The sequence below is a fragment of the Methylosinus sp. Sm6 genome, assembly GCF_019802345.1.
Classification (GTDB): domain Bacteria; phylum Pseudomonadota; class Alphaproteobacteria; order Rhizobiales; family Beijerinckiaceae; genus Methylosinus.
In genome coordinates this window covers 1-112,234 of sequence record NZ_JAINDZ010000016.1, presented here as the reverse complement: position 1 = coordinate 112,234, position 112,234 = coordinate 1, and the positions used below count along the sequence as shown (strand labels likewise).

Here is a 112,234-nt window from a genome sequence, read left to right as displayed (position 1 = left end):
AGAGGAAGCAATGTCGCGAGGCGTTCGGATTTCCCGAACCGGACGGCGCCTCGCCATTCGGTGGGTCTCGATCGGGCGAAGTCGCGCCGCCGAGCGGTCGCGCGCGGGCGCGTCGCTGCGGATGCTTCGTTCGTTCGATTGTCAGGAAAAACACCGTCGCGTCAGACCGGCCATCCGACGCGGGAGACCCGTGGGCTCGAAGCCTCGACGGTCCCGCGGAGGGCCGGCTGCGGACAGATCATCTGTCCCTTGGCGCGAATGCGAGGCCGCCGTTTTGCGGGCTTCGCATCTCTACAATTCGCATGAACCTCTTAACGAACGCCTAACCTATGCGAAACATTCGTCGGCGAGACCGCTTTCCGCTCGGACGGATCGTTCGAACGATCAGAATTCGCTCCAAATAAAAAATGCGGACCGGCGCGGCGCGTCGTGAAAGAGCGCCGCTCAGGCGCCGCGCGCCGGGCCGAAGCCGCGCTGGCGCAGCAGCGGCTCGACGCTGGGCATGCGTCCGCGGAAGGCGAGATAGGCGCTCGCCGGATCCTGGCGTCCGCCCGCGGCGTAGACATGCTCGCGCAGCCGGCCGGCGATCTCCGGCGCGAAAGGATCGCCCGCCTCGACGAAAGCCTCGAAAGCGTCGGCGTCGAGCGTCTCGGCCCACAGATATGAGTAATAGCCGGCCGAATAGCCGTCCCCGGCGAACACATGGGTGAAATGCGGCGTGCGGTGCCGCATCACGATCTCCTCCGGCATGGAGATGCGGGCGAGGCTCTCGCGCTCGAAGGCGCCGGCGTCGAAATCCTCGCCAGCGCCGCGCTCGTGCAGGTCGAGATCGACATAGGCCGAGGCGCAGAACTCGACGCTGGCGAAGCCCTGGTTGAAATGGCGCGCGCGGGCGATGCGCTCCAGCATCTCTTCCGGCATGGGCTCGCCGCTCACGGCGTGGCGGGCGAAATTGCGCAGGATCTCGGGCTCGAGCAGCCAATGCTCATAGAGCTGCGAGGGAAGCTCGACGAAATCGCGCGCGACGCTGGTCCCGGCGATCGTCGGATAGGTCACATTCGACAACATCCCGTGCAGCGCATGGCCGAACTCGTGGAACAGAGTGCGGGCGTCGTCGAGGCTGAGCAAGGTCGGCTCGCCCTCCGGCGCCTTGGCGAAATTCATCACATTGACGACGATCGGCCGGATGTCGTCGTCGAGCTTCTCCTGGCCGCGGAACTCGGACATCCAGGCGCCGCCGCGCTTGGAGGGCCGCGCGAAGTAATCGCCGAGGAACAGAGCCACATGCCCGCCATTCGCGTCGCGGACGTCGAAGGCGCGCACGCTCTGATGATAGAGCTCGAGCCCATGGGCCTCGACGAAGCGCAGGCCGAACAGGCGCTCCGCCACATGGAAGGCGGCGGCGATCATCGCATCGAGCGAGAAATAGGGGCGCAGCGCCGCCTGATCGAGGGCGTAGCGCTCCTCGCGCAGCCGCTCGGCGTAGAAACGCCAGTCCCAGGCGGCGATGTCGATCGCATGGCCGGCGCGCCGGGCGAGCGCCTGCAGCTCCTCGCGCTCGGCGTTCGCGGCGGCGAGGGCCGGCTCCCAGACGCGGTCCAGGAGCTCGCGCACGGCTTCGGGCGTCTTGGCCATCGTGTCGTCGAGCTTATAGGCGGCGAAATTGGCGAAGCCGAGCAGCTTGGCGCGCTCCTCGCGCAGGCGCAGAATTTCGGCGATGACGGCGCGATTGTCGGTCTCGCCGCCCGATTCGCCGCGGCCCGCCCAGGCCGCAAACGCGGCCTCGCGCAGATCGCGGCGCGTCGAGCTCTGCAGGAAGATCTCGACCGAGGAGCGCGCGAGCGTCACGGCATATTTGCCGGAGGCCCCGCGCTCGCGCGCCGCCTCCGCGGCGGCGGCGCGGAAATCCTCGGAGAGGCCGTCGAGATCGGCGTCCTCGAGCAGCAGGACATAGGCCGCCTCGTCGGCGAGGACGTTCTGCGCGAAACGGGTGGTGAGATTGGCGAGGCGCTCGGAAATCTGCGTCATTCGCGCGCGCGCCGAGTCATCGAGCCGCGCTCCGGCGCGGGCAAAGCGCGTATGGGTCAGCTCCAGCACGCGCGCCTGCTCGGCGTCGAGGCCGAGCGCGGCGCGCTTCGCATGGAGCGCGTCGACGCGCGCGAACAGCGCCGCGTTCAGCAGGATCTCGGTCTCGTGGCGGGCGAGCGCGCCGGACATCTCCCGCTCGACCGCCTGCAGCTGCGGCGTCGAATCGGTCGCCGCGAGATTCCAGAAGACGGCGCCGACGTCGCGCAGCGCGTGCCCGGAACGCTCCAGCGCGGCGATCGTGTTGTCGAAATCGGGTTCGCGGGGGTCGCCGGCGATGCGCTCGATCTCGGCGCGGTTCTCCGCCATCGCCGCCTCGAAGGCGGGGCGGAAATGCGCGCTGTCGATCGCGGCGAACGCAGGCAGGCCGAAAGGCGCGAAACGGGCGTCGAGCAGCGGGTTGGCGGTGGTCATATGGCGTCCTCGATGGTTGCGGCGCAACATATCGGGGAAGCGAGCGATGCGCCAGCGAAGCCGTTTCCGATTTGAAAGCAAGAACCGGAGTGCGCCGGCGTCCGCGAGAGGCGAAGCTGCGGTCGATCCGCTAACGCCGAGGACGAGCGTCATGAGCGTGGAACATATCAGAACGGAACCGTCGATTCTCTATTTCGGGACTCCGGTTGTCCTGATCAGCACGATGAATGCGGAGGGCGGGGACAATATCGCGCCGATGTCCTCCGCGTTCTGGCTCGGCTGGCGATGCGTGATCGGCCTCGACGCTTCCTCGAAGACGACGGAGAATCTCCTCCGCGCCGGGGAATGCGTGTTGAATTTGCCCTCCGTCGACGAGGTGGCGGCGGTCGACCGGCTGGCGCGCACCACCGGCTCTTCGCCGGTTCCGGACGCCAAGCTGGCGCGGGGGTATCGCCATGAGCCGAGAAAATTCGAGATCGCCGGGCTCACCCGGACGCCGTCCGAAATCGTCTCGGCGCCGCGCATTCGGGAGTGTCCGGTGCAGATGGAGGCGGCCGTCGCGGCCAGCCACGGCCTCGGCGGCGATGGCCCGCGCAAAGGCCCGTTCCGCGCGTTCGAGCTGCGCATTCTGCGCGTGCATGTCCGGCCGGATATTCTCATGGACGGCCACGCGAACCGGATCGATCCCGACAGATGGCGTCCGCTGATCATGAGCTTTCAGAGATTTTACGGCCTCGCCGCCGGCGAGGTCCACGCCTCGCGCCTCGGCGAAATTCCCGAAGAACTCTATCGAAGCCTCGTCGGCGAGCAGGCGGAGGCGTCGTCTTCCGTCGGGATTTTCTGAGGTCGGCTCCTCGACCGTGAGCTTCACGCCGGTCGTTTCCACGCACGTAAGGGGAGAGGGCGCGATGTCGGCGGGAAAGGCCATGGGTCCGACGGAATGGAGCATGCTCGTGGCGCTGTCCATGCTGTGGGGCGGATCCTTCCTGTTCAATGGCGTCGCCGTGACGGCGCTGCCGCCGTTCACGATCGTGGCGCTGAGGGTCGGGCTGGCGGCTCTGGCTCTGCTGGCGGCGACCCGGATAATGGGGCTGCTTTTGCCGAGCGAGCGGCGCGTCTGGGCCGCGTTTTTCGGCATGGGCCTGCTCAACAATGTCGTTCCCTTCTCTCTGATCGTGTGGGGACAGACCCAGATCGCCAGCGGTCTCGCGTCCATCCTGAACGCGACGACGCCGCTGTTCGCCGTGATCGTCGCCCATGTCCTCACCGTCGACGAGAAGCTCACCGGCGCCAGGCTGGCCGGCGTTCTCATCGGGTTTTGCGGGGTGGCGATGATGATCGGGCCGTCGGCCCTCGCCGGCGTCGGCGCGAATGCGATCGCGCAGCTCGCCGTGCTCGGGGCCGCGCTCTCCTATTCTTTCGCGGGCGTCTTCGGCCGGCGCTTCAAGGCCATGGGCGTGAAGCCGCTGCTGACCGCGACGGGTCAGGTCTGCGCCTCTGCGATAATGCTGATCCCGGTCGCACTCTTCGTCGACCGCCCTTGGACCCTGCCGGCTCCGGCGCCGATGGTCTGGGCGGCGCTGGCGAGCCTCGCGCTCCTCTCCACGGCGTGCGCTTATGTGCTGTTCTTCAGAATCCTCTCGACGGCGGGAGCCACGAATCTCATGCTGGTGACATTCCTCATTCCGGTGAGCGCAGTCCTGCTCGGCGCGACGATTCTCGGCGAGAGGCTGGAGGCGAAGCATTTTCTGGGCATGGCGGCGATCGCCGCCGGGCTCGCTTCGCTCGACGGGCGCCTGCTCGCGCTGTTGCGGCGCCGGCGCCGATGAACCGGCCTTCGGACGACGCCAGCGAGAGGATGCCTTTCGTGGGCCGCGACGCAGATTGATGGCGCGTCGGCCCAAGCGCGCCAATGTGCGTTTTTTCGCCTCGGACGCCCCCGAGGCGGCCGGCTGTCCCCTGCCGCCTCGTCCTGCGCAGCGACGGCGCAAGCGCATGCTGCTCGAGCGGGAGAAGACGGGAGAAGAAATGAGGCGCTCGGCTCTATGGCTCTGCTGGTCCGGCTCGGCTGATGACGTGCGCCGGCGCGTCGCCTTCTTTCGAGGTGATCGCGGAGCAGGCCGAGGCGGCGTTGTCCCAGCTGCACACGGCGCCGCCCGCGATCGGACGGCAGGCGCAGCGGTAGAGCACGCCGGCCACGCACAAGGATTTGCCGACGTCGCCGTCTTGGCGGCAGCTCGGCTCGCCGGCGAGGCTCGCTCCCGGAAGGGCGGCGATCATGACGGCGCAAAGCAAACTCTTCATCGCTCGATCCCCCACGCGCTCCGCGCGTAGTGACCCCCGCGCATCAGATAGCGTGCCGCGCGCGCGGGTCTATCCTCGCATGAGGGGCCGAGCGGCCTGCGTCGCGAACCTTTGATGAAGCGCGGAATCTGCTCCCTCTCCCGCGAAGCGGGGAAGGGCTGGGGAGGGGGCGCGAGCACATTCGCTTTCGGTGACGCAGTTTCACTAGAGGGACCCGGCCTCCGTTGGCTCGAGGCGCGGGCAACGCCCCGCGCGTCCTCAATATTTGGCGACCACGACGGGGGCGGGGGCCGCGGCGAATTTGTAGGTCCAGCCGGCCGTCACCTCGAACTCGCTGAGATAGATCGTGATCTTGCGGAACGGATTGGGTCCGAGCGGCGTGACCTCGATTCCCGAAACCGAATGGCGCGGGGAGACGATCGCGGCGAGATCGATGGTCGAATTCTCGCCGATGCGATAGGCGAGGCCGCCGCTCACATGGTCGGTGACGACCCCGGGCGCGAGAATATTGAGCGTCACATCCTGCGCGCGGATCGGATTATTATTGTGGGAATAGCCGACGCGGAAGGTCCAGTCTCGAGTCGCGCGCCATTCGGCGCCGAATTTGAACGCGTCCACATCGGTCCAGCCGAAGCCCGGTCCGTTGGCGAGGCCGAAGGAATAGGGCGCCTGCGACGGCCGGCCGACCGACTCGACCTGCGAATAGAAGATGCGTCGCCAATCGGCCAGGAGCGTGACATCGGGCGTGAGGTCGAAGGCCACGCCCGCCGTGACGCTCGCGGGAATGTCGAAGCCGCCGCCCTCCGCGAACAGTCCTGAATATTTCGCGAATTTGGTGGACCAGATCGGCGTCGCCGCGGCGACGCCGAAGCGCAGCCGGCTCGTTGCATTCCATTGCGCGCCGGCGCGCACGCCGCCGCCGACCGACCAGTCGTAGCTGTGGTCGGAGAGATTGGAGGCGTCCGCCGAGAAGGACGAGAATCCAGAGAGGCCGCGCGCCTTGAACAGCTGCACGGCGAGGATCGGCGCGACGCCGACCGCCACGGCGCCGAAGCGCTGCGCATAGCCGGCGGAAAGGAAGGCCTGGTTGAGGTCGACGCCGGCGTTCTCGCCGCAGAACACGCCGGTGCGAGGGCAGGCGAAGGGATTGGGATAGAACTGGCTGGCGTGGCTCTTGGAATAAGTGGTGTTCATGCCGCCATTGCCATAGGCGGCGACGCCCCAGGCGGAGGTCTCGTCGATCGGCCGGCTGTAGCCGGCGTTCGGAATGGGAAACAGGCCGCGGCCGCTGCGCACATCGCCGGACGCGACGAAGCCGGGGCCCTCCGTCGTATAGCCGCGGTCGGGAAAAAAGCCGGTCAGGCCCGCCGTGAATTGATGGCCGACGTCGACAAGTCCGGCCGGATTGATCGAGAGCGCGAGAGGGTCGCGTGAATCGGCGACGCCGGCGCCGGCCAGCGCCTTCTCGCGATTGCCGTAGCCTTCGAGGAAATAGCCTTCCGTCGCTTGGGCGCAGGACGCCGCGAGCGAGCCCGCCAGAAGGAAAGCGATGCGCATGGCGAGGCGCGAATGGGACGTCGGCATTAATTCCCCCTGGGAACGAAGATATCCGTCTGGACGAGTCTTCCGCATTAATTTATCGATAAGGTCAAGTATGTCGACGGTCAAGGCGCAGTCTCGCAGCGGTCGGCGCGGGCAGGGGGATGCAGCGCGATGCAGGTCGATTGGGTTCGCTTCACGCCGTCGGCCTCACTGGCGGGCGGCGCGATGATCGGTCTCGCCGCGGGCCTCTCGTTTCTGCTGCTGGGCCGCATCGCGGGGGTGAGCGGCGTCGTCGCCGGAGCGCTCGCCGGTCCGCTAGGCGAGAGAGCGTGGCGGGTGGCCTTTCTCACCGGGCTGTTCCTCGCGCCGAGCCTGCTCGCTCTGTTCGTGACGGCCGCGCCGCCGGAGATCGAGGGCTCCTGGACGCGCCTCGCCGCCGCCGGGCTGCTGGTCGGCTTCGGCTCGCGTCTCGGCTCCGGCTGCACCAGCGGGCATGGCGTCTGCGGCCTGTCGCGATTGTCGCCGCGCTCGCTGGCCGCGACGGCGAGCTTCATGGCGGCGGGCTTTGCGACCGTCTATGTCCTTCGCCACGCGCTGAGCTGAGCCGAATGCGAAACACGCTTCTCGTCCCCTTCGCCCTCGGTCTGCTGTTCGGCGCCGGGCTTCAGGTCTCGGGCATGACCTCGCCGAGCAAGGTGCTCGGCTTTCTGGACATCGCCGGCGCCTTCGATCCCTCGCTCGCTCTCGTCATGGGCGGCGCGGTCGCGGTCGGCGTCGTGGCCTTTCGGCTGGCGAAGGCGCGCGGGCGGGCGCTGCTCGGCGCCCCCTTGCAAGCGCCGACGGCGTCGGCGATCGACGCGCCGCTGCTGATCGGCGGCGCGATCTTCGGCGTGGGATGGGGGATGGCGGGCATATGTCCGGGGCCCGCCATCGTCGATCTCGGCTTTCTCGACACGGGCGCTCTGGTTTTCGTCGTCGCCATGGGCGTCGGCATGGGGCTCGAACGGCTGGCGTCTCGCATTTCGCGTCGCGCCGCGGACGGAGCCGACGGCTGATCGCCGATCCGCGCCTCGATGGTCTTTGGACGCACTCGATGATTTCGCTCGCTCCAGTCGCGCGACGCCCTTGCTTTCGAGCCTGCGGCGCTCGACATCGTCGGTGACGATGCGGCGCTCCGCCTGCGCCCGGAGAGAGGCCCGAATGATTCGCGACTACACCAATCACGCCGCCAATGAGCGGACCTTTCTCGCCTGGGTGCGCACCGGCATCGCGGTGATGGCGCTCGGCTTCGTCATCGAGAAGTTCAATTTGTTCGTGCTGACGATCGGCGGCACGATCGCGCTGCAAGGCGCCGCCGGCGCGCAGATCGAGAACAGGCTCGAGCGCCTTTCCGGGCCGCTCGGGCGGGACGGCGGCGGTCTCCTGGCGCTCGGCGGCATGACGCTCATCGCCATCGCGACTTGGCGCTTCATCCGCACCCGCCGTCTGCTCGACGACGAAGCGATCCATTCGGCGCGCGTCGACCGCGGCGAGCTTGTCGCGCTCGCCGCGCTGCTGCTGATCGTCGCCGCATTCGGCGCCTTCCTCGCGATGGGCTGAGGATCAGAAGCCGTGCGTGCCGGTGGCCGCGGGGCGCTGATCCTCGAGAAGCTGCTCCGGCTCGGCCGGCGGCTCCGCCGCGCGGCCCGGAGGCGACGGGCCGCGCTGCGCCTCGGCGCGGCGGAACTCCTCATAGCCGTCGTAGATCGACGCGAGGAGCGCGTTCAGCTCCGAGCGCGAGAGTCTGGTCTTGTGCATCAAGCCGTCGACGAGGCGCTCCACCGAGCCGCTCAAATGCCGAAGGCGCATCGCCGCGACATGCTGCAGCTCGTCGAAGATCGAGCGGCAGAGCGCCCGCTTTTCCGGCTCCGCGAGGGAAGCGGTGTAATGCGATTTGTGCATGAAGGATTCGGCGAGGCGCTGCGCCGTGACGAGATTATTGCGGTCGATGTGATCGTCGAAGGGCGGCCCCATGAACAGATGCTCGGCGATTCGGGGGGCGAGCGCGCGCATCGCGTGGAGAGCGTCGAGATCGGCGGGGGAGCCGGGATCATTGATATAATGGGTGACGCGGTTCTCGGTCTCGAAGCGCACGTCGGCGCGCCACAGCTCGGAGCCGACGCTGCCGGGCAGGCGATGCATCGCGACGCTCTCGGTCCGCAGGCCGCCGGTCGCCGAGATCAGCACGATTCCGGCGGCGCGCACCGCAGTGCGCCGGCGCCCGGACGTGTCGGGCTCGGCCGGCGACATGCGCTTTTCGACCGCTCGCATCAAGGTCCGGGCCGCCTTTTCCGCCCGGGCGCGCTCCTCAGCGGCGCGTTGCTGCTCGCGCCTCTCGGCGAGTTCCCGCTCGCGGGCGGCGATCGCCGCAGGGTCGGCCTCGGCGACGCCCTCGGCCTTGGCGGGTTTGATCTTACGCCTGGTATGAGCGATGTAGGTGCCCATGCAGGTTCTCCGCATTCGCGCGTCTTCGGGTCGCCTCGGGGACCGGCCCTCCGACCGACCCTTGTGACGCTAGCGCCGAAGGCTCGGCGCGCGCGATTGTGGGAATTGCGCAGCATGTCGTGATCGTCGCGACCGAAGACTTCGCCGGCGCCTATGGGACGTCGCAAAAGCGTCGAAAACGCCGGCCCGCATCCGCGGCGTGTCGTCGCAGCCGGGCGCGGCTTCCAGCGTCTGTCGATGGGCGTGGGCGACGAGCAGAGGAGGCTCGAAGAACGCTGGCCACTCCAGCGGTTGACAAATTTTCCTGGGGGCCGTTTGTGGACAAGTGTCGTGATCCACGTCAGTGATCCGGCGGCGGTCGGAGCCTCCCAACGGCGGGCGGCCACGGTTCGGGGCAGATTGCTCGACGAACGGGCGCGCCAGGAGCGAATGGATTCGCATCTATTCGCAATTCAGAGCCGTCATCGTCCTCGGTGTGCGAAAACGGGATCGAACTCGCGAGAGAGGTTGTAGAAGTGAGCAATGCGACAAAGGCGGAGCCGAACCGCCGGGATATATTGTTCATCGCCACCGGCGCGGGCGCGGCGGTCGCCGCGGGCGCGGCGGTCTGGCCGCTGATCGCGCAGATGAATCCCGACGCCTCCACTCTGGCTCTGGCGTCGACGGAGCTCGACATCTCCGCCATTCCCGAGGGGCAGATCGTCACGGTGAAATGGCGCGGCAAGCCGGTCTTCGTGCGCCATCGCACCAAGAAGGAAATCGAGGCGGCGCAGAACGTCAGCCTCGCCTCGCTGCCCGACCCGCAGCCCGATTCGGCGCGGGTGCAGAAGCCGGAATGGCTCGTCGTCGTCGGCGTCTGCACGCATCTCGGCTGCATTCCGACCGGCCATGAGGGCGAGTTCGACGGTTGGTTCTGCCCCTGCCACGGCTCGACCTACGACACTTCGGGGCGCATCCGCAGCGGCCCGGCGCCCACCAATCTCGAAGTGCCGCAATACAGCTTCCTCACCGACGCCAAGATCAAGATCGGCTGAGCGCGGCGCGACGTCCCGTCCCAATAAGCATTCCGAGACGACCCTCATGAGCGGACATTCGACTTACACGCCGAAGAGCGGCTTCGCGCGCTGGCTCGAGCGGCGCCTGCCGATCCTCGGCTTCCTGCACGAATCCTTCGTCGCCTATCCGGTGCCGAAGAACCTCAACTATTTGTGGACCTTCGGCGCCATCCTGTCGGTCATGCTGATCGCGCAGATCCTGACCGGCGTCGTGCTGACCATGCATTACACGCCGGAGACGACGCTCGCCTTCGACTCGATCGAGCACATCATGCGCGACGTGAACTGGGGCTGGGCGCTGCGCTATGCGCACGCCAATGGCGCCTCCATGTTCTTCCTCGCCGTCTATATCCACATCTTCCGCGGCATGTATTACGGCTCCTACAAGGAGCCGCGCGAAGTCTTGTGGATCCTCGGCGTCGTGATCTTCATGCTGATGATGGCGACGGGCTTTCTCGGCTATGTGCTGCCCTGGGGCCAGATGTCGTTCTGGGCGGCGACGGTCATCACCAATCTCTTCACCGCCATTCCGGTGGTCGGCAATTCCATCACCACCTGGCTGCTCGGCGGCTATTCGGTGGACAATGCGACGCTGAACCGCTTCTTTGCGCTGCACTACCTCCTGCCCTTCGTCATCCTGGCGGTGGTCGGCCTGCATGTCTGGGCGCTGCATGTCACCGGCCAGAACAATCCGACCGGCGTCGAGGTGAAGGAAATGAAGAAGGAGACGCTGCCCTTCACGCCCTATGCGACGCTGAAGGATTCGGTCGGCGTCGCCGTGTTCCTTCTGCTCTACGCCTGGCTCACCTTCTTTGTGCCGAACTACACGGGCCATCCCGATAATTACATCGAGGCCAATCCGCTGGTGACGCCGCCGCATATCGTGCCGGAATGGTATTTCCTGCCCTTCTACGCGATCCTGCGCGCGATCCCGAGCAAGCTCGTCGGCGTCATCGCTCTGTTCGCCTCGATCCTGATCGTCGCGGCGCTGCCCTGGCTCGACACGTCCAAAGTGCGCTCCGGCGTGTTTCGGCCGCTGTTCAAGAAATTCTTCTGGGCCTTCGTCGCGGTGTCGGTCGGACTCGGCTATCTCGGCGCGCAGCCGGCGGAGGGCGTCTATCTCTTCGCCGCGCGCGTGCTGACGGCCTGCTATTTCCTCTATTTCCTCGTGGTCCTGCCTCTGCTCGGCAAATATGAGAAGACTCTGCCGGAGCCGAAGTCTATTGCGGCCGCGCTGCAGTCCGGGGAGAGCGCTCATGCGTGACGCGCGCGGGATTTCGACCATGATCGTCTCGATGATGCGCCGCTCGGCGATCGGCTTTTCCCTGAGCGTCGCGCTCGGCGCCGCTCTCCCGGCGCTCGCGTCGGACGGCGGGCATTCGCAGCCCAAGCCGCCGCTCCAGCAATGGAGCTTCGCGGGCATGTTCGGCCGCTACGACGCCGCGCAATTGAAGCGCGGCTTCAAGGTCTACAAAGAGGTCTGCTCCTCCTGCCATTCGCTTCAGCACCTCGCCTTCCGCAATCTCGCCGAAAAGGGCGGGCCGCAGTTTTCCGAGGCCGAGGCGAAGGCGATCGCCGAGAGCTACAAGATCAAGGACGGGCCGAACGACCAGGGCGAATATTTCGAGCGTCCGGGCCGGCTCAGCGACCGCTTTCCGCCGCCTTTCCCCAATGAGCAGGCGGCTCGCGCGGCCTTCAACGGCGCCTATCCGCCGGATATGTCGGTTCTGGCCAAGGCGCGCGGCTTTTCGCGCGGCTTTCCGCTGTTTCTCGCCGACGCGCTGCCGGGCTTCTCCTATCAGGAGCATGGCGTCGACTATATCGTCGCGCTGCTGAACGGCTATACGGACGCGCCACATGGCGTCGAGCTGCCCGCCGGGCAATATTACAATGTCTACATGCCCGGCCATCGCATCGGCATGCCGCCGCCGCTCTCCGACGGCGTCGTGACCTATGACGACGGCGCGGCGCAGACAGCCGATCAATATTCGAAGGATGTGAGCGCCTTCCTGATGTGGGCGGCCGAGCCGCATCTCGACGAGCGCAAGGAGATCGGCCTGCGCGTGGCGCTGTTCCTGATCGTGCTGTCGGTGCTGGCCTATTTCACCAAGCGCAAGATTTGGGAACAGGCGCACTGATGCGCTTCTCCTTCTCCCGCTTCGGCGGGAGAGGGATCCGCGAATTCGGAGGCGGCCCGGGAGGCCTGGTCATAGTATTTCGCTTCCGAGCCTTTCGACCGCCGCGGACAAAATAGGGAGTGCTTCCTCCTCCATGCCGCGCCCATGCTGCAGCGCGAGGCGCTGAAGCTTTCGCTTCACCTCGTCGTCGAGATTGCGGACTGAGAGCTGTGCCACTCGGAGCGCTTTACGATAGCAATGGCATCGTAGGCGCGACCCCGACGTTGTCAAACGTCGCTCGGTCGCGGGTCGATTTGAATTTCGCCATTGCGCCAGGAGCCGACGTTCGCTAGGGGGCCCGTCCTCACGAGAGCTTCTTCCTACGACTCGAAACTCTGTCACGGCTCCGGCTCACATCGAGGCCTTCAACGCAGCGAGGCGCTCGGCGACCTGTTTTTGGCGCAGGAGCACGTCGAGCTCGGCGAGTTGCGCGCTCGTCTCCGCCCGCACGGGCGCCATTGCCGGCATGTCGCCTGCTGTGGCCTTCATCGCGCGGTCGAAAGCGGCGGCGGCATTTTCGGCGCGGCGGTCCGGCGTCATCCCCCCTTCCGGCTTGAACCCCATATTGCGCTCGGCTTCGCGACGTGACGACACAAAGGCGGCGAGGCTTTCCTCCATTTCCTTCTTGCGCGCCGTCAGCGCGGCGATATCGCGCTCGATTGCGTCTTCCGCATTGCCGGCGTCGCATTCGGCGCCCGCGAGCGCGACGATCTGCGCCTCGAGATCGATCTGGCGCGAAATCGCGGCCTCGGCGAGGTCTTCGCGCGATTCTTCGAGCGCCTCTTTAGCGCGCCGGGCGAGATCGGCGATTTTGTCCCGCGTCATTTGCGCTTGGCGCACCGCTTGAAGCCGCTTGGCGGCGGCGCGGCCGCTCTCGACGCGCGCTTCGTCGATCACCAGCTCGATTTCGCGGATCGTCTCCTTCATCACGCTCTCGCCTTGAGCAGCTTCGAGACGATCGACCAAATCGGCGATGCTCGCCGACAAAATACGCTTCACGCGCGTCGCAATAGATTCAGTCATGACGCCAATCTCCGTGTCCGCATCACATTGCCGATGCGAAGAGCAACTTGCTGAATATACGCGGCATGGTTCTAAGTCCGCGTTAATACGCGCCCGAGATTTGGTCGACATCATTCAAGCGTCGGTAACCGCGTTCTCGAAGGCGATTTCTCGGTAACTTTCCGGCAAAGCGCGAGCGCGACACTCGCCGACGAATGCGACAGGAGCATCAAAAAATGTCGATATGCACGATTTTAGCGGCCGTTCTCGGCGTCGTCGCGATATTGATCTGGCAGGTTTATAATCGCGTCATCGCGCTCGACTCGCGTTGCGAGCAGGCGGCGGCCGACATCGACGTGCAGATCAAGCATCGTCATGGTCTGCTGCCGAATTTGCTGGAGATGGTCAAAGGCTTTGCGCAACATGAGCGCGACGCCATCGAAAAGGTGACGCAGGCGCGCGCCGCCGCCGTGGGCGCCGCGTCGCCGCAGGCGCGGCTCCTCGCCGAGACGACGCTCGGCGCCGGCGTGCAGCAGCTTCTCACCATCGCCGAAACCTATCCGGATATCAAGGCCTCGCAGCACTTCCGCGAATTGCGCCTGGAGATCGCCGATACGGAGAACAAGCTGTCCGCGGCGCGCCGATATCTCAACGCAACCGTCAATGAATATAACGCGACGCTGCGCCAGTTCCCCGTCAATCTCCTCGCGGGACCGCTGCGTCTCGCGCGGCGCCAGTTCTATGACATTGGCGTCGAACGCGTGTTGCTCGATGACGCGCCGGTTCTGAAAATGTGATGACGACAACCGCGCCGCTCTGCGGGCCGATATGCGTGGGGCGTTGCTTATTTTTATCTCGCGTTTGGTCTCAGCTGCGCCGCCAATCGCGTCAGACATTGACGACAGGAGCTTAACGCCATGTCCTTCCTCGGCGGTCTGCTGCCGGCCAACGGCCTTTTCGGGCATATCGAGAAGAACAACGCAAAATCGCTGCTGCTGCTGGCGGCGTTCCTGCTGATGTTCGAGATGCTCAATTTCAGCGTTCATCTCGGCGGCATGGCGCATGCGCGCCTCGTCTTCGAGCGGATCGACACGTTCACGACGTGGCTTCTGCATCGCGACGACAATCTCGCCATGCAGCGCGCGCAAACCCCGGCGCAAAAAGAACGCGCCGAGAACAAGCTCCAGAAAGACGCCGACGACAAGCGCGTCGTCACGGGAGTCTTCGACGCGCCGTTCTTCCGCTCCCTTTATAATAACCTGTGGTGGGAGACGCTCGTCGCAGGCGGAGTGTGGTTCGCGATCGCTTGGCTTTTCTTCATGCGGGCGGTCAAGAGCGCGACGTGCGCCCGGCCCGCGACGCGCATCGCCGAGCCGCGGGTCTATAATCTCGTCGAGACTCTCAGCATTCTCTCGGGCGCGCCGCGGCCGTCGATCCACGTCATCGAATCATCGGCGCGCAACGCCTACGCCGCCGGACTGACGCAAAGATCGGCGATGATCGCGGTCACGCGCGGGCTTCTCGACGCCCTCGACGATCGCGAGCTCGAAGCCGTTCTCGCGCACGAGCTCGTCCGCATCAAGAATAATGACATCCGTCTGACGGCTGTCGCGTCGATCTTCTGCGGCATCCTGTTCCGCGCGGCGTGGAGCGTGCTGGAGCATTATCTCAGAAAGCCGCGCTTTGTTCTGCTGCTGCTCCTGCCGTTTGCAACCTACGTTCTCGCGCTCACCCTGTGGGGCGTATGCGTCGTCATTTTCGGCGGTTGGCTGGCGCGTCATCTTGTCGCCAAAGCGCGCGCCTTCATGGCCGACGCCGGCGCTGTGGAGCTGACGAAGGACCCCGAGGCGCTCGCTTCCGCGCTGCGCAAGATCGAAGGATGTGAGGCGCTGCCGCACGCGGACATCGCGATAGAGGCGATGCTGTTCGCCTCTCCCGACGGCGGACCGTTTTCGATGCACCCCAGTCCGCGCGAGCGCATAGCGGCGCTGCGCGGCGCTATCCCGAACCTCACCACGGCGGGCGCTGAAGCTTCGGCGGCGGGGCGCAATAACGGCATCACATTTGCGGCGGTCCGCGACGCGATCGACCGCATGCCGCGCTGGATCGGGGATCGGCATGTGATATGGCCGACGGAGGCAATCGGCGCCGCGGTCATTCTCAGCGTCGGCACGTTCATCGATCCTAATCTCGGCGTGCTGCTCGATTGGTGGCGCCTCGATATCGCCGTGCTCACGGGCACGGCCGACAAAGCGCAGCTCGAAGCCTTTGGCGATCGCATGCAGAAGGCGTTCAATATCCCGATGGAGATGTCCAGCCGTTTTTCTTCCAGCGGGGCGTCTCGAAAGATCGGCGAATTTGCGAAGGTCGCGCCCGATCGCAAACAGCAGGCGACGCTGCGAACGACGTCCGCCGATTGCTTTCCGCTCGGCGATCACGATCCCTACGACCCGGGTGTGAAGGCGTTTCAGCCTTTCCGGATGGATCGGGACGATGTGCTCCATTACAGATTGAATGACAAATTAGGCACGTTCAACGCCATCGAAGGAGAAATGTTGCTGGAGCGAGCAGCGCGAAATTGTTCACTATTTTCCTGCGGGGCCAAGGAGCTCGTGGTGTATAAGAAGAATCTGCGCGCCTACATCGATGCGCGGACGGAGTTCGTGCGCGCCTACGACTTCAAATATGGGAAGCCAGGGCTCGATTTCGCGCAAAGTTTCTTCGGCTCGACCATCGAGCGGCGCCTGATGGAAGATCTGAACACGCGGATCGAGAGCGGGCAGATCGATCCGAACGAATTTGCCGACCAATTCGACGCGCTGCATCTCGCCGCGGAAAAGCCCCCGTCGGCCTTCAACCCGTGCCGCACGAATGCGGAATGGCGCGTCAGCGCCTTTCCGCCGCCCGCCGGTGCAGGCTCCGCGCCGCCCGTGGCGGGCTGATCCCACGCCGTCGCGCCTTTAATCAGCCACTGCGCGGCACGGCGCTGAACTGCTGCCCGGCTGATGGACGAGCGCTCGGTTCACGACGGGGCGCGCTTTTCCACTTTCCATATCGATCAGCAAGGCCTCCCTGGACAATTGTCAATGACAGCGAAGGGTCAAAAGACGAAATTCAAACTGACCACCGCCCGCGTTCCGAGCCGCCCTCCCTCAGCTCGCCTCGGCCAGCAGCGACAGCTGCGCCTTCACGCGCTCTTCCGTCACATCGGTCAGCGTCGTCGGATATTCGCCGGTGAAGCAATGGTCGGTGAATTGCGGGCGCGCCGGATCGCGGCGCTTCTCTCCCATCGCGCGGTAGATGCCGTCGATGGAGAGGAAGGCGAGGCTGTCCGAGCCGATATAGTCCCGCATCTCCTCGAGGCTGTGCGTCGCGGCCAGCAGCTTGTCGCGTTGCGGCGTGTCGATGCCGTAATAGTCGGGATGGGTGATCGGCGGCGAGGAGATGAGGAAATGCACCTCGCTCGCGCCGGCGTCCCGCATCATCTGCACGATCTTCACCGAGGTGGTGCCGCGCACGATCGAATCGTCGATCAGGATCACCCGCTTGCCGGCGACCACCGAGCGATTGGCGCTGTGCTTCAAGCGCACGCCGATCTCGCGCACCGATTGCGTCGGCTGGATGAAGGTGCGGCCGATATAATGATTGCGGATGATGCCGAGCTCGAAGGGAATGCCGGATTCGCGCGCATAGCCGAGCGCGGCGGGAACGCCGGAGTCCGGCACCGGAACCACCACATCGGCGGCCATCTTCTGCTCGCGCGCGAGCTCCACGCCCATCGCCTTGCGCACGTCATAGACCGGACGTCCGTGGACGATCGAATCGGGCCGCGCGAAATAGATATATTCGAAGATGCAGGGCCGCATCGGCTGCGCCGGAAACGGCCGCAGGCTCTCGAGCCCGTCCTCGGAGATGACCACCACCTCGCCATTGGCCACGTCGCGCACGAAGCGCGCGCCGATGATGTCGAGCGCGCAGGTCTCCGAGGCCAGAATATATTTGCCGTCCAGCTCGCCGATGACGAGCGGGCGGATGCCGAGCGGGTCGCGCGCGCCGATCAGCTTCTTGTTGGAGAGCACGACCAGCGAATAGGCGCCCTCGATCGAGCGCAGCGCCTCGATGAAGCGCTCGACGAGCCGCGTCTTGCGGCTGCGCGCGACGAGATGGAGAATGACCTCCGTGTCGGAGGTCGACTGGAAGATCGCGCCTTCCTCGATCAGCTCGCGGCGCAGCGTGTGCGCATTGGTGAGATTGCCATTGTGGCCGATCGCGAAGCCGCCGGTGTTGAGCTCGGCGAACAGGGGCTGCACATTGCGCAGAATGGTCTCGCCGGTCGTCGCATAACGGACATGTCCGATCGCCGAATTGCCGGGCAGGCGCTTGATCGTGCTCTCTTTGGAGAAATGATCGCCGACGAGGCCGAGCCGGCGCTCGGAATTGAAGCGCTTGCCGTCGAAGGCGACGATGCCCGCCGCCTCCTGTCCGCGGTGCTGCAGCGCGTGCAGCCCGAGCGCGGTGAGAATGGTCGCGTCGGGATGTTCGAAAATGCCGAAGACGCCGCAATATTCGCGCAGACGATCGCCGTCCGGATCATAGTCGTGATCAGTCATGCGCGCATTGCTCATCGTTCCTGCTCCAGCGCGGTCAGCGCAATTTCCGCCCTGCCGCCAGGGCGTCCAGCTTCTGTTGCTCGTTCGCGCCATATGTGGCCCCGCCGGGCGGATTTGTCAGCTCCGTCCGCTTGTCGGCGGCGGCCTCGCCGGCGTCCGAAGGCCTCGCGGAATCGGTCTCCGGCTCGGCCGGAGGCTCCTCGCCGGCGCCGCCCTTCTTGGTCTTCAGCTTGGCGACCAGCCCATCGATATCGTCGGGCAGGAATTCGCGCAAACGATCGCCCGAGGCCTGCAGCACCGGCTTGGTGCGGGCGGTCTTGACCCAGTCGGGCTGGCTCGCCTCCGGAACCAGCCAATCATAGAACAGGAAGGCGACCACTGCGAGCAGCAGTCCGCGCGCCGCGCCGAACAGGAAGCCGAGCGTGCGGTCGAGCGCGCCGATCTTCGAATCGAGGATGAGATCCGAGAGCTTGACCGTCACCAGCGACACGACGATCAGCGTCGCGAAGAAGACGATCGCCCCGGCGGCGTAGCCCTGGAGGTTTTCCTTCGCGACATAGGGTTGGACGTAAGGCACGACGAACGGATACAAATAATATGCCGCCGCCGCCGCCGCCACCCAGGAGAGGACGGCGAGCACCTCGCGCGTGAAGCCGCGCAGCAGCGCGAGCAGGCCCGACGCCAGCACGATGATGGTGACGGTCAGATCGAGATAAGACGGCATTTCGAAAGCCTCTCGTTTTGGTCGTTCATGCAACCCGTAAAGCGTGCGCGCCGGCGCGCGGCGTCGCCGTCAGATTCTCACCGCCGAGTATAAGGGAGCGGCCATAGTTCGTCACGCCCAGACGGAAGCGGGCGCGACAAACGCCGAGAATGCGGCGATAGCGAGAAGGCTCGGCCGTCAGTGGGGGAGGGCGTCGTCAGGCCGCTCGACGGATCTCGCCGAGCGTCGACGCCGCGATCATCAGCGCCATGCCGTTGAGGCGGGCTTCGTCGCGGCCCTGCCAACGGCGCAGGATGACGCGGAACAGCTCGTCCATCACCGATTCGTCTATGGCTTCCAGCGAACGCTCGTCGACATTGGCGCGGCGCGCCAGCTTCACGAGATCGCTGCGCGCGTCGCGCGCCAGAACAGTCTCGCCCTCGAGCAGGCTGCGCCACATTCTGCAATGCTGGCGCCCGAGAGCGTCCCACATCTGTCTACGTCCACGAAACCAAGCTTCATAGACGCCGAATATACGATCCGCCACCAAAGGTTCACTCCAGCGCGCGATCTCTCTGCTCGTCTCCGCAAATTCCCGAGATTGCATCTTCTGCCTCATGGCGCGGGCAAACGCGTGATTCGTCGACTGACGATGATTATTGCCCATGGTTAATTTTCTGCAACCATCGGCTTCGACGCCCTCACCGAATTTTTATGTATTCGCGCGCGCGAATCGGGGAGGTTGCTTCGAGCGCGCAAGTACAAACACGTAAACCAGACTGCGAAATCGATCGGTGCGGCCGTGAATTATGCATGCTGGATATTGCCCAGGGCTGACGCGCCGATGCGCGATCAGTCGGCGGCGGCTCCTCGCGGGGGCGCGCGTCGCGGCCCGTCGCGGCCGGCGGGAGCCTCGGCCGAGCTCTGCGCAATTTCGGCGACGAGCGCCGCGACATGGCCGCAGCAGGTGAGCGCCACGCCCGCGCCCTTGTCCTCGTCGGTGGTCTGCTGCGCCTGCGGCAGGACAGCGCGGCGAAAGCCGAGCTTGCCGGCCTCCTTGAGCCGCGCGCCGGCGTGGATGACTGGCCGCACGGCGCCGGAGAGAGCGATCTCGCCGAAATAGACGCGCTCCGCCGGCAGGGCGGCGCCGGTCAGCGAGGAGACGAGGGCGGCGGCGGCGGCGAGATCGGCGGCCGGCTCGTCGGCGCGCAGGCCCCCGGCGACATTGAGATAGACGTCATGCATGCCGAGCTTCAGCCCGCCATGCGCTTCCAGCACGGCGAGGATCATCGAGAGGCGATTGGAGTCGAAGCCGACGACGGCGCGGCGCGGGGTGCCGAGCGAGGTCGGCGCGACCAGCGCCTGGATCTCCACCAGCATGGGGCGCTGGCCTTCCATGCCGGCGAGCACGGCGGCGCCGGGCGCGGTCGCGTCGCGGCCGGCGAGGAACAGGGCCGAGGGGTTCGGCACCTCGGCGAGTCCGGAGCCGGTCATTTCGAACACGCCGATCTCGCCGGTGGCGCCGAAGCGGTTCTTGGAGGCGCGCAACATGCGGAAATGATGCGCGCTGTCGCCTTCGAAGGAGAGCACGGCGTCGACCATGTGCTCGACGACGCGCGGGCCGGCGACCTGGCCGTCCTTGGTCACATGGCCGACGAGGATCACCGTCGAGCCGCCGAGCTTGGCGTGGCGCAGCAGCGCCTGGGCGCTGGCGCGCACCTGCGTCACCGTGCCGGGGGCGGAGTCGACCGCCTCGGTGTGCATGGTCTGGATCGAATCGATGACGATCAGCGCCGGCCTGCGGCCGGTGGCGCAGGTGGCGAGAATATCCTCGACCTGCGTCGCTCCCGCGAGCTCGACCGGCGCCTCGGCGAGGCCGAGGCGCTCGGCGCGCAGCCGCACCTGGGCGGCGGCCTCTTCTCCGGAAATATAGATCACCCGCTCGCCGCGATTGGCGAGCGCCGCGCAGGCCTGGATCAGCAGCGTCGACTTGCCGATGCCGGGCTCGCCTCCGAGCAGCGCCACCGAGCCCGGCACGAAGCCGCCGCCGGTGACGCGGTCGAACTCTTCTATGCCGGTGGCGATGCGCGGGGCGGGCCGCGCGTCGCCGGCGAGCGATTCGAGCGCGAAGGGTTTTCCGCGTCCTCCGCGCGCCGCCGGCGAGCCGAAGCCGGCCGCTGCGCCGGTCTCCTCGACGATGGTGTTCCATCCCCCGCAGGCTTCGCAGCGGCCTTGCCAGCGGCTGGAGACGGCGCCGCAGCTCTGGCAGACGAAATTGGCGCGGGGCTTAGCCATGGGCGGCGGACCGGCGCGAATACATTGCGGGCAGCAGCGCCAGCGGCGCCAGCGCCGCAATGGCGGCGACGCCATAGGCGAAGCTCTCGCCGCCGCGCTCGGCCAGAGCGCCGAAGGCGGCGTTGCCGGCGATAACGGCGACGGCGTTGGCGAGACCGAAGACGCCGAAGCCGGTCGCCCGCAGATGCGCGGGCGCCGTCCGCGCGACCAGCGCCGAAAAGGCCACCTGGGCGAGCGCGATGTGCAGGCCCCAGAGCGCGATGCCGGCGAAGACCACGCCGAGCCCGCCGGAACAGGCGAGCACGGCTTCCGAAACCGCCAGAGTGAGGCTCGCCGCGAGAAGCAGGCGGCGCTCGCTCCAGCAGTCGACGATCTTGCCGGCGGGATAGGCGGCGAGCGCCGCGACGAAGGACATTGCGACGAGCGTCAGCGGAGCAAAAGCCATTGCGAGGCCGGCGCCGCTCGCGCGCAGCACGAGAAAGGCCTCGCCGACCCGCGCCGTCGCCAAAAGCGCGCCGAAGGCCGTGAGCAGGAGAAAGGCGCGCGGCAATTCGCGAAAGCCGGCGAGGAGGGGACCGCGCGCGGCCGGCGGCGGGCGCGTCTCGTCTGGCTCGCGCACGAACAGCGCCAGCACGAGCACGCAGGCGAGCGCGGGGATGCAGGCGGCCCAGAACACGAGACGCGCGTCGTCATGCGTCGCCAGCATCAGGGCGATGGCGACGAGCGGGCCGATGACGGCGCCGACCGTATCGAGCGCCTGGCGCAACCCATAGGCGGCGCCGCGCAGTTCCGGCGCCGTCACATCGGCGATCAGCGCGTCGCGCGGCGCGCCGCGCACGCCCTTGCCCACGCGATCGACCACGCGCGCGGCGACGACTTCGACAGCGCCGGAGGCGAGCGGGAAAATCGGCTTCGTCGCCGCCGCCAGCCCATAGCCGAACAGCGCCAGCTCCTTGCGCCTGCCGATCCGGTCCGACAGGCGGCCGGATACGACCTTGACCGCGAGAGCGGTCGCTTCGGCCGCGCCCTCGATCCAGCCGATATCGGCCATGGCGAGGCCGAGCGTTCCGGTCAGATAGACGGGCAGCAGCGCGTGGATCATCTCCGAGGAGCAATCCATGAACAAAGAGGTGACGCCGAGCGCCCAGACCGCGCCGGGCATGCGCGCGGCGCTGCGGATCGTCGTGACGGCGTCGGCCTCCGGTTCGCTCATGGGCGCGCTTCTACGTCGCAGCGTGACGGCGCGGCAAGCTCGAAAGGCGAAATCAGCTCTTCTTGCCGATCGGGCGATGGCCGTTGATGCGCGCGCGAAGCACGTTGGACGCCTTGAACATCACGACGCGCCGCGCCGAGATCGGGGCCGAGGCGCCCGTCTTGGGATTGCGCCCGACGCGCTCATTCTTCCAGCGGATGTGAAAAGCGCCGAAAGAGGACAGCTTCACATCGTCGCCCGAGACGATCGCCTGGAAGACCTCCGACAGCACCATTTCGACGAATTCGGCGGATTCCGCGCGGGACAATCCGACGCGGCGATGAACGGCGTCGGCGAGATCGGCGCGCGTGACGGTATGCGACGCGCCCGCGGAGCGCATGTCGATCGGCGCGTCATCGGACGGCGCGTCGACCGGCTGGGCTCCTTTCTCGGAAAGCTTGTGCGACATGTTCGGCCTTATCGATGCAGAGAAAACGTATTGAGCAAGCGGGCGATGACCCTTCGCGACAGCCGTCGCGCGAGAATGGTTCGTCGCTTCGACCGCAATCGGCGGGCAAGACGTCGCGTGGGCGAGGGGCGATAAACTCAATTCGCTCATTTTTCAGAAAGAACAGCGGAAATCAAGCGCCGGTTGCGGCGGCGCGCCTCCGCCTGCCTCGGCGCGCATTCGCGGCGCGAGCCGGAGGACGCCGCCCCATGCTCTAAATCTCGCGCGGGATTACCAGCGGATCAGCGCCGAACCCCAGGTGAACCCGCCGCCGACCGCCTCCAGCATCACCAGATCGCCGCGCTTGATGCGCCCGTCCGCCGCCGCGACCGAGAGCGCGAGCGGGATGGAGGCGGCCGACGTATTGCCGTGCAGATGCACGGTGGCGACGATCTTCTCGGGAGCGATGCCGAGCTTGGCCGCCGACATGTCGATGATGCGGCGATTGGCCTGATGCGGCACGAACCATTGCAGATCTTTGGCCGTGTAGCCGGTCGCGGCGAAAGCGTCGACGACGACGTCGGTCACCTGTCCGACGGCGAAGCGGAACACTTCCTTGCCCTCCATGCGCAGATGGCCGACCGTCTGCGTCGCCGAAGGCCCGCCGTCGACATGGAGCTTGGCGCGATGACGCCCGTCCGAGCGCAGATGCGTCGTGAGCACCCCGCGCTCGTCCATCGAGCCCTGGCTCTCGCGCGCCTCCAGCACGATCGCGCCGGCGCCGTCGCCGAACAGCACGCAGGTGGTGCGGTCGGTCCAATCGATGATGCGCGAGAAGGTCTCGGCCCCGATGACGAGCGCGCGCTTGTGCGAGCCCGAGCGCAGAAACTTGTCCGCCGTCGCGAGGGCGAAGACGAAGCCCGAGCAGACGGCCTGCAGATCGAAGGCGACGCCGTGATGAATGCCGAGCGCCCCCTGGATCTGCGTGGCGGTCGAAGGAAAGGTGTAATCTGGCGTCGAGGTGCCGACGATGACGAGGTCGATATCTTCGGGAGCGAGTCCGGCGTCGGCGAGGGCGGCGCGCGCGGCGCGCTCGCCGAGCATGGAGGTCGTCTCGCCGGGCGCCGCAATGTGGCGCTCCTTTATGCCGGTGCGCTGCGCGATCCATTCGTCGCTCGTGTCCACCATCGTGGCGAGCTCTTCATTGGTGACGATGCGGCTCGGCAGATAGCTGCCGACCCCGACGACGACGGAGCGCGAGGGAGGCGAGAAAAAAGTCACTGAGCGGCTTCCTGGTCGTCGCGCCGGCTCACGGCCAGCATGTCGCGAATTTTGGTCAGCAGGCCATGATGAGCCATTTCATAGCCGATCTCGACGGCGCGGGCGAAGGCCAGCGCGTCGGCGCCGCCATGGCTCTTGATGACGACGCCCTCGAGGCCGAGGAACACGCCGCCGTTCACATTGCGCACGTCGAGCTTCGCGCGCAGCTCGCGGAAGGCGCTGCGCGCCAGCAGATAGCCGAGCTTGGCGAGCCAGGAGCGGCGGATCGCCTCACGCAGATAGTCGGTGATCTGCTGCGCGGTGCCCTCCGCGGTCTTCAGCGCGATATTGCCGGAGAAGCCTTCGGTGACGATGACGTCGACGACGCCCTTGCCGATCTCGTCGCCCTCGACGAAGCCGCGATAGTCGAGATGCGGGACCTCGGCTTCCTTCAGCGCGCGCGAGGCGCTCTTCACCTCGTCGACGCCCTTGATCTCCTCGACGCCGACATTGAGCAGGCCGACGGTCGGCCGCTCGACCGCGAACAGCACGCGCGCCATCGCCGAGCCCATGATGGCGAGGTCGACCAGATGCCTGGCGTCGGCTCCCATGGAGGCGCCGAGATCGAGAACGATGGATTGGCCGCGCGCCGTCGGCCACAGGGCGGCGAGCGCCGGCCGGTCGATATTCGACATCATGCGCAGGCAGATCTTGGCCATGGCCATCAGCGCGCCGGTGTTGCCGGCGGAGACGGCGACGTCGGCCTCGCCCTTCTTCACCGCCTCGATCGCCTGCCACATGGAGGACACGCGGCGTCCGGCGCGCAGCGCCTGGCTCGGCTTGTCGTCCATGCGGATGGCGACGTCGCAATGACGAACGGTCGAGACCGCGGCGAGGCGCGGATGCTCGGCGAGCTCGGCGCGGATCGCCGCCTCGTTCCCGAACAGCAGGAAACGACAATCGGGGCGGCGCTCCAGAGCGAGGGCTGCGCCCGGCACAGTGACTGTCGGACCGAAATCGCCGCCCATGACGTCGAGCGCTATCCGAATGGGCTCCGCCATTCCTCATCCACTCCTGGGTTGTTGCGGGGTCCGAGCGAACGGCCCGGCCGGCGGAGGCGACGCCATCGGCTCCGCTCGCGGCGAAACGTCGAGCGGCCGCTGGGACGCGGGCGGGCGAATGCGCGCGCCTTCCCGTCGTCCGGCGTCGGCGGGAACGACTTGCCACTTGCGCGGCGCCGGCGCAAGGGCATTTCCTCGATTGCCCCGGGCAATCGGGCGAACGCCATTACGGGCGATCCACCCTGCCTCCGAAAGGGAGGGTCGGACCGCGAAGCGGTGCGGGGTGGGGTTCGGCTGCGGAGGCGAGGAGGCGTCATCCCCTCCCGAGCGCCTTCCTGCGCGAGTTCCCGCTCACCCGATTTGCCCTGCTCAATTGCCGCGGCCTTTGCGCAGAGCTTCGCCGAGGCCCGCGAAGGGCCGGGCGGGCGTCGTTTCGTCTCCCTCTGGCGGCGCGGCGAAACTCGCTCCGGGCCGGCGCGGATAGGGGTCGATCGCCAGCGCCAGAAATTCGGCGACGATCGCGCCGAGATCGATTCGCCCGTCGAGCAGCGGGTCGGGCTCGTCCTCGTCGAGGTCGACGAAATGGCTGCTCGGACTCTGCTCCTCGGGCTCGGGCGGCCGGCGCGGGCGGCGGTCGAGCGTCGGGGCAGGGCGGGGCGCCGGCTCCGGCGCGAAGGCGACGTCGACCGGCTCGACCAGCGTCGCGTCGAATTCCTCGAGCGAGACGACGCAGGTCTGGCGCAGCTCCGCGCGGAGCTCGCCCTGCACCCGCACGCCGCCGGCGCCCTCGCGCCGCACGCTCAGGTCGGCCTCGAGCCGCGTCAGCGCCGCGATCCCGTCCGCCGCCGCCAGCGCCGCGCATTCGTCCGGGCGCGCGGCGACATGCACCTCGAGCCCTTCCTCGGGAACCTCCGCCACCGCCAGCGGCCTCGAGAAGGCCGAGTCCCGACCCTTGTCCTCGTCATGTGTCATCGGCCGCTCCTCTCGTCGTCGTTTCTGGGGAATATAGACGTTCGCGCGCCGTCCGCTGCAAGCTTCGCCATTTTCCGGCCATCGAGCGGGCGGAAAGAACATCGGCGCATCCGTAGGCGCGGCTGCTTGCTTTCGCCTCGGGCGAAGGGTAGGCATCGGAAAATCATTCTTTCGAAAAGGGCTCGCCTCGGCAATGAGGCGCAGGGCGGAGATCGATATGGCGTCGGAGAATTCGCGCGTCGTCCTTTCCACTCGCGCGCGGCGCGCCGCGGCCATCGGCGCCGTGGCCGCATGCGCGGCGACGCTCGCCGGCTGTCTCGGCTATGACGGCGTCATCAATCGCGGCGCGGTCATCGAGGAGCGCAAGGTCGTCCAGGTCAAGGTCGGCATGCCGGCGCCGCAGGTCCTGGCGCTGCTCGGCACGCCTTCGACGACCTCCACCATCGGCGGCGACGCTTGGTACTATGTGAGCCAGCGGCTCGAGCGCGAGCTCGCCTTCATGCCGCAGGAGGTCGCCGACCAGCGCATTTTCGCCGTCTATTTCGACAAGTCGAAGAAGGTCCAGCGTGTCGCCGACTATGGACTTCAGGACGGCAAGATCGTCGACTTCCTCACCCGCACCACCCCCACCGCGGGCGCCGAGTTCCAGTTCCTGCGCAACATGTTCGCCAAGCTGCTGAGCTTCTGATCGAGAAGCGCGGGCTTCGCCGCGCCATCAGTTGGCGCGATTGTGGCGCCTTCATCTCGGCGGCGAGCCCGTACGTAGTTCGAGCCTTGCTTTGCAAGGCTTCGGCGCGTCATGCGCGCGTGCAGATTGTGACGCACGCATGACGCTCGTGGCCGATTTTTCGCCCCTCGCCCCTGCTAGCGTTCCTCCCCGTCCCGACAACAGGAGAGGAACGAAACAGAGTGACTTACGAGGCGATTGCGCCCGCCGTTCGCGGCCGGGAAGCGTCTGCGCCGAAGCAGCCGCGCTTACTTCGAGTTCTCACAGCCCGCGCGATGGCGGGCGGGCCGGTTCTCGGCGCGGGCCGCTCGGCCCCCATGCTGTTGCGCGCCCTGGCGGTCGCCGCGGCCTCGACCTGCGCGCTGGCGGCAATCCTGCTTTCCGCGCCCGAGGTCGCCCCGGCCGCCAAGACCGCCGCGGCGTCGCGGTCCGGTCGCGACGCCGCCGCGCGCGGCCGCAGCGCGTCGATGACGCCGATCACGCTCGCCAAGCAAGAGGACGCGCCGCTGGACGCCGATTTTTCGGAGAGCGACGCGGTGCGCGCCTGGTCGTCGACGGGCCGGGAAGCAAAAGGCGAGGCTCCGGGCGTGCTGCAATTCGGACCGGTGCGCGTCGCCCGCGCCATTGTCGAGCATGTGGTCGAGGCGGCCAAGACGACCGGCTCCGATCCGGCGCTGCTGATGGCCATCGCCGACAAGGAGTCGAGCTTCGCGCCCAAGGCCAAGGCCAGCACCTCCTCGGCGACCGGTCTGTTCCAGTTCATCGATTCGACATGGCTCAAGGCCGTGCGCATGTTCGGCTGGCGTCATGGCCAGCAGCAGGCGGCCGAGGCCATCGAGGTGAAAGACGGCGATCTGCGCGTCGCCCCGCAGAAACGCACCGCCATCCTGGCCATGCGCGACGATCCCTATCTTTCCGCCGCCCTCGCCGCCGAAATGCTGAAGCATGACGGCGACAAGATCGCCGAGCGCATCGGCCGGCCGCTGACCGCGGGCGAGACCTATCTGATCCACTTCCTCGGCCCCGACGACGCCGCGCGCTTCATGGAGAAGGTCGAGGAGGCGCCGCAGACGCCGGCGGCCAAGCTGCTGCCGAGGCCCGCGCGCGCCAACAAGCCGATCTTCTACGCTCGCAAGGGCAGGAAGATGCAGCCCAAATCCGTCGGCGAGGTGCATGAGGCGTTCGAGGTGATGATGGGCCAGCGCTCGAGCCGCTACAGGGGCGTCGAAGAACAATTGCCGGGCGGCGCCCTGGCGTTCACGCAGTGAGGAAGGCGGCCTGCGGGCCGCCTTTTTTATTCGCGCCAGCGCTGGGCCGCCGCGTCGTCCTTCGCCTTGGGCGCGACCCAGTCGCCGACCGAGCCGTCGGCGCGATGCTCCTTCTTCCAAAAGGGCGCCCTGGTCTTGAGATAATCCATCAGGAATTCGGCCGCGGCGAAGGCCTCGCCCCGGTGGCGGGCGGCGGCGATCACCAACACGATTTTTTCGCCCGGCAGAATGCGGCCGTGGCGGTGGATGATGGTCAGCGCCTGCAGCGGCCAGCGAGACAGCGCCTCTGCGGCCACGCGGGCGATCTCCGCCTCGGCCATCCCCGGATAATGCTCGAGCTCGAGGGCGGCGAGCGTTGCGTCCTCGTCGCGGCAGAGGCCGGTGAAGGAGACGATGGCGCCGATGTCGCGGCGGCCGTTCTCGATCCGCGCGGCTTCCTGCGCGGGATCGAAGGGGGCGGATTGGATGCGGAGAGTGGGGGTCATGAAGCGAGTAGCGAGTAGCGAGTAGCGAGTAGCTCTATTCGCTATTCGCTACTCGCTGTTTCGCCTATCCTCCCGTCATCGGCGGAAAAAACGCGATCTCCCGCGCGCCGGCGATCGCCGTGTCGTGCCGGGCGTGCGCCTTGTCGATCGCCGCGCGGATCACCGCGGCGTTCTCGAAGGCGAGGGCGTAGCCTTCGTCGCGCGTTTTCAGCCAGGCGATCAGCTCGCCGACCGTGCCCACCTCGGGAGGAGGGGAGAGCTCCTCCTCGGCGCGGCCGATGCGCTCGCGCACCCAGGCGAAATAGAGCGCCTTCATCACTCCTCGTCCCCGAAATGCGCCCAGCCGGCCTGCATATAGTCGAAGCCCGTGTAGAGCGTCAGCACGGCGGCGATCCAGAGCAGGACGCAGCCGATGTTCACTGTGCCGGGCAGCACGATCTCGCCCGCCCGCCCGGCGATAAGGAAGCCGAGCGCGATGAGCTGCAGCGTCGTCTTCCATTTGGCGATGGCCGAGACCGGCATCGGCACTTTGAGCTGCCCGAGATATTCGCGCAGGCCGGAGACCAGGATCTCGCGGCACAGGATGATGATCGCCGCCCAGATGGTCCAGCCCGAGATGGTCTGATCGGCGACCACCATCAGCAGCGTCGCCGCCACCAGCAGCTTATCGGCGATCGGATCGAGCATGGCCCCGAGCGAGGACTGCTGCGCCCAGGCGCGGGCCAGATAGCCGTCCAGGAAATCGGTGACGCCGGCGGCGGCGAAGACGCCGAGCGCCGTCCAGCGCATCCACAATTCGTCCGGCCATTGCAGCAGCCCCGCGACGACGGGAACCGCGACCAGACGCCCATAGGTCAGGATATTCGGCAAGGAGAAGGCGTGCCGTCGGCGCGGCGGAGGGATGGCCGTCGATGTCATGTTCGGAGGGAACATGGCGAGCGCCTCTCTTGTCAATAGACGAGACTGCGTCGTCTCGCGTCCTCTCACCGCCGGCAGGCGGGTCGGCTCGACCGCCATCCTGCGGGAAATCTCGGCAAAACTCACTTTTGTTTCGCTCGGGCGCGCCGCCGGCGTCTCGAGCCCGCGTGCAAAATTTAGGCGCCGCGGGCTCATTCGCCGCGCTGGAAATGATCGAACACCAGCCGCGCCGTCGCCTTGTTGATCCCCGGCGCCTTCTCGAGATCGCAGAGCGCCGCGCCGGCCACGGCCTTGGCGGTGCCGAAGGCGAGCAGCAGCGCCCGCTTGCGGGAGGGGCCGACGCCGGCGATCTCGTCCAGCGGGTTCTTGGTGAACTCCTTCTTGCGCCGCGCCCGATGTGTCCCGATGGCGAAGCGATGCGCCTCGTCGCGCAGGCGCTGGACGAAATAGAGAGCGGGGTCGTGAGGCGGCAAGCGGAACGGCTCGCGCTCCTCGACGAAGAAGGTCTCACGGCCGGCGTTGCGGTCCGCGCCTTTCGCGATCGAGGCGAGGGTCACGCCCTCGAGCCCGATCTCGGCGGCGACCGCGCGGGCCGCGTCGAACTGGCCGCGCCCGCCGTCGATCAGCACGAGGTCCGGCTTCGACGGAAAAGCGTCGGGACTCTCCTCTTCCTTGTCGCTCTCCTTGGCGATGCGGGCGAAGCGGCGCCGCAGCACCTCGCGCATCATGGCGTAATCGTCGCCGGGCGTGATCTCCGCGCCCTTGATGTTGAAGGTGCGGTAATGCGTCTTCATGAAGCCGGTCGGCCCGGCGACGATCATCGCGCCGATCGCCTGTTGGCCACCCGTATGGGAATTGTCGTAGACCTCGACCCGCCGCGGCGCCTTCTCCATGCCGAACATGGCTCCGAGCGCGGCGAGCAGCTTTTCTTGGCTCGCATCCTCGGTGAGCTTTCTCGTGAGCGTCTGCTTGGCGTTGGTCAGGGCGTTGTCGGCGAGCTCGCGCTTCTCGCCGCGCTGCGGCGTCGCCACCTCCACCTTGCGGCCGAGCTTGTCCGACAGCGCCTCCGCCAGCACGTCGCGATCCTCGATCGCATGGGAGAGCAGCACGAGCGGCGCCGGCGGATGCTCGCCATAGAATTGCGCGACGAAGGAGCCGAGCACCTCCTCCTCGGAGAGGCTCGAATCGGCGCGCGGGAAATAGGCGCGGTCGCCCCAGTTCTGAAAGGCGCGGAAGAAGAAAGCCTCGATGCAGAAGCGCCCCGCCTCCTTGGCGATGGCGAAGACGTCCGCCTCCTCGACGCTGCGCGGATTGACGCCTTGCGTTCCCTGGATCAGCGACAGCGCCGAGATGCGGTCGCGCAGCCGCGCGGCGCGCTCGAACTCGAGGCGCTCGGCCGCCTCGGTCATCTCTCGGGCCAGCTGCTCGCGCACCGACCGGCTCTTGCCGGTCAAGAAATCATGCGCCTCTTGCACCAGCACGGAATAATCGGCAATCGAGATTTCGCCGGTGCAGGGGCCGGCGCAGCGCTTGATCTGGTGGAGCAGGCAGGGCCGGGTGCGATTCTCGTAGAAGGAGTCGGTGCAGGAGCGCAGCAGAAACGCCCGCTGCAGCGCGTTGAGCGCCCGCCCCACCGCGCCGGCATTGGCGAAGGGGCCGAAATAATCGCCCTTTCGCGCGCGCGCGCCGCGATGTTTCGTGATCTGCGGCGCGTCATGGTCGCGCGCGATCAAAATATAGGGAAAGCTCTTGTCGTCGCGCATCAAGACATTGAAGCGCGGCTTCATCTGCTTGATGAGATTGGTCTCGAGCAGCAGCGCCTCGGTCTCGGTCTCGACCGAGATGAACATCATCGAGGCGGTCGCCGAGATCATCCGCGCGATGCGGTTCACATGGCCGGCGAGGCGCGTGTAGCTCGCTATGCGTTTCCTGACGTTCTTGGCCTTGCCGACATAGAGAACCTCGCCGTTGGCGGCGATCATGCGGTAGACGCCGGGGCCGTTGGGCGCGTTCTTCCAATAGGATTTGATGACCGCGACGCCGCGCCTCACGCTCTCCGGCGCGCTGTCGGCGACCTCGGCCTCGAGTTCGGCCGGCGCGCTCTCCGGGCCGAGGTCGTCCTCGTCGTCGAGGGGGTCGGGCAGGTCGGGCTTGTCCTCGCTCATGCGGCAAGATTTATGCGCCGCGCGTGCGAATGGAAAGCGTGAATGGGAAGCGCGAAGCGAGGGCGCTCCGCCACCCCGGCGAGGGAGGCGGAGCGCTCGGCGAGCGGGCGCTCAGAACCGGACAGTCATGCCCGCGTAAAAGGTGCGGCCGGGGCCGGGGACCGGGCCGGGCGCGTTCGTCCGCTTGTAATCGGCGAAATCGAAGCCTCCGAGCGGCGAGTAATAGAGCACGTCGCCGAGATTGGCGATCCCGACATCGAGGCGGACGGTTCCGAAGTCATAGCCCGAGCGCAGATTGACCAGCGCGTAGGACGGCGTTTGCCACTCTTTGCGCGCGACATTTACATGCGTCTTGCTGTCGACCACCTGCACCTCGACGGCGCTGCTCCAGCCGCCGAGCCTGTGCTCCAGGGCAAAGCGCGCGTTGAGCGGCATGATGTGATAGAGCCCGTCGCCGGTGTCGAGGTTTTCGCCATACACATAGCCGATGACGCCCGACAGCGTGAAGCGGCCGATCTGAGGCGTCTCGACGAGCTTGGCGCGTCCGGAGAGATCGAAGCCGTAGAGCTGCGCCTTGTGATTGCGGAATTGCAGGATAGGAAACCAGCTCTTGTTCTTGTCCGTGAAGCCGCCGATCCGGTCCGCGTCGATGAAGTTCTCGACATAGCTGAAATAGGGCGTCGCCTTCACTTCCCATTCCTGAGCTGGATCGCGCCAGGCGGCGGTGAAGCTCACCATATGCGCGACCTCGGGCTTCAGATCGAGATTGCCGACATAGCCATTGGCGTCGCCGAACCAGCCGATCATGCTGCTCGCCATGCCGCCGACGCCGAAGGTGTAGCGCTCATAGAGATTGGGCGAGCGCGTCTTGCGCGAATAGCCGAGCTCGTAGGTGGCGATCTCGTCCGGCTGATAGCGCGCCATCGCCGTCATGTCGAAATTGACGTCGGTGCGGCGATGGTCCCGGGCGTTGAACAGCTTGGCCGCGGTGGCGTCCGGATTGGCCATGCCCATCATCATGCCCATTCCCATTCCCATGCCCATCGGAATGGGATCGCGCGGATCATAGGCCTGCACGTCGCCCGTGTTCATCCATACGACGTCATTGCGCACGCCGAGCAGAGTCGACCATTGCGGCGCCCATTTGGCCTCCCATTCGGCATAGGTTCCGACGCGATCGCGCTGGCCGCCACTGATGTTCCAATAGTTGTTCGGCCCCATCATCATGCTGCCGGCGATCGGCGGCCACCAGTCATTGAGATGATTGCCGTGGAACTCGTTGCCGACGCGGATGAGATCCGTCGGCGTCACCGGGATTTCCGCCTTGATCGAATAGCCGTAGTCGGTCCCCGAAGCCTTCATCGGCATGTCGGCGGGCTGCTTGTCGTAGAGGAAGCCCATGACATGCGAGACATGCCGCCAATAGGCGTTGGCCTCGAGCCGTCCCCATTCGAATGCGCCCTTGTAGCCGCCGTTCACCGAATAGGCGCGGTTGGCGGTCATATCCATGCGCTGATTGACGAAGCCCTGATAGGGAATGTTCTGATAGCCGCCTTGCAGCGTGAAGAGATGCCCCTCGTTCTGATAGGCGAGCGTCGCCGAATGATTTTCGGAGATGAAGCCGGTCGAGAGCACCTTCGGACCATTGCCGCCTGCGTGATAATCGGTCCCGCGCGTATAGCCGCCATTGTAGAGCAGGCTGAAATGATCGGTCGCGGCATTGGCCGTTCCCGAAATGCTGATCCCGTTGTTGGTGCTGCGCCAGAAGGCCGAAATCGTCCCCGATGCGATGAGCTTGTCGTTTTTCCACGGCGAGAGTCCTTGCGGCGTCGCCGTCTTTTGTCCAGCGAAGGCCGGCGGCTTCGGCTCCACGATGATGGCGCCCGCGATCGAATCGCCGCCCTTGCTCACCGGAGTCACGCCCGACAGCACCTCGATCTTTCCGACATTGTTGGGGTCGATGTAGGAGAGCGGCGGATTCATGTGATTGGCGCAGGCCGATGTGACTTCGCCGCCGCCGAGCACTATTTTGATGCGGTCGTCGGCGAGGCCGCGCAGCGACGGCAGCCGCGAGACGCCGCCGGCCTCATAGAGCCCGACGCCCGGCGCTTCGGTCAGCAATTGCGCCGTGTCGCTCGCCGTCGGGCGCGCCGTGTAGAGCTTATCCTCCGTCAGCTCGGAAGAGTGCAGCGGCGTCGAGAGCGCCTTCCCATCGGCGTGGCGTCCGCGTGGCTCGGCGGCGATGTCGATCGGCGGCAGCGGCGTCGCGCCGGCGTCGTTCACGATCGCGTCGTTCTGCGCGAGAACGATGGCGACGCTGCCGCCCTTGCGATCGAGGCGGTAGCGCAGGCCGGTGCCGGCGAGCAGCCGGTCGAGCGCTTCCTCCAGCGTATAGGCGCCGAAGACGCCTTTTGTCGCGAGATCGCGGGTGAGGCGCGATTTGTAGACGAGCTGCGCGCCAGTGGAGTCGGCGAGCCGATTGAGCGCCGCCGTCATCGAGCCGGCAGGAATTTCATAGGATTTCACCGCCGCCGTCATTTCATCGGCGGGAATGGCGACATGCGCCGCCGCCGGCGCGTCGGCGCCGAAGAAGAAGGCGCTCAGCGCCGTTGCGAGTGCCGTCGCGCCCATGCCGCTGTACTCTTGACGAAAAATGCGCCGCGCCATTCGTCGTTCTCCACTTTCTTCGTCGGGACGAAGCGGTCCCTCTCCCGTCTCAGACGAGCGAAGGCGGAAAACCCGCATGTGCAAGCCGGAAAAAATCGCACTTTTGCAGCGTGAAAAAACGTCGCAGCCTGCGCGCGCGATGTGTCGATGCGTCTCATCGGCGCAGCAGCACGAGATAATCGGTGAGGTGAATGGCGTCGAGTTCGAGCGAGGCTTCGACCGCGCGCAGCGCGCCGATCGGATCCCCGGCGTCGAACACCCCGGTGACGCGCAGCCGCCGCAGCGCCTCGCTCGCGACGACGATATAGCCGCGGTGATAGCGCGCGAGAATGTCGACGACCTCGCCGAGCGGCCGGTCGACGAAGATCAGCCGGCCCCGCCGCCAGGCCGTGAGATCGTCGACGGCGACCGGAGACGGCGCGCTCGCCGGCCCGCCCTCGACGAAAGCGCTCTGGCGTCCTTCGTCGACGCGGGTCGCGCGGCCGCCGCTCTCGACCGTGACGGCATGCTCGGCGACGGTCACCCGCGCCCCGGCGGAGTCGAGAGACATGTCGAAGGCGGTGCCGAGCGCGGTGACGCTCGCTCCAGCGGCCGCGACGACGAAGGGGCGAGCGGCGTCCGGCGCGGCTTCGAAGAAGGCCTCTCCTTCGAGCAAGCTTATCCCGCGCCGCCGCTCGCCGTAATGGATGGCGATCGCGGATCGGCCGGCGAGCGTCACGCGCGAGCCGTCTTCGAGGCGGACCACGCGCGTCTCGCCGACGCCGGTGCGCGCGTCGGCGCGCCAGACCAGCGCCAGCTGGTCGAAAGCGGCGACGCCCGCGAGGGAGGCCGCGAGCGCCGTCATCGCGACGATCCGCCGCCGGCGCCGCGGCGCCTGCGCCATGCGTGGGCGCAGCGCGCGCACCTCGCCGCAGAGCGCGGCGATCTCGTCATAGGCGGCCGCATTGGCCGCGTCGGCGGCGAGCCAGGCCGCGAAGGCGCGGTCCTCCTCGCGCGTGAGAGGCCCCGCGTCGCGCCGCACCCACCAGGCCGTGGCGGCCTCGAGGGCGTCCGGCTCTTCTTTCTTATCGCTCGCTTCGTTCATTCGGCCGTTCGTCGCTACGCCCGTCACTTTATCAGACGATCGAGCATCGCCGTCGGGGATGCGCCCCGCGAAAAAAATCAGCTCACGGCCTGACGACAGCGCCGAATGGCGATGCGCAGATGCCGGTCGACCATATTGCGCGATATGCCGAGGCGGCGCGCGATCTCGTCCTGCGGCAGCTCGTCGTGCATGCGCATGACGAAGACCTCCCGGCATTTGGGCGGCAGCGACGCGATCGCTCGCCGGAGCAGATCCGCGCGCCTGCCGGCCTCGAGCGATTGCTCTACAGAGGAGTCCTGCGACGGCGTTTCGGGCGCCGCATCCTCGGGGACGAACAGCTTCGTCTCCAGCCGCCGGCGGCGGGAAAAATCCATCGCCAGATTGACCGCCGTGCGGCGGAGATAGGCGCCCGGATCGACGACCGTCTCCGGCATTTGGCGATGCATCACGCGCAAAAACGTCTCCTGCAGCAGATCGGGCGCGTCATCATGGCCGACACGGCGCGCGAGCAGCCGCAGCAAGTCGCGCTGCGAGCGCGCGAACAGCTCGCGGATCGAATTGAACTTGCTGTCGGACATGGGCGACATCCGTCGGCGTCCGCCGGGCTTCGCGCCCGGACTCCTCATGGTGATCGTTCGCGCGAGGCGCGGCGTCAGGCGAGGGGCGGCGCGCGCGACGACCAGGAGCTCGCCCAGCCGATGGGGCGGCCGTTCGATCCATCGTCCCCGCGATAAGCGAGACGGGAGGAGGGGGGAGCTGCAGGCTGCGCCTCGTCTTCTTCGAGACCGACGGGCAGCAGGGGAGGCCCATCGCGACCGGCGGCGCACAAGAGGCAGCAAGGCGCATGGTCCTCGCGGGCAGGCGGCGGCGCCCGGTCGTCGGCATGCGGCTCGCAGAGCTCGGAGACGGTCGCGCCGCCTGCCGCAAGGCCGGTCGCATGGCGGCCGGCTGGATTTGCGGCCAGCATTTGCAGGACGAGCAACGCCAGCCCGAGCGCCGCGAGCAGCGCGCGCCGGGACAACCATCCGCCTGATCGGGACGCCGCCATGAGCGAACCTTGGCCCCGGCCGATTTGCCCGTCAACGCCCGCGGTAGCGTCGGGGCAAAAATCCGGGCGCCGTCACAAAAATGCGACACCCGAGATTTTGCCTTTCTTACCCTCTCGCCGCTCTTGCGCCGCGGAGGGAGGCCTCCCACATCGGGATCAGCGCGGGCCGCAATGGACGCGCTGATCCCCGGCGCGAACGGGGGTCGAGATCCCTATCGCGCCAAACATGTCGCTTCCCATGGAGGACTATGTCATGCGTCACTTCGATCTTTCGCCGCTCTACCGCTCGACCGTCGGCTTCGACCGCCTCTTCTCGCTGTTGGATCAGGTCGGAACGCAGGACGCGGCGTCCGCCTATCCTCCTTATAATATCGAGCGCACTGGCGAGAACGACTATCGCGTCACGCTGGCGGTGGCCGGCTTCGCGCGCGAGGATTTGTCGATCGAGACGCGCGAGAACACGCTCGCCATCAAGGGCTCGAAAGAGCATGGCGAGCTCACGGGCGTAAAGCGCGAGATCCTGCATCAGGGCATCGCCGCGCGGGCCTTCGAGCGGCGCTTCCAGCTCGCCGACCATATGGTCGTGACCGCGGCGAGCCTCGCCAACGGCCTGCTGCATGTCGACCTCGTGCGGCAAATTCCCGAGGCGCAGAAGCCGAGGCGCATCGAGATCGGCGGCGGCGCCCCGGCGCAGACCGTCGAAGCGAAAGCCGCCTGACCGGCTTTCGTCCTCATGGCATGAACGAGGCGTCCCGCATGCGGGACGCCTTTTTCGCAGGTTATTTGCCCAGCAGGGCGCCGGCGCCGTCGGCCACGAATTGCACCGCGAGCGCGGCGAGCAGCACCCCGAGCAGCCGCGACAGCACGAGATTGGCCGCCGTGCCGAAGAATTGCGCCACCCGGCCGGCGACCAGGCAGAACACGAAGCAGATCGCCACAATGGCGGCGATGACGGCGATCAGCGTCGCCAGCATCGCCACATTGCCATGGGCGTCGCCGGCGAGCAGGATGGCGGCGGTGATCGCGCCCGGCCCGGCCATCAGCGGAATGGCGAGCGGATAGGCGGCGATATGATGCACATGCTCCGCGAGCGCCTGCTCGGCGGCTTTGGAGTCGCGCTGCAGCCGGACGCCGAGCACCATTTCCGAGCCGATCGAGAACAAGAGGAAGCCGCCGGCGATGCGAAAGGCCGGCAGGGAGATGCCCATCGCGCCGAGCAGCCTCTGTCCGATCAGCGCCGCGCCGGCCAGAATGGCGAGCGCATAGACGCAGGCGCGAAAGGCGACGGTCCTCTGCGTCGCCGCGTCGAGTCCCGACGTCGCGGAGACGAACACCGGCGCGAGACCGAGCGGCTCGATGACGACTAGCAGGGTGACGAAGGCCGAAACGAGATAATCCGTGTCCAATCCGGCCTCCGGAGCAAGGGCGGCGAGGCGGCAGATAGGGCGCCCGGCGGGGCGGCGCCATCGAGGCGAAAGGCGCGCCGCCGAGCGGCGGGGGCAGGGTCGCAGGCGCGCAAAGGTCGAGTAACCGCGAGTGGAGCAAGCCCTTGACAACCGCAGGCCGTCGCGGTCAAGTCGCGCCACTTGTCCCGAGTGACGAAAAGAGATTGCCAGATGGAAAAATTATTGCCGAGTTCCGCCAGTCTCGAAGTCATCGAGCTCTATCGCCTGACACGGGCTCTTCTTTCCTTGCGCGACATGTTCGACGGCGCCTATGAGCGCGCCGTTCTCTCCATGTTGCCCGAGCCGACCAAGGCGCGTTTCGACTTCATTGCGCGCAATGTCTCGACGCAGGCGGCGTCTGCGATGGCGCGGCCGATCATCGACGATTCCTATGTCGCGCTCGACAATCTGCTCGACGAATACAAGCATGACGTCGCCGAGAGCCTGCTCGCCACAGCTCTCGCCGATACAGTGGCCGGCCTGCCGGAGAAGCTGACGTCGATCGAGCAGAGCCTCCAGATCCGCTGAGCCGCGAGCGAGACGCCTCGCGGTCCAGACCCGCGCTCGGACCGCGAGCCCTCAGGCTCGCTCGCGCTGCCTCGATTTCGAGGATGCGGGCGGCCCGGGAAAGGCGATGGTGAAGGTCGCTCCGCCACCCGGCGTGTCCGTGACCGCGATGCGCCCGTCGTGGCTGTCCATGACCTCCTTGGCGATGGCGAGGCCGAGGCCCGTCCCCGGCGTCGCCTCGCTCTTGCGCCAGAACGGCTCGAACAGCGCCTCGCGGTCGCCCGACGCCACGCCGCAGCCGTGATCGACGACAGCCAGCGTCTTGTCCGCGCCGACGCGCACGAGCACGGCGCCGCCCTCCGGCTCGGCGCGCAGGGCGTTATCCACGAGATTGGCGACGACGGATTCGAGCGCGCCGCGATTGCCGCGCACGAGCACCGGCGCGTCGGGCGCGTCGAGGGCGATCCGGCGGCGCGAGCGCACCGCGAGCAAAGCAGCGTCGGCAATCATCGCGCGGGCGAGCGCGCAGAGGTCGACGGGCTCGGCGAGCCGCGCCTGCCGTTCGCCGAGCCGCGCCGTGGCGAGCAGCTGCTCGACGATGTTGCGGATGCGGCGATGGTCGCGGCGCAGATCGGTCTTGAAGCTCGGCTCCTCGGGGGCGTCGAGCCGCGCGCCGAGAATGGTGACCGGCGTGCGCAGCTCATGGGCGGCGTTGGCGGTGAAGCGGCGCTGCCGCGCGACGCCGGCGTCGAGCCGCTCCAGCGCGCCATTCACGGCGGCCACGAGCGGCTCGATCTCGGCGGAGACGCCGTCGAGGGAGAGGCGCTGATGCAGGCTGTCCATGTCGATGCCCGCCGCCTCGGCGGCGACGGCGCGCAGAGGCGCGAGGCCCCAGCGGACGGCGAGCCACGCGGCGACGACGCTCATCACCATCGCTGTCACGAGATAGGGATAGGTCCAGCGCAAACTTTCGAGACCTTCATCCCAAAGGTCGCTCCATTGGAACGCGGTCCCGCTGATCGCGATATGCATTCGGCCGAATCTCGTCCATTGCGGCTCCAGCATGCCGGTGCGCAGGCCCCTTTGGTCGCCGGGGCCGAGAAAATGCACATGAGTCGGGTCGAGCGCGATCAGCGGCTGGATCATCGCCGCCAGCTCCGGCGACGATCCGGGAACCGGGCTGCGACTATTCGTATGGACGGCGGCGAAGCGCATGCCCGGCGTGCGCCTCATCTCCTCGCGCAGATCGGATGTGGGCTCGATGCGAACCTCTCCGTCCCGATTCACGGTCAGCGATGCGAGGACCTGATTTCGTGCGCGGGTCGCCGCGAGCTCGGCGGTGGAGGCGAGAAATCCGTTCGGGCTGCCGGCTCCGCCGAGGCCGATGCCGAGGCTGACGAGCCAAGCGATAGCGAATGCGACGAGCTGCGCGACGCAGAGCAAGACGATCGTGCGCGCCGCCAGCGATCCGCGCGTCAATCCGCTTGCTCCGTGAGCATATAGCCGACGCCGCGCAACGTATGCACGCTCACGCCGGCGCCGAGCGTCTCGAGGCGGCGGCGAAGGCGCGACACCGCCGTGTCGAGGGCATTGTCCTGAACGTCGAAGCGCTTTGCGAAGACCTCCTCGAACAATATCTCGCGCGGCGCGACGCGGCTGGCGCGTCGCGCGAGGGCCTCGAGCAGATCGAGCTCGCGGCGATGCAAGGCGACGGTCTTGCCCTCGATCGTCACCTCGCGCGTCGCCGGATCGAAGGAGAGGGCGCCGACTCGGATCGGCGCCAGCCGCGGGCCGCCGGCGCGGCGCAGGCACGCTCTTATCCTCGCGACCAGCTCCTCGCCCTGAAACGGCTTCGTGACATAATCGTCGGCGCCGTCGTCGAGGCCCGAGACCTTGTCGTCGAGACTGTCCATCGCGGTGAGCATCATCACGCGCACGCCGGGCTGCGCCGCGCGCACATGCGTCAAAGCGGAGAGGCCGTCGCCGTCCGGCAGGCGGCGATCGAGCAGCACGAGGTCATAAGCGGTCCGCGCCACCGCCGCGCGCGTGGCGGCGATCGACGACGCGCGATCGACCAGAAATCCTGCCGCGCCGATCAGCGACGCGATCAGGCGCGCCGCCTCCAACTCGTCCTCGACCAATAATATTCGCATGCCGCCGCTCTTGGTTTCCTCGGGAGCGCCGCTCGCGCAGCGTTCATCGAGGAAACGTAGACATAGCATTGCGGCGCTGTTGCCGAAAAGACACGAGCCGCCGAATTCCGGGCCGTGTCGCCGCGCGACAGATTGCTGTCAGGCTTCGCCGCCGCGCTTTCGCTAGTGTCGCTCGAACCTGAAAGAGTGAGCGATGCGGCCATTTCGACGCCTTTCGACGATCGTGCCCAGCGCGCCGCTGTGGCGACGCGCCTCCGGGGCGCTCGCCGGAGCGGTCGCGCTGCTGCTGCTCGTCTCGAGCATGATTGTCGCGCAGCCGCACGGCGCGCGGACCGCATCCCAAGGCCTCGTCGCCTCCGCGGGTGGCGACTGCGCCCCGCATGACGCAGCGTTGCCGCGCGGCGATCACGGGAGCGCCTGCCTCGCGGGCGCGCTCTGCTGTATGGCGGGCTGCGACGGTTCAGCGCCGCTCGGCAGTCCCGTTTGGCGCGACGCTTTCCTCCTCCCGCCGCGGCGGGCAGGCGTCGCGCGCCGATCCCCCAGCGTCGGTCATTTTCACTCGCCGGATGGGCGAGCGCCTGGTCCTCGCGCGCGCCGCCGGTCCGCGTCTGAGCCGCCGGGCCGGCGCGGCCGACCATCACTTCCCAAAAAAACTCGGATTCTATGGGCGCTCGAAGCGGGCGCTCGGGAGCATGACCATGCAACGATCTCTCCTCCTGCGCGGCGCCTGCGCTATGACCCTGCTCGTTCCGTCCCTGGGCGCGGCGCAGGAAGCCCTGCCGACGATCGACATCGGCGCCGCCAGCAGCGCGCCGGCGTCCCAGTCGCGCTTTCGCGGCGAGCCGAAGACGCCGCAGGAGGGCTATGTGGCCCGGGATGCGGGCACGGCCACCAAGACCGACACGCCCATTCGCGAGACCCCGGTCTCGGTGAATGTCGTGCCGAAGCAGGTCATTGTCGATCAGGCGATCACCAATCTGACCGATGCGCTGGAGAATGTTCCCGGCGTGCGCTCGAACAACAACGAGCTCGAGGGCCACAACTTCAAGATCCGAGGCTTTCAGAGCATCTATATCTACCGCAACAATCTCGCCATTCCGGGCGGCGAATCCAATCCGAGCGGCTTCGACACCGCGAATATCGAGCGGATCGAGGTGCTGAAGGGGCCGGCCTCGGTTCTGTTCGGACGCGGCGAGCCGGGCGGCCTCATCAACATCATCACCAAGGAGCCGCTGGCGCAGCCGCGCTTCGTCGTGGAGCAGCAGATCGGCTCCTATGATCATTATCGCACGACATGGGATGTCTCGACGCCGGTCGATGCGGTCCCGGGGCTCGCCTATCGCGTGTCGGGCGCCTATCAGAACAATGGATCGTTCCGCCAGTTTCAGGGCGGCGAGCGCGTGCTGATCGCGCCCGTCATCAGCTACCGTCCCACGGAATGGACGGATTTCACCTTTGACGCCCAGTACCTCGGCCAGAGGGCGCAGAGCGACATCGGCATGCCGACGATCGGGTCGGCGCCGGCCAATCTGCCCCTTTCCCGCTCCTTCCAGGAGCCGAACGATCCCCGCGACCACATCGAGAGCTTCAACATCGGCTATCGCTTTCGGCAGAATCTCGATGAGAATTGGAAGTTCACCAACCGCTTCCACTATGCGGCGACGCCGACGAGTGAGAAGACGATGATCACTATGTTCTGCGGATTCCCCTATTGCGTCAATTCCGACATGCGCACCTTGCCGCGCATCGGCGAATATCAGTGGCTCTCGGGGCGCACGATCTCGACCAACCTCGACCTCGAAGGAAAATTCGCGACTTTCGAGGCGAAGCATGATTTCCTGATGGGCCTCGACTATTTCAACGGCCAATATGATTACTTTTTCGGTGATAGCGGCTCGGCGCCGTCGATCGACATCTACAATCCCGTCTATGGAATTTCGCCCGCGACCTATTGGGCGGCGAAAGTCGGCGTTGGCTACAAGGGGCATTCGTCGGAGCTTCGCCAGCAAAAGGGCTTCTACGTCCAGGACCATGTCAAATTCCTCGACGACAAGGCGCATCTGCTGCTCGGCGCCCGCTATGACGTGGCCGAAGTGACGCGCGGCGCAGTCGACTCCTTCGGCGGCGATTACAGCGCCTCCGTGGCGGCCGCGACCGCCGCGCGCTACCGGGCGACGACGCGCGTCGATACGGCGTGGAGCCCGCGCGCCGGCCTCGTTTATGATGTGCTGCCGCAGGCGAGCGTCTATGGCAGCTATTCGCAATCCTTCGGCGCCAACAACGGCTTCGACGTCAATGGCGCCAATCTCGGGCCGCAGCGCGGCTATCAATGGGAGGTCGGCGCCAAGGCGGAGCCGCTGGACGGATTGACCGCGACGCTCGCCTTGTTCCAGATCACCCGATCCGGCATTCCGACGCGCGACTATTCGTCTCCCGACCCGACGGCGCAGAAGCTCGCGGGCTTGCAGAGGAGCCGCGGCGTCGAGCTCGACGTGGTCGGCCGCGTCTCGGATCGCTGGACCGTCATCGCCAATTATGCCTATCTCGACGCCAAGGTGATCGCCGACGCGCCCAAAAATCCGCTCGACCCGTTCGGCTACGCCGGCACGAGCGGCCTCTATCTCAATCATCTCGACAATGCCCCGCGCCATTCGGGCAAGATTTTCCTCACCTATGATTTCGGCGAGGGCGGCCTCGGCCTGCGCGTCGGCGGCGGCGTCACCGCAGCCACTCACGCCTGGGGCGACAAGCAGAACACTTTCCTCATTCCCGGCTGGGCGCGGCTCGACGCTTTCGCGAGCTATACGACCCTCTATGAGGGCCACAAGGTGACGGCGCAGATCAATCTGCGCAATATCACGAACACGCGCTATTACGCGAGCGTCGACAATTTGTTCAATTACTACAATCCGCCCTTGTCGGCGATTCCGGCTCCGCCGTTCACGGCGATCGGCTCGCTGCGCTTCGAGTGGTGACGATCGGCCTCTCCCTCGCCCGGGCGCGAGGGGGGCATACAATGGGGGAATGCGTCGCCGTCAGCGCGCCGCGCACGCTGACGGCGTGATCCGCATTGACTTCTGAAGGACCACGGACGGACGGATTTGAGAAAATTCGCCCCGCTGGCCTCCCGGAAGGGATTCGAACCCCTGACCTACGGTTTAGGAAACCGTTGCTCTATCCTGCTGAGCTACCGGGAGATTGCCGTCAGCGCCCCGCAGCGTGGACGCTGTGGGACGCGACAACGAATAATCCGAATCGAGGTCCCGCTTCAAGAGCCCCGGACCATCCGGCCTCGCCGCAGCTTCCTCGCGCGTCATTTTGCGAGCAGCACGTCCAATTGCGGCCGATCGCGATCGTTCTTCGGCTCGATCGAGAACATATAGTCCCCCCACCATTGTCCCGCCGCCCAATAGGCGCCGCCGATCCATATGTCGCGGTTCTGCTCCATGAAGCGGAGCAGCGCCGCGCCCTCGGCCAGCGCCTGCGGCGTCGCCGCGAAGCCGAACTCGCCGAGAAAGGCTCTTGCCCGATTGGCGCGCGCCCAGGCGGTGAAGGCCGAAAGGCGCGAGGCGCCCGCTCCCGCGACGACTTCCGGCTTCGTTCCGGAGCTGTCGGCGTCGAGATATTGATGAACCTCGTAAGCGAAATTGCGCTCCGGATCGACGATCCCTTTCATGACCTCGCCATTGTCGGTCGTCGTCCAGGAATGCGCGCCCGTCCAATAGGAGCCCGGCGCCAAAATCAGCTGATGCGCGCCCGCCGCGCGAATGGCGGCGATGGCCGCATTGGCGCCTTTCAGCCATTCCGCCGCGCTCTGCTCGTGCGGCTCGTTCATCAGCCCGAATATCACATTGCGATGACGCCGCAGTCGCCGCGCCGTCTCCCCCCAGGCCGCGGCGAACTCGCGCGTCGCGGCGCCGTCGCGGCCGATCAAGCCGGCGCGCGTGCGGCCGTATTGGTGGAAATCGACGATGACGCTGGCGCCGGCGTCGCGCGCATGCTCGATCAGCGTCCGCAGCGCCAGCCAATCTTCCGTCTTCTCGCCCTCCGGCCCCCGGCCGAGCAGGCGCTCGGCGAGCACGGGAATGCGAAACATCCGGATTCCCCTGGCGACGAAATGGTCGATCTGCTTTTCGGTCGGCAACACATAATCGAAGTTGCGCCTGTCCTTGCCGGGATTGAGCTCGGCGCCGGAAAGATTGACGCCGATCTGCGGCGCCGCGCCCATCGTCGGCGCGCGCTGCTGCGCGAGGGAGCGCGGAGAGGCGAGCGCCGCAACGACGAGAATGGCGCCGACGCCCAGCCAACGGCGCGCGGCGCGACTCACGTCGTTCCTTCCAGCGGCCGCTTCGCGTCGCATTCCTCCGTGGCCTCGCGCGTCTGTCCGCCGCGGCTCGCCGTCGCGCGCGCCAGCAGATGATCGGTCAGCCATTCGACGCTGGCGTCCGTGGTGAGATTGTGATCCGCGTTCGGAATGCGCGACCATGAGACATTCGCATAGGCGCGCAGCCGCGTCCCGCCTCCGCCGAAATGCTTGGCGAGCTCGTCCTCGCTGAGATCATTCTCGCAAGTGACGAGCGAGATGTGAACGCCGCGCGTTCGGAGTTGATTGAAGTGCTGGTGCACCCTGCGTCCGATCGGGCCCTCGAACCAGGGAACGACCGCCGCCAGATGTCCTTTGATCTTGTCGAGCACGCGTTCGGCGACGACGCTCGCCAGCCGGCCGACCGCGACGCGACCGCTGAGCAGCTTCCGCAGGCCGTCCGCCTCGGTGAGGCGCGCGAAATAGGTGAGATTGCTGCGCGAGAACAATTTCAGAAATTCTTCGACCTCATAATTGTCGTCCCACACGAAGACCGCCGGATTGACGATGACGAGATCGTCGACCCGCCGGTCCTCGAGAGCCGTATGAAAGGCTTGATACGCGCCGGAGCAGACGCCGACCAGAGTGATCTCGCGCGCGCCGCGCTCGATGAGCCAATCGACGGCGGCGCTCGCTTCCTCCACCTGATGTCGCGAATAGATTTTGGTCGCCGCATCCGGCCGCGCCGGGCTGTCGCCGATGCCGGATGTGTCGATGCGCAGCGAGGAAATTCCGCGCCGCGCGAGCGCGCGCGCCTGCTCGACCGTCATCCTGCGCCAGCCGGCGTGAGGATTGGCCCCGCAGTTGAGGAACAAAAGCACGCGTCCGCGGCGCGGTCCCTGCGGCTCGCACCACGCTCCATAGAGCCCTCGAGGTCCGAAGCGAAACCGCGTTTCCTGAAACCGCTCTGTCGCGAGCGGGAGCTCCGCGCCGATCGGCGCGAGCGGCGCGCCGCCGTTCGTCTCCTTGTCGCGAGCGCTGCGGATTTCTTCGATCCAGGATGCCGCCCGCTCGAAAGTCTCGAGCGCCATCGCCTTGATGGGCGGATTGGTCGTCAGCCGTTCATAGTCGATATAATCCAGCCTCGTGACTGCGGCGCCGAGCTTCTCGAGATGGTCGGCGAGCGTGGCGCTCTGTCGATCGCCGGGGCGGCCGACGACGAGTGCGGACGGCGCCGGCGAGGACGCCAGAGTCGCGAAATCGATCTGCTTCACATCTGCGATGAATGACGCGGGCAGTTTGAAGCCGAGCAGGGCGAGGCCGTCGCCGGCGTCCGCCGGCGGGAGTCCGGCCGCATCGGCGAGCATTGTGGCGCTCACCTTCAATTGCTTGAGATAGGGCGCGCCGCGAGCGAAGCCAGCGAGCAGCGCGAGGCCGGCGACATCCTCCAATTCTCTCGCCACGCCGATCGCGACGGCGACGCCGAGCCCTTGGCCGACGATGACGAGATGCCGCGCGCGCGAAATATCGAGCAGCAACGCCGCTGCCGAATGTGCGGCTGCGATCCAATCCTCGAGGCGCCATGCTCGATCGCTCGGATCGAGCGAGTCGCCGGTTCCCGGATAGTCGAAGCGCAGCGTGGGAAGTCCCGCCTGCGCGAGATTATCCGCGAACTCGCGCAAGCTCGAACGCATGCTGAGTTCTTCATGGCCCCAGGGGCTGCAGATCAGCACGGCCACGCGGGAGCGGCCGGCATGGTAGAATCCGGCGCAGCCGCCGAAGGAGATCGGCGTTCCTCCCCGGGGTGATCGAGGCTCTTCCATCATATGCGTTGCGCTCGCTGTTCCATTTTCGGCAAGTCGTCAGGTGTCGGCAAGTCGTCGCGTGTCGGCAAGTCGTCGCCAGGGTCGGGAGCCTCAAGGCATCCCGCCAAGAACCACGCCAGCGCTGCTGTCTTGATCGAGTAGACGGAGTCGCTGATGATCAGAAGCGCGGTGATGTAGAAGCCGATAAAAAGACGATAGCGCCAGGCCTGCTCGCTCGCCGTCGGCGCGAAAGTGAACAGGCTCCACAGTCCGATGCAGCCGACGAGGCCGAATTTCGCCAGCGTGTAGGTGTAGCCGGAATCGGACACGAAGCGCGTCACCGGAATGAAGCCCATCGCCTCCCAGAAATCGAGATGCGACAACATTTGTCCCGAAAGGATCATGCGCCCTTTGAGGCCATTGTCCCAGATGACGTCGGCATTGAGGAAGCCGTTCACCGCCAGCGCGAAAATGACGAAGAAGGGCGCCAGAAGCAGGATGACGCGACCGACATGTCTCGAGGCCGGATAGATGATGAAGGCGGTCAAGGACACCATCAGGCCGAAGCGCGCATCCGCCATGACGAAAACCGCTACGGCGGGGATGAGCTCGATCGCCAGTCGGGCCGGCTTGGAGAAATTGCGCAGCGCGATCCATGCGAACACGATCGCGCCGAAATTGCCCATCGACACCGGCTCGAGGAAGATCGAGGACACGCGATGCGCGCCGAGGAAGGGCAGCAGCGTTCTGCCTTCCGGACGAATGCCGCTCGCGAAGAGGCCGGTTCCGGTGGTGTCGATCGAGGCCGGATCGACGGTGCCGCGCGCGACATAGTATGATCTGATGTCGACGATCTTCAGATATTGCGTCAGAAAGCTGTATTCGCAGACGCCGACGATCAGCACCGTCCACACGCACAGCTCGACGAGGCGATCGCCCATCGAGGCGGAGCCGAAGCGACGGCCGAGAAAGAGGAAAATGATCGGGATGATCACGTCGCGGATCGCCTTCAAGTCCACCGACGCTCGCATCGCGCTGAGAAAGGCCGCGTAAGACATGAAGCCGAGGAGGATGACGGTCAGCGCTGTCGCGTCCTTGGCCATGAGCGCGAGGCTCGCGCCGATGAGGCCCATCTCCGCGAGCATGACGATCGCTGGGCTGATGGAGAAAATCTTGGCGTTGACGATACAGAGCACGAAATTGAAAATCACGCCGCCGAACACCAGAGCGGCCGCGAGGAGACGAGCCGTTTCGGTTCGTTCCTCGATCGCGGCGAAGCTCGGGAGGGCGGCGGCTCTCATGCGGCCGCCCTTTCTCCGACGAGAACCACTCCGGCGGAGCTCGGAATATCTGCGCCGATCGACTCGGCGAGCCGGGAGAGAACGCCCCGCTCCGGTCGGTCGCCGTCGATGAGCGCGAGCAGAGCGTCCGAGCGACTGTCGACGGCGAAGGCTTCGTAGTCTTCGGCATTGGCGCTCACGAGAATCATGTCGGCGTTCTCGAAGGCGCGAAGCCTGTCTCTGAACGCGCTCCAGAAGCGCCGAGGCGGAAGGTCGGCGGCGTCGCTATCGATCATTTCCGCAATCGAAGCGAACTCCACGCTGCCTCGGGAGCGATCATGGATCGCGAAGCAGGAGTCGTGCGGCCAGCGCGTCACCAGCTCGATATCCCGACCGCCCGCTCCCTTGCGCAGCAATCGAGCGGCTTCCTTTCGCCAAAGGCGGCATGCCGCGCCGCCGGACCGATTTGTATCCAGAGTGATGACGCGTCGACCACGGTCGAGCGCGGCGAGCGCGATCTCGAACATCACCTTCGGCTTGCGTCCATCGTCGTCGAGTCCGAGAAAAAAGATCGTGCGTGGTCCAGCATCCCTGTCGACGCCGAGAATCCAGCGCAGGATCCTGGTCGAGGGCCGTTCACTCGCCTTCATCGTTTCGACGACTCGAAAATCGGCGAGGATGGGTAGATCGAACAGGCTGCGGGACGCATGCGCCGGTTCGCGCGCCTTTGCGCCCATGCGGTCGCGGAAATAACCGGCTGCGCTGCCGAGGCCGATGCCGCAGATCAGAGCGCCGCCGAGCACGAGCGGGAGGGGAGGGCCGGCCTTTTTGTTATTGGGCACGGCCTCGGTGATGATGCGCGACGTGGAGCTGTCGACCTCCTGCGATTCTTCGAGCTCCTTGGCGCGCTTGAGCGAAGATTGATAGAGATTGCGCGTCGCTTCGACGCTGCGCTCCAGCGCGCGCAGCCCGACCATCGTCTCATTCACCTGGAACGACCGCCGCTTGAGCCCCGCGAGCCTGCTCTCGAGATCGGCCTCCGTCGTCTGCGCGCGGCGATGATCGCTGAGCGCCGCGCCGGCGATCCGCGAGAGCTCTGCGTCGATGAGCCTGCCGACTTCCTGAATCTGCCGCTGGATATCGATCAGCGGCGGAAATTTGGGACCAAATTGCATCTCCATCGCCGACTTCTGCTGGACCAGCGTCGCATATTGCGTGCGCAGGCCGGAAATCGTGTTCGAATGCACCGCGTCGGACAATTGATCGACCGCGGCTTTCGAGCGTTGCAGCTTCGTGACCTCTTCGAAACGGGCTCTGGTCTGCGCGACCTGTGAGCGGGCGAGGCCGAGCTGATAGCTGAGATCGCCGAGCTGCTGCTCCGCGGTGAGCTTTCCCGCCGTCTCGGAAAGATCGTGCTCGGATTTGTAGCGCTCGACTTTCGCTTCGGCGTCTTGCAGCTCCTGCGCCAATTGCTCGGCGCGACCCTGGAGAGCGAGGCCCGCCCGACGCGCGGCCTCGCGCTGGGCGGCGCCATTCCGGGAAAAGAACACGCGCGCGACCGCGTTGGCGAGACGCGCCGAGAGCCGCGGGTCTGGACTGACTACGATGATGTCGAGGATCAGCGCGCGCTCGCCTCTCATGACCTCGATCATGGCGGCGAGCTTTTCGATCGCCGCTTCTCTGCTGTCGTTGGGCTTGCTTCCGAGCAGCTTGCCGATGAAGCCGACGCGCGTGAACTGCGGGTCTTCGTTGAGCCTTTCCTCATCGACGACGGCGCCGAGCACGCTGCTCGACACGATGAGATAGCGCTGCGTCTCGAGATCGAGCAGATTGCTGTCCGCTCCGAGGCTCTGAAATGCGGGGTCGGCTTTCGCCAGCGCCACGCCGCGCGGATCGAGCAAAATCTCCGCGACAGAGCGATAGCGCGCGGGCACGAGCAGATAGAAGCACAATCCGAGGATCAATGCGATCCCGGTAATCGACAGGATCCATTTGCCATGACGCCGCACGAAGCGGACATATTCGCCGGCGTCGAAATCGAGCGCGCTCGGCGCATCCGCATTGCGCTCGGGCGAGCGGGACCCGCTCGGGTCCGTCTGCGGCTCGCTTCCGGGGCGAATTCGATTCATGGACGCTATTTTTCCTGCACGTCGCGTGTTCGCGAAGGTCGGATGGCCCCTCGAATATAGACGTGGTTATCCTTAAGCTTATGTTAATATCGGCGCCCGAGCTTCGCGCATGTCAGGTTTCGAATTGTCGACGAACGCATTGGCGGCGATCGACGTGGGAGCGACAGATGTGGGGCGTCGAGGCCTTGTTTTACCTCTATCTGGCGGTCGGATGCGGCATCGCTCTCATTTCGCTTTCGATGAATTGGAACGAGAGCCGAAGACTGTCGCCCATGCTGTTCGTCTTCGCACACGCGCTGTGGCCGCTGTCGATCGGCGCGATCTTGTTCTGCGCCTACATCCAATCTCGACGCTAGCGCGCTTTCCGTTTTAGCGGAATCCTTCTAGCGATCGGATGTCGCCTGCACGCGAGAACCGCTCGATCGACTTCACTCGAATTGGCCCGTGCTCTGCCGCGGATTCGCATCCTTGCATAATATTCGAATCGAATTGTCGCAATCTTGCTTTGAATCGGAAAACCAAGAACAAATCGAAGTTTAGCCTGTTTAGATATCATTGGTGATGACGGCGCTTCATGTTCTCGTGAGATCGGAATCGTCCCTCGCGAGGTCTGCGGATGAAGCGTGCATTGAATCTTGGTCCCATTCGCATCGAGCATTTGACTGTCGAAGAAGCCCTGCGTCGCATCGAAGACGCGCTGGAGGGACGAGGCTCCCGACGCGTGGCGTTCTGCAATGCGCATACGGCGAGCAATGCCTTTTTCGATCCGGTCTTTCGCCATGCGTTGGCGCAGATGCTGGTGTTCAATGACGGCGTCGCTCTCGACATCGCCTCCCGGCTCGTTACAGGTGCGGCCTTTCCGGGAAATCTGAACGGAACGGACCTGGTTCCGACCTTTCTCGCGACGAGCAAGCGGCCGCTGCGCATCTATCTGCTCGGCGCCAGGCCCGATGTCGTCGCGCGCGCCGCGGCGCGACTCGCGGAGAGCTATCCATGGCACGAGGTCGTCGGCTATCGCGACGGCTATTTCTCCGCCGCCGAAGAGGCCGCGGTCGTTGCCGAAATCGCGAGCCATGCGCCGGACGTGCTGCTCGTCGCAATGGGCAATCCGCGACAGGAATTGTTCATGGACGCGCATCGCGACGAATTGAACAGCAGGCTGACGTTCGGCGTCGGCGCATTGTTCGACTTCGTCTCGGGGACGGTTCCACGCGCTCCGGCCTGGCTTCGACGCGCAAGGCTCGAATGGCTGTTCCGGCTTTGGCGCGAGCCACGTCGACTCGTCCATCGCTATACGGTCGGAGCCTTCACCTTCGCGCTGGCGATGGCGTGCTTTCGATTGCAAGGCGTGCAGCAGGCGCAATGGCCGTGGGGAAATCTCAGCGAGCCGCGAAAGCTCGCCTATGGATATACGTTCGGAGCGTTCACCTTCGCCCTGGCAATCGTGTTCCTTCACCTGCACAAGGTGATAAATAGCCCTTGAGCGTGCCGAGACCCCAGACGAGCTTGTAATGTGCCGTCGAAAGATCGAACGAAAGCGCCGACAGGATTGCGCGCGCGAGCGTCCGCAGGAGACGCTCGGCGAGATAAGAGGCGTCGTAATGCAGCCTCAACACACGGCCGAAGCCTGGCGCATAGGCTCTTGCGCGGGAGATCGCGGCGGAGTTGCGGTCGGGCGCCTGATCGTGAAACACGGTCAGATCATGATGGAACCAGCATTTCGCGCCGAGCGCGAGGGCGCGCAGCACGTAATCGGTTTCCTCGCCGGATCGGAACGGCGTGTCGGCGCCGACGCCGAGAGCTTCGTCGAACCCGCCGATCCTTTTCGCGACTTCTGCGCGAAGGAACAGGCCATTCGAATTGCCGGCGAACCAGACATTGCGACGGTCGACCGGCGCGCTATGGCCGAGAAACAGGCCGAGGGAATTCGTCCCGGCCGCGTCGACTGTGCGTCCCATGAGCAGATCGAGGCCGGGCTCGCGCGCAAAGCGGCCGATCACCTCTTCGACGAGATGCGGGGCGTACCAGCAATCATCGTCTGGAAAGCAGACGAGGGCGCCGGCGGCCTCTCGCAGACCGGCGTTACGAGCGCGCGAGAGGCCTCGGGGAGATGCGACATGCAGGATCTTCAGTCGGTCGACGACCGACGCCAGAATCACGTCGAGCGTTCCCGGCGGATTTTGGTCGACGAGAACGATCTCGAAGTCCGCGCTCGTCTGCTCGAGAAGCGACGCAAACAGCCGGACGAGCGGCTCGACGCGGCCGATGGTGCAGACGATGAGCGAAAGCGTCGGATGGCCGCCCGCGACCCGGTCTCCGAGATAAGTCCGCTGGGCCATCGACGAATCCTCGAGCCGTATCGGCCGAGAATTAGCCGGCGCTTGGTTAATGAGCCGTTAAGCGCGGCGCAAAGCGTGAAGCGAGCGGCTCGAGAGCGGGGCGTCCCATGAGAATTGTCCATATCGTTCGCCAGTTCTGGCCTTCGCGGGGAGGGCTCGAGGAGTTCGTTCATCGACTCGCCCGCGCGCAGGTGGAAGCGGGCGCGCATGTGCGTGTCGTGACGCTGGATCGTCTGTTCACCGATCGCGACACGCCTCTCGCCGATAAAGACGCTCTCGACGGCATAGAGATCCGCCGCGTGCCGTTTTTCGGCTCGACGCGCTATCCGATCGCGCCGGGCGTGCTCGCGCACATCGGCGACGCCGATATCCTGCATGTTCATGCCGTCGACTTCTTGTTCGATTTCGTCGCGCTCGCGTCGCTCCTGCGGCGACGCCCGATCATCGCGACCACCCATGGCGGATTTTTCCATACAGCCGCGCATTCGACGTTGAAGCGCATCTGGTTCGCCGCGGTGACGCGGTTCACGGCGCGCCGCTATCACGCGATCGTCGCGTGCAGCGACAGCGACTATCGTCTGTTCGCGACGATCTCGCCGAACAATTTGCAACTGGTGGAGAACGGGACGGATATCGACAAATTCGCGCACGCATCGAGTCGAACGCCGGTGAAGTCGCTCATCGCCATCGGACGATTTTCGGTCAACAAGCGGCTCGACCGTCTGCTCGACGCGATGCGGGCGTTGGTCGAGCGGGATGCGCAGTGGCGCCTCGACATCGTCGGACTCGAATCCGATTGGAACAAGGATCGTTTGAACGACGAGATCGCGCAACGCTCGCTTCAGGCGCATGTGCAGCTTCATGTCGGCCTGGACGATGACGGCGTCGCGCAGCTGATCGGCCGTTCGAGCCTGTTCGTGAGCGCGTCGGAATATGAGGGTTTCGGCATAGCTTTGATCGAAGCGCTGAGCGCGGGACTGCTGCCGGTGGTGCATGGGAATGACGCTTATCGCGCCTTCTCGTCACGGCGCGGGCTCATTCACATTGCGGATTTTGCCGACGTTGCTGCGACGGCGAAAGCGATCGGCCGCGCATTCGACGAGCTCGAAGCCTCCGCAGGAGCTCTGCGTGAGAGGGCAGTCGGCCTTGCGCGCGAATTCGCATGGCCGCGCGTCGCCGAAAGCTACTCGCAGATTTATCATGGTGCGGCGGGCTCGCGCCGGATGCCGGAAATCGGAACAGACGCCGACCGGCGCCGGGATTGCTCGATAGAGGTCGAGGGATCGGCTTCTGTGTCAAAAAGACCGGCCGAGCGATCTCGACACTGAGCCCATAAAGCTCGCGCTTCGACAGGCCTGACATGTCCCTGAACAAATTTACCCGCAACACCATGTTCGGGCTCCTCGCCAGTCTGAACTCGTCTCTCGGCAGCTTTCTCGGCCTCGTGATCGTTGGACGCATTCTCGGTCCCGTCGGGGCGGGAACGGTGGCGATCGGCGTGTGGGTCACGGGAATGGCCGTTACTTTCGCCGACCTCGGCCTTCCCCTCACCATAGCGCGGTTCACGCCGGAGCTGATGGCGCGCGGCGAGCTCGCCTATGTCGACGAGATCGGCCCCTATTTCTTTCGGCCGATATTGTTCTCGACGGCGCTCGTCGTCGGACTCTTCGCCGAGCTGGCGCTCGGCGGCGCGCAATGGATCCGCGACAGCTTCCGATTGCGCATGTTCAGCGAGTCTCCCGATTCCATCTGGCTGGTGATCGCATTCGTGTTCGCCGTTCAGGCGCTCAACAATTTCGGCCTGTCGGTTCTGCGTGGGCGTCAGAGCTTCGACGTGGCGGCGAAGCTGACGGCGATCGGATTGCCGTTGCAGCTCGTCGCGACGGCTGCGGGATGTTTTTACGGGGGCGCGGAAGGCGCGCTGATCGGCTATGCGATGGGCAGTGTCGTTTGCGCGGCCGCGGCCTTGCAATATATGAGAGCGACGACCGGCCTGCCGGAAGACCTGAGGCGACGCGCCTGGCGTTTTGCTGTGAATAATTGGGGCGTCGGACTCATTTCGGTGATCGTCTGGTCGCGCATCGAAATCGGCTTTCTGGATTATTGGCGCGGCGCCAAGGAGGCGGGGCTGTTCGCGGTCTCCTACACGCTCTGCAATCTCGCCGCGCAGGCGCCTTTGTTGATGACGGGCGGGATTTTGCCGCTGTTCGCCGAGCGACACGCGCTCGGAGATCGAAGCGGACTGCACGACGCCTACGCTTCGTCGATTCGCTTTGTCGCTGTGGTCTTGTTTCCCGCCTGCTTCGGCATGGCGGCGATCGCTCCGCTGTTTCTGCCGGTGCTGTTCGGGCCGGAGTTCGCAGAAGCGAGCGCGTCCGCCACGATTCTGATCGCCATGCAGGCGTTCGGCTCCATTTCCACAGTGAGCACGACGCTCTTGCTCGCCTGCGAGAAAAGCTCCTTTCTCGTGCGCACGGGAGCGCTCGGCGTCGTCTTGTCCCTGCTCGCAGGCGTGACGGTGATTCCGGCATTCGGCGTGATGGGCGCCGTGTCCGCACGCTCGGCGGTGCAGGGGTTTCTCACCCTGGCGAGCTTCGTTTACATCGCGAAGGTCATGGAGGCGCCGTTTCCGCTGGCGAAGTTTTGCAAGATCGTGCTCGCGGCGACAGGCTGCGCGCTGGCGGCGCGCGCAATCGTCACGCAATGGCAGGCGCCCGCCGCATTGGCCCTGGCGATCGCCTGCGGCGCGGCCGTCTATGGCTGGCTGATCGTCGCGCTCGGCGCGCTCGAGGAGAAGGAGCTGCAGATCTCGCGGACGCTGATGGCCGAGATTCTGCTGCGTGGCGCGCTGCGCAAGCCGAGCTGATCGCCAGCGTTCGCTCGCGCGCGGAGCGTCGTCAATCCACTCCGCGAGGGAGCCGCAAGGTGAAGCGCGCGCCGCCTTGCGGCGGCGCGTCGACCTCGATCGAGCCGCCATGTTCGTGCACGATCGAATAGCTGATCCAAAGGCCGAGTCCCGTTCCTTCGCCGACGGTCTTCGTGGTGAAAAAAGGCTCGAATATGCGGCTGCGCAGCGTCTCGGGCACGCCTTTGCCATTGTCGGCCACTTCGACGACGGCATGTTCGCCGTCTGTGCGCGCGTCGATCGAGACGAGCGGGGAGTCGCTGTCGCGCACGGCGTCGAGCGCATTGTCGATCAGATTGACCAGCACGGAGTGGATCTGACCGCTGTGGCCGCAGGCGACGACATCGGGCTCGAGCCGCGTGACGATGCGCGCCTTGGCCTTCTTGCTGCGCGCGGCCCATTGCGTCGCGGTTTCGACGACCTTGGAGAGCGCGATTTTTTCGCGCGGCGTGTTGGCGCCGAAGGAGAGCCGGCGCAGATTCTTCACGATATCGCTGATGCGCACGGCGCCTTCGAGCGTGCCTTCGATCAATGGCTCGAGATCGGCGAGCATCGCGTCTATGTCGTCGGCGCGTCTCAGCCTGTCGCGCTCCTTTGGGCCGGCCCCCGAGTGAAGGGCGCCGATATAGCGGGCGAGGGCCTTTCGATAGCGGTCGAGCGTGTGAATATTTCCATAGACGAAGCTGATCGGATTGTTGAGCTCATGGGCGACGCCGGCGACGAGACGTCCGAGGCTCGCCATCTTCTCCTGCTCGATCAGCCGCGACTGGGCCTGCTTCAGCTCGAGATGGGCGCGATGCAGCGCCTCATAGGCGCGCCGCAGCTCGCCGATCGGCCGGCCGGTGAACACGACGCCGGCGCGCCGTCCTGCGGAATTGGAGAGAGGCGAGCGATTGATCGCCATCAAATCGGACGCACCGTCGCGGGTGCGGAAGCGCAGCTCGGCGCTGGTGGCGTCGCGCGTCGACGCCGAGCAGAGCGTCGACGCCTGCGCCCGGTCCTCGGGGACGAACAGCTCGAGCAGCGGCGATCCGACGAGCTCCTCCTCGCTGTGGCCGATCAGCTCGCGGAACGCCGGATTGACCTGCAATATCGCCCCGCTCTCGTCGCAGACGACGAGCACGTCGGAGACCGATGCAATCACGCTTTGAATGAAATTCTGCGCTTCCTCGAGCTCGCCGTTCTTCTTCTCGAGATCGGCTTCGTAGACGAGGAGATCGGCATAGACCTCATCCATCTTGCGGATGACTTCGAGCCAGACCTGCTCGCTGCCTTCCGAAAGCGCGATGTCGGCGCCGGCGACGCGGGCGATCAGATCGCCACGCGCGCAATCGCTTGTCGCATCAGGCTTCGTCATCGACGACGCGGGAGATATCATAGCGCGCGATCTTGCTACGCAGGCCGACGCGCGAGAGGCCGAGCTCATCGGCGACATGGCTGATGTTGCGTCCATTGCGCTCGAGCGATTCCTTGATGAGCGCGCATTCGAGCATTTCGACGCGCTCCTTCAAGGTGAATCGCGTCTGCCCCTCCTGCGGCGCCGCGCCGCCGCGGCCATGCTCGAGGATCGCCGGCGACAGCAGCTCCGGCGAAAGATTGGCCTCGCCATCGCTGAGCACCACCATCCGCTGAATTTCATTGTGCAGCTCGCGAACGTTTCCAGGCCAGGAATAGCGCTCCATCAAGCGCAAGGTCTCCGGCTCGAAGCCGGGAATGCGGCGGTTGAATTGCTGATTGACGGCGAGCAGAATGCGCGCGGCGATGATGGCGATGTCGCCGCGGCGCTCGCCGAGCGCCGAAAGATGGATGGGGAAGGCGGCGAGGCGATAATAGAGATCGCGGCGAAAGCGGCCGGCTTCGACCTCCGCCTCGATGTCGCGATTGGTGGCGGCGATGACGCGCACGTCGACGCGGCGCGGACGCTGGGCGCCGAGCGGGCGAATCTCGCCCTCCTGCAGGACGCGCAGCAGCTTCACCTGGAAAGCAGGGGATGTCTCGCCGATCTCGTCGAGAAAGATCGAGCCGCCATCGGCGACCTCGAACAGGCCGACACGATCTTGATAGGCGCCGGTGAACGCGCCCTTTTTGCAGCCGAACAATTCGCTCTCGAGCAGTTCGTCCGGCAGCGCGCCGCAGTTTTCGACGACGAAGGATTTGTCGCCGCGCGCGGAGCCGTGGTGAATGGCGCGGGCGAGCAGCTCCTTGCCGGTGCCGGAGGCGCCGGTGATCAGCACGGAGATGTCGTATTCGGCGGCGCGCCGCGCCAGAGCGATGGTCTGGCGCATCGGGCTGTCGGGGGCGTGGACGATGCGCGAGAACTCGAACAGGCTCCGCTCGGCGCGGCGCTTGTCCTGGACGATTCGGCGCAGCCTTTCGTTGGACGGCTTGGCGTCGAGCGGCGGCGCCGCGCCGCCCTCCTTCTGCGCCGCATAGAGTCGCGCGGCCTCGCGCACGGTCTCCAGCAGCCTGTCCGGGTCCCAGGGCTTCGTCACATAGCGATAGACGCCGGCTTCATTGACGCCGGCGATGATGTCCTCCGCGTCGGTATAGCCAGAGATGATCATGCGCACGGGCTCCGGCCAGCGCTCGCGCACGCGCGTCAGGAATTCGACGCCCGTCTCGCCCGGCATGCGCTGATCGCACAGCACCACTTGCACGAGATCGCCGTCGAGAATCGCCTCCGCCTCGGCGGCGTTCTGCGCGCACAGAATCTGGAACTCGACTCCGAGCACGCGCCGCAAGGATTCGAGCGAGCGCTTTTCGTCGTCGACGATCAGCACTGTGGCGCCGGTCGCGCTCTTGCGCGGGTCGCGTTCGATCTTCGCCGGGTCTTCGCGCTGGTTCATGAATGTGGTCGCTCAGCAGATGCGCGGCAATTGCTCGCCGGAGAGCCAATCGATAATGCGGCCGCCGCCGAAGCGCGTCGTCATCTGCACGAAGCAATGCTCGTCCGCGACGATCTCGCCGATGCGCGCGGATCGTGCGCCGAGCGGATGCGCGCGCATGACGGCGAGGAGGGCGTCGGCCGCCTCCGGCGCGACGATGGCGACGAGCTTGCCCTCATTGGCGACGAACAGAGGATCGAGGCCGAGCAGCTCGCAGGCGGCCGCCACTTGCGGCGCGACCGGAATCGACGCCTCGTCGATCTGCGCGCCGACCTTGGACTGATGCGCGACCTCGTTGAGCGTCGCCGCGAGCCCGCCGCGCGTCGGGTCGCGCATCAGGCGGATCGAGGCGCCGGCGGCCGCGACCATGGCCGCGACCAGCTCGTGCAAAGCGGCGGTGTCGGAAAGCACTTCCGTCTCGAACGACAAATTCTCGCGCTTCGACATCACGGCGACGCCATGGTCGCCGATCGCGCCGGAAAGGAGAATGACGTCGCCCGGCCGCGCCTTGTCGCCGGAGAGCTCGAGCCCCGCCGGAACCACGCCGACGCAGGCGGTGGAAATGAACACGCCGTCGGCCTTGCCGCGCTCGACCACCTTGGTGTCGCCGGTGACGATCGGCACGCCCGCCTCGCGAGAGGCCTCGCCCATGCTCTGCGCGATGCGCGAGAGATCGGCGAGGGGAAAGCCTTCCTCGATGATGAAGCTGGCCGACATGTGCAGGGGCCGCGCGCCGGCCATTGCGATATCGTTGATCGTGCCATGCACGGCGAGCTTGCCGATGTCGCCGCCGGGAAAGAACAGAGGCGAGACGACATAGCCGTCGGTGGTCATCGCCATGCGTCCGCCGGGAATGTCGAAGGCCGCCTGATCATTGCCGGCGCGCAGCCAATCATTGTCGAAGGCCGCGTGAAAGACGTCGGCGATGAGTCGCGCCATCGCCCGCCCGCCGGAGCCGTGCGACAGGTCGACGCGGCCATGGCGAAGGTCCAGCTTTCTTCCGAGCGGCTCGTGCTTGTTCATGACGCCTTCCGCCTTTCGATCTGGCGGAATCTTCCATAAGCCCAGTGCGCCGCGCAAGAGCCTTCCGAGGACACCATGCAGGAGCCCATCGGCGTCTCCGGCGTGCAGGCGGTTCCGAACAGCTTGCAATCCTGCGGGCGCTTGGCGCCGCGCAGGATCGCGCCGCATTCGCAGGCGGGATTGTCGCGCGCGGGGAGGGTGACGACGCAAAAGCGCCGCTCCGCGTCGAATTGCGCGTAAGGCTCGCGCAGCCGCAGCGCGCTGCGCGGAATCTCGCCGAGGCCGCGCCATTCGAAGCTCTCGCGCAATTCGAATATCTCCGCCATCTCGTCGATGGCCTTGTTATTGCCGGTCTCGGTGACGGCGCGGCGGTATTGGTTCTCGATCTCGCTGCGGCCGTCATTGATCTGCCGAACCAGCATCAGCACGGCCTGGATGACGTCGAGCGGCTCGAAGCCGGCGATGACGACGGGCTTGTGATAATCCGTCGCGAAGCGCCGATAGGGCGACATGCCGATCACGGTGGAGACATGGGCGGGGCCGACGAAGCCCTCGATCTCGACGCCTTCCTTGGCCTCGAGAATGGCCTGCATCGCCGCCGGCGTCAGCACATGATTGCAGAAGATCGAGAAATTGCGCAGGCGTTTCTTCTGCGCGAGGCGAATGGCGAGAGCGGTCGGCGGCGTGGTGGTCTCGAAGCCGATGGCGAAGAACACGATTTCGCGATCCGGCTCCTTCTCGGCGATGGCGATGGCGTCGAGCGTCGAATAGACCATGCGAATATCGGCGCCGTCGGCCTTCGCCTTCATCAGGCTCGTCGCGCCCGAGGCCGGCACGCGCATCAGATCGGCGTAGGTGCAGAGCGTCACCTCGGGCCGCGCGGCGAGGCGGATGGCGTCGTCGATGCGCCCCATCGGCAGCACGCAGACCGGGCAGCCCGGCCCGTGGATCATGCGGATATTTTCGGGCAGCAAATCTTCGACGCCATAGCGCGAGATCGCATGCGTATGGCCGCCGCAAAACTCCATCAACCGATAATGCCGGCCCGGCTGCGCTTCCTCGGCGATGCGGCGGGCGACGCCGCGCGCCAGCGCGCCGTCGCGATACTCGTCGACATGCTTCATGGCGCGGCTCCCAATTGCGCGGCTTCGCGCAGCAGCTCCAATGTGGCGAGCGCTTCCGCCTCGTCGATCCTGGCGAGCGCATAGCCGACATGCAGCACGACATAATCTCCGACGGCGAGATTGTCGACGAGCGCGACGGAGATGACCTTGCTGACGCCGTCGAGGCTGATGCGCGCCATTTCGTCCGGCAGCAGCTCGACGATGCGCGTGGGTATGGCGAGACACATGGCTTTACGCCTTTCTCTCTCGGGCGATGGCGGCCTGTCCGAGCGACAGCCCGCCGTCATTGGCTGGAATTTTTCGCGCGAGCAAGGGTTCGACGCCGAACGCGCGCAGGCCATTGGCTACGCCCTCGGCGAGAATCTTGTTCATCAGGCAGCCGCCGCCGAGCGCGACGCGGCGATGGCCGCGCGCGAGGGCGGCGTCGCCGATCCAGGCGGCGAGCGCTTCGATCAGCGTTCCGTGAAACAGCTCGGAGCCCTGCGCGGGGTCGAGCCCGGGCTGGAGCAGAGCGGCGAACAGCGGCGCGAGATCGAGCTTGCCGTCCCTGATGCGGAAGGCGCCGGCGAGCGCGCGCGGCGCGCGGCACAGCGCCTCGAGCTCCATCGCCGCCTGGGCTTCGTGCTCCTGGAGATGACGCACGCCGAGCAGAGCGGCGGCGGCGTCGAAGATGCGGCCGAGGCTCGTGGTGCGCGCGACATGGGGCGAGGAGGCGAGCATGGCGACCTGTCCCGCCAGCGAAAACTGCGGGAAGCGGTGGAAGACCTCGGCGCATCGGTCGAGGCGGGCGAGGGCGGCGACGCCCATGCGCCAGGGCTCGCGCGCGGCGCGGTCGCCGCCCGGCAGCGGCAGCTCCGCGAGATGGCCGACGCGGCGCCAGTCGCCGCGCTCGACCAGCATCAGCTCGCCGCCCCAGGCGCCGCTGTCGTCGCCATAGCCATAGCCGTCGAGCGCGGCGCCGAGAAGCGGCTCATCGACGCCATGCTCGGCCGCGATCGCCGCGACATGGGCGGCATGATGCTGAACGCGCACGAGCGGGAGGCCGCAGTCCTCGGCATAGCGCGTCGAGGCGAGATCGGGATGGAGATCGCAGGCGATGCGCTCGGGGCGGACATCGAGAATATCGAGCATGCGCGCGATGGTCTCGCGATGGAAAGCGATCGTCGCGCGGTTGTCGAGCGCGCCGATATGCGTCGAGACGAAGGCTTCGCGGCCGCGCGTCACCGTGACGGTGGTCTTGAGATGCGCGCCGACGGCGAGGACATCGGGGCCGTCGGAGGCGAGCGCGATCGGATCGGGGATGAAGCCGCGGGCGCGGCGCAGAAGCGCCGGCGCGCCGGCAATGACGCTCGCGACGCTGTCGTCGGCGCGCGCCACGATGGCGCGATCATGGCCGATGACGAGATCGGCGATCGCGCGGAGCTTCTCGCGCGCCTCCTCGTCGTCGATAATCAAAGGCTCGCCGCTCACATTGGCGCTGGTCGCGACGAGCACGAGCTCCTGCGCCTCGCTTCGCCAGTGACGGCTCTCCGGCGCGCCGGCGGCGGCATGGAACAAGAGATGATGCAGCGGCGCGTAAGGGAGCAGAACGCCGACGCGCGTGAGGCCAGGCGCGACGGAGGGCGCGAGCGGCGCGCGGCTCTCGACGACGACGATCGGCCGCGCGGTCGAGCGCAAGAGGCGAAGCGATTCTGCGTCGAAGACGCCGATCCGCTCGGCGGACGCCGCATTGGCGGCCATCACCGCGAAAGGCTTGGCGTCGCGCTGCTTGCGACGACGCAGCTCGGCGACCGCGCTCTCGCGACGCGCGTCGCAGAGCAGATGGAATCCGCCGATTCCTTTCAGCGCGACGACGCCGCCATGACGGATGGTCGCGACGATTTTTGAGATGAGCGAGCCTGAAGGCTCGTGGTCGACAGCGGGAGTTGCACTGCGAGCCTTCGGGCTCGCCTCCGTCGACAGGCGAGCGAGCCGTGGGCCGCATGCGGGACAGGCGATCGGCTGCGCGTGAAAGCGCCGATTGCTCGGATCGGCATAATCGCGCGCGCAATCCTCGCACATTGCGAAGCGCGCCATCGAGGTCTGTGCGCGGTCATAGGGCAGGCGCTTTGTCAAGCTGTAGCGCGGCCCGCAATGGGTGCAATTGGTGAAAGGATAGAGATGGAATCGGCTCGACGGATCGAAGATGTCGTCGAGACAATCTTCGCAGACGGCGGCGTCCGGCGTGATGCGCGTCAGCGTGCGGCCGTCGCGGCTCTGCTCGATGCGGAACGCCGTCTCGCGCATCGGCGCGATCGCCTCGCAAGTCAGGCTGTCGATGCGCGCGAGCGGCGGCGGCTCGCGCCGCAGCGCCGCGACGAAGGCGTCGATCGCGTCGCCCTCCACCTCCATCAGCACGCCGCGCGCGTCATTGCGCACGAAGCCGCCGAGCGCATAGCGATGCGCGAGCCCATGCACGAAGGGACGAAAGCCGACGCCCTGCACAGCGCCCGTCACTCTGAGGCGCAGTCTCGAAGTGGTCGCCGCCTCCGAAGCCGTCATGGCCAGGGCTCGCTCTTATCGTGTCGCGGCCGTCGCCGCGGTTTCATTGCGCCGCTGCGCCAGCCGCGCGGCGCGCGCCTCGATCCAGGCGTAGAAGGCCGGCATGCCTTCGCCCGTGCGCGCCGAGACCACCAGCGTCTGCAGATCGGGATTGACCTTCAGCGCATTGGCGAGGCAGCGGCCGACATCGAACTCGACATGCGGCAGAAGGTCGGACTTGTTGAGCAGCATCAGATCGGAGACGGCGAACATCTCCGGATATTTGAGCGGCTTGTCCTCGCCCTCCGTCACCGAGAGCACCACCACCTTGTGCGCCTCGCCGAGATCGAAGGCGGCGGGACAGACGAGATTGCCGACATTCTCGATGAACAGCAGGCCGCCGGGCGCGAGCGGCAGATCTTCGAGCGCATGGCCGACCATATGCGCGTCGAGATGGCAGCCCTTGCCGGTGTTGAGCTGGATTGCCGGCGCGCCGGTCGCGCGAATGCGCTCGGCGTCGTTCGACGTCTGCTGATCGCCCTCGATGACGGCGATGGGAAGGCGATCCTTCATGTCGCGGATCGTGCGCACCAGCAGCTCGGTCTTGCCCGAGCCGGGGCTAGAGACGAAGTTCAGCGCGAATGTCCCGCTCTCCGCGAAATGCGCGCGGTTCTCACGGGCGTGATCATTGTTCTTGCCGAGAATGTCGCGCTCGATGCGGATGATCCGATCCTGGCTCATGCCGGCGATGTGCACGCCGGCGGGACCGGCGCCGAAGTCGATGACGCTGTCGGCAGGGCCGTGCGCATGGGCGTCGTGTGCGTGATCATGGCCATGATGATCATGGTGGTGGCGATCATGTTCATGATGATGATGCTCATGCGCTCCATGCGCATGAGCGTGCTCATGCGGGCCGTGTTCACGCGGGCCGTGCTCATGAGCATGGTCGTGAGAATGGGCTTCCTTGCCTTCGACGCTCGAGGTTCCGCAGCCGCAGACCGTGCACATCAGTCGACCTCCAGTTCCTTGACCCGCATATCCTCGCCGCCTGTCACCTGCACATGATAGCCGCCGCAGTCGGGACAAGGGCCGAAACGTTCAGTGACCACGACGGTCTTGCCGCAATCGAGGCACCAGCCCTCGCCCGGAGTCGTGATGATCTCGAGCCGCGCGCCATCGGTCACGCCGCCGCGCGCCACCGCCTCGAAGCAGAAGCGGATCGCCTCGGGCTCGACATGGCTCAAGGCGCCGATCTCCAGCCGCACCACGCGCACATGGGCGAAGCCTCGGCTGCGGCTCTCCTCCTCGATCATCTCGACGATGCTCTCGGTCAGGGCGAGCTCATGCATGGACCGCCTCCTCGAGCTCGACGTGAAAGGCGACGCAAGGATCGAATAAAGCGGCGAGCCGCGTGATCGCTTCGGCGGCGCGCCCGCGTGGCATGCGCGCGCCGAGCAGCGTCGCGACGAACGGGCCGGCTGGGTGGAAGTTCCATTCCGTCGGAGCGAGGATCGCATAGTCGGCGATCTTATCGTCGGTCGAAAGCCGCGCCCAGTGATATAGTGCGCCGCGTCCCGTTTCGACGGCCGCGAAGCCTTCGCGCGGCGCAGAAGAAGACAGGCGCGGGCTGTTCTCGCCGCCGCCATGGGCGAGGCGGCCGAGCGTCGCGGTAAGATCGATCATGCGCGCCTGCAGCCGCGCCGCCGCCGCGCCGCCGCGCATATCGGTTTCTCGCCAATGGCGCGCGAAAGGTCCGGTCTCCGGCGCGCGTCCCGCGATCCGCGGCTCCGCGCAGAAACATTCGCCCTCGCGTCGCAGGCCGGCGAGCACGGCCGCGTCGTCGTCGGGCGAGAGCGCGTCGGGCGCTTCCGCCGGCGGCGTCGCATCCGTCGCGCAGGCGCGCCGCAGCGCGCCGAACAGAGTGTCCGCCGGCGGCGAAACTTCCGCGAGACCGAGCGCGCGCGATGCTTCCCCGAGGCGCGCCTCGACGCTCTGCCGGCTCGCGCGTGGCGGAGCGAGCGCGATCTCGCGCGTCAGCGCCAGAATTTCGCGCAGAGGCGCCGGGGGAGGGGCGCCGGTCATGGCGGCGCTCGAGCGCAGCATTTCGGTGGCGCGCTCGCACAGGAGACGGCGCTCGCTCTCGGTCGAGGGCGCCGCCCGCTCGCCGCGCGCGGCGGCGACGGCGGAGGCGGCGGCGAGGCCATGCGCGACGCCGCAGAGCGCATGCAGGCGCTCCGCCAGCAGCGGCGCCTCGTCGGCGGGGCGGCCGCGAAACAGACGCGAGAGGCGCAGCGGGCGGCTCGAGCGCAGGCGAACGGAGCAGATGCGATCGTCCGCCGTCTCCACGGCGATGGAGATCGCGCCCGCCGCGAACGCGCCGTCGCCGCTCACGGGCTCGCGCCTCGGCTCTCCGCGCGGCGTCCGCCGAACAGAGCGCGGCGGTCGAGCGTCTTTGCGGCAGGCTCTCGCTCGGGCGCATCGTGGAGTTGCGGATCGAACAGCGCGGCGAGCGCCGCTTCGGCCGTGCCGCGGACGGCGTCTTGATCGGCGAAAGAGTCCATCGGCGAGAACAGCGAGCAGGAGGCGAGACGCCCGAATCCGTCGAGCTCGCTCACCGTGAATTCCACTTCGCCCGCAGGAAAGCGCAGCCGCAGAGGCGCCCGGTCGAGCGGCTCCGCCGCCTCGTCCGCCGGCGCGGCGACGAGATTGGCGAACCAGGGCGTCACCATGACGCCGAGCGCGAGATCGCCGAAGGCGCGAAACCCCACAGCCTCGACCTCCAGCGCGTCATTGCAGATCGGCGCGTCGCGCATCGCCCCGCGATAGATGTCGCCATAGATCGCGGCGAGCCGCTCGGCGATCGCGCAGGCGCTCATTCGCCGAGCCTCAGGAATTTTTCGCGCGGCGCGTCGCATTCGGGGCAGCGCCAGTCCTCCGGCAGATCGGTGAAGGCGACGCCCGGCGGAATCTGCCACACGGGATCGCCCTCGGCCGGATCATAGACATGCCAGCAGACGCCGCATTCCATGCGCGTGGCTTCGGAGACGTCGTCGCTCATGCGAAATAGGCCTCGTGGATCTCGCGCAGACGTTCGGCGGAATCGTGAAAATCCTCGTCGGCGGCGCGGGCGGCGGCTGGCGTGTCGCCGATCTCCAGCGTGTCGAGGATGATCGTGCTCATCGCATTGAAGAATTGCACGGACCACACATTGCGGGCGCCGGTCGCGGTCACCTTGCAATGGCCATAGCCGCGCGAGACGAGCTGGACGGGGCCGTCGCCGAGCGTGCGCTGCAGGAAGTCCATGTCGATCTCATTGACCGGCAGCAGCGAGAAATTGATCGTGTGCGAAGGGCCGCCCGGCCGGTGCGCGCGCATGCGGCCGTCGATCTCGGCGAGGATCGGCATCACATTCATCGCCCCTTCGGGCGCATCGCCGAAGCTCAGCCGTTCGGCGGTGAAGGCGGCGGCGCGCTCGACGACATGAGGAATGGCGGCGATCTCGAGATAATCGGCGACGAGCTTGCCGTCGGCGTCGGAAAAGCGCACGCGCCAGAGGCCGGCCATCGACGCCTCGACGAGCTGGGCGACGCCGCCGTCCGGCAGAGCGGCGAGGCCGCTCACCTCGCCCTCGCCCAGCACCTGGCCGATCAGCTCGCGCTCGTGATCCTCATAGTCCGTGATATCGAACAGCCGGCCGGGGGCGTCGGCGCGCTGCGCCTCCAGCGCCTCGGCGAGCTGCGGCAGCAGCTGCGCCGTGCGCGGACAACGGGCGATCGCCTCTTCGGCCGAGGCGCTGGCGAGAAATCCGACCACATCCTTGCCGCGCGCGACGTCTTCGCCGGCTTCGGCGAGCGGCAGCATGGTCATCGTGTCGTCGGTTCCTTCCGGCGCGATCCAGAATCCCGCTTTCATGCCGTCGTCTCCTCGCCGGAAAATGTGATGCTTACACGCGGCCCGATGGGACGCTCGAGCACGGGCGCGTCGGGCCGCAGCCAGCCGTTTATGCGCGCGCAATAATCGGCCCAGTCCCAGACCTTCGGCAGTACGCCGACCGGGTCCGGCCCGCGCGTCACGACGAGGCTCGGATAGACGCCGACGAGGAAACGGCGGGCGAGCGCATGCTCGGCGGCCGGCGCGACGATGGCGGCGCGCAGCCGTCCCGCGAAAGCGGCGATCAGCTGCGGCAGAATCACCGCGACGTCATGCGTCTCGCTGCGCTGCGCCGGATCGCCGGCGAAAAACAGCAGCGCATGCGGTGCTTGCGCGAGAAAGGCGTCGATCGAGGCCTCGTCCACCTCGGCGACGCCATGCTTTACGCGCAGGGCGCGCAACAGCGGCGACGGCATCGGCTCCTCCCGGAGTTTTTTTTGGTGCTTTTTGATGAGCTGCGGCAAGCTGCGTGCCAGCGGCTGCGGCGTCCCGCTGGAAGGAAGGCGACTGAAGCGAAAGGGAGTTTGCCGCATGGCTCGCCGCTCCCGCCCCGGCGCGCTGGAAAGCAGCATTCCAGCCGGATCAGCGACTTTCCGGCTCGCGGAGGAAGTCGGGCAGCTCGGGCTCGCGGCCGACGAGATCGGCGAAGAGATGGTCCACATTTTCGCCGGCGAGCGCCTTCTCGAGCGCGTCGAGCGCATCGTCGATCTGCGCGGCCTCGAGCGGATCGAGCAGGCGCACGGCCGAGTCGACATGCACCAGCACGCGCGCGCCGGCCGGCTGCGCGCCGACCAGCGCCATGGACACATGTCGCCGCTCGCCGCGCCGCTCGCACAGCGCCTCGAAGGCGTCGCCTTCGATCACCGTCATGGGAAAGCCGATGCACATGGCGGCGTCAGCGCCAGGAGTCGGCCCGCCACGGCTTGAACCAACAGCAGACGGCGAATGTCATGCCCACCCAGACGAGCCCGAGGGCCATGGCGACGAGATGATCGGGCTGAGTGAAAATATGGACGAGGTCCCATCCGAGGTCGGCCGGATGCGCGCCGGGGTGGGCCAGCGCGGCGGTGGGGGCCAGCGAGACGGCGGCCGTCAGAGCGTTGCGAAATGCTTTCATGGTCTCGTCTCCTCTTCGGCGCCGCGCGGACGCCGCTCATAATGGCGATGGTCGAGGTCGTGCGCCAGCAGGCGCTCGCGTGCTTCGGCCCCGCGGGGCCGGAAGTCGACGCCCCATTCGGCGAGAATCTGCGCCGCGACGGAGAGCCCCGGCTCGATCGCCGCCGCCACGGGCGCCGTCAGCGGGCCGCCCCAATCCTCGAGATCCTGCGGCTGGCAGCCGATCAGCGCGAGGCGGGAGGGATAGCGGCCGAGCAGATCGGCCGCGGCCAGCACCTCTTGAAAGCCGGTCTGATGCAGGCTCATCTTTTTCGCGCCCATGAAGCGCGGCACGTCGGCGTCGCGCATGATGCGCAGGGTCCCGGGCTCGAGGCCGTAGTCTATGGCGTCGAACACGAGGAGCCTGTCGCAGGCTTCGACGAACTGAACCAGATAGAGCCCCTGCGTGCCGCCGTCGAGCACGGTCACATCCGGCCCGGTTTCATAGCGCGCATGGAAGGCTTCCACCGCGCGGACGCCGAAGCCTTCGTCGGCCCAGAGAATATTGCCGATGCCGAGAACGAGAGTGCGCATCGTCAGTCCTCCGACGCTTTCCGCCTCATCGCGGGCGAGGCAATACGGCCCATGGGCCGCCTCGCCGCTCGCGTCGCGAGGATGCGCGTCACTTGTCGGCCTCGTCGCGGAACACGCGCTCGCCCGAGATGATCGACGAGATCAGGCTCTGGCGCGACACGATGTCCTCCCGCACGGCGGTGTAGATATGAATGATGACGAACAGCACGACGCCCCACATGGCGAGATGATGCCAGGTATGGACGTCCTGGCTGTTGGGCCAGATCGAGAAGACCCAGCCGAACAGCGCATATTGCCAGCTGTCGCGGCCGGCGCCTTCCGAATAGAGCGCGAAGCCGGTCACGATCAGGAAGGCCAGCGTCAGCATGAAGCCGTGCATCACGAGGTGGCCGAGCGGATTATGGCCGATATATTTTTTCGGCGCCTTCGCCAGGAACAAATACCAGCGCAGCTCGTGCAGCACGCCCCACAGCCATTTGCGGTCCCAGACCGGCAGATAGAATATCTGCCGGGCATGCTCATTGCCGACGAAAGCCCAATAGATGCGCATCAGCAGCGCGACGGCGAGCACATAGCCGGCCGAGAAATGGGCGAAGCGGATATAGCCCATCAGGAATTGCGCGCTCGCTTCTCCGGGCGTTGAGGGCGGCGGCGAGGCGATGAAATAGCCCGTCGTCGCCAGCGCCACGATCGCCGCGGCATTGATCCAATGCCACAGCCGCACCGGCGCTTCATAGACATAGACGCTCTCCAGCCGCGCGGCCTTCTCGCCGTGGCTGTCCAGCACGCCATGGACTTGCGTCGCCTCGGTCATGACCGTCCTCCCTTCAGCGAACCGTGACCTTGGTCATTTCCTGGCCGTCCTCGCTCATCACGTGAGTCGAGCAGGCGAGGCAGGGATCGAAGGAATGGATGGTGCGCAGAATTTCGAGCGGCTTCTGCGGATCGGCGAGCGGCGTGTCCATCAGCGAGGCCTCGAAGGCGCCGATATTGCCCTTGGGATCGCGCGGGCTGCCGTTCCATGTGGTCGGCACGACGCACTGATAATTCTCGATCTTGCCGTCCTTCACCTTGATCCAATGCGCGAGCGCGCCGCGCGGCGCCTCGGTGAAGCCGACGCCCTTGGCCTCTTTCGGCCAGGCCTCCGGCTTCCATTTGTCGACATTGGCGGTCGCCGTGTCGCCGGCCTTGATGTTGGCGATCAGCTTGTTCTGGAAGTGCTCCATCTTGCGCACCGCCCATTGCGCTTCCAGCGCGCGCGCCGCGGTGCGGCCGAGCGTCGAGAACAGCGCCGTGACCGGCACGCCGAGCTTCTTCAAGAACTCGTCGGTCGGCTCCTTGAACTCCGGCTTGCCTTGGGCGTAGCCGACGATATAGCGCGCGAGCGGGCCGACCTCGACGGCGTTGCCGCGCCAGCGCGGCGCCTTGATCCAGGAATATTTGCCGGCTTCGTCCAACTCCTGAATGTTCGTCGGCGTGCCTTTGGCGGCCGGGCCCAGCTTGTAATTGGGCTCGGTGATTCCGTCCCAGGGATGGAGCCCCTTGGACTCGTCCGGATATTTGTACCAGGAATGCGTGACGAACTCCTGGATCTGCTCGGGATCGGTGTGATCGACGGGGAAAATCTCTTTCAGATTGCCGTTGAGGATCACGCCGCGCGGCAGGCCGAGATTGGCCGCGGAATAATCATTGGCGTGCTCGGGAATATCGCCATAGCCCATGACGTTCTTGCCGGAGAGGCCGCCGCCATAGAGCCAATCCTTGTAGAATGAGCCGATGGCGAGCACATCCGGCACATAGACTTTTTCCACGAATTCGATCGACTGCTCGATGATGGAGGTCACCAGATTGAGGCGCTCCATGTTGATCGCGCCGACGGCGCCCGTGCCGTCGACATTGATGGCGCAGGGCACGCCGCCGACGAGCCAGTTGGGATGCGGATTCTTGCCGCCGAAAATCGTCTGGACCTTCACGATCTCCTTCTGGAAATCGAGCGCCTCGAGATAATGCGCGACCGCCATCAGATTGGCTTCCGGCGGCAGCTTATAGGCGGCATGGCCCCAATAGCCGTTCTTGAACGGGCCGAGCTGGCCGGACTCGACGAATTTCTTCAGACGGATCTGCAGATCCTTGAAATAGCCGGGCGAGGAGAGCGGCCAGTCGGAGATCGACTGCGCCAGCGCCGAGGTCGCCTTGGGGTCGGCCGAGAGCGCCGACACGACGTCCACCCAATCCAGCGCGTGAAGATGATAGAAATGCACGAGATGGTCGTGCACCTGCAGCGCCAGCTGCATCATATTGCGGATGGAGTTGGCGTTCTCGGGGATGGTGATGCCGAGGGCGTTCTCCACCGCGCGCACGGACGTGAGCGCATGGGTGCCGGTGCAGACGCCGCAGATGCGCTGGGTGAAGGCCCAGGCGTCGCGCGGATCGCGGCCCTTGAGAATGACCTCGATGCCGCGCCACATGGTGCCGGTCGAGACCGCGTTGCGGATCACATTGTTCTTGTCGACATTGACCTCGACGCGCAGATGTCCCTCGATGCGCGTCACCGGATCGACGACGATGCGCTTGCCGGAATTGTCGAGATTGAAGCCGTTCGGCGTCTGAATGCCCATGATCGCGTTTCCTCGAGATCGGCCGTTGCCGGTGTCATTCGTGTCCAGGGCGCCTGTAGGAGCTTCCCTCATCCTGAGGAGCGGCCGCAGGCCGCGTCTCGAAGGGTGGGGGAAGCGTCAGGCGCGCTCTCTGGAGTGCTTCGAGACGCCCGCTGCGCGGGCTCAGCATGAGGCGCGGGTGACGTGCGCGCCAGCGCTCCTCACCCGTCGTGCTTCGTCGTGATGCGCTTCACCGCGGTGACGCCGGCATGGACGGCGACGGCGCCGCCGACGACGGCAGCGGCCGCGAGTCCCACCTCATCGGCATTGTGCTCGATGCCGAATTGCTGGATTTTGGTCAGCCGGTCGTAGAATGAGCCCTTGTCCCAGAAATCTTCTTCCGAGCAGCCGATGCAGCCATGGCCGGATTGGATCGGGAAGGAGACGCCGCCGTTCCAGCGCACGGTGGAGCAGGCGTTGTAGGTGGTCGGCCCCTTGCAGCCCATCTTGTAGAGGCAATGGCCCTTGCGCGCCGCCTCGTCGTCCCATTCCTCGACGAACTGGCCGGCGTCGAAATGCGGGCGGCGATAGCATTTGTCGTGGATGCGCTGCGAGTAGAACATTTTCGGCCGGCCTTGCCGGTCGAGCTCGGGCAGTCTGCCGAACGTCGTGACATAGGTGACGACGCCGGTCATCACTTCGGCGATCGGCGGGCAGCCGGGAACCTTGATGATCGGCTTGTCCTTGATGACCTTGTCGATCGGCGTCGCCTGCGTCGGATTGGGCTTGGCCGCCTGCACGCAGCCCCAGGAGGCGCAGGCGCCCCAGGCGATGATCGCCATGGCGTCCTCGGCCATCCATTTCAGCTTCTCGACGAAGGGCTTGCCGCCGTCGATGCAGAACATGCCGCCCTCGTTCAGCGGCGGATTGCCCTCGACGGCCAGAATATATTTGCCCTTGTACTTTTCCTTGGTCTCCTCGAGGATCGCCTCGGCTTGATGGCCGGCGGCGGCCATGATGGTGTCGTCATAGTCGAGCGAGATCATCGACAGCACGACGTCTTTTGCAAGCGGATGCGCCGAGCGGATGAAGCTCTCCGAGCAGCAGGTGCATTCGAGGCCGTGCATCCAGATCACCGGAATGCGCGGATTGGTCTCCAGCGCATGCGCCATCTTCACGGCGGCGGTCGATCCGAGGCCGAGGCTCGCGGCGGTCAGCGAGCAGAATTTGGTGAAGCTGCGGCGCGTGACGCCCTGACGACGAATGACGTCGTAGAAGGTTTCCATGGCGGCTGTTTCCTTCCCACCCATTGTGCGTTGCGGCATTCGCGCGACGACGCCGCTTGTCCAGCGAAGCGCAAGTTGTGGGCCAGCAGGCTGGAAAAAGAAGAATTCCAGCTTCTCAGGCGATTGCACAAAGTCCGCAGGCGCATCGGCGTCGCGGGATTGAAAATCGCTTTTCCAGTCGCGGAAAGCCGCTCACCACTCAATGCGCGGTGCAGACCATGCAAGGGTCGAAGGAGCGCACGACATGCTGCAGCGCAACGCTCGACGCGCCCTCGGCCCCGACCTCGAGCCCTTGCAGCGCGAATTCGAGCGGGCCGGGCCGTCCGGCCGAGTCGCGCGGGGAGAAATTCCACGTCGTCGGCGCGATGATCTGATAGCGCGCGATCTGCCCGCCGCGATAGCTCGCCCAATGGCCGAGCGCGCCGCGCGCCGCCTCGACGAAGCCGGCGACCGCGCCGTCGCGCAGCGGCGCATCCGTCGCGCAGAAGGGCTCGCGCGCACGCAGATCGCGCGTCCATTCGTCCATCGCTTGCGTCAGCAGCGCGATTTCGAGCAGGCGCGCGACGATGCGGGCGAAGACATCGGATGCGCCGCTCCGCGCGAGACAATCGCGGATCAGCGGATGTCCGGCGACCGCCTGGCGGGCGACGGCGCCGACCTCGACCGCGCGGCCCTCCAGCCGCGGCGCTTTCGCAAAGCTATAGGCGCCCGGCCGATGAATGTCGGGGAGCGTCTCGGCAAGGGCCGGATCGGCGGCCGTATCGCGCATGAAGCTGTGGGAGACGTCCTCCTCGATTGCGTGCAGGGGCGGCGATCGCAGCGCGCCGGTCGCCGTGTCGAGCAGGCCGGCGGGAAAGCGATGGCCCTGCGGGCCGAGATAGGCTCCGGCCGACATCAGCAGGCCGGGACCGCGCCCCAGCTCGTCGAGGCGCAGATCGCGCGCGATCCGGACGAAAAATGCGAAATCGCCGGCCGCGCCGTCGCCTTCCACGAAGCTGTCGAGCGCTTTCGCGCTGGAGAGCGCGATCACGGCCTCGATCGGCGCGGCGAACAGAGTGCGTTCGATGAAGCCGCGAAACTCCGCGAGCAGAGCGACGAGCCGCATCTCGTCGCCGAGGGCCAGCGCCCGCGTCACGCCGCCGGGACGGAAGGCGAGGCTGTGCGGCCATTTTCCGGCGATGAGGCCCATCGTCTCCAGCAGGCGCGCGCGCGCCGGCAGCGCCTCGCGCAGAGCGGCGCCGGAGACCGCCTTGAAGCGCGCCTCCGCCGCCTCCTGCCAGCCGCGCCCCGCATAAGCGGCGCGCGCGAAATCCGGCATGAAGAAGACGTAGAAATGCGTGAGGTGATCGGCGATGTTCTCCGCCGCATGGGCGAGATTGGCGGCGATGAGGCCATTGGGCGCCGGCTCCGTTCCCTGCGCCGCGCGCAAGGCGGCGACGGCGGCCAGCGACTGCGAGACCGAGCAGATGCCGCAGACGCGCGGCGCGATGACGAGCGCGTCCTCGGCGGGGCGGCCGAGCAGCAATTGCTCGAAGCCACGATAGAGCGAGGCGGCGACGCGCGCCTCGCGGACGACGCCGCCCTCGACGTCGAGCGTCAGCTCGAGATCCCCTTCGACTCGATTGAACGGACCGACGACGAGGCGGCTCATTTCGCTTTCTCGGCGCCGGTCCTTTTTTCGGAGCCAGACCTTTTGTCGGAGCTCGGCGCCGGCCCTCGCGCGACGCGGTCGCTGCGGGCGTTCTCGCGCACGCGCGCGGGCGTCGCCGATTTGGACAGAGCGGCGAGCGCGACAAACCAGGCCTTGGGCATGTCGAGCGGCAGGCCGACGGGGATTCCGCCGATCTTCGGCGTGTGGTGAAAGCCGCGCGTCGCCTCGAAGCCGGGCGAGGTGCAGGCGATGCAGGTCGACCCCGCCTGCGTGCAGGAGCCGCCGCCGTTCCAGGCGCGCTGATTGCAGTCGCCGACCGCCTGGGTCGCCTTGCAGCCGAGATGCTCCATCAGGCAGCCGCGCTCGGCGAAATCCTCGGCGCTGGCCTTGAATTCATAGAATTCATTGCGGCTGCAGCCGTGATGCGCGAGATGATCGGCAAAGAGCCGCGGGCGGCCGAAACCGTCGACATCGGCCGCGGTCAAGCGGCGAAGCGAGAGCGCCGCCAATGTCTCCATGATCCAGCCCGGATGCGGCGCGCAGCCGGCGACATTGACGACGGGCAGCCCAGCGCGCGAGCGATAATCCGCGCCGAGCGCTCCTCCGGCCTCGCTCGCGGTATATTGCAGGCCGCAGGCGTCGGTCGGATCCGGCGCGCCGGCCGGAACGCCGCCGAAGGCCGCGCAGCTGCCGATGGCGACGCAATGGCCGGCGAGAGGCGCGAGCGCGCGCACCCAGTCGAGCTTGCTGCGGCCGGTCCCGGCGAGCATGTCGTACCGGCCGGTCCCCTCCGGCCCGCGCAGAATGGATCCCTCGATGACGAGAGCGTCGAGCCTATCCTCGCCGCTCTCGATGCGCGCCAGAATGGCGCGCGCCTCGGCGCCGGTCTCCTCGCTGAGGCTCGGATGCCACAGGAGACGTATGCCGAAACGGCGCAGCTCCTCGAGCCAGCCGGCGCCGCCACGCTCCAGCACCGACATCGTGCAGCCGCCGCAGCTGCCGGCCTGCAGCCACAGAACCGCGAACTCGTCCGTCTCTCGGTTCGTCGTCGTCGTCATGGCCGCGGCGGTCTCCGTTTCCCCGCGGGGATTGTAGACCATCGCCTCCGCCGCGCCCACCCGTTCGCTATCGGTCGATCTCTCCGAACACGATGTCGAGCGAGCCGATGATCGCGGCGACATCGGCGAGCATGTGTCCGCGGGAGAGGCGGTCGGCGGCGGCGAGATGGGCGAAGGATGGCGGCCTGACCTTGCAGCGATAGGGCTTGTCGCCGCCGTGCGAGACGAGATAGACGCCGAACTCTCCCTTCGGCGCCTCCACCGCCACATAGACTTCGCCCGCGGGCACGTGGATGCCTTCGGTATAGAGCTTGAAATGCTCGATGGTCGCCTCCATCGAGCGCTTCATGACCTCGCGCCGGGGCGGGGTGATCTTCGGGTTCTCCACTGCGACGGGGCCCTCGCCGCCGGGCGCGCGAAGCTTGACGAGACATTGCGTCATGATGCGCGTCGACTGGCGCAGCTCCTCGACGCGCACGCAATAGCGGTCGTAGCAATCGCCATTGCGCCCAACTGGAATGTCGAAATCCATCTCCTCGTAGCATTCATAGGGCTGCGCCTTGCGCAGGTCCCACGGCGCGCCGCAGGCGCGTAGAAACACGCCGGAGAAGCCGAGGCCCCAGGCCTCGTCCAGAGTGATGGCGCCGATATCGGCGTTGCGCTCCTTGAAGATGCGATTGTCGGTGAGCAGCCCCTCGAGATCGTCCAGAGCCTGCGGAAAGCGGTCGCAGAAATCATCGATGTCGTCGAGAAGCGCATTCGGCAAATCCTGATGCACGCCGCCCATGCGAAAATAATTTGCGTGCATGCGCGCGCCGGACGCGCGTTCATAGAACGCCATCAGCTTCTCGCGCTCCTCGAATCCCCAGAGATTGGGCGTGAGCGCGCCGCAATCGGACGCCCAGGTGGTGATGTTGAGGAGATGCGACAGAAGCCGTCCGATCTCGAGATAGAGCACGCGGATCAGCTGCGCGCGCCGCGGAACCTCGAGCCCGAGCAGGCGCTCGGCCGCGAGGCAGAAGCCATGCTCCTGATTCATCGGCGCGACATAGTCGAGCCGATCGAAATAGGGAAGGCCCTGCAGATATGTCTTGTCCTCGAGGAGCTTCTCCGTGCCGCGATGCAGGAAGCCGACATGCGGATCGGCGTGGCGCACGATCTCTCCGTCGAGCTCGAGGACGAGGCGCAGCACGCCATGCGCGGCCGGGTGAACCGGTCCGAAATTGATCCGGAAGCTGCGTTCGGGGTCGAGGCTCATCTCGTCACTTTCGGCGCCAGCGCGGAGAATCCGGGCTTGCGAGAAACCGCTTCGCGGCTCCTGCGTTTATCGGCCGGGCCGGGATCGACATCGGGAGGCGTCCGTGGGCGGTCTTCTGTATTGGGCCATCGTGTTCCTCGTGATCGGCATCATCGCGGCGGCGTTCGGATTCGGCGGCGTCGCAGGCACGGCCGTCGAGGGTGCGCGCATGCTGTTCTGGGTGGCGATCGTGTTGTTCGTGATCGCCTTGATCGGCGGTCTCCTCAGGAGAGGGGGCGTGTGAACCGCCGTCCTCGGCGCGGCGGCCGAGCAGCCGCCGCGCCGGTCGCGCTCAGGCGTGTTTCTTTTCCTGCTGCTGCTCGTTGGTCTTCTCTGAGCTACCCGGCCTGGAGCGCATCGTGGTCTGCGCCGCCGCAACCGCGACCGCGCTCAAGGCGAACGCCGGAATGAGCCGGCGCGCGCCGACGCGCCGCAGTATTTCTATGCCCGCGGCGATGACGACCGGCGCGACCAGCCAATCTGGACGCCCCCCGCCTGCGGTCGCCGCGAGCAGAAGTTTCCCGGTGTCATCGGAGCGCGGGGCGCCGACGGGCTGCTGCGCCAATCTGCGCGACCAGACATACAGAGCCGCCGCGAGCGCGAGATAGAATGCGCCGAGCAGAAGGCTGGCGACGACGGTCCCGAATTGCCGATCCGCCAGCACGAAGGCGCCATAGGTGAAGAAGAACAGCGCGACTGCCGCCGAGAGAATCGCCGCTGCATCCAATGCGACGCCGAGGCCGAGCCTCTTCGCGCGCATCTCGATGGCGTGTCTCGCGCTCTCGACCAATGGCGGCACGGCGACGACCTCGTTCTTTTTCAGCGACGCAACTGGCTGCCGACCAGAGCGCCGACGCCGATGGCGATGGCCAATGTCGCGAAGGGATGCTCGCGAATAGAGCTTTCGACGGTGTCGCCGACGCCTTCGACGCCGGCCTGCACGATCTCGCGCCCCTTCGACTTGGCCTCGGTCATCGCTCCGTCGATATCGTCGCTGATCTTCTGAATGCGCTTCTTCACGTCTTCCGCGACATCGCCGGTCGGATCGCTCCCGATCGAGCTCAGCCGGCTCGCCAGATCGCTCACGTCGTCGCGAAGATTGCTCAGCTCCTCCTGGAGTCCTCTGCCTTTGGAACCCATCGCCGATCTCCCGTTCGAGGCTTTTTGCGCCTGGCTCGACAACGCCTCTCGTGACTGAAGGTTGCCGGCGCCCGGCGATTGTTCCGTTTCGTTCGGCCGATCCTTCCCCTTTATCGGGCATGAAAGGGAACGATGCGCGCGCCTGTCGCGTTGCGCGCCCAAAAGAGGCGCTCGCTCTGGACAGAATCGAGAACGGGATTTTTCGGCGCGCGCTCGGGCCGCTCGCGCCATGGGCGGAGCGGCTCCCCGCGCCCCTGCGCATTCCGCTCGACGCCTTCCTTCATTTCAGCGAGGGCGACGGCTTCGCGATTGCGAGCCATATCGCCCTCTCGACGCTGATGTCGCTGTTTCCGTTTCTCATCGTCGTGACGGCGCTCGCCGCCATGGTCGGCTCGACGCGTCTCGCCGATGAAGCCGGGCGCCTGTTGCTCGACGTCTGGCCGCCGCAGGTGGCGGCGCCGATCGCCGGCGAGATCCGCCGCGTGGCCACGACGCCGCAGAGAGGCGCGCTGACCATAGGCGCGCTGTTCGCGGTCTATTTCGCCTCGAGCGGAATCGAGAGCCTGCGCATCGGCCTCAACCGCGCCTATGAAGCGCAGGAGGAGCGGCCCTGGTGGCTGCTGCGCCTCGAGTCGATCGTCTATGTTCTCGGCAGCGCCGTCGCTCTGCTGATCTTGTCGGTGCTGGTCGTGTTGTGGCCTGTCGCCACCGAGATCGCGGCGCATTATCTCGGCTGGTTTCCGCCGTTCTGGACCTTCGTCACTCTGGCGCGCTTCGCCATCGCCACTTTCGTTCTCGGCGCGACGCTTTTCGCCATTCACAATTGGCTTCCGGCGGGACGCCGCAGGCTTTCCGAGACGGTTCCGGGGGTCGTCGTGACCTTGGCGCTCTGGCTCGTCGCGGGCGCCGCCTTCGGCAGCTATCTCTCGGCTTTCGCAGATCGCTACGTGGTCACTTATGCGGGCCTCGCTTCGGCGATGGTCGCGCTGGTCTTCCTCTATTTTTCCGCCGTCATCTTCATCTATGGCGGCGAGCTCAACGCCGCCATCGCCCGCGCGCGTCGCGGCGCTAGATGAAGGGGCTCCAAAGAGGAAGATCGTTCCATGGCTCCCCGCGCGCGCGCCTATTGGCAAGGCTATCTGCGGCTCTCGCTCGTTTCCATCGGCGTCGAGCTCTACGCCGCCGCCGCGAGCGGCGAGAAGACCGCGCTGCATCAGATCCACAAGCCTTCGGGCAAGCGCGTTCGCTATGAAAAGGTCGCGCCCGGAGTCGGCCCGATCGAAGCGAGCGACATCGTCAAGGGCTTCGAGATCGGCGACGATTCCTACGTTGTGCTGGAGCCCGAGGAGCTCGACGAAATCAAGCTCGACAGCAGCCGGGCGATCGAGCTGGTGCAATTCGTCGAGCGCGACGAGATCGATCCGCGCTATTTCGACAGGCCCTATTACCTGACGCCCGAAGGCGATGTCTCGACCGAAGGCTATGTCGTGATCCGCGAGGCCCTGCGCGCCGCCGGCCGCATCGGTCTCGGGCGGCTGACCATGCGCGGGCGGGAAAACCTCGTCGCCGTTGTTCCCTTCGGCAAGGGGCTGCTGGTCGAGACGCTGCGCTATGCGAATGAATTGCGGGCCGCCGAGCCCTTCTTCGCCGACATCGCCGACGCGGCCGGCGACGAGGAGATGATCTCGCTCGCGAGGGAGCTCATCGAGCGCAAGACGCGGCCTTTCGACGCCGCCGCCTTCAAGGATACTTATGCGGAGGCGCTGCGGGAGCTGGTCGAGCGCAAGCGCGAAGGCCATGCCGTGGTGTCGATCGGCGAGGAGGAGCGGCGCGGCCCCGGCAAGGTCATCAATCTCATCGAGGCGCTGAAGCGCAGCGTCGGGGAGGCCGAGGCGCCCGCGCCGCGCAGAGCCGGCGCGAAGCCGCCGCCGACACGCGGTCCGGGCCGCGTCAAGCCGACGCCCGGCGCGAGGAAAGCAGCCGCGAAAAAGCGCGCGTGACGCCAGAGCGCATTCCGATCGAACGGAATCGTTCGATCGATCAGAATTCGCTCAAAAGCGAGAAGTCTAGAGCGCTATCCGATCCAATTGGATCGGATAGCGCTCCTCGAGGGCGCGTGAGGAGACGTCGGTATGATCGCGCGCAGCGCCACGGCCTCGCTCGCAGCCTATCGGGCCAAGCGCGATTTCACGCGCACGCGCGAGCCGCGCGGCGAGACCCCGCGCGCCGCAGCGGGGCAGGGCGCCTATGTCGTGCAGAAGCATCGCGCGCGGCGCACGCATTTCGATCTGCGTCTGGAGCTCGACGGCGCGCTCGAGAGCTGGGCGGTGACGCGCGGCCCGAGCCTCGATCCGAGCGAGAAGCGTCTCGCCGTGCGCACCGAGGATCACCCGCTCGACTACGCCGGCTTCGAAGGCGCCATTCCGCAGGGAGAATATGGCGCCGGCGAGGTGATGCTGTGGGATCGCGGCCGCTGGTCGCCTGTGGGCGACGCGCGTTCTGGAATCGAGCGGGGCCATTTCAAATTCACGCTCGCGGGCGAGCGGCTGAAGGGCGGCTTCGCGCTCACGCGGCTGCCGCGGCGCGGCAAGGAGCGCCGCGAGAACTGGCTGCTCGTGAAGGAGAAGGATCGCTTCGCCGACCCTGATGTCGACCCGATCCGCGAATGGACGAAGAGCGTCGTCAGCGGGCGTGGATTTGCGGAGATCGCCGCGGGCGACGCGTGGCCGGCGCCTCTGCCGAAGTTCCGAGCGCCGCAGCTCGCGACTCTCGCGCACGCGCCGCCGTCCGGCGCCGATTGGCTGCACGAGATCAAATTCGACGGCTATCGCGCCATCGTCGCGGCGGCGGGCGGCGCCGCTCGGGCGTACACGCGCTCCGGCCTCGATTGGACGGATAGATTTGCGCGCATCGCCGAGGCCGTGGCGCAATTGCCGATGCGCAGCGCGCTCGTCGACGGCGAGATCGTCGCGACCGACGAATGCGGACGCAGCGATTTCGGCAGGCTGCAGAAGGCGCTCGAAGCGCGCGCCGACGTCCTGATCTTCTATGTCTTCGATCTGCTCGAGATCGACGGCGAGGATATTTCGAAGGCTCCGCTCGTCGAGCGCAAGGCGCGGCTCGCCGAGCTCACGCGCGAGGCGCCGGCGGCGATCCGCTACAGCGATCATCTGCGCGGCGGCGGCCCGCGCTTCCTCGAGGAATGCTGCCGGATGAAGCTCGAGGGCGTCGTCTCGAAGCGCGCCGACCGGCCCTATGTTTCGGGGCGCACGCTCTCCTGGATCAAGACGAAATGTGTCGGGCGCGACGAGTTCGTCGTCGGCGGCTATCGACCTTCGGCCAAGGACGGGCGAGCCTTCGCTTCGCTGCTGATCGGCGAATATGAGGGCAGGGCTCTGCGCTATCGCGGGCGCGTCGGCGCCGGCTTTTCCGAGTCCGATCTCGCGCGCCTCGCGGCGAAGCTCCGCGAGCGCAAGATCTCGCCTTTCGCCGAGCTTCCGCGAGACATCGCGCGGGCGGCTCGCTTCGTCGAGCCGCGGCTCGTCGTCGAAATCGCCTATGCGGAGCGCACGAGCGACGGCGTGCTGCGACATCCTCGCTTCGTCGCTCTGCGCGAGGACAAGCCGGCGAAAGAGGTGGCCGCGGCGCGGGACGGCGGAGGAAAGCGGTGATCCGGCTCACTCATCCCGACAAGCCGCTCTATGCGAATTCGATCCATGTCACCAAGCGGCGGCTGCTCGATTACTGGCGCCGCGTCGCGCCTTTCGCGCTTCCGCATCTCGTGCGGCGGCCGCTGTCGCTCGTTCGGTGTCCGAAGGGCGGCGGGAGGCCCTGCTTCTTCCAGCGGCGCCATGCGCGCGGCATGCCGCCGGGCCTGCACGCCGCGCTGATCGCCGCGAATGATGGAGAGACGGAGGAGCTTCTCACTCTCGAGGATGGGTCGGGGCTCGACGCCGCCGTGCAGATCGACGCGCTCGAGCTGCACATTTGGGGCGCGCATGTCGACGCCATAGAGCGGCCGGATCGACTGACGTTCGATCTCGATCCCGACGAAGCATTGAGCTTCGAGGAGGTCAAGCGGGCCGCGCGCGATTTTCGCGCTCTGCTCGAGGCCGCAGGGCTGACGAGCTTCGTCATGCTCACCGGCGGCAAGGGCGCGCATGTGGTCGCGCCTCTCGAGCCCCGACTCGATTGGGCGACGCTCGCCGCCTTCGCCAAAGGCATGGCGATGCGGCTCGCCGCCGAAGAGCCCTCGCGCTTCACCGCCATCATGACGAAGTCGCGCCGCGTCGGCCGCATCTACGTGGACTATCGCCGCAACGAGCGCGCTGCGAGCGCCATCGCGCCCTTCTCGCCGCGCGCCCGCATCACGCCGACAGTCTCCGCGCCGATCGCCTGGGGCGAGCTCGCGCGCGTCGAGCGCGGCGACGCCTATTCGATCGAGGCGATGGAGCGGCGCCTCGCCTCCCTGCGCGGCGATCCATGGGACGGTTATTTCGACCTGCGACAAAGCATCTCGCCAGCCGCGCTGCGCATGTTCGCGGGCGACGGACTATAAGAGGGACGTCGCTTTTCACGAAGGGCCGCCATGGAGACGCTCGAATTGTTTCGCCGCATGTCGGTGGCGCTCGCCATCGGCCTGCTCATCGGCCTGGAACGCGGATGGCAGGCGCGCGAGGACGAGGAGGGCGAACGCGCCGCGGGATTTCGCACCCATGCGCTCGCGGCGCTGCTCGGCGCCGTCTGGGGCGCGATCTGCAATCAGACCGGCATAGGCGGGGCCGTTTCGCTCGGGCTCGCCTTCCTCGTCTTTTCGGCGTCGATCACGCTGTTTCGCTATCGCGAGACGGAGCGCGAGCAGACGTTCGGCGCGACGACCATGGTCGGCGCCATGCTGGCCTTCACGCTCGGCGCCTATGCCGTCGTCGGCGATGTTCAGGTCGCCGGGGCGGCGGGCGTCACGACGACATCGCTGCTGGCGCTGAAGCGGGCGACACATGGCTGGTTGCGGCGCATCACCTGGGACGAGCTTCGCTCGGGGCTGATCCTGCTCGCGATGACGGTCGTTCTGCTGCCGCTGCTGCCCGATCGCGCCGTCGATCCGTGGGGGGCGGTCAATCCGTTTCGCATCTGGACGCTGACGGTGATGATCGCCTTCATCTCCTTCTTCGGCTATGTCGTCATCAAAGCGACGGGAGGCGCGAGCGGCGTCGCGATCACCGGAGTTGCGGGCGGCCTCGCCTCGTCGACGGCGACGACGATCACCATGGCGAAGCTCGCGCGCGAGCATGCGGAACATTGCGCGATCTTCGTCGCCGGCGCGTTGCTCGCCGGGGCGACCATGCCGTTCCGCGTGCTCGCCATCGTCGCGGTCGTCGATCGGACGATGCTCTCGCACCTCGCCGCCCCCTTCGTCTGCGGCGCCGTCGTGCTGATTGCCGCCGCGCTGTGGTCGATGCGCCGCGCGGTCGAGTCGCTCGAGCAGGACGAGAGCTTCGCGCCGGATAATCCGCTCGATCTCGGGGTCGTAGCGAAATTCGGGCTCGTGCTGACGGCGATCTCGATTCTGTCTCGCCTGGCGACCCGCTTCGCCGGCGCCGCCGGGGCTTATGCGCTTGCTGCGATCTCGGGCCTTGCCGATGTCGACGCGATCACCCTGTCGATGGCGAGCCTCGATCGCGACGCCATCAGCGCGGAGGCGGCGGCCGGCGCCATCGCCATCGCCGTCGTCGTGAACACGATCTCCAGATGCGCGCTAACTTTCTGGATCGGCGGCATGGGCGCAGGATGGCGCATGGCGCTCGTCTCGACCCTCGCGATCGTCGCGGGCGCGCTCGCGCTGCTCGCGTTGAGCTGACGGGGAACCATGGCGCGCTCCGGCGGTTTCCTTCCGGCGGAAGACGCGAGGAGTCGAAAGATGAAGATCAAGGACATCATGACCAGCGACGTGTGCGTCATCGACCCGGAGGACTCGATCGGCGACGCGGCGAGACACATGGCCGAGCTCGACGTCGGCCTGCTCCCGGTCGGCGAGAATGACCGGCTCGTCGGCATGATCAGCGATCGCGACATTGCTCTGCGCGCCGTGGCCGCGGGCAAGAGCGCCGAGACGAAGGTGCGCGAGGTGATGACGCGCGACGTGAAATATCTCTATGACGACCGCGAGGTGGAGGAGGCGGCGGAGAATATGGCGCAGCAGCAATTGCGCCGCATGCCCGTGCTCGATCGCGGCAAGCGCCTCGTCGGCATCGTCTCGCTCGCCGATATTGCGATGGATCGCGACGTCGGTCTCTCCGGCGCGGCTCTGCGTGGCATATCGCAGCCGGGCGGCGCCCACTGCCAGAGCGAGAGCGCGGCGTGACCGAGAAGAAATATTGGTCGAACGACGTGACTCGTCACAGCAATGCGCTCGACCTCGAGGACAACGTCTTCACTCTGGACGATCCGCGCGCCGTCGCCGGCTCGCTGAAGCGCTCGGCGGAGGCGAGCCGCAGGCGCAAGAGCGATCCATTTCGTTCGGCCATGTCGATGCTGACCTTCTACATCAATCGGGCCGGCAAGAACCTCCCGCAGTCGCGCCGGCGCGTGCTGGAAAGGGCGAAGACGGAGCTGCGCAAGGCGTTCGGGCGCGAGAACGACACCGCGAGGTGACGGCCGGCGGGCGCCGGCCGTCACGCGCTTTTGTCAGTGCATCGTCTTCAGCCACTCGTCCACGTCTTTGCGGACGGCTTCCTTGCTCTTGCCATAGCGGCTCTGCAGGGCGCCCTCGAATTGCTCGCGGTTGCCCTCGATCTTGGTCAGATCGTCATCGGTGAGGTCGCCCCATTTCTCTTTGATCTTGCCTTTGACCTGTTTCCAGTTGCCCTGGAGCTGGTTCCATTCCATTGTACAACTCCTATCGCTTCGCGCGCCTACTCGTCGCGCGGCGTTCGGTTCGTAATCAATTCTTTTGCGCGGCCTTGGTTCCAAAAACTTCGCTACGCTCGAGCGCTGCGCTATCTATCGTCGGGCATTCGAAAGAGGCCGATCATGCTTTCCAAGTTCTGCGTCGCGTTCGCTGTGGCGGCGGCGCTCGCCACGTCTTCCGTCGTCGCGGCCCAGCCGCCTGCGCCGCCGAAAAAGGAGGTGGAAGAGCCGGCGGAGGCCGGGAAGGGTCTGCCGGCGGAAGTCGCGACGACTCATACGATGACGTTTCGCGGCGAGAAGATCACTTTTGTCGCGCGCGCCGGCGCCGTGCGGCTGCGCGACGCCAAGAGCGGGGCGCCGCGGGTAGATGTTTCCGTTGTTTCCTACGAGCGTTCCGACGCCGATCCGGCCGCGCGGCCGATCGCCTTCGTGTTCAACGGCGGTCCCGGCGCGGCGTCCGCCTGGCTCGGCCTCGGCGGAATTTCGCCCTGGCGGCTGGCGCTCGGGCCGCAGCCGCCTTCGCCCTCGGCGCCGCCGGCGATTGTCGACAATGCCGAGAGCTGGCTGCCTTTCGTCGACCTCGTCTTCGTCGATCCGCCCGGCACGGGCTTCAGCAAATTCCTCAGCGACGACGAGGAGACGCGCAAATCCTTCTTCTCCACCAAGGGCGACGCAGACGCGCTCGCCGTCGTGGTGCGCAAATGGCTCTCCGCGCACCGGCGCATCGGCTCGCCCAAATATTTGGTCGGGGAGAGCTATGGCGGCTTTCGCGCCGTCGAGATGCTCCATGCGCTGCGGGAGCGCGAGAGCGTCGGCGTCGAAGGCCTCGTGCTGATCTCGCCCGCGCTCGATTTCGCCTGGCTCGACGACGACCATAATCTTCTCGCCCTCGCGGGACGCCTGCCGTCCTATGCGGCGGTCGCGCGCGAAGCCCGACAGCGCGCCGATCTCGCCGATGTCGAGGCCTATGCCTCGGGCGAGTTCGTCGTCGATCTGCTGAAGGGCGTGCGCGACCAGGACGCGATGGGACGGCTCGAGGCGAATGTCGCGCGCTTCACCGGGCTCGGGTCGCGAATCGTCGAGGAGGAGGGGGGACGCATCGGGCTGAAGACCTTTCTGCGCGACCGCAAGCGTGGGGAGCGGGAAGTGGTCAGCGCCTATGACGGCGAGGTCGCGGGCTTCGATCCGCGCCCCTTCTCGCGCGAGAGCCGATGGCCCGATCCGGTCCTCGACGGCCTGCGCGCGCCGCTCGGCGCGGCGATGACCCGCGTGACGCTCGACAAGCTGCAATGGCCGGTCGGCGACGCGCGCTATGAAATTCTCAATGATCGGGTCGCGCGTGATTGGGACTTCGGCCGGGGCGGCCGCGCCGAGGCGGAGTCCGTCTCCACCCTCCGCGAGGAGCTCGCGCTCGACCGGCGGCTCGAGGTCACCATCGCGCATGGGCTCGCCGATCTGGTCACGCCTTACTTCGTCAGCAAGCTGCTCATCGACCAGCTGCCGGGCTTCGGCGCCGCGCCGCGCGTAAAGCTCGTCACGACGCCCGGCGGCCACATGGCCTATCTGCGTGACGATGCACGCCGGATGCTGCGCGACGCGGCGCGCGCGGCGATCGAGCGCAAATAGGGCGTCGGCGAGTCAGCATGGCTGAGGCTGTGCAACGGCGCCACACGCAAGCAGTATTTGATGAAAAATAGTGGAATAGTTCCAAAGAGGCGCTTTCATACAATGTTTGAAAGCAGACAGCTGGTCGCGAGCAATTATTAGCAAGAATAGTTCTTTGCAACAATTCCAGTATGCGCTCTGGTTCGTTGACGCTGCCCCTATGAAAAACTAACGATCGTGAAACCACTTAGTCCCATCTGCGGGACGTGCGCTTCACGGGGGCAGAAAAATGAGCAAGATCAAAGCGCCGCTTTCTCTTCGCAGTCTGCGACGCGGAGACCAGGGGCGCATCGACGGCGCTTCGGCTTCTATTCTTGGCGCCGCCGCGATGTTCGCGGCCGGCGTCGGCATGGCGACGGCGCAGGAGGCGAACCAGTCGCTCCCGGCGGTGCGCATCGATGCGCCGAAGGAGAAGCCGCGGCCGGTCGTGCATGCGGCGCCGGTGGTCCATCACGCCGCCAAGCCGCGCCGCGCGGTCCGCGCCCCGGCGACCCATGGAGACCGCCAGAGCGCGCCGGGAGCGGCGACCGCGCAGGCGGGTGTGGGCGGGGGCGGCGCGGCGCCGGCCGACGCCAATCCTTACGCCGATCCCGCCGCGCCCTATAAGGCCGACCGGCTGTCGTCGAATAAATTCACCCAGCCGATCCTCAACACGCCGCGCTCGGTGACGGTCCTCACCAAGGAGATCCTCGCCGACAAGAACGCGACGTCGCTGAAGGAGATCGGCCGCAGCACGGCGGGCGTGACGCTCGGCGTGGGCGAGGGCGGCAACGCCTTCGGCGACCGCTTCTTCATCCGCGGCTTCGACGCGCGCAACGACATCTTCATCGATAATGTCCGCGATCCGGGCGTCAGCCTGCGCGAGAATTTCTACACCGAGCAGGTCGAGATCCTGCGCGGGCCGGGCTCCAGCTTCGCCGGCCGCGGCACGGCGGGCGGCGCGATCAATGTCGTCACCAAGCAGGCCAAGGACGTCGATTTCTACGATATGACGTTCAGGGGCGGGCCGCTCGACGATTCGAAGCGCTTGACGGTCGATCTGAACAAGTCGATCAGCCCGATTCTCGCGGTGCGCTTCAACGGCCTCTTCCAGGACTCCAAGGTCGCGGGACGCAACTTCGTCACGGACGACCGCTATGGTTTCTCCGGCTCGGTCGTCTTCAAGCCGCTCGAGGATTTGACGCTCACCGCGAGCTACACCCACGTCTATCAGGATGGTTTACCGGATTTCGGCGTTCCCTATAACCGCGCCGCCAACCGGCCCTATTCGCAGGGAGTGACGTCTCGCAACACCTGGTATGGCCTGCTGAACCGCGACTTCCAGAAATATCAGCAGGACTTCGGCACCTTCACCGGCGAATATCGCGTCGACGAGAGTTTGACGTTCAGCAGCCGCTTGCGGCAGAGCCGCTCGGTGATCGACTATATCGGAACGCTGACGCAAGCGTCCAACAGCGCCGCCGGAACCGTCAATATCGGCGCTCAGAGCCGCTATCAGGTCACCAGCACACTTGCGAACCAGACCGATGCGAATATCAAATTCGCGACCGGTCCGGTGAAGCATGAGGTGGTCGTCGGCACGGAATTCGGTCGTGAATGGCTGACGCGCACGAACTACACCGGACTCCTGTCCGAGTTCAACGGAGTTCCGACCGTCGGCAACGCCAGCGTTTGCAGCCTCTACTATGCCTGCAACTATCTGCCGTTTCCGAACACGCCGACTCGCAATTCCAATGCGACTCGCATCGCGGTCGACACCAAGGCCGGTTATCTGATCGAGACGGCGAATTTCCAGGACATCGTGATCGCCAACGCCGGCGTCCGCTACGACGACTACAACATCACCAGCCGTAACGACGCCGGCACGAGCTTCGCCGCCAACCATTCCGGCATGATCAATTGGAACGCCGGGCTCGTGCTGAAGCCGCTGCCGGAGGTGAGCCTCTATGCGGCCTATGCGACCTCCAGCAATCCGGTCGGCGCCGAGCTCGACGGCGGCGCCGCCAATTACGGCGGCATCAACGCCGCCTCGCAGATCTTCGCGCCGCAGCGCAACTACGCCAAGGAAATCGGCGTCAAATGGGAGTTGTTCGACCGCCATCTGCTGGCCACGGCGGCGCTGTTCCGCACCGATGTGACCGGCGCGCGCGAGGTGAACTCGGGCGTCACCACCGCCGGCGCCGCCTATTATGTGCAGGGCGCGGACATCGAGGTCACCGGCAACATCACCGATAAATGGAGCGTGACCGGCGGCGTCGTGATCATGGAGTCGAAGGTCAAGGAGTCGCAGATCCTCACCAATGTGGGCCTGCAGCTCGCCAATGTCGCGCATGAATCCTTCAGCCTGCTGAGCAAATACAAGTTCGGCGATGTCTTCGGCCTCGCGCCCGACATACTGGAGATCGGCGGCCAGGCGATCTATCGCTCCAAGATCTATGGCGGCAACAACCTCATCGCCAATGGCGCCACGGCGACGGACGCCGCGACGCGCATGCCGACCGCGGCCAATACGACCGTCAATTGGCCGACGGAGCTTCCCTCCTATTGGCGCTTCGACGCCTTCGTCGAGGCGAAGGTCACGGAGAACATCACGCTAAAGGCCTCGATCATGAACATGTTCGATCGCACCTATTATGACGCCTTCTATCAGACCGCGACGCCCTACACCGTGGTGGCGCCGGGGCGGACGGTGTTCCTCGAAGCGCGCGTCAAATTCTGAGACGGGCGGACTCCTCGGGCGCTCGGCCCCTTGGAATCGTTTCAAACAAGCGCCTGTGATCTTCCCATGCTTCCCTGAAGCATGGGAAGATAATGGGGCCGAGGACCTCTTCCATGCTGGTTTCAATTCCCGAAGTGCTGAGCAAGGACGCCGTTGCCACATTTCGCAGCGCTCTCGACGCTGCGCGATGGGAGGATGGCGCATCGACTGGCGGCGCGGCGGCCGCCTTCAAGAGCAATGAGCAGCTGCCGCCCAACGGCGAATTGTCACGCCGGCTCGGCGAGCGCCTGCTCTCGGCCGTCGTCTCCAATCCGGGATTCGTGTCGGCGGCCATTCCGCTGCGCGTCTATCCGCCGCTGTTCAATCGCTATGGCGTCGGCCATTATTTCGACGTCCATGTCGACAACGCCGTGCGCGGCGATCCGATGACCGGCCTGCGCATCCGCGCCGATCTCGCCGTCACCGTCTTTCTGTCGGAGCCCGACGAATATGACGGCGGCGAGCTGATCGTCGACGACGCCTATGAGTCGCACAGCGTGAAGCTCTCGGCCGGATCGGTCGCCGTCTATCCGGCGAGCAATCTGCACATGGTGACGCCGGTGACGCGCGGCCTGCGCCTGGCCTCCTTCTTCTGGGTGCAGAGCATGATCCGCCAGGAGGGCGTGCGCGATCTCGTCTATGATCTCGATCTCGCCATTCAGGAGCTGACGCCGCGTCTCGGCGCCCGCGACGAGGATATGGTGAAGCTCGGCGGCGTCTATCACAATCTCATTCGCCATTGGAGCGAGGTATGAGGACCTCGCGCCGATGCTGATCTGCATTCCGGATGTGCTCGCCAAGGAGCAGGTCGCCCATTTCCGCGACGTGATGTCGCAATCCCTGTGGGAGAATGGGCGCACGACCGCGGGGTCGCAGTCCTCGCTGGTGAAGAATAATTTTCAGCTGCCGCAGGACAGCGCCGCGGCGCGCGAGCTCGGCGACATGGTGCTCGATGCGCTCGCCGCCTCGCCCTTGTTCGTCTCGGCGGCGCTGCCGCATCGAATCTTCCCGCCGCTGTTCAATCGTTACGGCGTCGGACAGAACTTCGGCCTGCATGTCGACAATGCGATTCGCGGCGTGCCGCGCACGCCCTTGCGCATTCGCACCGATCTTTCCGTCACCCTGTTTCTGTCGGATCCAGAGGAATATGAAGGCGGCGAGCTGGTCATCGAGGATCATTTCGGCTCGCAGGAGATCAAGCTGTCGGCCGGCCATCTGGTGCTCTATCCGTCGACGAGCCTGCATCTCGTGCGTGAAGTGACGAGCGGCGAGCGCATCGCCTCCTTCTTCTGGCTGCAGAGCATGATTCGCGACAATATGGTACGGTCGTTGCTTTTCGATTTGGACCAGACGATCCAAAGCCTCACGGCGCGGCTCGGAGCGGGCGACAGCGCCTGCATCAGATTGACCGGCGTCTATCACAATCTCATTCGCACATGGGCGGAAGCATGAAACGTTCAATTCTGACGGCGTCGGTCGCGGCCTCGGTGTTCCTGCTGCTCCCCGGCCTTTCATTCGCCGAGGCGGCGCGTGCGATCGACATCGCGAGTCGCCCGCATGATCTGTCCGTCTGGACGATGTTCGTCAACGCCGACATCGTCGTGAAGGTGGTGATGCTCGGACTGCTCGCCGCGTCGATCGGCACATGGACGGTGCTGATCGCCAAGACGATCGAGCTCGATCGCGCGCGCCGCCGCGCGCGCGCCTCGATCGAGCGTCTGCAGGAGGCGCGCGGCCTCGCCGAGGCGCGCGTCGCGCTCGGCTCCGACGATGCGCTGGCGAGCGCGCTGATCGCCGAGGCGCTGCGGGAGTTCCGCCTCTCCTCCGACCTCTCCGCCTCGGGCGGCTTGAAGGAGCGCGTCGCCTCGAGCTTCGCCGAGCTCGAGCGCGCCGAAGGGCTTTCGATCCGCCGCGGCACGGGCCTGCTCGCCTCGGTCGGCTCCACGGGTCCCTTCGTCGGCCTGTTCGGCACGGTGTGGGGCATCATGAACAGCTTCATCGGCATCTCGAAGGCGCAGACCACCAATCTCGCCGTCGTCGCGCCGGGCATCGCCGAGGCGCTGCTCGCCACCGCCATCGGCCTCTTCGCCGCCATTCCCGCGGTGCTGATCTATAATCATCTCGCCCGCCAGATCGGCGCCTATCAGGAGCTCGTCTCCAATCTCTCGGGCGAATTGCTGCGCGTCGTCTCGCGCGACATCGATCGCGGCGCGCAGCATCCGTCGCATCATGCGGCGCTGCGGGCGGCGGAGTAAGCGCGATGGCCGGCAACATCGGCGGCTCGCCGCGCGGCGCGCTCGAGGAGACGCACGACATCAACGTCACGCCCTTCATCGACGTGATGCTGGTCCTGCTCATCATCTTCATGGTGGCGGCGCCGCTCGCCACCGTCGATTTGCCGGTCGATCTGCCGGCCGCCAATTCCGCGCCGCATGAGAAACCGGACAAGCCGGTCTATCTCACCGTCCAGGCCGATCTCGCGCTCGCGCTCGGCGAGACGCCGGTCAAGCGCAACGATCTCGTTTCTTCGCTCGATTCGCTCGCCAATGGCGACAAGAACAAGCGCATCTTCCTGCGCGCCGACAGCGCCGTGCCCTATGGGGAGATGATGGCGATCCTGGAGCGCTTGCGCGCCGGCGGCTATCTCAAGGTCTCGCTGGTCGCGCTCGACGCCGGCGGAGCGCAGAAATGAGCGTCGCCGCGCTGTGGGGCGCCTCCGGCGGCGATCGCCGCGTCTGGAGCGTGGCGGGCGTCGCCGCGCTGGCGCTGCATGTGACGGCCATAGGCGCGGCGCTGTTCGTCGCCGCCGCCGAGCCGGAGGACGACGCGGACGGCGCGCCGGCGATCGAGATTTCGCTGGCGCCGGCCGCGCCCCATGTCGAGGATTCTCCCGACGCGCCGCCGGGCCCGCCGGCCGAGGAGGCCGCCGCCGCGGCGCCGGCCGTCGCCTCCTCGCAGACCAAGGACAGCGACGATCCCAAGATCGCCCGCACCGAGGCCGAGGACGCCGATTACACCCACGCCGAAAAGCACGAGAAGCCGGTCGAGGAGCCGACGAAGCATGAAGCGACTCCGGTCGTCTCGGCCGAGTCCGCCGCCTCCGTTGCGGCTGCGCCGCCGAAATTGGACGCTATGCAGGAAGCGCCGAGAGCGGCCGCACCCGCTCTCGGCGCAACGGACAAGGCCATTCGCGCCGCCAAGCTCGATTGGACGAAGCGTGTGTCCGCCCACGTGCGCGCCAATCTACAATATCCGCGCGGCGCTCCGAAGCTCGACGTCGTGGTCCAGATCGACTTCACTCTCGATCGGCTCGGCCATTTGGTGGAGGCGCATGTCGGCAAGTCGTCGGGCGTGGCCGTCTTCGATGCGGCGGCGCTTGCGACGTTGAAGCGCGCCGATCCCTTGCCGCCTCCGCCGCCGGCCACCGCGGACGAGCGCCTATCCTTCACCATTCCGGTGAAATTCGGCCTTTCCGGCGGGCGCTGACGTCACTGCGGAACGGTCATCAGCTCCATCAGATGGCCGTCGGGCGTCTCGAAATAGACGCCCTTGCCGCCGTTCCAATCATTGAGCTTGCCGTCGGCGCGGCTCCATGGCGCGCTGCCGAAGGGGCGCCCGGAGGCGCGCACGCGCGACAAAATGGCGTCGAACTCCGGCTCGGAGACGTGGAAGGCGTAATGCGCGGCCGCGATGGAGTCGGCGTCGGCGAACAGAAAGGTCAGCGCGTCATTGACATACACCGGGACGAAATGATCGTCCGGCTGCTCGAGCGGCAGATCGAACACGCCGGCGAACCAGCGCGCGGCGGCGGCCTTGTCGTGGGCGGGCACGATCGTATGGTTGAGGACGATGGTCATCGGCGCATTCGCGAGACGATTGCGGCATGATAACAATCTCGTCCGAGGGGTGGTTCCATAGGGACGCCGCCGCCTCCGCCGAAGGACGAGGGCATGACCCGAGGAGATCTCGGCTGGAGCGCGCTGACCCGCGTGAAGCCGATCGAAACGCTCTGCGGGCAAGGCGGGGCCGAGAGCGGGCTGCGCCGCGTGCTGGGCCTGTGGCAGCTCACCGCGATCGGCCTCGGCGGGCTGATCGGGGTCGGCATTTTCGTGCTCACCGGCGTCGTGGCGGCGACCCAGGCGGGCCCTGCGGTCTCGCTCTCCTTCGTCATCGCCGGAGTCGCCAGCGCGGCGGCGGCGCTCTGCTACGCCGAATTCGCCGGCATGATTCCCGCCGCCGGCAGCGCCTATACTTACGCCTATGCCGTGCTCGGCGAGCTCGCCGCCTGGATCATCGGCTGGGACCTGCTGCTCGAATACGCCCTCGTCGTCGCCGTCGTCTCGATCGGCTGGTCCGGCTATTTGCAGGCGCTGCTCGGCCAGCTCGGCCTCGCTCTGCCGGTCTGGGCGGCGGGCGCCGCCGGAACGGGCGAGGGCCGCGTCGTCGATCTCGCCGCCACGCTCGGCGCGCTCGGCGTCGCCGCGCTGCTGGTGCAGCGCATCGAATGGGGCGCCCGCTTCAACGCGGCCATGGTGCTCATCAAGATCGCCGCCGTCGTGCTGGTGGTGGCGGCCGGCCTTCCGCATGTGCGCGTCGAGAACTGGACGCCCTTCATGCCCTTCGGCTTCGGCGGCGTCGTCGAAGGCGCCGCAGTCGTGTTCTTCGCCGTGTTCGGCTATGACACGCTGACCACCGCCGCCGAAGAGGCCCGCGATCCGCAGCGACAACTGCCCCGCGCGGTGCTGCTGTCGCTCGGCGTGGCGCTGACGCTCTATATCGCCATGTCCTTCGTGCTCACCGGCATGGCGCGCTATGATACGCTGAACAATCCGGCGCCGGTCGCTTCCGCCTTCGCCGCTCTCGGCATGCCCTGGGCGACTCTGCTCGTCTCCGTCGCCGCGGTCGCCGGCATTGTCAGCGTCATGCTCGCCTTTCTGCTCGGCTGCGCGCGCATCTGCTTCGCCATGAGCCGGGACGGGCTGCTGCCGGCCTGGCTCTCGAAGCCGCATCCGCGCTTCCACACGCCGCACCGGCCGACCTTGGTCATCGGCGCGCTGACCGCGTTCGTGGCCGGCCTGTTCCCGATCCGCGAGGTGGCCGAGCTCGTGAATATCGGAACGCTGTCCGCCTTCGTCGTGATCTGCGTCTCGGTGATCGTAATGCGCCACACCCGGCCCGACGCGCCGCGCAGCTTCCGCACGCCTTTCTCGCCAGTCACGCCGCTCGTCGGCGTCGGCTTCTCGCTTTGGCTGCTGTCGAAGCTCCCCGCCATCGCCTGGGAGCGCTTCGCGCTTTGGATGGGCCTCGGGCTGATCCTGTATTTTTCATATGGGCGCCGGCGCAGCCGGCTCGCCGCCGCGTCTTGCGCCGGGCGCAGCTGCGACGCCTCCGGCGCGGCGCCGGATTGACATTTCTCGACTGTGCTTTAGTTGTTCTAAAGCAGGCCGGCGCGACACGGGAGCGGCCCTCCTGTGTCGCCGCGGAGGATCCGGCGGATGAAAGAGAGTGTCGGCGACTCCTTCATTGCCGAGACGAGCGAGACGAAAATCGCCGTACTGGAGGCGCGACTCGCCGCGGTGCAGGACGAGCTTCGACTGGAGCGGGAGCGCTATGCGGAGCTGCGCCATCGCATCCGCAACGACCTGCAGGGCCTCGCCACGCTGATCTCCGCACAATCCCGCCGTCTCGACAGGCCGGAAGGATGCGCCCGCTGCGCCATGCGCCTGCGCAGCGCCGCGGCGCTGCACAATGCGCTGGACGAGGACGGCGCGTCGGACATTCGAATGGACGATTATCTCTGGGCGCTATCGGAAGCGCGGCGCAACGCCTTCGACGACCGCATAGCGGGTAAGATGGCCGCCGATGCGGACATCTGCCTCGACTATCGTCGCGCCCAATGTGTCGGCCTCGTCTATGTCGAGGCGGTCACAAATGCGATGAAGCACGCTTTCCCTGGCGGAGCGGCGGGCCAGATTGCCGCGCGGTTCCGTCGTCTCGGCTATGATCTCGAATTGACGGTGATCGATTCCGGCATCGGATTCGATCCCTCGCATTGCGCGCGCGGCAACGGCATAGAGCTGATGCGCGGCATCGCCCGACAGCTGCGCGGCCGGCTCGAGCTGTGCAGCTCGAAAATGGGCGCCATGGTGCGCCTCACTTTCCCCGAAACACTGGTTCGAGGACCTTGAAAGGGCGGCTCGCAGCCCGGGTTCAGCCGTAGCGGACCGCTTCTCCGTTCAACGCCGAAACCGCGCCTTGCGGGCCCCGCGCGCCGGCGCGGCGCGGAAGCAGCGCGATGCGGCGCGCCGCTCCGGGCGCGAGATGCAGCCAATTATCCGCCGGACGAAAGTCGTCCGCCTCGATCTCGACCGATTGCGCGACGGCCTCGCACGACAGTATCAAGGCGTAGCCCTGCGCGTCTTCCACGAGCTCGGCGCGAAGCCCGAGCGTCGCTTTGACCGCGCTGCGGCCGAGCGGAAAATGAAAAGCGTCGATCGGCGCATCGCCGCCCTCCGCGACGAAGCTCGCATGCGTGACGTCATGCGACGGCGGACCGAAGCCATAGGCGAGCGTCGTATCGAAAAAGCCGCCCCAGAACTCCACGTCGCGCAGCGTCACGACGCCATGCGCTTCGACCACGATGGGCCGGCGCGCCTGCATCACCTTCACCTTGCCCTCGCGATAGCAAGAGAGCGTGATTTCGCCGGCGACCCGATGCGGCGCGTCATTGCGCAGATGCACCAACAGCCCGTTGACCCCTTCGTCGGCGAGGATGAGCGATAGCGGGCGACAGGCGCGCTTCAAGGCGTAATAGGCCGATTTCGGCTCGTTATGCGCGTCGATGACTCCCCAGCCCGGCGAGGGCCATAGATCCTTCAGGAACCAGACCAGCGCGCCATGCGTCGACGAGCCGGCGCGCCGCCATTCGCCGATCGTCGCCTCCATCGCCTCCGCCACGGCGGCGCGGGCGATGTGAAGATAGAGCGTCGGATCGCTTTCGCGCAGCGCATCCGGATCGCAGCCGTAGAGCGCGCGCATGTAATGTTCGGTCACTTCACCGAAAGTCTGCATCGCGCCCATGTCGCGCGGCGCGCGTGCGGCGTAGAGCGGCGAGGCGAGCGGCGCCGCGCCGAAATCGCGCGCGAGCGACGCATTGTCCGGAGCGCAGGAAAAGCCCAGGCATTCGGAGGCGAAGCGCACGGCGGCGCGACGGGCGTCCTCGAGCGGACGGCGATAGGCGCCGACGCCGTAATAATGCGCGACGCCGCTGTCCGAATGAAAGGGCAGGGCGCCGCCGGAGGGCGAATTCTCGACATAGACGACGTCGGGACGATGCGCACGCGCGAGGCGCGGCAGCAGCTCGTCGAACAGAGGCGAGCGCCATTTCGCCTCCGCGAGGCCGAGCATGGCCGCCTGCTGATAGACCTCGCTGCCGCCGCAGAGCACCGACAGCGACGGCGCGGATTGCACGCGCTGCAGAAACTGCGTCGCCTCGCGCTCGACGCTCGCGCAAAAGGCCGCGTCCTGCACGGGGAAATCGAAATTGGCGAAGGCGAAGTCCTGCCAGACCATGATCCCCAATTCATCGCAGAGATCATAGAAATCGTCGCTCTCATAGAGAGTGACGCCGGGGACGCGGACCATGTTCATGCCGGCGTCGCGCATGGCGACGAGCAGGGGCTCGCAATCCTCGCGCCGGCTGCGCAGCGACACCGCATCCGCCGCCGTCCAGCACGCGCCGCGGCAGAAGATCGGAAGTCCGTTGACGAACAGCTCGAAGTCGCGCCCGTCGGCGCCGCGCTCGACGCGAATGTCGCGAAAGCCGACGCGGCCGAGGTCGATGTGCAGATCGCCGACGCGCGCTTCGACGACGTGCAGATGCGGTTCGCCATGCGTATGCGGCGTCCAGAGCGGACAGTCCGGCAGGCGCAGCGTCGCCTCGAGCCGCCGTTCCCCGGTGCGCGCCAGCGTCGTTCGTCGTCCGGCGCAGAGCAGCAGCGCCTCTCCCTCCGGCGTCGTCGCGAAATCGAGGGCGACGCGCAAGGTCGGAACGCCGTCCTCGACACAGGCGCGCATGCGCGCGTCGGTCAGCGGACCGGGCTCGACCAGCGCGATCTCGCGCCAAGGGCCGACCGGCGGCGTCGGCGGCGCGAAGCCGGGCAGGCGTCCGAGCGCGGTGGTGCGAATGGCGCGCAGGCCCGCGGGAACGATCATGCGCGGACGCCAGCGCGCGCGTCCGCTTGTCTTGGCGATTTCGCGCTCGACCGAACGGAAGGCGATGTGCAGCCGATGACGGCCGGGGCTCGCGACCGCGATGCGATGCGCGTGAAACATATTGTCGGAATGCAGGACGAGCGCGCCGTCGAGAAACACGTCGGCGACGCTGGCGAGACCGTCGAGCCGCAGCTCCGCCGGCCTCTCCGCGATGAAGCTCGTCTCGTACCAGACGTCGAGCGAGTCGAGCGCCGGCAAGCCGTCGAGCGCCTCGCCCGCATCAAGCAAGGCTTGCGCCAGCGTTCCGGGAACGCGCGCGGCGCGCCACAGGGCAGTCTCCGGAACGGCGCCGGGCTCGGCCGAGGCGCCGGTCTCGTCGATGGCGAAGGACCAGCCCTCTTCGAGGGCGATCCGATGGTCTCCGCCGCGCATCCGCATTGCTAGCGCGCGAGCCGTTTCGCCAGTCCGTCGACCAGCATGTCATAGGCGAGCGCCATCTCGTCGAGCGCCGGGCTCGCCTCGAGCGCGCGCTTGCGCGCGGAAGCGCGCGCCGCCTGGAACTGCAACGCCTTCGCGCCGGAGGACAGGCGCTCGCACGCCGCGCTCTCGGCGATGAAAGCGCCATTTGGCCGCAGCCATTCGAGATGACTGCCGAGCAGCCCGAAATTGGCGCCGACCTGGCGGAAGCTGTTGAAGGCGAGGCTGTGGAAGAAGCACGGCGGACGCGCGAGCAGCGCCTCCCACAAAGCCGGAAGCGCCGCGGCGAAGGCGCGCAATGGATTTTTCGCCGGACGACGGGCGAAGTGCTCGACCAGAAGACCCTCCGCAATCTCCCGCAGATCGTCGCGCGGCTGCGCGCGATCGAAGCGCACGAATTCCGCATAGGGAAACAGCGCGGCCGGATCGCGTTCTGCGCCTTCGGGTCCGAAGATCGCGTCGAAGTCCTCGCCGTCGAGCGAGAAATAGCCGTCGTTATGGAAGTAGTCGATGCGGCGGGCGCGAAGGTCGATGGCTTCGACGCCGATCGTCGTCTTGGAATGGTCGATGCGATAGGTCACGCCGCGCGTGTCGGGCAGATAATGTCCGTCGACCTCGACGAGCACGACGCGGCCGCGCGAAACCTGCAGCTCGATCTGGCTGTCGAGACGATCATAGAGCGACAGCTCCTCGAGCCGAACGCCATAGAGCCGTTCGAGATCGGCGATGCGCGGCTTGAAGAAGGTGAATTGATCGCCTTCGAAGTCCTGCGCGACCGTGAAGCCGAGCATCGCCGAGGGATCGAGCCCGCGCGAGGCGAGAAGCTCGACCCACAGATCGACATAGCAATTGGTCTGCGGCCAATCGCGCTCGGGATGATGCAGCGCATGACGCTCATGCGCCGCCTCAGGAGCGAGCGGGCTCGCCTCCTCGTCAGAGAGTGAGCGCGGCGCGCACTGATTTCGGCCAGCCATCGGTATCCAATCCGTGATGCTTGAACAAGGCGAGGGTGAGACGCTCCATGCCGAAGCCGACGCAAGCCGTGTGCGCGGTCTCGCCCGACGATGTCTCGATTCCCCACAGGGAGCCGAAGTGGTCCTGGTGGTAGTTGAAGCTCTGGCAGGCGGTGGGCTTCTCGACGCTCTCGATCGGCACCAGCAGCTCGAACTTCAGCGCCTGATCGCGCTGGCTCGACGCCATCATCTTGCCGGCGCGTCCGAAGAACGGATCATTGGCGACGTCGATATGATGCGGCAGCTCGAGCCGTTCGGCGAAGTCGCGCGCGCGATCGAGCCAGCGCTCGCGGAAGGAGGCGGCCTGCTCCGGCGCGCCGATGCGCACGAATTCCCGCATGCGGAACATCTGCATGCGCGCCGGGTCCTTGGACGGCTCGTGGCGGAAGCAATAGGACTGCACGTCGAACAACGCGCCCTCCGGCGTCAGCGGACCGCGCCGCGCGACGATCGGATAGAGCGGATAGCAGGCCGCTGGCGTCAGCACGATGTCGGTCGCAGCCTGTCCCTGCGTCCACGCGCCGCCGTTGTGAATGGCGTCGAGCAGGGCCATATGGTCCTTCTCGTTGCCATCGAAGCTGTGGACCGTTCCCGCGAGCTGCGGGAAGTTCTTCATATAGCCGCTCTTCTCGAACAGAGCGCGATTCATGCCGGGCGGAAAGCGAATGACTTCGGCCGCGTCGTCGCTGGCGAGGCGCGTGATCAGCCGGTCCAATCCGTCGACGACCGCTTCGAAGGAGGCGCCGCGTCCATAAAGTCCGTCGACGCCGGTCGCATGCAGGACGCCCTTGGCGAACATGCGGTCGAGAAAGCTGTCGCAAGCCTCGCACATGGCGTTAGTCTCCCAGTCGCGCGTCGATGCGCTGCGCGAGCAGCAGCGTCGACATATTGCCGAGGATGCGATCGTTGGAGATCATCACCCGCGCCGACAGCGCGTCGCGCATGTGGCGGCCGACGCTGTAGGGCGTGCCGTTCTTGTAGCCGGCGATGCCGGCGATGAGCAGCGCATGATTGATGATCTCGAGGGCGAGCTCCGAGGAGCCGACCTTGACGTTGTTCATCGTCACGGCGAAGCTCATCGAGTTGAGATCGTCCGGCTCGCTGTTGGCGCGTTCGAAGCGCCTCAGGCCTTCGACGATATTGGCGCGCATCAGCTGCAGCTTGGTCGAAGCCTCCGCGAGGCGCAACGCGCCGGGCGAGGGGCCGTCGAAGCGCTTGCGCGCGTCCTTGCGCACGAAGGCCTGAGCGCGGCCGAGGGCGTCGCTGGCGATTCCGAACCACACCGAGCTCCACAGCAGATGCGCCGTCGCCAGCATGGAATGCGAGGCGATATCGGCGAATTCGCTGGCGAGGATCTGCTCGTGAGGCGCTTCGCCGCTGAGCGTGAAGCCCTCGCTGCAAGTGCCGCGCATGCCGAGAGCGTCCCATTCGCCGCTGCGCTCGAGGCGATATTGTCCGCGCGCCAGCACGGCCATGCGCTGATCGGAGGGCGGCGCGTCCGCGGCGCGGCGCGCCGTGACGAGGATCGCGTCGGCCTGCGCGCCGTAAGAGATGAGCGCGCCCTCCTTGGAGACGCGGAACATGTCGCCGTCTCGCTCGAAAGCGCAGATGCTGTTGCGCAGATTGCCGCCGACCCCGCCTTCTGTCGTGGCCGATGCGAGCAGGAGCTGGGCGTCGGCGACGCGGCGCATGAAGCCGCGATGCCACTCGCTCTCCATCCCATGCGCGACGAGGCTCGACACCTTGATCTGATGCATGGCGAAGACCATCGCGGTCGACGCGCAATGATGGCCGAGCGTCGTGCACAGCTCGGCGACGTCGGCGAGCGGCGCGCCGGCGCCGCCGAGCTCTGTCGGGATCAGCAGCGACATCAGTCGCGCATCCTTGAGCGCCTGCACCGCTTCCGCCGGAAAGCGACCGCGGCGATCGACATCGTCGGCATGAAGAGCGGCGGCGGCGACGACGGTCGCTCCGCGATCCAAAGGCGCATTCATCAGGCGACCTCCTCCGGCTTCAGTTCGGCGATGCAGGAGGCGATCGCCGCGATCGAGGCGAAGCTGCGCCTGTTGAGCATGCGCTCGGGGAACTCGACGTCGAACGCCTCCTCGAGCGCCAGCATGAGCTGCACCGCAGCGAATGAGGTGAGTCCCGACGCATAGAGATCGGCGTCGTCGCGCAGCGTGTCGGCGGCGGCCGAGAGGCGTCCCTGTTCCTCCACGAGGCGTCGGATCGTTGCGAGCATCATCATCTCCATCGACATGTGAGTTGCGTATCGTCCTGTGGCTTCACCATACGGATTTCGCCGGCATTTGCAGCAAAGTTGCCGCTCGATGGTGAAGACATTGCGATCGGCGAAGGTGAATCGATCGACAATCGTGAGCGGCTGCTAATTCTGTTCCATTCGATTTGACCGTTTTTGGAAAGAATCTCCTACCGAGATGCACGAAAATGACACGCGCAGGCCAATCCTGGGACAGGCGATGCGTCCCGATATCTCACAGCGTCCCACAAATGCGTTTCGGCGCCTGCAAATCGTCTTTATTCGCCGCTAGCAGAAAATGCGGCTTGCGAGCATTTGGAGAATATCAACCACGGCGCCGAAATGCGGAAGGCGACGCGACGTCGTCGCCGTCGCGAGATTCGGGCCAGCAATGGACATCGCATGATGCTGGACTATCGCAGTCGAGGCGGTGACACGACCGAGAGCCCGGAGAGCGTCGTCATCGAAGAGGCGCGCGGCAAGAGCTCCATCACGCTCGCGAGCCTGGCGGCGCTCGCTCTGCGCTCGCGCTGGCTCATTTTATCCGTGGCCGTGATCGGCGCGGCGATCGGCTTCGGCCTCTCCAAAGGGCTGACGCCACGCTATGTCGCCGCCGCGCAGATCTATCTCGATCCGCGCAGCCTCCCCGGGCTCGAGGGCGACAATCAGGCGCAGGATTCGAACGGCTTCATCAATTTCGTCGAAACGCAGACGCGCATCATCGCCTCGCAAGCCGTGCTGGAGCGCGTCGTCGCCTCCGAGCATCTGCTCGACGATCCGCAATTCGCCGGCGCTCCGTCGCTGCTCTATCGTCTGTTCGGCGTCGGCCGGCGGCCGACGGAGGCGGAGAAAATGGCGGGTGCGGTGCATGCGCTCGGCGCGCGCATCGTCGTGCGGCGGCCGGAGCGCACCTTCATCATCGATATCGCCGCATCGAGCGATGATCCGAAAAAATCTGCGCGCATCGCCAATGCGGTCGCGCAGGCCTATATCGGCGTGCGCGGCGCCATGCATGCCGACGCCGCGCGGCAGGCGGCGAGCTCGTTCACCGCTGGGATCGACAGCCTGCGCGAGCGTGCGCTCATGGCCGAGAAAGCCGTGGAGAATTACAAGGCGCGTCACGGGCTCATCGGCACGCGCGAGCTCTATGCGGATGAGCAGCGGCTCAAAGAACTCAATCAGCAGCTCACTTTCGCGCGCACGCGGCTCGAGGACACGCGCTCGCGCTATGAGCAGGCGCAGAGAGGCGGGCGCTCGGACGCCGATCTCGCCGATATCGCCGCGAGCATGAATCTCATGACGCTGAACAATCTGCGCAATAGCCAGGCGGAAGCGGCGCAGCGTCTCGCCGATCTCTCGGCCGATCTCGGCCCGCGGCACCCGGTCGTGCGCAACGCGACGGCGCGGCTCGCCGAAACACGCCGTCTCGTCGCCGCCGAGCTCGGCCGCGTCGCGGGGTCGCTGCGCAAGGATTATGAGCGCGCGCGCAGCACCGAGGAAGCGCTGAGCCGAGAGGTGCGCAAGCTCGAGGGGCGAGCCGCGGACGCAGGCCAGGCCTCGGTCGAGCTGCACGATCTCGAGCGCGAGGTGGATGCGAGCCGCAGCATTTATCAGTCGTTCCTCACGCGCGCGCGCCAGACCGGCGAGGCGCGCCAGCTCGATGCGGCGAGCACGCATGTCATCACGATGGCGACGCCGCCGATCGCGCGCAGCTTCCCGCCGAGCGGCACGCTGATGGCCGGCGTGGGCCTCGCGGCGGGCCTCGCCGCCGGGCTCGGGATCGCCGTGCTGCGGGCGCGTCGCGCGCCGGAGAAAGACACGCAGCCAGAGACGCAGGCCGCAGGCGTTGCCGCGGGTGTTGCCGCGGGCGTCGCCGCTTCTGGCGAGCCCGAGAGCGTGACCGTCACGACCCGTTTCGCTCCGGTCGAGGAGGGGGAGAGCGGGGCGCAGGCGCGCAAATCCGCCTGACGCATCGCATCAGGACAATCGCATGACCGCCGAGGATACGCCCGCCGAGACGCTGTTCCTGATCTCGAGCTCCCCCGCGCCTTGCGGCGTCGAGGCCTTTGCGCGCGCCGTCGCCGGGGCTTGGCCGCGGATCGGGGGGAAGGCGCGCATGCTCGCCGTCTCGGGCGGGCCGCGCGATCTCGCGGCGATCTGGAGGGCGCTCGGCGCATGCGATGCGATCGCGATCAATGTTCCGGTCGTGGCCTGGAAGAAAGCGCTGCTGACGCCGCTCGCCGCTTTGATCTCGGCGCGTCTGCGCGGCCGCGGCAGCGCGCTCGTTCTGCACGAATGGGCCGATCTCGACTGGCGTCGGCGCCTCGTCGTCGGCGCTTATGCGCTGGTCGCGCAGGCGCTCGTCTTCTCGTCTCCGCATGTGCGGGCGGGCTTCCTGGCGAGCCGCGCGATGCGCCTCGCGGGCAAGCCGACCGTGATCGCGCCGATTCCGTCCAATATCCCGCCGGTCGCGCCTTCCGCCGCGCCGCGCTTCGCCGCGCGGCTGCGTGAGGCCAAAGCGCAAGGGGGGATTATCATCGGCCATTTCGGCGCGATCTATCCCAAGAAGCAGAGCGGCTTCGTGCTCGATGTCGCGGAAGCCGCGATGCGCGCGGGCTGTCCGGCCTTCTGCCTCTTCATCGGGGGCTTCGTGAAGGGAGCGGATCGCGTCGAGGATGAATTTTATGCGAAGGCGCGCCGGCTCGGCGTCGAGGAGCGCATGCTCGTCACCGGCTATATCGACGATTTCGCCGAGCTGAACGCCCTGTTCGGCGAGGTCGACTGCTTCCTCTATCGTTTTCCCGAGGGGCTCACCTCGCGGCGCGGCAGCGTGCTCGCCTGTCTGCAATCGGGTCGGCCGGTGATCGTCAATGCGCCGCGCGAGACGGACGAGTTCGATCATCATCGCATCTATCGGCGGGCGTTCGCCGACGGATCGCTGCGCCTCGTCGACAGCGGAGCGGATGCGGCGGCCTATGTGAGGGCGCTGGCGTCGATCGATGCGGGAGGCGTCGCGACGCGGCCCGCGAGCGGCGCCTATGTCGACAGCTGGCGCGATGCGGCGGCGGCCGTCGCCGGCGCGTTGCGGCGCTCCGGGAGCCGCGTCAGCGCCCGGTCTTCACGCGCGTCCATTCGCGGGTGACGATCTTCTGGATCGCGAGATCCGGCGCCGTCACGGTGAACAGCTTTCTCATCGCCGCCGTGTCGGGATAGATGGCCGGATTGTCCGCGATCTCCTTGTCGACGAGCGGACGCGAATCGGCGACGCCATTGGCGAAATGCGTCACCTTGGTGTTGCGCGCGGCGATGTCGGGACGCAGCAGGAAATCGATGAAGAGATGCGCTTCGTCGGGATGCGGCGCGTCCTTGGGGATGGCGAGATTGTCGAGCGACATCAGCGCGCCCTCCTGCGGGATCACATAAGCGATCTCGACGCCATTGGCCGCCTCGCGCGCGCGGTTGCGCGCCTGGAAGCTGTCGCCCGCCCAGCCAATGGCGAGGCAGATGTCGCCATTGGCGAGCGCATTGATATATTCGGAAGAGTGGAATTTCTTGATGTATCGGCGCAGCCCCGAGAGGAGATCGGCGGCGCGGCGAATGTCGCCAGGTTCCTTCGAATTCGGATCGAGCTTCAGATAATTGAGCGTCGTCGAGAACAGATCCTCGGGACTGTCGAGCACATAGACGCCGCAATCGGCGAATTTGCGTAAATTATCGGGCTTCAGCGCCTGGTCCCAGGAGACGATGGGCTTGTCGCCGATGCGCTCCTTGATCTTGGCGACATTGAAGGCGATCCCGGTGGTGAACCACATGTAGTTGACAGCAAATGCATTGCCGGGGTCGTAGCGGGAGAGGCGCATCGCGATGTCGGGCCAGACGTTCTTCAGATTGGGCAGCTTGCTCTTGTCGAGCGGCCGGAACACGCCGGCCTTGATCTCGCGCTGCAGGAAGGTCGCCGAAGGGACGACGACGTCATAGCCCGCCGAGCCGGCGAGCAGGCGCGTCTCCAAAACTTCGTTGGAGTCGAAAGTGTCGTAGACGACCTTGACGCCCGTCTCGCGGGTGAAATCCTCGAGCACGGTCGGATCGATGTAATCGCTCCAATTGAAGATATTGACGACGCGCTCGGCGCCATGGGCCGCGCCGGCGCCGAGGGCGAGGAGCAGAAGGGCGAAGATCGATCTCATTTTTGCGCGGTTCTCCTCGGTCGCCGGGGTCCGAACGCTTGCGCGCGGCGTGGCGCCGGCGCCAAGATCACGCTCGTCGCCCTTTCGAGACGAGCGAGAGCGCTTCGATGGATATTGCACCCCTCCCGCCGCCGGTCGGCGCGAGCCTTCGCGAGGAGAATGCGCGCCTCGTGACGCGCGGGACCCGCCGCTATCTGCGCGCGGCGGGCCTCTCCATTCTCACCGAGCTGCCGCTGCCGGGCGGGCGCCGCGCCGATCTCGTCGCGCTCGCGCCCGACGGCGCGATCCGCATCGTCGAAGTCAAATCCTCGCTCGCCGATTTCCGCGCCGATCATAAATGGATGGACTATCGCATCCATTGCGACCGTTTCTATTTCGCCATTCCCGGAGATTTGGAGCCGAACGCATTTCCCGCCGACGCGGGGCTCATCGTCGCCGACGGCTATGGCGCCATCGTGCTGCGCGAGGCGCCGGCGCATCGTCTGGCGCCGGCGAGCCGCAAGGCCATGCTGCTGCGCTTCGCCGGCGCGGCAGCGGAGCGTCTCTATCTCGCTTCGCATCGTGACGAGCGTTGAGCGCCGGCGGCGCGCGATCATCGCGGCGCGCGCTTGGCCAGGATGCGCTGCAGCGTGCGGCGATGCATGTTGAGGCGGCGCGCCGTCTCCGAGACATTGCGGTCGCATGACTCATAGACGCGCTGAATATGCTCCCAGCGCACGCGGTCGGCCGACATCGGGTTTTCGAGCACGTCGGGCTTGTCGATCTGCGTCGCCATCAGCGCGTGATAGATTTCGTCGGCGTCGGCCGGCTTGGCGAGATAATCGAAGGCGCCGAGCTTCACCGCGGTCACCGCGGTGGCGATATTGCCATAGCCGGTGAGAATGATGCCGCGCGAATCGGGACGCTTGGCCTTGAGCCGCGAGATCACGTCGATGCCGTTGCCGTCGCCGAGCCGCATGTCGATGATGGCGAAGGCGGGGGCGTCCGCCTCGACCGCGGCGAGCCCTTCGGCCACGGTCTCGACCGCGGTGACCGCGAAGCCGCGCGCTTCCATGGCTCGCGTCAAGCGCGTGAGGAAGGGCTTGTCGTCCTCCACGATCAGCAGCGAGCGCTCTTGCGGCAGCTCGCCCGTCTCTTCGAAATCGGCGTCCTGGGCGCTGTTCTCTTCGATCGTCATTGCGTCGACGTCCCCGATCATGATCACCCCCGAATATATCACTGCTTCGTGTCCGGCGAAGCCGTTTGTGCCTCTCCAGGCCGCGTGTCGCGCTCGCCGCCGGCGGCGCTGCGCTCCAGCGCCGAGCGCGGCCACACGATCGTGACCCTGGCCCCGGTCTTCGGCGGAAGCGCATTGGCGGTCGTCACCGTCGCGCCCGAGCGCTCCAGCAAGGTCTTGGCGATGAACAGTCCGAGGCCGAGCCCGGCGCCGGGCTCGGTCTTGGTGCGGCGCTCGCTCGAGCGGCCGCTCACATAAGGATCGCCGAGCCGGTTGAGAATGTGCTGCGAGAAGCCCGGGCCGTCGTCCTCGATGACCACGACGACGAGATTGCGCGACCAGGACGCCTCGATCTTGACTTTCGAATGGGCGAAATCGACGGCGTTCTCGACGAGATTGCCGAGCCCGTAGACGATCGCCGGATTGCGCACGAAGGCCGGCTCGTCCGGCGGTCCGCTCTTGATCACCTCGACCTCGACGCCGAAAGCGCGATGCGGCTCGACCACCTCCTGGATCAGCGTCTCCATCGACGCCTGGTCCAGCAGCCCGCCGGTGTCCTCCGAGCCGAGCGAGACGAGCTTGCGCAAGATTTCCCGACAGCGCAGCGCCTCCTGCGCGAGCAGAGCGAGATCGTCGGCGAGCGCCGGCGCATTCTCCGGCAAGGACTTCTGCAGCTCCTTGGTGACGAGCGCGATCGTCGCGAGCGGCGTGCCGAGCTCATGCGCCGCCGCCGCCGCGAGCCCGTCGAGCTGGGAGAGATGCTGCTCGCGCTCCAGCACCAGTTCAGTCGCCGCGAGCGCGGTGGAAAGCAGCCGCGCCTCGTCGGAGACGCGCGCGGCGTAGAGGCCGACGAAGGCGGCGCTGAGCACGAGCGAGGTCCACACGCCCGTTCGATAGAGCAGCGGGAAATGCAGCTGCACGCCCTCGTACCAGGGCAGAGGCAGGAACTCGACGGTGAGGATCGTCGCCGCGGCGATCATCAGCAGGCCGAGCAGAATGGTGAGCTTGCGCGGCAGCGACACCGCCGAGATCATCACCGGCGCGAGGAACAGCATGGCGAAGGGATTGGCGACGCCGCCGGTGAGATAGAGCAGGGCCGAGAGCTGCAGAATATCATAGGACAACAGCAGCGCCGCCTCGCTGTCGTCGAGCCGGAAGGTGCGCGGCGTGCCGAGGCGCAGCGCCACATTGAGGCAGGCCGAGGTGGCGATGGCGATGAAGCTGAGGCCGATCGGGAAATCGAAGTTGAAGTAATAATAAGTGGCGAGCGTCGCTATGGTCTGGCCGATGATCGCCAGCCAGCGCAGGATGATGAGCGTGTCGACGCGAAGCTGGCGAGCCTGATGGCCGAGATCGGCGTCGGCGGGATTGATCATGGGGCGCGGATCGGTCTCGGAGCTTGCTGCGATTCTGGCGCGTGCGGGCGCGGTTTCATCGTCCATAGCGCGTTTCGGGCGCCGGATGCATCAAACTTCGAGGGGTGCGACATATGGGCTCGCGCTTTCCGCGAAGCCAGCGGCATGACGCCGATCACAGGCCTTTGCCGCGCGCGGCGCGCCACAGCCGCCATTGCCGGCGCCATTGCGCGGGCGGGGCGGCGGGCCGAAACGGATCGAAGGCCTTGCTCTCCATCGGCTTCAGATAGAGCGGAACCAGAGCGGCGGGCAGCAGCGCCGCGCCGGCCGGTCCCTGGCCGACCACAGCGCGCCGCGCCGCCTCGTAATGGGCGAGGGCGTGCGCGCGGATTTCGGCGAGGACGCTGCGGATGGCCGGGGTTGCGCGGGCGTGGCCCATGTCCTCCGCGGCGCGATGGCGCGCCATCAGCTCGGCGGGAATAAATTGCTGGCCGAGGGCCAGATGGTGGGGAAGGGAGCGAAGAACAAAGGCGAGGCCGACGGCGCGGCCGGCGAGCCGCAGCGCCTCTTCCTGGCGAGCCGCGTCTTCTGCGTCGATCGCGGCGGCGCGCCAGCGCATGGGCGCGCCGAACACATTGTCGCTATAGGTCTCGAGAGCCTCCATGGATTCCATCGGCTCGTCATAGAGGTCGAACACATGCGCTTCGAGCAGGCGGATGACGTCCTCCGGCGGGATGGAGCGGCGCTGCAGCGTGTCGATCAGCGCATCGGCGACCGGGTGCGCGCGCGCGCCGCCGCTCTCCTCGCCCGCCCCCGGCTCGCCGGCCGCCTCCAGCGCGTCATACCACCATCGCAGCCGCATCTCGCCGAGCAGAGGCTGCGACGTCTTGGCCCGCACGCTCGCGATCTCGACGGCGAAGGCGCCGATGGCGTGGAGATGCGGACGCGCGGCCGCGGGCGCGAACAGACAGGAGAGCCAGAGATCGACGTCCTGCTCGCGGACGAGCTCCTCGCAGCGTCGGTAATTCTCGGCGAGCTCGGCGTCCCGCTTCGTCCGCGCGTCGTCCATCTCGATCGGCTCCGCTTTTCAAACGGCGATCAGCACCGCCGCGACGCGCCGATCCTCGTCGACCAGCATGTTATAGGTGCGCACGGCGGGGCCCGTCGCCATCGCCTCGACCATGATCCCGCGCGCGCGCAAGCGAGCGTGGAGGGCGGCGCCGAGCGGGCGCAGATTGGCGCCGGCGCCGAAGATCAGCAGCTCGACCGTCCCGGGCGGCTCGGCGAGGAGGGGAGCGAGCGTCCCCTCGGTCACTGCGGCCGCTTCGGCCGCGTCGATGGCGTGGACGCCGGACGGCAGGGCGAGCAGCGAGCCGCGATGCGACATGTCCGCGAAACGGAAGCCCCCGCCGCCATAGGCCTCGATCCTGTGACGGCCCGGAACGAAGCCCTGTCCATGCTCCGCCATGGCCCCGCGCCTCAGGCGGCCTTGGGCTTGGCGCGGGCGCTCGTCTTGGCGGGCTTGGCGCCGGATTTGGCCGGCGCGGGCTCGGGCGCCTTGTCCTGATCCTCGCTGCGCAGGCCGAGATAGATCAGCATGGGCGAGCAGATGAACACCGAGGAATAGGTGGCGACGAAAATGCCCCAGATCATCGCCAGCGAGAAGCTGCGGATCACATGGCCGCCGAAGATCGCCAGCGACATCAGCGCCAGGAACACGGTCGTCGCGGTCATGATGGTGCGCGGCAGCACGGCGTTGATCGACAGATCGATCATCTGATCCGTCGGCATCTTCTTATATTTTCGCATCATCTCGCGAATGCGGTCGAGCACCACGACGGTCTCGTTCAGCGAATAGCCGACGATGGTGAGGATGGCCGCGATCGAGGTCGTGTTGAACTCGAGCTGGGTGAGCGAGAAGAATCCGACCGTGAGCAGAAGATCGTGCATCGTCGCGATGACGGCGCCGATGGCGAACTGCCATTCGAAGCGGAACCAGAGATAGGTGAGCACGGCGACGATCGACAGCACGACGCCGAGCGTGCCCGACTGCACCAGCTCGCCGGAGACGCGCGGGCCGACCACTTCCACGCGGCGCAGCTCATAGTCCGCGCCGACGGCCCCGCGCACCTTCTCCACCGCCGCCTGCTGCGCGGCGTCGCCGCCGTCCTGCAGGCCGAAGCGCAAGGTCGCGTCGGACTCGTTGCCGAAGGCCTGCACCTCCATGTCGCCGAGGCCGAGCGTCTCCACGGTCGAGCGCAATGTCGCGACCTCGGCGTGGCCGGATTTGGCGCGCACCTCGATCACCGTGCCGCCGGCGAAGTCGATGCCGAAATTCATGCCATGCAGGATGAACAGCAGCACCGAGGCGATCGAGAGCATGGCCGAGAAGGGATAGCTCACGCGGCGGAACCGCATGAACGGGAATTTGGTGTTCTCCGGGGCGAGACGCAGGAGCTTCATATGCTTCACCCTCAGATCGGCAGGCGCGTCGGACGCGCGAAGTGATACCAGGCGGCGATCATCATGCGCGTCATCGTCACCGCGGTGACGATGGTCGTCAAAATGCCGAGCGCCAGCGACACGGCGAAGCCGCGCACCGGGCCGGAGCCGAGGAAATAGAGGATCGCCGCGGCGACGAACATGGTGACATTGGAGTCGACGATGGTCGCGAAGGCGCGGTTGAAGCCGGCGTCGAGCGAGGCGAGGATCGATCGCCCGCCATGCTGCTCCTCGCGGATGCGCTCATAGATCAGCACATTCGAATCGACCGCCATGCCGATCGTCAGCACGATGCCGGCGATGCCGGGCAAGGTCAGCGTCGAGCCGGTGAGCACGAGGCCGGCGAAGATGAAGGCGATATGGACGAACAGCGCCAGATTGGCGAAGATTCCGAACACGCCATAGGTGATGAGCATGTAGACGACGACGAGGCCGGCGCCGACATAGGCCGCGCGCTTGCCCGCGTCGATCGAATCCTGGCCGAGGCCGGGGCCGACGGTGCGCTCCTCGACGATGTCGAGCTTGGCGGGCAGGGCGCCGGCGCGCAGCAGGATCGAGAGATTATTGGCCTGCTCGACCGTGAAATGGCCGGAGATCTGTCCCGAGCCGCCGGTGATCGGCGTCAGGATGCGCGGCGCCGAAATCACCTTGTTGTCGAGCACGATGGCGAACAGGCGCCCGACATTCTTCGAGGTGACCTCGCCGAACTTCTGCGCGCCGCGAATATTGAAGCGAAAATTGACGACAGGCTCGCCATTGCGCTGGTCGAAGCCGGGCTGGGCGTCGGTCAGATCCTCGCCCTGCACCATGACTTGGCGTTCGATGCCGATCTTGCCCTGCTGCTCGGTCTGTTCCAGCTCCTCGATCTCGGAGGGGCTCGCGCCGGGCTCGGCGACGAGGCGGAACTCGAGCTTGGCTGTCTGGCCGAGGATCTGCTTCAGCTGCTCGGGATCCTGCAGCCCGGGGACCTGCACGATGATGCGATCGTCGCCCTGGCGCTGAATGCTCGGCTCTCTGGTGCCGAGCGCGTCCACGCGGCGGCGGATGACCTCGATCGACTGCTCGACGGCGCGGCGAACCTTGTCGGTGACGCCCGCCTCGGTGACGACGATCTGGACGAGGCCGTCGTCGCCCTCGCGCACTTCGAGCGGCGGCGCGCCGCCCATCCGCGCCGAGCCGAAGCCCTGCGCCAGCTGGCGGAACTTCGGCAGCGCCTTGGCGCGGTCGGCGGCTTCGGGGATGCGCAGCTGCACGCCGCGCGCCTGCGCGCCGATGCCGCCGGTGATCGCTATTTTTTCCTCACGCAGGATGCGGCGCACGTCGTCGCGCAGATTCGTCACCTGCGTGTGCAGCACGGAGGGCTTGTCGACCTCCAGCATCACATAGGAGCCGCCCTGCAGATCGAGACCGAGCACGATGGTGCGCGGCTGCGCCCATTCGGGCAGCGCCTTGGATATGGCCTGCAGGCTCGCCGGCGATACGAGGCTGGGAACGACGACGAAAATAGCGGAGAGCGTCAGCGCCAGAACGGCGATGATCTTCCATTTGGAGAAGCGCAGCATCGAGCGTCCGTTCGATGTAAAAGCCGCGCGCGCCGGCCGATCCGGCGCGATTGCGGCGAGCGATTACCGCCGATGCGTCAACGCGCGCCGGCTTGATCCTTTACCGGCTCGCCCTTGGCGCGCACGTCCGAGATCGCCTGCCGAAGGACGCGCACGCGCACGTTCTGCGCGATCTCGACCTCGACCTCGGCGTCGTCGATCGTCTTGGTGATCTTGCCGACGAGGCCGCCGCTGGTGACGATGGTGTCGCCGCGGCGCACATTCTTCAGCGCCTCCTTCTGCTCCTTGGCGCGGCGGTTCTGCGGCCGCAGCACGATGAAATAGACGATCAGTGTGATGAACAGAAGCGGCGCGAGCTGCGTCAGCATGTCGGGAGCCGGCGGGGGCGGGGCGGCGGCGTCCGGCGCGCTCTGCACGGTGGCCGTCGGCGGAACCGGCGGCGGCGCGGCCGGCGCGGGCGCCGCAGGAGCCGGGGGCGCGGGAGGCGTCGGAGGGGCGGGGGCGGGCGCCGGATCGGTCTGGGCTTGTGCGATCTGGATCAATTTCATGTTCGATCTCTTAGAAGCGGCGGACGCGCCTGGCGCCGGCGCGAACGGCCGGCCAACGGGCGCGGACTATAGCCGCCCGCTTCCCGAAATCAATGGCGGCGCCGGCTCTCGCGATCACGCGGCGGTCGGTGGGATTTCCGCGTGAACTGTGCGACAACGCACAAGGCGCAAGCCGCGTCCGAGCTAGTATTCCTCCCTCGAAGCGACGACGCATCAAAAAGGCGCCGGCTTCGCGGCCGCTCAAACGGAGGGTTACCGATGTCGAACAAATATATCTTGGTTCTCGCCCTGGGCGCGGCGCTCGCGGCGCCTTCCGCGGCGCTCGCCCAGCATCACGGAGGCCATGGCGGCGGCCATGGCGGCTGGCACGGCGGCGGCGGTCATGGCGGCTGGCACGGCGGCGGCGGTCATGGCGGCTGGCACGGCGGCGGCGGTCATGGCGGCTGGCACGGCGGCGGCGGTCATGGCGGCTGGCACGGCGGCGGCGGTCATGGCGGCTGGCACGGCGGCGGCGGTCATGGCGGCTGGCACGGCGGCGG

At 66.7% G+C, this 112,234-nt stretch carries 108 protein-coding genes, 1 tRNA gene and 1 pseudogene; 40 read left to right on the top strand and 70 right to left on the bottom strand.

All coding sequences use genetic code 11. The features are described from left to right. Positions 1-444: 444 nt before the first annotated feature. Entirely contained in the window at positions 445-2,499 is a 2,055-nt protein-coding gene (locus tag K3F48_RS12675) for a M3 family metallopeptidase (protein WP_222575803.1), read from the bottom strand. 151 nt (positions 2,500-2,650) lie between these two features. Between K3F48_RS12675 and K3F48_RS12670 the strand changes: the two genes are divergently transcribed. After that, positions 2,651-3,343: a flavin reductase family protein gene (locus tag K3F48_RS12670; RefSeq protein WP_222575802.1), complete on the top strand. Its 693-nt coding sequence runs from the start codon at positions 2,651-2,653 to the stop codon at positions 3,341-3,343. A 64-nt stretch (positions 3,344-3,407) separates the two neighbouring features. Next, positions 3,408-4,328 (top strand): DMT family transporter, encoded by a 921-nt coding sequence (locus K3F48_RS12665; RefSeq protein ID WP_222575801.1) that lies wholly within the window; start codon positions 3,408-3,410, stop codon positions 4,326-4,328. Between the two features lie 214 nt (positions 4,329-4,542). Here the strand turns inward: K3F48_RS12665 and K3F48_RS12660 are convergent, their stop codons facing one another. Together K3F48_RS12660 and K3F48_RS12655 are read right to left on the bottom strand one after the other, a co-directional pair. Further along, the gene (locus K3F48_RS12660) at positions 4,543-4,803 is read right to left on the bottom strand and encodes a hypothetical protein (protein WP_222575800.1); all 261 of its coding nucleotides are present in this window, start codon (positions 4,801-4,803) and stop codon (positions 4,543-4,545) included. Between the two features lie 258 nt (positions 4,804-5,061). After that, positions 5,062-6,387: an OmpP1/FadL family transporter gene (locus K3F48_RS12655; protein ID WP_255608928.1), complete on the bottom strand. Its 1,326-nt coding sequence runs from the start codon at positions 6,385-6,387 to the stop codon at positions 5,062-5,064. Between the two features lie 129 nt (positions 6,388-6,516). Between K3F48_RS12655 and K3F48_RS12650 the strand changes: the two genes are divergently transcribed. The 3 genes from K3F48_RS12650 to K3F48_RS12640 all read left to right on the top strand — a co-directional run bounded on the left by K3F48_RS12650 (position 6,517) and on the right by K3F48_RS12640 (position 7,944). Beyond that, positions 6,517-6,948, top strand: coding sequence for a YeeE/YedE family protein (locus K3F48_RS12650; RefSeq protein ID WP_222575799.1), 432 nt, complete (start codon positions 6,517-6,519; stop codon positions 6,946-6,948). A 5-nt stretch (positions 6,949-6,953) separates the two neighbouring features. Next, entirely contained in the window at positions 6,954-7,400 is a 447-nt protein-coding gene (locus K3F48_RS12645) for a DUF6691 family protein (protein ID WP_222575798.1), read from the top strand. 145 nt (positions 7,401-7,545) lie between these two features. Next, on the top strand, positions 7,546-7,944 hold the full coding sequence (locus K3F48_RS12640; protein ID WP_222575797.1) for a YidH family protein: 399 nt from the start codon (positions 7,546-7,548) through the stop codon (positions 7,942-7,944). Between the two features lie 3 nt (positions 7,945-7,947). On the opposite strand, the gene K3F48_RS12635 is transcribed toward K3F48_RS12640, so the two are convergent. Continuing rightward, positions 7,948-8,829, bottom strand: a complete 882-nt coding sequence (locus K3F48_RS12635; protein ID WP_222575796.1) for a hypothetical protein — start codon at positions 8,827-8,829, stop codon at positions 7,948-7,950. A 515-nt stretch (positions 8,830-9,344) separates the two neighbouring features. Between K3F48_RS12635 and petA the strand changes: the two genes are divergently transcribed. From petA to K3F48_RS12620, 3 genes are read left to right on the top strand one after another with little or no spacing between them, the layout of a single operon-like run. Beyond that, positions 9,345-9,863, top strand: coding sequence for a ubiquinol-cytochrome c reductase iron-sulfur subunit (gene petA, locus K3F48_RS12630; RefSeq protein ID WP_222575795.1), 519 nt, complete (start codon positions 9,345-9,347; stop codon positions 9,861-9,863). 46 nt (positions 9,864-9,909) lie between these two features. After that, positions 9,910-11,148 (top strand): cytochrome b N-terminal domain-containing protein, encoded by a 1,239-nt coding sequence (locus K3F48_RS12625; RefSeq protein WP_222575794.1) that lies wholly within the window; start codon positions 9,910-9,912, stop codon positions 11,146-11,148. Further along, on the top strand, positions 11,141-12,022 hold the full coding sequence (locus tag K3F48_RS12620) for a cytochrome c1 (protein WP_222575793.1): 882 nt from the start codon (positions 11,141-11,143) through the stop codon (positions 12,020-12,022). The genes K3F48_RS12625 and K3F48_RS12620 overlap by 8 nt, the downstream gene beginning before the upstream one ends. 390 nt (positions 12,023-12,412) lie before the next feature. Here K3F48_RS12620 and K3F48_RS12615 read toward each other — a convergent pair whose 3' ends face one another. Next, positions 12,413-13,084 (bottom strand): PspA/IM30 family protein, encoded by a 672-nt coding sequence (locus K3F48_RS12615; protein WP_222575792.1) that lies wholly within the window; start codon positions 13,082-13,084, stop codon positions 12,413-12,415. A 215-nt stretch (positions 13,085-13,299) separates the two neighbouring features. Here K3F48_RS12615 and K3F48_RS12610 point away from each other — a divergent pair, with 215 nt between their 5' ends. Continuing rightward, positions 13,300-13,860 carry a LemA family protein gene (locus K3F48_RS12610; RefSeq protein ID WP_222575791.1) on the top strand — a complete coding sequence of 187 codons (561 nt, stop codon included), beginning with the start codon at positions 13,300-13,302 and terminating at the stop codon, positions 13,858-13,860. 120 nt (positions 13,861-13,980) lie between these two features. After that, positions 13,981-16,005, top strand: a complete 2,025-nt coding sequence (locus tag K3F48_RS12605) for a M48 family metalloprotease (RefSeq protein WP_222575790.1) — start codon at positions 13,981-13,983, stop codon at positions 16,003-16,005. A gap of 210 nt (positions 16,006-16,215) precedes the next feature. Here K3F48_RS12605 and purF read toward each other — a convergent pair whose 3' ends face one another. The 9 genes from purF to K3F48_RS12560 all read right to left on the bottom strand — a co-directional run bounded on the left by purF (position 16,216) and on the right by K3F48_RS12560 (position 25,604). Beyond that, positions 16,216-17,673, bottom strand: a complete 1,458-nt coding sequence (purF, locus tag K3F48_RS12600) for an amidophosphoribosyltransferase (RefSeq protein ID WP_370631413.1) — start codon at positions 17,671-17,673, stop codon at positions 16,216-16,218. Between the two features lie 34 nt (positions 17,674-17,707). After that, positions 17,708-18,397, bottom strand: coding sequence for a CvpA family protein (locus tag K3F48_RS12595; RefSeq protein WP_222575788.1), 690 nt, complete (start codon positions 18,395-18,397; stop codon positions 17,708-17,710). Between the two features lie 196 nt (positions 18,398-18,593). Further along, complete coding sequence (locus K3F48_RS12590; RefSeq protein WP_222575787.1) at positions 18,594-18,869, bottom strand: hypothetical protein; 276 nt, start codon at positions 18,867-18,869, stop codon at positions 18,594-18,596. Positions 18,870-19,228: 359 nt separating this feature from the next. Continuing rightward, the gene (gene radA / locus K3F48_RS12585; protein WP_222575786.1) at positions 19,229-20,671 is read right to left on the bottom strand and encodes a DNA repair protein RadA; all 1,443 of its coding nucleotides are present in this window, start codon (positions 20,669-20,671) and stop codon (positions 19,229-19,231) included. After that, the gene (locus tag K3F48_RS12580; RefSeq protein ID WP_222575785.1) at positions 20,664-21,884 is read right to left on the bottom strand and encodes an MFS transporter; all 1,221 of its coding nucleotides are present in this window, start codon (positions 21,882-21,884) and stop codon (positions 20,664-20,666) included. The genes radA and K3F48_RS12580 overlap by 8 nt, the downstream gene beginning before the upstream one ends. Before the next feature lie 52 nt (positions 21,885-21,936). Then, positions 21,937-22,332 carry an integration host factor subunit alpha gene (locus K3F48_RS12575; RefSeq protein ID WP_222575784.1) on the bottom strand — a complete coding sequence of 132 codons (396 nt, stop codon included), beginning with the start codon at positions 22,330-22,332 and terminating at the stop codon, positions 21,937-21,939. A 270-nt stretch (positions 22,333-22,602) separates the two neighbouring features. Then, positions 22,603-23,592 (bottom strand): beta-ketoacyl-ACP synthase III, encoded by a 990-nt coding sequence (locus K3F48_RS12570; RefSeq protein ID WP_222575783.1) that lies wholly within the window; start codon positions 23,590-23,592, stop codon positions 22,603-22,605. Next, on the bottom strand, positions 23,589-24,632 hold the full coding sequence (plsX, locus tag K3F48_RS12565; protein WP_222575782.1) for a phosphate acyltransferase PlsX: 1,044 nt from the start codon (positions 24,630-24,632) through the stop codon (positions 23,589-23,591). The genes K3F48_RS12570 and plsX overlap by 4 nt, the downstream gene beginning before the upstream one ends. Positions 24,633-25,001: 369 nt before the next feature. Beyond that, complete coding sequence (locus K3F48_RS12560; protein ID WP_222575781.1) at positions 25,002-25,604, bottom strand: DUF177 domain-containing protein; 603 nt, start codon at positions 25,602-25,604, stop codon at positions 25,002-25,004. A gap of 217 nt (positions 25,605-25,821) precedes the next feature. Between K3F48_RS12560 and K3F48_RS12555 the strand changes: the two genes are divergently transcribed. Together K3F48_RS12555 and K3F48_RS12550 are read left to right on the top strand one after the other, a co-directional pair. Further along, on the top strand, positions 25,822-26,292 hold the full coding sequence (locus K3F48_RS12555; RefSeq protein WP_222575780.1) for an outer membrane protein assembly factor BamE: 471 nt from the start codon (positions 25,822-25,824) through the stop codon (positions 26,290-26,292). A 356-nt stretch (positions 26,293-26,648) separates the two neighbouring features. Further along, positions 26,649-27,599, top strand: a complete 951-nt coding sequence (locus K3F48_RS12550) for a transglycosylase SLT domain-containing protein (protein ID WP_255608918.1) — start codon at positions 26,649-26,651, stop codon at positions 27,597-27,599. 26 nt (positions 27,600-27,625) lie between these two features. Here the strand turns inward: K3F48_RS12550 and K3F48_RS12545 are convergent, their stop codons facing one another. From K3F48_RS12545 to K3F48_RS12510, 8 genes are all read right to left on the bottom strand, one after another. Further along, on the bottom strand, positions 27,626-28,084 hold the full coding sequence (locus K3F48_RS12545) for a molybdenum cofactor biosynthesis protein MoaE (RefSeq protein WP_222575778.1): 459 nt from the start codon (positions 28,082-28,084) through the stop codon (positions 27,626-27,628). Between the two features lie 64 nt (positions 28,085-28,148). Next, positions 28,149-28,400, bottom strand: coding sequence for a molybdopterin converting factor subunit 1 (gene moaD / locus K3F48_RS12540; RefSeq protein WP_222575777.1), 252 nt, complete (start codon positions 28,398-28,400; stop codon positions 28,149-28,151). Further along, the gene (pgsA, locus tag K3F48_RS12535) at positions 28,400-29,002 is read right to left on the bottom strand and encodes a CDP-diacylglycerol--glycerol-3-phosphate 3-phosphatidyltransferase (RefSeq protein ID WP_222575809.1); all 603 of its coding nucleotides are present in this window, start codon (positions 29,000-29,002) and stop codon (positions 28,400-28,402) included. Before pgsA ends, moaD begins: the two co-directional genes overlap by 1 nt. A 191-nt stretch (positions 29,003-29,193) precedes the next feature. Continuing rightward, positions 29,194-31,167, bottom strand: a complete 1,974-nt coding sequence (gene uvrC / locus K3F48_RS12530) for an excinuclease ABC subunit UvrC (RefSeq protein WP_222575776.1) — start codon at positions 31,165-31,167, stop codon at positions 29,194-29,196. A 111-nt stretch (positions 31,168-31,278) separates the two neighbouring features. Beyond that, positions 31,279-33,798: a TonB-dependent receptor gene (locus tag K3F48_RS12525; RefSeq protein ID WP_255608915.1), complete on the bottom strand. Its 2,520-nt coding sequence runs from the start codon at positions 33,796-33,798 to the stop codon at positions 31,279-31,281. Between the two features lie 190 nt (positions 33,799-33,988). Continuing rightward, positions 33,989-34,918, bottom strand: coding sequence for a FecR family protein (locus tag K3F48_RS12520; protein WP_222575774.1), 930 nt, complete (start codon positions 34,916-34,918; stop codon positions 33,989-33,991). A 77-nt stretch (positions 34,919-34,995) separates the two neighbouring features. Further along, on the bottom strand, positions 34,996-35,496 hold the full coding sequence (locus K3F48_RS12515; protein ID WP_222575773.1) for an RNA polymerase sigma factor: 501 nt from the start codon (positions 35,494-35,496) through the stop codon (positions 34,996-34,998). Positions 35,497-35,570: 74 nt separating this feature from the next. Next, positions 35,571-35,939, bottom strand: coding sequence for a hypothetical protein (locus K3F48_RS12510; RefSeq protein ID WP_222575772.1), 369 nt, complete (start codon positions 35,937-35,939; stop codon positions 35,571-35,573). Positions 35,940-36,219: 280 nt separating this feature from the next. Between K3F48_RS12510 and K3F48_RS12505 the strand changes: the two genes are divergently transcribed. Beyond that, positions 36,220-36,684, top strand: a complete 465-nt coding sequence (locus tag K3F48_RS12505; RefSeq protein WP_222575808.1) for an Hsp20 family protein — start codon at positions 36,220-36,222, stop codon at positions 36,682-36,684. Between the two features lie 61 nt (positions 36,685-36,745). Here the strand turns inward: K3F48_RS12505 and K3F48_RS12500 are convergent, their stop codons facing one another. Continuing rightward, positions 36,746-37,372, bottom strand: coding sequence for a MarC family protein (locus tag K3F48_RS12500; RefSeq protein WP_222575771.1), 627 nt, complete (start codon positions 37,370-37,372; stop codon positions 36,746-36,748). 210 nt (positions 37,373-37,582) lie between these two features. Between K3F48_RS12500 and K3F48_RS12495 the strand changes: the two genes are divergently transcribed. Further along, complete coding sequence (locus K3F48_RS12495; RefSeq protein WP_222575770.1) at positions 37,583-37,939, top strand: hypothetical protein; 357 nt, start codon at positions 37,583-37,585, stop codon at positions 37,937-37,939. 51 nt (positions 37,940-37,990) lie between these two features. Here the strand turns inward: K3F48_RS12495 and K3F48_RS12490 are convergent, their stop codons facing one another. Together K3F48_RS12490 and K3F48_RS12485 are read right to left on the bottom strand one after the other, a co-directional pair. Then, a complete protein-coding gene (locus K3F48_RS12490; RefSeq protein ID WP_222575769.1) occupies positions 37,991-39,397 on the bottom strand; it encodes a cell wall metabolism sensor histidine kinase WalK in 1,407 nt (468 codons plus the stop codon). Beyond that, positions 39,394-40,071 (bottom strand): response regulator transcription factor, encoded by a 678-nt coding sequence (locus tag K3F48_RS12485; protein ID WP_222575768.1) that lies wholly within the window; start codon positions 40,069-40,071, stop codon positions 39,394-39,396. Before K3F48_RS12485 ends, K3F48_RS12490 begins: the two co-directional genes overlap by 4 nt. A 698-nt stretch (positions 40,072-40,769) precedes the next feature. On the opposite strand from K3F48_RS12485, the gene K3F48_RS12480 reads away from it, so the two are divergent. After that, positions 40,770-43,046, top strand: coding sequence for a TonB-dependent siderophore receptor (locus K3F48_RS12480; protein WP_222575767.1), 2,277 nt, complete (start codon positions 40,770-40,772; stop codon positions 43,044-43,046). A gap of 145 nt (positions 43,047-43,191) precedes the next feature. Here the strand turns inward: K3F48_RS12480 and K3F48_RS12475 are convergent. From K3F48_RS12475 to K3F48_RS12455, 5 genes are all read right to left on the bottom strand, one after another. Next, a tRNA-Arg gene (locus K3F48_RS12475) sits at positions 43,192-43,268 on the bottom strand. Positions 43,269-43,384: 116 nt separating this feature from the next. Next, on the bottom strand, positions 43,385-44,398 hold the full coding sequence (locus tag K3F48_RS12470; RefSeq protein ID WP_370631412.1) for a glycoside hydrolase family 5 protein: 1,014 nt from the start codon (positions 44,396-44,398) through the stop codon (positions 43,385-43,387). Continuing rightward, positions 44,395-46,200, bottom strand: a complete 1,806-nt coding sequence (locus K3F48_RS12465) for an alpha/beta fold hydrolase (RefSeq protein WP_222575765.1) — start codon at positions 46,198-46,200, stop codon at positions 44,395-44,397. Before K3F48_RS12465 ends, K3F48_RS12470 begins: the two co-directional genes overlap by 4 nt. Continuing rightward, entirely contained in the window at positions 46,197-47,480 is a 1,284-nt protein-coding gene (locus K3F48_RS12460; protein ID WP_222575764.1) for a surface polysaccharide polymerase, read from the bottom strand. Before K3F48_RS12460 ends, K3F48_RS12465 begins: the two co-directional genes overlap by 4 nt. Next, positions 47,477-49,588: a GumC family protein gene (locus tag K3F48_RS12455; protein ID WP_222575763.1), complete on the bottom strand. Its 2,112-nt coding sequence runs from the start codon at positions 49,586-49,588 to the stop codon at positions 47,477-47,479. Before K3F48_RS12455 ends, K3F48_RS12460 begins: the two co-directional genes overlap by 4 nt. Before the next feature lie 167 nt (positions 49,589-49,755). Between K3F48_RS12455 and K3F48_RS12450 the strand changes: the two genes are divergently transcribed. Both K3F48_RS12450 and K3F48_RS12445 read left to right on the top strand, forming a co-directional pair. Then, the gene (locus K3F48_RS12450; protein ID WP_222575762.1) at positions 49,756-49,944 is read left to right on the top strand and encodes a hypothetical protein; all 189 of its coding nucleotides are present in this window, start codon (positions 49,756-49,758) and stop codon (positions 49,942-49,944) included. A gap of 260 nt (positions 49,945-50,204) precedes the next feature. Further along, positions 50,205-51,071 carry a WecB/TagA/CpsF family glycosyltransferase gene (locus K3F48_RS12445; protein ID WP_222575761.1) on the top strand — a complete coding sequence of 289 codons (867 nt, stop codon included), beginning with the start codon at positions 50,205-50,207 and terminating at the stop codon, positions 51,069-51,071. Here the strand turns inward: K3F48_RS12445 and K3F48_RS12440 are convergent. Next, on the bottom strand, positions 51,013-51,927 hold the full coding sequence (locus K3F48_RS12440) for a glycosyltransferase family 2 protein (protein WP_222575760.1): 915 nt from the start codon (positions 51,925-51,927) through the stop codon (positions 51,013-51,015). The two genes, K3F48_RS12445 and K3F48_RS12440, sit on opposite strands and share 59 nt — an antisense overlap. A gap of 107 nt (positions 51,928-52,034) precedes the next feature. Between K3F48_RS12440 and K3F48_RS12435 the strand changes: the two genes are divergently transcribed. Together K3F48_RS12435 and K3F48_RS12430 are read left to right on the top strand one after the other, a co-directional pair. Then, a complete protein-coding gene (locus tag K3F48_RS12435; RefSeq protein ID WP_222575759.1) occupies positions 52,035-53,255 on the top strand; it encodes a glycosyltransferase family 4 protein in 1,221 nt (406 codons plus the stop codon). A gap of 32 nt (positions 53,256-53,287) precedes the next feature. Next, a complete protein-coding gene (locus tag K3F48_RS12430; protein WP_222575758.1) occupies positions 53,288-54,793 on the top strand; it encodes a lipopolysaccharide biosynthesis protein in 1,506 nt (501 codons plus the stop codon). A 31-nt stretch (positions 54,794-54,824) separates the two neighbouring features. On the opposite strand, the gene K3F48_RS12425 is transcribed toward K3F48_RS12430, so the two are convergent. The 22 genes from K3F48_RS12425 to K3F48_RS12320 all read right to left on the bottom strand — a co-directional run bounded on the left by K3F48_RS12425 (position 54,825) and on the right by K3F48_RS12320 (position 75,853). Next, positions 54,825-56,189 carry a sensor histidine kinase gene (locus tag K3F48_RS12425; RefSeq protein ID WP_222575757.1) on the bottom strand — a complete coding sequence of 455 codons (1,365 nt, stop codon included), beginning with the start codon at positions 56,187-56,189 and terminating at the stop codon, positions 54,825-54,827. Continuing rightward, a complete protein-coding gene (locus K3F48_RS12420; protein WP_222575756.1) occupies positions 56,176-57,678 on the bottom strand; it encodes a sigma-54 dependent transcriptional regulator in 1,503 nt (500 codons plus the stop codon). Before K3F48_RS12420 ends, K3F48_RS12425 begins: the two co-directional genes overlap by 14 nt. Before the next feature lie 12 nt (positions 57,679-57,690). Continuing rightward, entirely contained in the window at positions 57,691-58,740 is a 1,050-nt protein-coding gene (hypE, locus tag K3F48_RS12415; RefSeq protein ID WP_222575755.1) for a hydrogenase expression/formation protein HypE, read from the bottom strand. Then, positions 58,737-59,864, bottom strand: coding sequence for a hydrogenase formation protein HypD (gene hypD, locus K3F48_RS12410; protein WP_222575754.1), 1,128 nt, complete (start codon positions 59,862-59,864; stop codon positions 58,737-58,739). Before hypD ends, hypE begins: the two co-directional genes overlap by 4 nt. Further along, complete coding sequence (locus K3F48_RS12405; protein ID WP_222575753.1) at positions 59,861-60,091, bottom strand: HypC/HybG/HupF family hydrogenase formation chaperone; 231 nt, start codon at positions 60,089-60,091, stop codon at positions 59,861-59,863. The genes hypD and K3F48_RS12405 overlap by 4 nt, the downstream gene beginning before the upstream one ends. A gap of 4 nt (positions 60,092-60,095) precedes the next feature. Then, entirely contained in the window at positions 60,096-62,405 is a 2,310-nt protein-coding gene (gene hypF / locus K3F48_RS12400) for a carbamoyltransferase HypF (protein ID WP_222575752.1), read from the bottom strand. Between the two features lie 15 nt (positions 62,406-62,420). Further along, positions 62,421-63,392 (bottom strand): hydrogenase nickel incorporation protein HypB, encoded by a 972-nt coding sequence (gene hypB / locus K3F48_RS12395; RefSeq protein WP_222575751.1) that lies wholly within the window; start codon positions 63,390-63,392, stop codon positions 62,421-62,423. Further along, entirely contained in the window at positions 63,392-63,733 is a 342-nt protein-coding gene (hypA, locus tag K3F48_RS12390; RefSeq protein ID WP_222575750.1) for a hydrogenase maturation nickel metallochaperone HypA, read from the bottom strand. Before hypA ends, hypB begins: the two co-directional genes overlap by 1 nt. Next, the gene (locus K3F48_RS24890; protein WP_222575749.1) at positions 63,726-64,775 is read right to left on the bottom strand and encodes a nickel-dependent hydrogenase large subunit; all 1,050 of its coding nucleotides are present in this window, start codon (positions 64,773-64,775) and stop codon (positions 63,726-63,728) included. Before K3F48_RS24890 ends, hypA begins: the two co-directional genes overlap by 8 nt. Beyond that, on the bottom strand, positions 64,772-65,260 hold the full coding sequence (gene hybE / locus K3F48_RS12380) for a [NiFe]-hydrogenase assembly chaperone HybE (protein ID WP_222575748.1): 489 nt from the start codon (positions 65,258-65,260) through the stop codon (positions 64,772-64,774). Before hybE ends, K3F48_RS24890 begins: the two co-directional genes overlap by 4 nt. Next, positions 65,257-65,442, bottom strand: a complete 186-nt coding sequence (locus K3F48_RS12375) for a rubredoxin (protein WP_222575747.1) — start codon at positions 65,440-65,442, stop codon at positions 65,257-65,259. Before K3F48_RS12375 ends, hybE begins: the two co-directional genes overlap by 4 nt. Then, entirely contained in the window at positions 65,439-66,296 is an 858-nt protein-coding gene (locus tag K3F48_RS12370) for a hydrogenase expression/formation protein (RefSeq protein WP_222575746.1), read from the bottom strand. The genes K3F48_RS12375 and K3F48_RS12370 overlap by 4 nt, the downstream gene beginning before the upstream one ends. Continuing rightward, on the bottom strand, positions 66,293-66,730 hold the full coding sequence (locus tag K3F48_RS12365) for a hydrogenase accessory protein (protein ID WP_222575745.1): 438 nt from the start codon (positions 66,728-66,730) through the stop codon (positions 66,293-66,295). The genes K3F48_RS12370 and K3F48_RS12365 overlap by 4 nt, the downstream gene beginning before the upstream one ends. A gap of 166 nt (positions 66,731-66,896) precedes the next feature. Beyond that, positions 66,897-67,202, bottom strand: coding sequence for a HypC/HybG/HupF family hydrogenase formation chaperone (locus K3F48_RS12360; RefSeq protein WP_222575744.1), 306 nt, complete (start codon positions 67,200-67,202; stop codon positions 66,897-66,899). Between the two features lie 7 nt (positions 67,203-67,209). Continuing rightward, positions 67,210-67,431, bottom strand: coding sequence for a hypothetical protein (locus K3F48_RS12355; protein WP_222575743.1), 222 nt, complete (start codon positions 67,429-67,431; stop codon positions 67,210-67,212). Further along, complete coding sequence (locus tag K3F48_RS12350; protein ID WP_222575742.1) at positions 67,428-68,003, bottom strand: HyaD/HybD family hydrogenase maturation endopeptidase; 576 nt, start codon at positions 68,001-68,003, stop codon at positions 67,428-67,430. The genes K3F48_RS12355 and K3F48_RS12350 overlap by 4 nt, the downstream gene beginning before the upstream one ends. Before the next feature lie 88 nt (positions 68,004-68,091). Continuing rightward, positions 68,092-68,817, bottom strand: a complete 726-nt coding sequence (gene cybH / locus K3F48_RS12345; RefSeq protein ID WP_222575741.1) for a Ni/Fe-hydrogenase, b-type cytochrome subunit — start codon at positions 68,815-68,817, stop codon at positions 68,092-68,094. Between the two features lie 13 nt (positions 68,818-68,830). Next, entirely contained in the window at positions 68,831-70,621 is a 1,791-nt protein-coding gene (locus tag K3F48_RS12340) for a nickel-dependent hydrogenase large subunit (protein WP_222575740.1), read from the bottom strand. Between the two features lie 200 nt (positions 70,622-70,821). Beyond that, positions 70,822-71,886, bottom strand: a complete 1,065-nt coding sequence (locus tag K3F48_RS12335; RefSeq protein ID WP_370631411.1) for a hydrogenase small subunit — start codon at positions 71,884-71,886, stop codon at positions 70,822-70,824. Positions 71,887-72,085: 199 nt separating this feature from the next. Then, positions 72,086-73,537, bottom strand: coding sequence for a nickel-dependent hydrogenase large subunit (locus K3F48_RS12330; RefSeq protein ID WP_222575739.1), 1,452 nt, complete (start codon positions 73,535-73,537; stop codon positions 72,086-72,088). After that, positions 73,534-74,595 (bottom strand): HupU protein, encoded by a 1,062-nt coding sequence (locus K3F48_RS12325; protein ID WP_222575738.1) that lies wholly within the window; start codon positions 74,593-74,595, stop codon positions 73,534-73,536. Before K3F48_RS12325 ends, K3F48_RS12330 begins: the two co-directional genes overlap by 4 nt. A 67-nt stretch (positions 74,596-74,662) precedes the next feature. Continuing rightward, on the bottom strand, positions 74,663-75,853 hold the full coding sequence (locus K3F48_RS12320; RefSeq protein WP_222575737.1) for an NADH-quinone oxidoreductase subunit D: 1,191 nt from the start codon (positions 75,851-75,853) through the stop codon (positions 74,663-74,665). 103 nt (positions 75,854-75,956) lie between these two features. Between K3F48_RS12320 and K3F48_RS12315 the strand changes: the two genes are divergently transcribed. Continuing rightward, the gene (locus K3F48_RS12315; protein ID WP_222575736.1) at positions 75,957-76,136 is read left to right on the top strand and encodes a DUF1328 domain-containing protein; all 180 of its coding nucleotides are present in this window, start codon (positions 75,957-75,959) and stop codon (positions 76,134-76,136) included. Positions 76,137-76,184: 48 nt separating this feature from the next. On the opposite strand, the gene K3F48_RS12310 is transcribed toward K3F48_RS12315, so the two are convergent. Next, positions 76,185-76,691 carry a phage holin family protein gene (locus K3F48_RS12310; protein WP_222575735.1) on the bottom strand — a complete coding sequence of 169 codons (507 nt, stop codon included), beginning with the start codon at positions 76,689-76,691 and terminating at the stop codon, positions 76,185-76,187. 20 nt (positions 76,692-76,711) lie between these two features. Beyond that, positions 76,712-77,032 carry a YqjD family protein gene (locus K3F48_RS12305; protein ID WP_222575734.1) on the bottom strand — a complete coding sequence of 107 codons (321 nt, stop codon included), beginning with the start codon at positions 77,030-77,032 and terminating at the stop codon, positions 76,712-76,714. A gap of 254 nt (positions 77,033-77,286) precedes the next feature. Between K3F48_RS12305 and K3F48_RS12300 the strand changes: the two genes are divergently transcribed. The 7 genes from K3F48_RS12300 (at position 77,287) to K3F48_RS12270 (ending at position 83,683) form a co-directional block, all read left to right on the top strand. Further along, positions 77,287-78,108 carry a YihY/virulence factor BrkB family protein gene (locus K3F48_RS12300; protein ID WP_370631415.1) on the top strand — a complete coding sequence of 274 codons (822 nt, stop codon included), beginning with the start codon at positions 77,287-77,289 and terminating at the stop codon, positions 78,106-78,108. 27 nt (positions 78,109-78,135) lie between these two features. Then, a complete protein-coding gene (locus K3F48_RS12295) occupies positions 78,136-79,032 on the top strand; it encodes a Ku protein (protein ID WP_222575732.1) in 897 nt (298 codons plus the stop codon). Positions 79,033-79,164: 132 nt separating this feature from the next. Next, complete coding sequence (gene ligD / locus K3F48_RS12290; RefSeq protein ID WP_222575731.1) at positions 79,165-80,703, top strand: non-homologous end-joining DNA ligase; 1,539 nt, start codon at positions 79,165-79,167, stop codon at positions 80,701-80,703. Then, a complete protein-coding gene (ligD, locus tag K3F48_RS12285) occupies positions 80,700-81,590 on the top strand; it encodes a non-homologous end-joining DNA ligase (RefSeq protein ID WP_222575730.1) in 891 nt (296 codons plus the stop codon). The genes ligD (K3F48_RS12290) and ligD (K3F48_RS12285) overlap by 4 nt, the downstream gene beginning before the upstream one ends. A 30-nt stretch (positions 81,591-81,620) precedes the next feature. Beyond that, positions 81,621-82,889 (top strand): MgtC/SapB family protein, encoded by a 1,269-nt coding sequence (locus tag K3F48_RS12280; RefSeq protein ID WP_222575729.1) that lies wholly within the window; start codon positions 81,621-81,623, stop codon positions 82,887-82,889. Between the two features lie 60 nt (positions 82,890-82,949). Continuing rightward, positions 82,950-83,393 (top strand): CBS domain-containing protein, encoded by a 444-nt coding sequence (locus K3F48_RS12275; protein WP_222575728.1) that lies wholly within the window; start codon positions 82,950-82,952, stop codon positions 83,391-83,393. Continuing rightward, positions 83,390-83,683: a DUF3175 domain-containing protein gene (locus tag K3F48_RS12270; protein ID WP_222575727.1), complete on the top strand. Its 294-nt coding sequence runs from the start codon at positions 83,390-83,392 to the stop codon at positions 83,681-83,683. Before K3F48_RS12275 ends, K3F48_RS12270 begins: the two co-directional genes overlap by 4 nt. A gap of 33 nt (positions 83,684-83,716) precedes the next feature. On the opposite strand, the gene K3F48_RS12265 is transcribed toward K3F48_RS12270, so the two are convergent. Continuing rightward, positions 83,717-83,917 (bottom strand): CsbD family protein, encoded by a 201-nt coding sequence (locus K3F48_RS12265; protein ID WP_222575726.1) that lies wholly within the window; start codon positions 83,915-83,917, stop codon positions 83,717-83,719. Positions 83,918-84,061: 144 nt separating this feature from the next. Here K3F48_RS12265 and K3F48_RS12260 point away from each other — a divergent pair, with 144 nt between their 5' ends. The 7 genes from K3F48_RS12260 to K3F48_RS12230 all read left to right on the top strand — a co-directional run bounded on the left by K3F48_RS12260 (position 84,062) and on the right by K3F48_RS12230 (position 91,847). Next, positions 84,062-85,564 carry a S10 family peptidase gene (locus K3F48_RS12260; protein WP_222575725.1) on the top strand — a complete coding sequence of 501 codons (1,503 nt, stop codon included), beginning with the start codon at positions 84,062-84,064 and terminating at the stop codon, positions 85,562-85,564. Positions 85,565-85,832: 268 nt separating this feature from the next. Continuing rightward, entirely contained in the window at positions 85,833-88,322 is a 2,490-nt protein-coding gene (locus tag K3F48_RS12255) for a TonB-dependent receptor domain-containing protein (RefSeq protein WP_222575724.1), read from the top strand. A gap of 113 nt (positions 88,323-88,435) precedes the next feature. Further along, positions 88,436-89,116, top strand: coding sequence for a Fe2+-dependent dioxygenase (locus K3F48_RS12250; protein WP_222575723.1), 681 nt, complete (start codon positions 88,436-88,438; stop codon positions 89,114-89,116). A gap of 13 nt (positions 89,117-89,129) precedes the next feature. Continuing rightward, positions 89,130-89,813, top strand: coding sequence for a Fe2+-dependent dioxygenase (locus tag K3F48_RS12245; RefSeq protein WP_222575722.1), 684 nt, complete (start codon positions 89,130-89,132; stop codon positions 89,811-89,813). Continuing rightward, positions 89,810-90,616, top strand: a complete 807-nt coding sequence (gene exbB / locus K3F48_RS12240) for a tonB-system energizer ExbB (protein WP_222575721.1) — start codon at positions 89,810-89,812, stop codon at positions 90,614-90,616. Before K3F48_RS12245 ends, exbB begins: the two co-directional genes overlap by 4 nt. Before the next feature lie 5 nt (positions 90,617-90,621). Next, positions 90,622-91,053 carry a TonB system transport protein ExbD gene (exbD, locus tag K3F48_RS12235; protein ID WP_222575720.1) on the top strand — a complete coding sequence of 144 codons (432 nt, stop codon included), beginning with the start codon at positions 90,622-90,624 and terminating at the stop codon, positions 91,051-91,053. Continuing rightward, a complete protein-coding gene (locus K3F48_RS12230; protein WP_222575719.1) occupies positions 91,050-91,847 on the top strand; it encodes a TonB family protein in 798 nt (265 codons plus the stop codon). The genes exbD and K3F48_RS12230 overlap by 4 nt, the downstream gene beginning before the upstream one ends. A gap of 2 nt (positions 91,848-91,849) precedes the next feature. On the opposite strand, the gene K3F48_RS12225 is transcribed toward K3F48_RS12230, so the two are convergent. Continuing rightward, the gene (locus K3F48_RS12225; RefSeq protein WP_222575718.1) at positions 91,850-92,218 is read right to left on the bottom strand and encodes a VOC family protein; all 369 of its coding nucleotides are present in this window, start codon (positions 92,216-92,218) and stop codon (positions 91,850-91,852) included. 93 nt (positions 92,219-92,311) lie between these two features. On the opposite strand from K3F48_RS12225, the gene K3F48_RS12220 reads away from it, so the two are divergent. Both K3F48_RS12220 and K3F48_RS12215 read left to right on the top strand, forming a co-directional pair. After that, positions 92,312-93,769: an amino acid permease gene (locus tag K3F48_RS12220; protein ID WP_222575717.1), complete on the top strand. Its 1,458-nt coding sequence runs from the start codon at positions 92,312-92,314 to the stop codon at positions 93,767-93,769. Between the two features lie 87 nt (positions 93,770-93,856). Next, positions 93,857-94,549 (top strand): sensor histidine kinase, encoded by a 693-nt coding sequence (locus tag K3F48_RS12215; protein WP_222575716.1) that lies wholly within the window; start codon positions 93,857-93,859, stop codon positions 94,547-94,549. A 22-nt stretch (positions 94,550-94,571) separates the two neighbouring features. Here K3F48_RS12215 and K3F48_RS12210 read toward each other — a convergent pair whose 3' ends face one another. The 5 genes from K3F48_RS12210 to K3F48_RS12190 are packed head-to-tail and all read right to left on the bottom strand — an operon-like array spanning position 94,572 to position 100,307. Further along, a complete protein-coding gene (locus tag K3F48_RS12210; RefSeq protein ID WP_255608898.1) occupies positions 94,572-97,007 on the bottom strand; it encodes a glycoside hydrolase family 2 protein in 2,436 nt (811 codons plus the stop codon). An 8-nt stretch (positions 97,008-97,015) separates the two neighbouring features. Next, positions 97,016-98,026 carry a DUF1839 family protein gene (locus K3F48_RS12205; RefSeq protein WP_222575714.1) on the bottom strand — a complete coding sequence of 337 codons (1,011 nt, stop codon included), beginning with the start codon at positions 98,024-98,026 and terminating at the stop codon, positions 97,016-97,018. Then, positions 97,986-98,897, bottom strand: a complete 912-nt coding sequence (locus tag K3F48_RS12200; protein ID WP_222575713.1) for an amino acid--[acyl-carrier-protein] ligase — start codon at positions 98,895-98,897, stop codon at positions 97,986-97,988. The genes K3F48_RS12205 and K3F48_RS12200 overlap by 41 nt, the downstream gene beginning before the upstream one ends. Positions 98,898-98,901: 4 nt before the next feature. Further along, positions 98,902-100,059, bottom strand: a complete 1,158-nt coding sequence (locus K3F48_RS12195; RefSeq protein WP_222575712.1) for an acyl-CoA dehydrogenase family protein — start codon at positions 100,057-100,059, stop codon at positions 98,902-98,904. Continuing rightward, positions 100,059-100,307 carry an acyl carrier protein gene (locus tag K3F48_RS12190; protein WP_222575806.1) on the bottom strand — a complete coding sequence of 83 codons (249 nt, stop codon included), beginning with the start codon at positions 100,305-100,307 and terminating at the stop codon, positions 100,059-100,061. The genes K3F48_RS12195 and K3F48_RS12190 overlap by 1 nt, the downstream gene beginning before the upstream one ends. A gap of 420 nt (positions 100,308-100,727) precedes the next feature. Between K3F48_RS12190 and K3F48_RS12185 the strand changes: the two genes are divergently transcribed. Together K3F48_RS12185 and K3F48_RS12180 are read left to right on the top strand one after the other, a co-directional pair. After that, positions 100,728-102,293 carry a GumC family protein gene (locus tag K3F48_RS12185; RefSeq protein ID WP_222575711.1) on the top strand — a complete coding sequence of 522 codons (1,566 nt, stop codon included), beginning with the start codon at positions 100,728-100,730 and terminating at the stop codon, positions 102,291-102,293. 22 nt (positions 102,294-102,315) lie between these two features. Continuing rightward, on the top strand, positions 102,316-103,467 hold the full coding sequence (locus K3F48_RS12180) for a hypothetical protein (RefSeq protein WP_222575710.1): 1,152 nt from the start codon (positions 102,316-102,318) through the stop codon (positions 103,465-103,467). Here K3F48_RS12180 and K3F48_RS12175 read toward each other — a convergent pair. Continuing rightward, complete coding sequence (locus K3F48_RS12175) at positions 103,430-104,512, bottom strand: polyamine ABC transporter substrate-binding protein (protein ID WP_222575709.1); 1,083 nt, start codon at positions 104,510-104,512, stop codon at positions 103,430-103,432. The two genes, K3F48_RS12180 and K3F48_RS12175, sit on opposite strands and share 38 nt — an antisense overlap. 107 nt (positions 104,513-104,619) lie before the next feature. On the opposite strand from K3F48_RS12175, the gene K3F48_RS12170 reads away from it, so the two are divergent. Continuing rightward, positions 104,620-105,087, top strand: coding sequence for an MmcB family DNA repair protein (locus tag K3F48_RS12170; protein WP_255608897.1), 468 nt, complete (start codon positions 104,620-104,622; stop codon positions 105,085-105,087). Between the two features lie 17 nt (positions 105,088-105,104). On the opposite strand, the gene K3F48_RS12165 is transcribed toward K3F48_RS12170, so the two are convergent. The 7 genes from K3F48_RS12165 to yajC form a co-directional block, all read right to left on the bottom strand. Then, positions 105,105-105,689, bottom strand: a complete 585-nt coding sequence (locus K3F48_RS12165) for an ActR/PrrA/RegA family redox response regulator transcription factor (protein WP_222575708.1) — start codon at positions 105,687-105,689, stop codon at positions 105,105-105,107. A gap of 38 nt (positions 105,690-105,727) precedes the next feature. After that, positions 105,728-107,104, bottom strand: coding sequence for an ActS/PrrB/RegB family redox-sensitive histidine kinase (locus K3F48_RS12160; RefSeq protein ID WP_222575707.1), 1,377 nt, complete (start codon positions 107,102-107,104; stop codon positions 105,728-105,730). Between the two features lie 154 nt (positions 107,105-107,258). Further along, positions 107,259-108,152 carry a squalene/phytoene synthase family protein gene (locus K3F48_RS12155; protein WP_222575706.1) on the bottom strand — a complete coding sequence of 298 codons (894 nt, stop codon included), beginning with the start codon at positions 108,150-108,152 and terminating at the stop codon, positions 107,259-107,261. A gap of 18 nt (positions 108,153-108,170) precedes the next feature. Beyond that, the gene (locus tag K3F48_RS12150) at positions 108,171-108,551 is read right to left on the bottom strand and encodes an Mth938-like domain-containing protein (protein ID WP_222575705.1); all 381 of its coding nucleotides are present in this window, start codon (positions 108,549-108,551) and stop codon (positions 108,171-108,173) included. Between the two features lie 11 nt (positions 108,552-108,562). Next, positions 108,563-109,546, bottom strand: coding sequence for a protein translocase subunit SecF (gene secF / locus K3F48_RS12145; protein WP_222575804.1), 984 nt, complete (start codon positions 109,544-109,546; stop codon positions 108,563-108,565). 11 nt (positions 109,547-109,557) lie between these two features. Next, the gene (gene secD / locus K3F48_RS12140; RefSeq protein WP_222575704.1) at positions 109,558-111,147 is read right to left on the bottom strand and encodes a protein translocase subunit SecD; all 1,590 of its coding nucleotides are present in this window, start codon (positions 111,145-111,147) and stop codon (positions 109,558-109,560) included. Positions 111,148-111,224: 77 nt separating this feature from the next. Beyond that, positions 111,225-111,695, bottom strand: a complete 471-nt coding sequence (gene yajC / locus K3F48_RS12135) for a preprotein translocase subunit YajC (protein ID WP_222575703.1) — start codon at positions 111,693-111,695, stop codon at positions 111,225-111,227. Positions 111,696-111,953: 258 nt separating this feature from the next. Here yajC and K3F48_RS12130 point away from each other — a divergent pair. Beyond that, a pseudogene (locus tag K3F48_RS12130) lies at positions 111,954-112,234 on the top strand (hypothetical protein); the annotation flags it as partial.

Coding starts and splice junctions, on each gene's coding strand:
- K3F48_RS12675 (WP_222575803.1), bottom strand. CDS start 2,499: ATGACCACCGCCAACCCGCTGCTCGACGCCCGTTTCGCGCCTTTCGGC.
- K3F48_RS12670 (WP_222575802.1), top strand. CDS start 2,651: ATGAGCGTGGAACATATCAGAACGGAACCGTCGATTCTCTATTTCGGG.
- K3F48_RS12665 (WP_222575801.1), top strand. CDS start 3,408: ATGTCGGCGGGAAAGGCCATGGGTCCGACGGAATGGAGCATGCTCGTG.
- K3F48_RS12660 (WP_222575800.1), bottom strand. CDS start 4,803: ATGAAGAGTTTGCTTTGCGCCGTCATGATCGCCGCCCTTCCGGGAGCG.
- K3F48_RS12655 (WP_255608928.1), bottom strand. CDS start 6,387: ATGCCGACGTCCCATTCGCGCCTCGCCATGCGCATCGCTTTCCTTCTG.
- K3F48_RS12650 (WP_222575799.1), top strand. CDS start 6,517: ATGCAGGTCGATTGGGTTCGCTTCACGCCGTCGGCCTCACTGGCGGGC.
- K3F48_RS12645 (WP_222575798.1), top strand. CDS start 6,954: ATGCGAAACACGCTTCTCGTCCCCTTCGCCCTCGGTCTGCTGTTCGGC.
- K3F48_RS12640 (WP_222575797.1), top strand. CDS start 7,546: ATGATTCGCGACTACACCAATCACGCCGCCAATGAGCGGACCTTTCTC.
- K3F48_RS12635 (WP_222575796.1), bottom strand. CDS start 8,829: ATGGGCACCTACATCGCTCATACCAGGCGTAAGATCAAACCCGCCAAG.
- K3F48_RS12625 (WP_222575794.1), top strand. CDS start 9,910: ATGAGCGGACATTCGACTTACACGCCGAAGAGCGGCTTCGCGCGCTGG.
- K3F48_RS12620 (WP_222575793.1), top strand. CDS start 11,141: ATGCGTGACGCGCGCGGGATTTCGACCATGATCGTCTCGATGATGCGC.
- K3F48_RS12615 (WP_222575792.1), bottom strand. CDS start 13,084: ATGACTGAATCTATTGCGACGCGCGTGAAGCGTATTTTGTCGGCGAGC.
- K3F48_RS12610 (WP_222575791.1), top strand. CDS start 13,300: ATGTCGATATGCACGATTTTAGCGGCCGTTCTCGGCGTCGTCGCGATA.
- K3F48_RS12605 (WP_222575790.1), top strand. CDS start 13,981: ATGTCCTTCCTCGGCGGTCTGCTGCCGGCCAACGGCCTTTTCGGGCAT.
- purF (WP_370631413.1), bottom strand. CDS start 17,673: ATGACTGATCACGACTATGATCCGGACGGCGATCGTCTGCGCGAATAT.
- K3F48_RS12595 (WP_222575788.1), bottom strand. CDS start 18,397: ATGCCGTCTTATCTCGATCTGACCGTCACCATCATCGTGCTGGCGTCG.
- K3F48_RS12590 (WP_222575787.1), bottom strand. CDS start 18,869: ATGTGGGACGCTCTCGGGCGCCAGCATTGCAGAATGTGGCGCAGCCTG.
- radA (WP_222575786.1), bottom strand. CDS start 20,671: ATGGCTAAGCCCCGCGCCAATTTCGTCTGCCAGAGCTGCGGCGCCGTC.
- K3F48_RS12580 (WP_222575785.1), bottom strand. CDS start 21,884: ATGAGCGAACCGGAGGCCGACGCCGTCACGACGATCCGCAGCGCCGCG.
- K3F48_RS12575 (WP_222575784.1), bottom strand. CDS start 22,332: ATGTCGCACAAGCTTTCCGAGAAAGGAGCCCAGCCGGTCGACGCGCCG.
- plsX (WP_222575782.1), bottom strand. CDS start 24,632: ATGGCGGAGCCCATTCGGATAGCGCTCGACGTCATGGGCGGCGATTTC.
- K3F48_RS12560 (WP_222575781.1), bottom strand. CDS start 25,604: ATGACACATGACGAGGACAAGGGTCGGGACTCGGCCTTCTCGAGGCCG.
- K3F48_RS12555 (WP_222575780.1), top strand. CDS start 25,822: ATGGCGTCGGAGAATTCGCGCGTCGTCCTTTCCACTCGCGCGCGGCGC.
- K3F48_RS12550 (WP_255608918.1), top strand. CDS start 26,649: ATGCTGTTGCGCGCCCTGGCGGTCGCCGCGGCCTCGACCTGCGCGCTG.
- K3F48_RS12545 (WP_222575778.1), bottom strand. CDS start 28,084: ATGACCCCCACTCTCCGCATCCAATCCGCCCCCTTCGATCCCGCGCAG.
- moaD (WP_222575777.1), bottom strand. CDS start 28,400: ATGAAGGCGCTCTATTTCGCCTGGGTGCGCGAGCGCATCGGCCGCGCC.
- pgsA (WP_222575809.1), bottom strand. CDS start 29,002: ATGACATCGACGGCCATCCCTCCGCCGCGCCGACGGCACGCCTTCTCC.
- uvrC (WP_222575776.1), bottom strand. CDS start 31,167: ATGAGCGAGGACAAGCCCGACCTGCCCGACCCCCTCGACGACGAGGAC.
- K3F48_RS12525 (WP_255608915.1), bottom strand. CDS start 33,798: ATGGGCGCGACGGCACTCGCAACGGCGCTGAGCGCCTTCTTCTTCGGC.
- K3F48_RS12520 (WP_222575774.1), bottom strand. CDS start 34,918: ATGAACGAAGCGAGCGATAAGAAAGAAGAGCCGGACGCCCTCGAGGCC.
- K3F48_RS12515 (WP_222575773.1), bottom strand. CDS start 35,496: ATGTCCGACAGCAAGTTCAATTCGATCCGCGAGCTGTTCGCGCGCTCG.
- K3F48_RS12505 (WP_222575808.1), top strand. CDS start 36,220: ATGCGTCACTTCGATCTTTCGCCGCTCTACCGCTCGACCGTCGGCTTC.
- K3F48_RS12495 (WP_222575770.1), top strand. CDS start 37,583: ATGGAAAAATTATTGCCGAGTTCCGCCAGTCTCGAAGTCATCGAGCTC.
- K3F48_RS12485 (WP_222575768.1), bottom strand. CDS start 40,071: ATGCGAATATTATTGGTCGAGGACGAGTTGGAGGCGGCGCGCCTGATC.
- K3F48_RS12480 (WP_222575767.1), top strand. CDS start 40,770: ATGCAACGATCTCTCCTCCTGCGCGGCGCCTGCGCTATGACCCTGCTC.
- K3F48_RS12465 (WP_222575765.1), bottom strand. CDS start 46,200: ATGATGGAAGAGCCTCGATCACCCCGGGGAGGAACGCCGATCTCCTTC.
- K3F48_RS12460 (WP_222575764.1), bottom strand. CDS start 47,480: ATGAGAGCCGCCGCCCTCCCGAGCTTCGCCGCGATCGAGGAACGAACC.
- K3F48_RS12455 (WP_222575763.1), bottom strand. CDS start 49,588: ATGAATCGAATTCGCCCCGGAAGCGAGCCGCAGACGGACCCGAGCGGG.
- K3F48_RS12450 (WP_222575762.1), top strand. CDS start 49,756: ATGTGGGGCGTCGAGGCCTTGTTTTACCTCTATCTGGCGGTCGGATGC.
- K3F48_RS12445 (WP_222575761.1), top strand. CDS start 50,205: ATGAAGCGTGCATTGAATCTTGGTCCCATTCGCATCGAGCATTTGACT.
- K3F48_RS12440 (WP_222575760.1), bottom strand. CDS start 51,927: ATGGCCCAGCGGACTTATCTCGGAGACCGGGTCGCGGGCGGCCATCCG.
- K3F48_RS12435 (WP_222575759.1), top strand. CDS start 52,035: ATGAGAATTGTCCATATCGTTCGCCAGTTCTGGCCTTCGCGGGGAGGG.
- K3F48_RS12430 (WP_222575758.1), top strand. CDS start 53,288: ATGTCCCTGAACAAATTTACCCGCAACACCATGTTCGGGCTCCTCGCC.
- K3F48_RS12425 (WP_222575757.1), bottom strand. CDS start 56,189: ATGACGAAGCCTGATGCGACAAGCGATTGCGCGCGTGGCGATCTGATC.
- K3F48_RS12420 (WP_222575756.1), bottom strand. CDS start 57,678: ATGAACCAGCGCGAAGACCCGGCGAAGATCGAACGCGACCCGCGCAAG.
- hypE (WP_222575755.1), bottom strand. CDS start 58,740: ATGAACAAGCACGAGCCGCTCGGAAGAAAGCTGGACCTTCGCCATGGC.
- hypD (WP_222575754.1), bottom strand. CDS start 59,864: ATGAAGCATGTCGACGAGTATCGCGACGGCGCGCTGGCGCGCGGCGTC.
- K3F48_RS12405 (WP_222575753.1), bottom strand. CDS start 60,091: ATGTGTCTCGCCATACCCACGCGCATCGTCGAGCTGCTGCCGGACGAA.
- hypF (WP_222575752.1), bottom strand. CDS start 62,405: ATGACGGCTTCGGAGGCGGCGACCACTTCGAGACTGCGCCTCAGAGTG.
- hypB (WP_222575751.1), bottom strand. CDS start 63,392: ATGTGCACGGTCTGCGGCTGCGGAACCTCGAGCGTCGAAGGCAAGGAA.
- hypA (WP_222575750.1), bottom strand. CDS start 63,733: ATGCATGAGCTCGCCCTGACCGAGAGCATCGTCGAGATGATCGAGGAG.
- hybE (WP_222575748.1), bottom strand. CDS start 65,260: ATGAGCGCCTGCGCGATCGCCGAGCGGCTCGCCGCGATCTATGGCGAC.
- K3F48_RS12375 (WP_222575747.1), bottom strand. CDS start 65,442: ATGAGCGACGACGTCTCCGAAGCCACGCGCATGGAATGCGGCGTCTGC.
- K3F48_RS12370 (WP_222575746.1), bottom strand. CDS start 66,296: ATGAAAGCGGGATTCTGGATCGCGCCGGAAGGAACCGACGACACGATG.
- K3F48_RS12365 (WP_222575745.1), bottom strand. CDS start 66,730: ATGCCGTCGCCGCTGTTGCGCGCCCTGCGCGTAAAGCATGGCGTCGCC.
- K3F48_RS12360 (WP_222575744.1), bottom strand. CDS start 67,202: ATGTGCATCGGCTTTCCCATGACGGTGATCGAAGGCGACGCCTTCGAG.
- K3F48_RS12355 (WP_222575743.1), bottom strand. CDS start 67,431: ATGAAAGCATTTCGCAACGCTCTGACGGCCGCCGTCTCGCTGGCCCCC.
- K3F48_RS12350 (WP_222575742.1), bottom strand. CDS start 68,003: ATGCGCACTCTCGTTCTCGGCATCGGCAATATTCTCTGGGCCGACGAA.
- cybH (WP_222575741.1), bottom strand. CDS start 68,817: ATGACCGAGGCGACGCAAGTCCATGGCGTGCTGGACAGCCACGGCGAG.
- K3F48_RS12340 (WP_222575740.1), bottom strand. CDS start 70,621: ATGGGCATTCAGACGCCGAACGGCTTCAATCTCGACAATTCCGGCAAG.
- K3F48_RS12335 (WP_370631411.1), bottom strand. CDS start 71,886: ATGGAAACCTTCTACGACGTCATTCGTCGTCAGGGCGTCACGCGCCGC.
- K3F48_RS12330 (WP_222575739.1), bottom strand. CDS start 73,537: ATGAGCCGCCTCGTCGTCGGTCCGTTCAATCGAGTCGAAGGGGATCTC.
- K3F48_RS12325 (WP_222575738.1), bottom strand. CDS start 74,595: ATGACGACGACGACGAACCGAGAGACGGACGAGTTCGCGGTTCTGTGG.
- K3F48_RS12320 (WP_222575737.1), bottom strand. CDS start 75,853: ATGAGCCTCGACCCCGAACGCAGCTTCCGGATCAATTTCGGACCGGTT.
- K3F48_RS12305 (WP_222575734.1), bottom strand. CDS start 77,032: ATGGGTTCCAAAGGCAGAGGACTCCAGGAGGAGCTGAGCAATCTTCGC.
- K3F48_RS12295 (WP_222575732.1), top strand. CDS start 78,136: ATGGCTCCCCGCGCGCGCGCCTATTGGCAAGGCTATCTGCGGCTCTCG.
- ligD (WP_222575731.1), top strand. CDS start 79,165: ATGATCGCGCGCAGCGCCACGGCCTCGCTCGCAGCCTATCGGGCCAAG.
- K3F48_RS12280 (WP_222575729.1), top strand. CDS start 81,621: ATGGAGACGCTCGAATTGTTTCGCCGCATGTCGGTGGCGCTCGCCATC.
- K3F48_RS12275 (WP_222575728.1), top strand. CDS start 82,950: ATGAAGATCAAGGACATCATGACCAGCGACGTGTGCGTCATCGACCCG.
- K3F48_RS12265 (WP_222575726.1), bottom strand. CDS start 83,917: ATGGAATGGAACCAGCTCCAGGGCAACTGGAAACAGGTCAAAGGCAAG.
- K3F48_RS12260 (WP_222575725.1), top strand. CDS start 84,062: ATGCTTTCCAAGTTCTGCGTCGCGTTCGCTGTGGCGGCGGCGCTCGCC.
- K3F48_RS12255 (WP_222575724.1), top strand. CDS start 85,833: ATGAGCAAGATCAAAGCGCCGCTTTCTCTTCGCAGTCTGCGACGCGGA.
- K3F48_RS12250 (WP_222575723.1), top strand. CDS start 88,436: ATGCTGGTTTCAATTCCCGAAGTGCTGAGCAAGGACGCCGTTGCCACA.
- K3F48_RS12245 (WP_222575722.1), top strand. CDS start 89,130: ATGCTGATCTGCATTCCGGATGTGCTCGCCAAGGAGCAGGTCGCCCAT.
- exbB (WP_222575721.1), top strand. CDS start 89,810: ATGAAACGTTCAATTCTGACGGCGTCGGTCGCGGCCTCGGTGTTCCTG.
- exbD (WP_222575720.1), top strand. CDS start 90,622: ATGGCCGGCAACATCGGCGGCTCGCCGCGCGGCGCGCTCGAGGAGACG.
- K3F48_RS12230 (WP_222575719.1), top strand. CDS start 91,050: ATGAGCGTCGCCGCGCTGTGGGGCGCCTCCGGCGGCGATCGCCGCGTC.
- K3F48_RS12225 (WP_222575718.1), bottom strand. CDS start 92,218: ATGACCATCGTCCTCAACCATACGATCGTGCCCGCCCACGACAAGGCC.
- K3F48_RS12220 (WP_222575717.1), top strand. CDS start 92,312: ATGACCCGAGGAGATCTCGGCTGGAGCGCGCTGACCCGCGTGAAGCCG.
- K3F48_RS12215 (WP_222575716.1), top strand. CDS start 93,857: ATGAAAGAGAGTGTCGGCGACTCCTTCATTGCCGAGACGAGCGAGACG.
- K3F48_RS12210 (WP_255608898.1), bottom strand. CDS start 97,007: ATGCGCGGCGGAGACCATCGGATCGCCCTCGAAGAGGGCTGGTCCTTC.
- K3F48_RS12205 (WP_222575714.1), bottom strand. CDS start 98,026: ATGGCTGGCCGAAATCAGTGCGCGCCGCGCTCACTCTCTGACGAGGAG.
- K3F48_RS12200 (WP_222575713.1), bottom strand. CDS start 98,897: ATGTGCGAGGCTTGCGACAGCTTTCTCGACCGCATGTTCGCCAAGGGC.
- K3F48_RS12195 (WP_222575712.1), bottom strand. CDS start 100,059: ATGAATGCGCCTTTGGATCGCGGAGCGACCGTCGTCGCCGCCGCCGCT.
- K3F48_RS12190 (WP_222575806.1), bottom strand. CDS start 100,307: ATGCTCGCAACGATCCGACGCCTCGTGGAGGAACAGGGACGCCTCTCG.
- K3F48_RS12185 (WP_222575711.1), top strand. CDS start 100,728: ATGATGCTGGACTATCGCAGTCGAGGCGGTGACACGACCGAGAGCCCG.
- K3F48_RS12180 (WP_222575710.1), top strand. CDS start 102,316: ATGACCGCCGAGGATACGCCCGCCGAGACGCTGTTCCTGATCTCGAGC.
- K3F48_RS12175 (WP_222575709.1), bottom strand. CDS start 104,512: ATGAGATCGATCTTCGCCCTTCTGCTCCTCGCCCTCGGCGCCGGCGCG.
- K3F48_RS12170 (WP_255608897.1), top strand. CDS start 104,620: ATGGATATTGCACCCCTCCCGCCGCCGGTCGGCGCGAGCCTTCGCGAG.
- K3F48_RS12165 (WP_222575708.1), bottom strand. CDS start 105,689: ATGACGATCGAAGAGAACAGCGCCCAGGACGCCGATTTCGAAGAGACG.
- K3F48_RS12160 (WP_222575707.1), bottom strand. CDS start 107,104: ATGATCAATCCCGCCGACGCCGATCTCGGCCATCAGGCTCGCCAGCTT.
- K3F48_RS12155 (WP_222575706.1), bottom strand. CDS start 108,152: ATGGACGACGCGCGGACGAAGCGGGACGCCGAGCTCGCCGAGAATTAC.
- K3F48_RS12150 (WP_222575705.1), bottom strand. CDS start 108,551: ATGGCGGAGCATGGACAGGGCTTCGTTCCGGGCCGTCACAGGATCGAG.
- secF (WP_222575804.1), bottom strand. CDS start 109,546: ATGAAGCTCCTGCGTCTCGCCCCGGAGAACACCAAATTCCCGTTCATG.
- secD (WP_222575704.1), bottom strand. CDS start 111,147: ATGCTGCGCTTCTCCAAATGGAAGATCATCGCCGTTCTGGCGCTGACG.
- yajC (WP_222575703.1), bottom strand. CDS start 111,695: ATGAAATTGATCCAGATCGCACAAGCCCAGACCGATCCGGCGCCCGCC.